Raw genomic sequence first — 115,343 nt, forward strand, 5'->3', positions numbered from 1 at the left:
CGCCAACTTCGTATTACTCTATAAAAACTAAACAGCATAAGAGGCATTGTAGGACTTCCGTCCTCTTTGCCTCCATTTTTTTCTACTTCTTCTACCCTCATCCCACTACCTTTGACGATGAGCGAAAAAACAAGCAAAGCGCAAGCGGTGCGCAGTTTAAAAGTTTTTTCCATAAGGAGAAACAAAGGATGGCGTGCAAGCGCAATCCCCCCCCCCATATCTTAAAACCTTGTTGTTTCAAATTGTCTCGAGTTTTTTGCATAAATTTGGACAACACCAAATATTGTGAAAGGAATTTTTCGATAATAGATTTTTCATAGTTTGACTCCGCATTCTACGAGCACTCTCAGTCTATAGTTTTGACTCGCGTTTGCATGCGCAAACTGTCTCGCCCTGCGGGTCTTTTGCCTACGGCAAAATCTCATTCGCGCTTCGCTTAAATTCAAAGTTTCTGTATCTGCGGTGTTGGATTATATCTTCAATAAGGTCATAAATAAAAGTTTATAGGAGATTTCAATAAACCCTATTGTACGATTGACGAAAACGCTGAAATCGTTCCTTGTGTTATAATTTTCAATGGTACAAACGCCGCGAAAATGTATAAAAGTGAAAAATATCCAAAATTAAATGATTTGATCACCGAACTTGGTGTTAAAATTGAAATAATTGATAACAGTAAAATGTCTATAAAAGAATTAAGTTTTCTCCAATTTTGTCATTCCAATGGATCGACACCGTATTTATTTTCTCCGACACTACCCTTTTTAACCATTAAAAATATCGTGCACAGTGTTCCGCCAAATCCTCGAGATATCAAACTAATCAGCATAAAAAGCAAAATCCACCAACCGGACAAATTTATGTCGTGCAAACGGCGAATTGACGCAAATATACCCATCGCAAGAAATGGGACTAAATAAAGCAACAAAACTATAAATACCAATCCAATCAAGGCAAACATTTGGCTATTCGTCATTGGGTTTGTTTCGGGATCTATTTCAAAAAAGCCTATCAAATGCAAGCACAATAAATAAATTGCACAAACAACTCCACCTATGGCATAAAATATCGCATTGAACATTATAAAGTCTCTACGGCACATCCTACCTTTACCGTTAAATACAAGATAAGAAGTTAATTTCCATTTATTTGACATTTCGTGAACCTTTCCAATTTATAATTATGACTGAATTAAGTGAAAACTTTGCATAACGCAATACGGCAAGAATAAAAATATTCCACAATCCATAATATAAGCAAACATTATAATAAAAATATTCTTTAAATTATAGAAACTCCACTTTTTAATTAAGCCAATTATAGTTAGCACAGCAAACACGGGAAAAGTAAATAAGAAAAGATAATCTAATATTATAAAACACATAATCAGCCCAATAAACAATTCGTCAAACGCAGTCATATTAAACACCCCATCCCCAATTCACATAAACTGATATTATAAACGCACAAAAAGAAAGAAAATATACAGCAAAAAATATCGCCATATTTCTATTTGAAAAGAATATCAATTTATAGTGCGAACCAATAGCATAAGAAACCAAGAAAAGTGGCATGGTCAAAAGAATCAAGCATATCAAAGACCCAAAAAATTCAATAAGCGTCATAATTACCAATCTTTTAATTGATTCGTAATTATGTAGCATTTAAGAAAGGCTGCAAGTTTTTATTCGCCAAATTTGCGCTTGGAAAAGCTTGGGCGGTCTTTTGAAAAATTTTTGTCGCCGTTAGGGAACTTTTTTTTGACCGTCCTTTAAAAATCCCCTGCCCTTTGGAGAATTTTTGAAGAATCGTTTTTTACCGTTTCTTTCCGCGTCAAAATCAAAAGACGTCTTTGGGCGAAATCCATTAAACCCGCCGCTTTTGGAGGTGCGAGAGCGCGCTTTTTCGACTTTTATCGCCCTGCCCTGCATCATAAATCCGTTCAAAGATTCTATTGCGCCTTTTGCGTCGGCGTCCTCGGACATTGCAACAAACGCCATTCCGCGCGGTTTTCCCGAAAATTTATCCTTTAAAATTTTTATTTTATCGACTTTGCCAAACGAGGCAAACAGCGTTTCGATTTCCCCCGATTCCGCGGAGTGCGGCAAATTGCTTACAAATATTTCCATATAATTTTTTAATCGAAAAAGCAGACATCAAAAAATTAAATATTGCAAGCAGATTTTAGTTAAAAGGCATATTAAGCTTGCAAAAATATTTTCACAAACGAACATATTTTGGATTTATGAATATTGCAAAAGCCATAAAGTTTTTAACGCTCGCTATTGCGGCTTTGGCGTCAATGCAAGTGGCTTTTTCGCAAGACAAGGACGTATTGGACAACCTTTGCGGCAAAAACATCATATCAAAAGACGAAGCCTCAAAAATCGCAAAAGATTTGGCTTTGGTCTTCCCGCAAAAAGACGGCGCGATAAAAACAAAAGTATGGGGGTTCGCCCAAATAATGTCGAACTACATGTATAGCGAAACCACCCATGAAAGTGGCGAAGATTGGGGAGGTTTTATTTTAAGAAGAGCCTACATGGGCTTTCTCGCTGAAATCCCCGACAACTGGAAAGCCGCCATAGATATCGACTTTTGCAGAAGAAACACAAGCGGCTCCGACTACCTTTTGAACTGCTACGTTGCCAAGAAGCTCGATTTTGATTTCACAAGCGGGACATTGAACATCGGGTTTAAAAAGGTGCAAATGGGCTATGAAGAAATCATAGGCGCTTTCAAAATTCCCACAATCGATACTTCTATCGTTTCCAGATATTTTTTCTACGCCCAAAACAATAGCAGAATCGGCATGGGCATGCGCTACACGGGGCTGTTTTGGGATGGCGAAGTGCGCGGTTTTGACGGCTTTAAATACCACCTTGCCCTGACAAACTCGATGAATAACACCATAATGCTGCACTCGCATTTGTCGGGAAAAGAATCCAATCCTGTAAGCGCAAACAATGTAAATTTATGGGCGGCATTTTTCTATTCGAAAAAATTTTGCGAAGACTTCAAAATAACATTTGGAGCAAAGACAGGGTTCGGCAACCAGGCATTTATCGTTTCAAACGATAAATACGGCTCGATTTTCCAAGTAAATCCCTTTGTGGAGCTAAAATACAAAGACGATTTAACGATGTGGCTTGAATCCGTAATTTCAAACATTGAATACGGTTCGCTTGACAGAAACGGCTACGCGACGCCCGTCGGATACAATTTTAATGCGGAATATTTTATCCTTGATTTTAATAAATACGGAAGGCTTAGCCTCGTGGGAAGGCTTAGCCAAATTTTTACAGATGGAAAAGGGATACTGCCCAAAGACGTGCTTACGGGAGCGAAATCAAGCTCGCATCCCCGACCATTCGACATCTATTTTGACCGCGCAACGACGATATACGGCGGGCTTTGCTGGTACATACGCGACCATAACTTCAAGTTCTTTGCGGGCTACGAATACGCAATCTTCGACCATCCAGTGAACTCGAGATTTTTCGGAGACATCGAAACTAACATGCACATATTCCGAACGCAAATCCAGCTGAGGTTTTAAACAAAGGTCATTTGGGTAAAAAATTCTTTAATATAATTAAATCTTATTCTTCTTTTAAAATATCCATGATTTCGGGGTAAGCATGCAAAATTTTCTCGCAAGCCTCATCTCCCGACAAGCCAGCCGCATTGTTTTTTCTGTTTATTTTGCATAATCCGTGCTTCTGGCTTCCTTCAATGCAATACAAGTGGGCATCAAAACCTTTAACTACGCCTATTTTTGTTTTTTTCAAAACCGCCATTGTCCAAAAATAAAAATCGTCTTGAGTGGGAAGTAGATATTTTATCTTTTCAACATTTAAAATATCTCCGTGTAAAGAATCGGGCGGAAAAAGACATCCCGAACCTCCTAATAAAACATTTTTATAGCTTGGATAAAAATAGTTGGTATATAAATGTTTTCTATTTGAGATAGTTTTAAATTTATTTTCCAAAACTATTATTCGCCCTGCCCTTCTTACATAAATATTATTCGGATTTTTTAAATATGCCGCATACAAACTTTCCAACCAATCCTCTTCGTAATACAAGTCATCGTCTGCTGTAATGATAATATCATTGGGATATTTTTTTAATGAAGGAATCAGCTTTTTATAAGATTTTAAATCTTCACACCAATCAATGGTAAGCCCAAAATCTTTTAGTTTTAATAAATTTTCAGGCAATTCTTCTTCTCCTTTTGGAAATTGCTCCCGTGCGAGCCACAATATTAAAACATTCGGCTTTATGCTCTGTCTTAACAAAGTATTAATCGTCAAATGCACCGTTTTTATTCTTTTAGGAAATGTTGTCAAAGATACAACCAATTTTGGGCTTCTCAATTCATCAGATAACCCATAAGAAGTTGCCGGTTTATATTTAAATAAACATCTATGTTTAAACATCAGCCTCAATCCCAAAAAATGGATAATCAAATGAGAATCCAACTCTTTCAAATAAAATAATTTTTTCAGATTCATAATCCTATGCTTAAGCAAAAAATATATTAAAATTACATATTTATTTTATTATATTTTCTTTTTTTAATCATAAAACTTTGAAACAATAATAAAATGAAATATTTATACCATAACCATCTCCATGCGCTAAAAGAAAACTTCTTCCAAGGTTTATTGGTTCCTATATAGTGAACAATTTTTGCGTCTTTAAATTTTTTAGAAAAAATTTTTTGATGGATATGCTTAAAATTATAAACTATGTCGAGTTCTTTTATTTTTCCGTCAAAAACAATATTAATCACGTCCTGATCACAAAACTTAAAATCTCTTTCATGTGAAATACTAAATAAAAGATCTACTATATTTGATTTTCGAATTTCAGAAAGATTATATAAGATAACTCCGGCATTTATATAAAAGCTGTTAATTCCAAGAGATTTTTTATATTCCACGTTCATATTCATAAAATCAGGAACTCCCGCGCAGTAATATCCGGAAATATCTTCAACAAAAAGTTTTGATATATCTCCATTTATTATAGTATCTCCATCAAGATACAAAACGCTGTTAAGACTTGGCAAAATTTCAGGAAGAATATAGCGAAAATACGTTTCGACTGTTATATGTTTTACCGGAAGTTTCAATCTAAGAAAACGGTCTTCTTCTATTTTATGAAAATGGAATTTTACATTTGAGAAAAAATTTTCCATCATGCGGATTTTTCTTATATTTTCTTCGGAAAGAGAAGAATATATAATATTGATATATATATTATATTTTTTGTTGTTTTTCAAAAGCGAAAAAATTGAAACACATGTTGGATTTACAAATCCATCGTTTATCGCATAGGCTATGTTAAAAATTCCACTCATGTTATACTTTCCTTATTTTTGTAATTTTAAGAATAAATTTTTTAATTCCGTCCCTTTTTATAAGTTGGCAAATTCTGCCAAAATACGTAGAAATTGAGAAAACCTGCCGCGCAAACGGATAAAAATTACGCTGTTTTTTGCGCTTTCCAAAAAGCTCTATGTCCGAATCATTATTGCTTCTTGCAAAAACAACGGGAGGTAGAAGAGTTTTAACGTCAATATTGAATTTGTGGTATATGTGCATGTTGGAATCTGCGGTAATTCCAAATGGCAGTATATTGCTTAGGAGTGTCTGTGCCGTTTTTTTATTTAAAGCATATCCCCAAAAACATCCCGAATTTCTTATAAATTCACAAATTGAAAAATCCCCGAAATCCTCTTTATTATACAATAAGCGTTTTTTGGTTTCGACTTGCAAGCGAATGAAATCCCATTTGTTAAAATGCTTTTTTATGAAATCTATTGCCTGCGGGAATTTGCCGTCTATAAAAATATCATCTTCAAGAACAACAGCAAAATTGAGGTCTTCCGATACAATTTTCTCCCAACATTTTATATGGGCTATATGGCATCCGATTTCGCCTTTGGTTAAAGGTTTGGGATAGGTTTTTCTATTTTTTTCGCAAGAATAATATTTGTCCAATTCATTTTTTCCCAAAGCAGAAACATCAATTCCATCCGAACGAGCACAAGCAAAACCAAGCCTTTCAATTTGGGATTTTACATATTCCCAACGCTCTTTCGATTTGGGCATATTTATTACAAATATTTTAAAATTCAAAGCATCCATCGGCTACTTAAAAATAGATAAAATTAAATATTTGAATTTATAAACAAGTTTTGCCAATGGATGATGGTATTCCTTATTCAAATCCCGTTCCCCTATTTCAGATTCAACATTAGAATGCGAGCATAACTGGGGAATCAAGCCCATCACATCAAGATTTGTTTCCCAAGTGAATTGCAAATCCACATCTATAGGGCGATAAAAAACCGATCGTTTTTTCAAAAATTCAACCGCACCTTCACGACTTATTACATAAGCTTGTGTCCCAAAAGGAGGCTTTTTCCATTTTACAAGCTCAAACTCATACGGAGAATCATAAAAAATCCCAACATCAACAGGAGTTCTCTCTATTATTTTTTTCTTCCTTCCTGAAAAAAATAATTTTATGTAGTTCCATTTTTTATCTATGGAGTTTAAGACATGAGGTATTATTTCAAAATATGGCTCTAAAATTATGTCGTCTTCCAGTATAATGGCATAATCCAAATTATCCCGCACAATTTTTTCGCAAGCCTTCAAATGGCTTATATAACAGCCTATTTCCGCTTTTTTTAGCGGAATATAATATTTTTTTCTATTTAATTCCTTTGAATAATATTTATCGAGAAATTCATCTATTTGAGCATTTCCATCAACAGCCGAAATACGTTCAAAATCCCAACCAATGTTTTTTAACTGCATCGCCATTTGTTCAAGCCTATCGAAAGACCTGTCCAAATTTATGACAAAAACCTTATAAGACGGTTCGGCGCAAAAAAACGTCCGTTTAAAGTTCGTCTTTTTAGTTGAGTTTTTCATTTTGGTTGTTAATTGAAAATGTTTTTTTAGGGTCATTTATAATAATTTGAATTTCAAATAGTTATACTTGTTTATTTTTTGCGTCCCAAGAAAAAACATTTTTGAAATTTAATTTTTTTTAAACGGACGTTTTTATAACAATTTTCAACCTGAGAAGTCAATTTATTTTTTATGAACTACGCATATTTAAGAATAAGTACAGAAAAGCAAACGCTTGAAAATCAGCGTTTTGAAATAGAAACATACTGCATTGCAAACGATATAAAAATAGATATTTGGGTTCAGGAAACCATAAGCGGAACAAAAGAGCTAAAATACCGCAAGCTAAACATGCTTCTGCGCAAAATGGAAGCAAATGATATGTTGATTGTCTCTGAAATATCGCGACTTGGGCGTAGCATCATAGACATTATGAATATTTTAAGCCTATGCATAGAACGCAAAATCACGATATTTTCCAAAAAAGAAGGCTACAAGTTTGGCAACGACATCAATTCAAAAGTTCTAGCTTTTGCGTTCGGACTTAGCGCGGAAATAGAGCGCAATTTGATTTCTGCAAGGACAATAGAGGCTCTCGCAAGAAAAAAAACCCAAGGGGCAAAACAGGGCAGACCTTTCGGGAAAAGCCCAAAAACGGAAAAATTAATACTTAGAAAAGAGCAAATTAAAAATCTTTTAAAGTCGGGCGAGAAATTAAAAGACATATCGCAATCGTTGCAAGTTTGAGAATCGACGCTGAGGAAATTCATAAGAAAAGAATTGCCGTAAAAAAAACTCCAGAAGATTGTTTTCGGGAGTTTTGAATTTTAAATGTTTTGTAAGTTATGCCAAGAGTTTATTACACCAAGCCGTTTAGCATTCCGTAGAAGTAGAGCGGTTTTAGCATATACACTTTCAAGTACCAGCCAACCGCCTGCTCTTTCGACATGTCCCAGAAATTTAACGGGAAGGATATTTGCTCTTTTTTGTCGTAGTCGAATTCGCACATTATGAGCTTGCCGTATTCGGTCACAATCGGGCATGCGGCGTATCCGTTATATTTTTCGGCAGGCTCTTTGCCTTCCATTATCGAAACCAAATTTTTTGCCGCAACGGGAGCCTGTTTGCGAATGGCAGCCGACGTTTTTGATGTCGGAATTCCAGCAACGTCGCCCACAACCATAATGTTTTTGTACTTATTGTGGACAAGCGTTTCCTTGTTTGTCGCCGCCCAGCCTTCGGGGGCGAGTTTGCCTTCCGTCCAGCTTAACCCCGACTGCTTAACGAAATCGGGAGCCGTCATCGGGGGCAGAAAATGCAAAAAGTCGTAATCTTCCACAAACGGTTCGTAGGTTCTTTTTTCGACGACTTTTTCAACCCCGTTTGCGTCTTTCTGCTTTTCGGAAGAGACGACGATTTTTTCCATGTGGACTTTCTTTGCGAAGGTGTCAACGCCCTTTACGCGGACTCTCGTTGAAATCGAAACATCGCGCTCCTTGTATATTTCCAAAAGCCTCGGCGTGAAGTAAGGAACATCGTAAAGAACTTTGCTTGCGGTGAAGAAATCGAGCTTCAAATTTTTGCGCGTTCCCTTTTTGCGAGCGAGGTGTTCGGAAAGCAGGCATATTTTCTTGGGCGCGCCGCCGCATTTATGCTTTGTGTAAGTGTCGGTATAAATGCCTCTTCCGCCTTTTTCGACGAATTTCTGCATTCCCTGCCATGTGCGGATTGCGCCTTGATGGTCGTATATGCAATAGGCGTCGCCCTGTCCCAAAGTCTCGCGGGTTATGCCTTCAACTCCGTCCCAATTTATCTGCAAGCCGGGAGCCAATACAAGAAAGTCGTAATCTATAACGCCGTTTTTCAAGGTCATGACCTTGTTTTTGTCGGGATCTACACCGACGACGCTGTCTTTCACCCACTTGACGCCGCTTGGAATGCAATCCGACTGTTTTTTGTAAACTTCGTCGGGAGAATACACACCCGAAGCTATGAGGGTAAATCCCGGCTGATAGTAGTGCAAGTCGCTCGGGTCTATGATTGTGATATTCGGATTTGAAAGGAGTCTCTTTAAGCGCGCCGCCATGCTGATACCCGCAGCCCCGCCACCTATAATCACGATTTTGCCGCTTGCGCTGCTTGACGAGCATCCGCTTGCGCCGAAAGCCATTGTTCCAAGCCCCGCCGCCGACATCATTTTTAAGAATTTGCGCCTTGAAATGCCCGTAAGCTTGACTTCACTCGCGATTTTAAAATCTTCCATACAACTTCCTTTTATATTGTTTAAATATTCAATTTTCCAAAAATATGTAAAAAAATCCGAAAAAAAACAAGATTTTTCGGATTTTCAAAATTGGCAAAAGACTAATCTTTATTTTCGGCGTTGTTTTGCCATCCGCCGCCGAGGGACTTATAAAGAAGAATGATGTTATCCAAGGACTGTCTGCGCGATTCCAGCAGAGACTGCTCTGCCACAAGCATTGTGCGCTGGACGTCAAGCAAGTCCAAAAACTCCAATTCTCCCGCCTTGAAAAGCTTGAAAGAAAGCTCGTAGGCATCGACATTGCTCTTTACAACATCTTTAAGAATTTCCGTTTTCTCGCGCTGTTTCACGGAAGAAACCATGGCTTCCTGTACTTCTTTAACGGCGGTTGCAACCACCTTCTCCCAAGAAACGCCCGCTTCTTTTGCAAGCGACTCCTGCAATTTCACGTTGTAATAAGTCTTGCCCGAGCTAAACAAATTCCACGAAACAGTAGGTCCGACGCTCCAAGAGCCGTATTGGCTGTCAAACAAGTTCGCCTTCGCGGGCGCGCTGTACGAAATATTGCCCGTTATCGAAAACTTTGGATAAAAGTCAGCCTCCGCCTCTCCTATTTTTGCGACGGCAGAATGAAGCTTGTATTCCGCCTCAATTATATCGGGGCGGCGTTCCAAGAGTTTTGCGGGGACTTGCAGGGAAACGAATTTCTCAAATTCGGGAAGCCCCGAAACGTCTTTAAGCTCCTCTTTGAGCGCGCCAGAATTTAAGCCGAGCAGAAGTTCGAGGGCGTACCTTGCCGACTCCTTTTGCGCTTCTATGGAAGGGATTTGCGAAAGCGTTGACCTAAGCTGGGCTTCGGAGCGCACATAGTCGAGCTTTGCAATCAGGCGGTTTTCCAAACGCTCTTTTATGACTTTCAACGTCTTTTCCTGCGTCTCCAAATTTTTGCGGGTAATAGACAAATCCTCGCAGTAAAACCTGTAAAGAAAATAGGCGCTTGCAACATCGCTTGCAACCTTTATGCGAACCGCATTCTTATTCGCCTCCGCCGCCATGTAATCAGCTTCCACGCTTTCAATGCCCCTGCGGACGCCGCCGAATACGTCGATTTCCCATCCGACTCCAAGCTCCGCGGAAGTGTAGCCGCGAGAAGAGCCACTCATGTTTCCCCTTTCGGCAAAGCCGCCCTTTGCGTCCAAAACGGGAAAGAGCCCGCTTTTGGAAATTCCAAGCTGATACCCCGCCTGCTCAACAGAAATTCTTGCGATGTTCAAGTCGAAATTATGCTCCAACGCCCGCTCTATCAAAGAATTTAGAAGCGGGTCGTCAAAAACTTCCCACCACTTTTCGATGTCGCCACCGTCTTCCACCGCCTTGAAAAGAGGGGCGTTTTCAGCGTCGAAAGACTTCGGCATTTGCCCGTATTCGGGTTTTTCAAAGTCGGGGCCGACCGCGCAACCGAACAACAACGCGGCAAAAAACAAAGGCATGTATTTTTTATTCATATCTCAAAGCTTCAATAGGGTCAAGTCTTGCGGCTTTCCATGCGGGATAATATCCGAACACCACCCCCACCAAAACGGAAACACCCACAGAGAGCAATATTGCGGAGTAAGAAACGGTCGAGGGCCACTTCATCGCAGACGCCAAAACCATTGACGCACCGTGCCCGAAAGCAATGCCAATCAATCCGCCCATAAAGCATATCACGACAGATTCCACGAGAAACTGGCGGAGTATGTCGCGCTTTTTCGCGCCAACCGCCATTCTAAGCCCGATTTCTCGCGTCCTTTCAGTCACGGATACAAGCATTATGTTCATGATGCCGACACCTCCCACGATAAGCGAAATGAACGCCACGCAAAGCAAAAGGTTTGTCATGTTCTTGGTAGAGCCCGTAAGGAAATCGGAAAATTCGGACATTGTGCGGATTTGAAAATCGTTTTCGACACCGCTTGCAAGCTTGTGGGTAGAGCGCAAAACCTTCGTTATTTCCTCCACGGCGGAATCTACAAGCTCGGGAGTTCTCGCCCATGCGGAAATGCTGTCAACATTCTGAAAGCGCACTGGCGGCAAATTGGAGTCAGACGACGGCGGATAAAGGCTTGTGGCGTCGGGATAAGTTGAAGAAGTGGAAGTTGCCGTAGTCGAAGAGGAAGAGGATACCGATGAAATGGAAGTCTGCCCCGCGCCCGTAAGCCGCGCTTTAACGGCAGTCCACGGAGCTATCACAGTGTCGTCCTGGTCCATGCCAATCATGTTCGCGCCCTTGCTTTTAAGAACCCCTATCACCTTGAAAAGCACATTTTGTATGCGTATGTCTTTGCCGAGAGGGTCTTCACTCCCAAACAATTCACGTTTTACGGTAGAGCCTATAAGGCATACTTTCGACCCTCTTAATACCTGCAATTTTGAAAACATTTCTCCGTCTTCAACCTGCCAGTTGCCGATTTCAAGATAATCTTCGTTGACGCCGCTGATGCCGAACGGACTCCAGTTTTTGCCGCCGTAAACAACCTGCCCCCTGACTGAAATCACGGGAGTGGCAAGCTTTACGGACGGGCATTCCTTTAAAATTTCCGAAACATCCTGCGCCGTCAAATTCGCCTTTGAACCCGCGCCTGAGCTGACCCCGCCCATCATTCCCGCACCGGGGCGTACAGTTATGGAATTTACGCCCATGGCGGAAATGCTCTTTTTTAAACTGTCCTGCGCGCCGGCTCCGACTTCCATGAGGGCAATGACCGCGGCAATGCCAATCACAATGCCAAGTGTCGTCAAAAACGTGCGCATGGGATTGCGCAAAATGGACTTTAATGCCGATTTCAATATGCGCCAGTTTTTCATATAATCCTGTCGTCTGTTATTTCTCCGTCAATTAAGCGCACCACCCTCTTCGCCTTTTCGGCGATTTCCGGCTCGTGCGTCACAAGCACGACGCTCACTCCGTCGCATTCGTTTATTTGGCAGAACATATCCATGATTTCCTCGCTCATTCTGCTGTCCAAATTCCCCGTAGGCTCGTCCGCAAATAGGATTTCGGGAGAATTTACAAGAGCCCTCGCGATTGCGACCCTCTGCTGCTGGCCTCCCGAAAGCTGGGATGGCTCGTGCATCATTCTGTCTTTAAGCCCGACTTTTTCGAGCATTTGCTCGCCGCGTTCAAGCATCTGTTTTTCGCTCAAATGATTTGCCGTGTAAAAGAGCGGCATTATGACGTTTTCAAGGGCGGAAGTTCTCGGAAGCAAATTGAAGCTCTGGAAGACAAAGCCTATCTTTTTGTTGCGGACGTCCGCCCTGCCGTCGTTGTCGAGTCTTGAAATTTCAACGCCCTCCAAAAAATACTCTCCCGAAGTCGGACGGTCAAGACAGCCCAAAATATTCATGAGCGTGCTTTTGCCGGACCCCGAAGTCCCCGTAAGCGCAAGCATCTCGCCTTTTTTGACGTCTAAGGAAATAGACTTTAAAACAGGCAGTTTTACATCGCCCACGATGTAGGTTTTGCAGATGTTTTTGAGACTTATCAAATTCATAATCCTTACTTGCCGTTTTTCTTGCGGGCATGCGGAGGTTTTGGCATAAACGGATTGGACGCCGCAGAAGAAGCCGCCTCTTCGTTTGAATTTATGCCCGTAACCACGATTTCGCCGCCTTTAAGCTTGTCGGAATAAACGGCGGTAAACGCGCCATCGGAAATTCCAGTCTTAACTTCCACCTTGAAAATTTGCGAACCGTTCAAAATCCAAATTGCGCCGCGCCCCTTGCCCAAGTTTTCCGACGCGCCGAAAGGAGACCATCTCAATGCGGAATTTGGCACGCTCAATACCCCTTTTGCAGACTCGACCTCAAACTTCAAATTCGCAGTGAGATACGGCAGCAGCTTTTCGTCGGAATTGTCAACCACGACTTCAACGATGTAAGTCACCACGTTTTGGGACATGGTGGCATTCAGCCTGATTTTGCCAACCTTGCCGTAAAATGTTTCAGAGGGCATGGCATCCACGGTAAACAAAACGTTTTGCCCCTGCTTAACATAGCCTATGTCGGCTTCGTTTACAGACGCCCATACTTCCATTTTTTTCAAGTCTTTGGCTATCGAAAAGAGGGAGCTTACGCTCATGTTTGAAACAACCGTCTGACCTATGTTCACTTTTCTGTCGATAACAACGCCGTCAACGGGCGCCTTAATTTTGCAGTAGCTCAAATTGCGCTCCGCAGTTTTCACGTTTGCCTGCGCCTGCTCGATTTCAGCCTGTGCAGTTTTTATGGACGCCTTGCAGACGTCAATTTGAGCAGCGGACTGCTCGTATTCGGAAAGATAAGAATCGTGCGAAGCCTGCGAAATTGCCTCCCCCACTTCGAGGTTTTTAATTCTGAGCCAGTCACGCTCCGCCCTGTTGAAAGACGCCTTTGCCTGCGCAAGGCTTGCTTTCGCCTGCTCCAAATTGGAGTTTGCCGCGCTAAGCTTCGCCTTGGCAACCAATAAATCCGACTGGGGAATTTGGTCATCAATAAGTGCCAAAAGCTCGCCCTCTTTCACTCGCGAGCCGTAATCGACAAGATTTCCGTCAACGTCTTTGCCAAATTCCAAAATTTCCCCCGAAACTCTCGCGCCGACATCGACCAAATCCTCAGGCTCCACCGTTCCCGTCGCGTCTATTGAAACAGTAATGTCCCTAAGGGCGATTTCCGAAGTTTTGTAGGGCGGAATTTCCTCCGTTGGCGCGGAAAAATGGAAATAAGCTCCCAACGCCACAGCCAAAACCGCAATCAAAACAAAAAAATTTCTCTTTGAAAGTAAAGATTTCTTCATAGACAAAACTAAAAAATTTTATAATTGTTTAAACGTGATTTTTTATAAAAAGTTTCATTTTGCAAACCGCAAATTTTTTTGAATAAAAAATCTTTAAAAACAAACGTCTAAAAACCGATAAAAAACAAGATTATGCAAAAGAAAATTTTATCTTTCGGAGAAATTGTTTGGGATATTTTTGAAAATAAAAAAATTTTGGGCGGAGCCCCGTTTAACTTTGCACGCTTTTCACGAAAGTTCGGCGCGGACGCCTACATTTTAAGCGCGGTAGGCAAAGACGAAAATGGCGCGGAAGTATTCAATTTTATGGCGCGCGAAGGAATGCCTTCCGATTTTGTGCAGGAGCTTGAAGGCGAAGAAACCGGCAAGGTTCTCGTAAAAATCGAAAACAACGCTCCTTCATACGAAATATGCTCCCCTGCCGCCTGGGATAAAATCGAAATAACACCGCAGGCAGTAGAATTTGCGGCGAGTTCAAACGCCATCGCATTCGGCACTCTCGCGCAAAGAAGCGACGTTTCGCGACAAAACCTCTTCAAAATAATTCGGTCAGCGTCAAAAAAATGCCTGAAAGTCTTTGACGCAAATCTGCGCCAAAACTTCTATTCAAAGGAAATAATAACAAGCTCTCTGGAAATCGCAAACATTCTGAAAATAAACGAGGAAGAACTGCCCGTCATTTCCCAAATGTTCTCGATATGCGGAAGCCAAACCGAATGCGCGCGCAAGATTTTTAAGATGTTCAACCTAAACTATCTGGTTTTGACCCGCGGGGCCGACGGACACATGATAGTCTGCGAAGATAAGGAAATAACAGGCAAGAGCAAGGTGGAAAAGATAGTCGATACCGTCGGAGCGGGAGACGCTTTCACAGCGCGTTTTGTCTCTGAAATTCTAAGCGGAAAGACAGCGGAGGAAGCGTCAGATGCCGCCGCAATCTCTGCCGCGAAAGTCTGCGCAAAAGAGCTTTAATCATTTTTGCGGCTTTCGCGCAAAAAATTGCAACCGCGCCTTAAAAAACGGAAATATCCACTGAAAATGTCTGGGAGGAATGCGGCTTCACAAGCGAAAGCCCGCTCTTATGTTCTGCGCAATTAGGTAGCCCCATCCACGGCTCAACGCAATAAAACGGGCTTTCATCGCTTTCAGTCCACGTCACGACGCTCGCACAGGCGTCAGGCTTCGAACTTTCGCCAATTCGGATTGAAATGTCCTCTTCCCCGCTTTTAGGCCCGAATTTCACAATGTTTGTTTTGAGCTTGCAGTTAATCCTGTTCCAGAGCCTGCCGTCCGAAAAATCGGCGGGAAACGCCGCTTCCACGGGAGAGAGTTTGCCCGCTTCGTCAAGTTTAAAGGCTTTTTTGGCGTCGCAAATTATGCGGTAGTCTTTCCGCGAAGCCCCGTCGTGCCACGGCATTTTAAAATAAAAATGATGCCCCGCGCACCACGGAATTTCAACATCTGAATTGTTCGCAAGGCGCAGGTCGCAACCTATCGAAAATTCGTTGAAACGATAGCTTACAACAAAGTCGTAATCATAGGGATAGTTTTCGCGACATTGCGCATCGGGCTTGAATTTTGCCACAAACGCAAAATCGGTTATATCGACGATTTCAAACTCCCCCTGCCTCGCGTACCCGTGCTGGGGCATATTTAAAATTCTTCCGTCGGGAGTTTTCCACTTGCCAAGCTCTCCGTTTAAATGGCTCCTGCCGCAAAACGGAAACAAAATCGGATTTCCGCCGCGAACAGAGGCAAAGCCGCCTTTCATGTCGGCGTTGTCGGGCCAATATATAACGTCCCTCAAAGAGCCGTCCGCAAGCGTCAAAAACCAGTTCATAAGGCGCGCGCCGCGCGTCGGAGAGGCGATGAAAGTCGAAGCCCCGACTGTCCATTTATAAAGTTTTTCCCCGTTAAAATCTACAATTTCCATACAAAAAACATAAAAGCCGATTTTTAAAAAATTCTCAATTTGTTTTTTGAATTTTTTTTAGAACGCTATTTTTGAGGAATTTTTAAGTAAAGACACAATTTCTTCTTTTGACGCCGATTTTAAAAGCTTTTTTGCATCGAAAACCGCGCCGCCATTGCGGTTTTTAAATGTTATTTCGGAAAAATCCAACGGCTCTTTCAAGCCGTATTTTTTTAGCATTATTTCAACCCTTTCCAAAATCGGTCTTGAAAAATCGTCTTCAGAAAGCTCGGCGCAAAACTTGACAAACTTCGGCTTCTTTCCGCCCTTTTTAAAAAAGCCGTAAGATTGCGCCGCCCGTATTAACTTTGCGTCAAACTCATACTTGCCCGAAGCGTCAAATACCGCCAAAAGTTCCGGATATTCTTCGCTTAAAGACATTAAAACATCTTTTCGCTTAGCCATGTCAAACGGAAGCGATAGAACCCTCTCTGCAACGCTCAATCCTTCAAAGCATTCCGCAATGTCCTCGTTAAACAAGAGAGTAAACGCCGCGTCGGGACGCGCCTTGCGCAAAGTGGAAAATATCGGCAAAACCGAAACCGCCTCTGTCAATTCAGATGGCATTTTGAAGATAAAATTTGAACGTCTCGGAAGCTCTTTTAAATTAAAATGCTTTAAATACTCCTCAAAAACAACCCTGCGATGCCTTATTTGGAAGCGGTACTTGGGATGAGTCTGAGTCTTCCACCTCTTGTGGAGCCAAAGCCAGTCGCGCCTTGCGGTTTCGTCGCTTTTTATTTTGTTTTCAAGCCATAAGTTCAAATTGAACAAAATTTCTTCAGACTCCGAGCCTTCTATAAATTCCCCGTCGATTTCCGCACTCCAAAAGCCCGTGCGCTTCGCCCAAACCACGGCGACTCCGCTCCGCCACCTGTGCGCAAGAATTTCCGCAATTTCCGAAGTCGATGCAAGCCTTCCGAAAAACGGCGAAAGAACTCCCGCCGCTCCCGCATCTTGGTCGAACAAAACGCCCACGCAACCCTTGTTTTTCAAAAAGTCGTTCGCCGCGAAAAGCCCGTCCTTTCTGGACAGCAAATGGACGCCGTAACGCTCTCTCGTCTCCTTCACCCACGACTCTATTCCGTCGTTGTCAAAGGGGCGGTAAAATACTCCCGTCTGCGGCATTTTCAAAGGAGAAAGCATCGGAAGCATCGTAATGGATTCCATCATGCAAAAATGCGGAATCATCAAAACCAAAGGGCGAGGATTTTCTTGAAGATTTGCAATTTCCGAATTCAAAAATTCCGAAATGCGTATGCGTTTTTTCAGCTCTTTTTCGCCGATGTACGGGCTTGCCAAAACAAACAGCCCCATTTCCACCATTCGCTTGGCGGATTCGTATGCGATTTCTCGAATTTCGCTTTTTGGCAAGTTCGGGAAGCAGTGCTTTATGTTGGAAAAGGCAACCCTTGCGCGGGAATTGGGCACATAAATTATGAGAAAGCCTATCGCCTTGCAAATGCCGCTTGAAAAAGAGCGCGGCATGAGCGCGAAAAACCTTCCTGTTATCGACAAAAATATCTTCATAAAGAAAAATAATATATAAAACAAAAATAAATGAAAACCGCAAGCCTCAAAAATAAATCCGTTTGCGCAAAAGAGTGTTGAAAAGACGCGGGGATATTGCAATATTCTAAACCATGATTTTATTTGACAAAATTGCGGTTTTGGGCGCGGGACTGCTCGGCAGTTCGCTCGCATGGGCGTTGAAATCAAGGGGACTTTGCAAGGAAACCTACATTTGGTCGCGCTCCCAATCAACGCGCGACAACTGCAAAGGCAAACCTTGGGCAGACCGCGTGTGCGACACTTTGGAAGAAGCGGTGCAAAATGCCGATTTGATAGCAATCTGCTCTACCGCGTCGTCAATTCCGATTATTGCAAAAGAAGCGGCAAAATACGCCAAGAAAAGCGCACTCATAACCGATGTCGGCTCGACAAAACTCAACATATCCGACATCTGCCTTGAAATTTTCAAAAACGGCAATTTCGTGCCGTCTCACCCGATGGCAGGCTCCGAAAAATCAGGGGCTGATTTTGCAGATAAAGACCTGTTTAAAAACGCCGCCTGCTTTGTCTGCCCGACTTCCAACAAAGACGCGACAGAAAAAATCGCGGCAATGTGGCGGGAAATCGGAATGGATGTGCATTTTGTATCCCCAAAAGAGCACGACAGAATTGCCGCGGAAATAAGCCATATTCCGCAATGCGTGGCAAGCACGCTTGCAAACTTCGCCTCAAAAGACTTCTCTTCATACAAAACTTTCGCGGGCAACGGATTTAGAGACACTACAAGGATAGCAAAAAGCGATGTTCAAATGTGGAAAAGCATATTGAAGGAAAACGCCGCGAATATTTCAAACGGATTGGACGAAATCATAGGAATGTTGGAAACACTCTCCCGCGCAGTGAAAATCGGAGACGAAAAGTTTATCGAAGAATTTTTAAAAAACGCAAAAAAAACGCGTTCCGAATTGGACAAATAAAACCATGGACTATAAAATAGAACCTTTCACAAAACCCGCCTGCGCCGCAATACAGGCTCCCGGGTCAAAAAGCATAACAAACCGCGCACTTTTGCTTGCCGCAATGGCGGGGCAAAAAATAAAAATTTTTAACCCCCTCGTTTCGCGCGACTCCCAAATTATGGCGCAATGCCTTAAAAATTTGGGCTTTGAAATAGAGGAAGGCGAAAATTTCATATCAGTTTCAGGTTCCCCCAAAAAAAGCGCGAAGCTCTTTGTCGGCAACGCAGGCACGGCGGCGCGGTTTTTAACCGCATTCGTATGCGCAATAAAAGACGGAGAGTTTGAATTCGACTCCGACGAAGAAATGTACAAAAGGCCCATGCGCGGCTTGATTGAAGCTCTCGAACATCTCGGAGCTGAATTTACATTCAAAAAAGAAAGTTTTTCATTCCCGTTTTCAGTCAAAACAAAGGGGTTTTCGGGAGGGGAAATATCGCTTGACGCAACCCAGTCGAGCCAAATTCTATCGGCAATACTGATGTCGCAAACCCTTGCAAGTTCCGAAACTTCCATAACTTTAAAAGGCGGGACGGTTTCAAAACCTTTCGTTGAAATGACGGTTAAAATGATGCGCCAGTTCGGATTTGAAGTCGAATGCCCTTCAAACGGAAAATACATCGTAAAAAATTCCAAAACTTGCAAAATTTCATCTTACACGGTTGAAACCGACGCTACAGCGGCAAGCTATCCCATTGCGCTCGCGGCGGCAACTTCGGGCGCGGTGCTTGTAAAAAACTTTCCCCGCGAAGGATTGCAGGGCGATGTCGGGTTTGCGCAAGTTATGCAAAAAGCTGGTCTTGTAAAATGCCGCCGCGTGGGAAACGACTTGCTCGCATTAAAGTCGGAACCTTCCGCCGAAGCGTGCGAATTTGACTTTAACGATATTTCAGACACTTTTTTGACGTTTGCCGCAATAGCTCCGCTATTCGGGCGCACAACTAAAATAACGGGCATTGCACACACCCGAAAGCAAGAGAGCGACAGGGTGGAAGCGATGGCAAGGGAAATTTCAAAATTCGCGAAAAAAGTCGAGTTTGACGAAGATTCGATAACAATTTTCCCATACGAAAAATCAGAGCTTGCCCAAAAAATTTCAAGCCCCGTAAAAATCGAAACCTACAAAGACCATAGAATTGCCATGTCGCACGGCGTTGCGGGATGCGCCGATATTTTTGGCGGCGGAAAGGCGTGGATTGAAATACGCGACCCGCAATGTTCGTCAAAAACATGGCCCGACTTTTTCAAAATCCTCGAACAGTCAAGAAAGGACAGCATGAAATTTAAAACAGTCGCAATCGACGGCGGAGCCGCAGTCGGCAAGTCGAGTGTATCGAAAGAATGCGCAAAAACCTTAAACTATATGCACGTTGACACAGGCTCGCACTACCGCACAATCGCATACATTTTGCTTGATAAAGGCATTGCGCCGTCGCTTGGCGAAGACGCAGTTTCGCAAGCATTGAAAGGCGTTGAAATATCGACTTTAATTTTCGGAAATTCTGCAAGGATGTCCGTCGGTGGAAAAGAAATAGAAGATTCTTTGATACGCACCGACAAAGTAAACCAAAACGTATCTTTGTTTGCCGCAATGCCACAGGTAAGGGAATTTTTGAAGGGCTACCAGCGTTCAATGGAAGGCGTCGCGAAAGAAAAAAACTTTGCGGGGCTTGTAATGGAAGGAAGGGACATAGGCAGCGTAATTTTCCCGAACGCGGAAATTAAAATATTTTTGGACGCAGACGAAGAAACCCGCCGCAAACGCCGCGCAAACGAGGGTATATCCGACTCCATTTCAAAGCGCGACGCCCTCGACAAAAACCGCAAAACAGCCCCGCTCGTCCGACCCGAAGGCTCCGTTTTGATAGACACTTCAAACATGTCGAAAGAAGAAGTGATAGCCAAAACCCTCGCCTTGATTGCGGAAGCCTGAAATTTTGCGGAACAAAAAAGCGGGGCGTTTGTCTATAATCTTTAATTTTAATTTCATTTTTACGAATTTAACAATAAGAACATGAGCGCAAACCTATCAGAAATAAACGATAAAGTAAGGCAATCCTCGGATTGGACAATCCTGCTTAGGGGAGAAATTTCAAAAAACGTCGTCGGGCAAAAATACCTTGTGGACAGAATGATTGAAGGCGTCCTCGCAAACGGGCACATTCTGCTTGAAGGCGTTCCGGGGCTTGCAAAAACACTCGCAATAAAAACACTTGCATCCGCCGCCGAGGCGCAGTTTAACCGAATTCAGTTCACGCCCGACCTCCTGCCTGCCGACATAGTGGGAACTTTGATTTTCAACCAGTCAAAAGGCGAATTTGTAACCCAAAAAGGCCCTGTTTTCGCAAACTTTGTGCTGGCTGACGAAATCAACCGCGCGCCCGCAAAGGTGCAAAGCGCGCTGCTTGAAGCCATGCAGGAAAGGCAGGTGTCAATCGGAGGCACAACCTATCCCCTGCCCTCGCCGTTTTTGGTTTTGGCAACCCAAAACCCAATCGACCAGGAGGGAACATACCAGCTCCCCGAAGCGCAAGTTGACCGCTTCATGTTCAAGCTGAACGTAGGCTATCCCTCGAAAGAAGAGGAAAGGCTCATATTGGACATGATGGCAAAAACAGACGTCAAAACCGAAATCAACACGGTTGTGACTCCCGAAAAAATAATGCAGTCAAGAAAAGTCGTCGATGAAATCTATGTGGACGACAAAATAAAAGACTACATCGTAAATTTGGTTTTCGCAACCAGAAAGCCGTCGTCGTACAAGCTCGATTTGGATAATTTCATACGCTTCGGAGCGTCTCCGAGAGCGACAATCGCCCTCTCTTTGGCGTCAAAAGCCCACGCGTTCCTGCAAGGCAGAGGCTATGTTACGCCACAGGACATAAAAGACATCGCCCCTGACGTGCTGCGCCACCGACTAATCCCCTCTTACGAAGCGGAAGCCGAAGGCGTCACAACAGAAGCAATGATAAAGGAAATTTTGGACAAAGTCGCGGTTCCCTGATTAAAAAAATGCCCTTAAATTTTTTGCGAAAATGAGCGACTCCGTCAAAGAAATGCTGCGCAAGGTAAGGCGCATAGAAATCGCCACCCGAAAGCAGGTAAGCGACGCGATTGCGGGAGCGTACCACAGCGTCTTCAAGGGACAGGGAATGGACTTTGAAGAAGCGCGCGAATACCAGCCGGGCGACGAAATACGAAGCATTGACTGGAACGTTACTGCGCGGACGGGGAAAGCCCATGTTAAGAAATACCGCGAAGAGCGCGAGCTTACAATGATGCTCGCAGTTGACCTGTCCGCAAGCGGGGCTTTCGGCTCAAATTCGCAAACCAAAAGGGAGCTTGAAGCAGAGCTTGCAAGCGTGCTCGCCTTCTCCGCCGCAAAAAACGGCGACAAGGTGGGGCTTGCCCTCTTTACAAACGAAATAGAGCTTATCATACCTCCCCGCAAAGGCAGGCGGCACATTCTGCGCCTCATAAGGGAAATTTTGTTTTTCAAGCCGAAACATTCAAAAACAAACATTTCAAATGCCTTAGACGGTATAAACAGGCTTTTGAAACGCCGCGCGATTGTCGTGCTTTTAAGCGACTTTTTGCAGGGGCCCGACGGAGTTTTGCCAAACCCGGATTTGCGCGCCGAGGATTCCGTCTTAAAAGCCCTCGACTTGACCAACCGCCGCCACGACTTAATATGCGTAAACGTGTTCGATGAACGTGAAACAGAGCTTCCAAATCTCGGAACGATAGTACTGGAAGACAGTGAAACGGGTGAGATTGTCGAGCTTGACACGTTCTCAAAAGAACTTACGGACGCATATAAGGCGGAAAATTTAAAAAGAATGAAAGACTTTAAAAACGCCCTTGCAAGAATAGGCATAGACTCCGTCAGAATAGAGGCGGGAAAACCCTATATTGTCAAACTTCGCAAATTTTTTGAGGAAAGGAAGCGCAGATGAACGGCGTTTTTGAAGAAATAGACTCCTTGACGGGCAAAATCGAGCCGACATTCTGGCAGGAATACTGGGCTTGGTTCGTTGCCGCGGCAATGCTTTTGGCGTTCATTTTGGGATTTCTCACCCGTAAAAAAAACAAGCCTGCCGAAACTCCGCTTGAAAAGGCAATGCTTCAAATAAAAGCGGCGGCGATGTCCGCAACAGATTCCCTTTTCGCGTTCTACGTAAGCGCGGCGGTAAGGGAATACATAAGCGAAGTTTACAAAATGCCCGCCCCCGAACGCACAACAGAAGAATTTTTAAAAATTGCGTCAAACTCCGAAAATCTCGATGAAGGCGCAAAAAAGCAAATAGCGGAGCTTCTCACGCTTGCAGACCTTGCAAAATTCGCGGGTGCGGAATTCGGAAGCGAAGGAAGGTCAAAAATGTCGAATCTCGCCATTGATTTCGTGGAAAGCCAAGACGCAAAAATAAACGCCGCAAAAAAATGAATTTCGATTTCTCAAATCCTGAATTTTTATGGCTCTTGGCAGCCCTCCCGCTACTTGCAATTCTGAAAGGAAGAACAGGCAAGAGTGGCTCCATTTTGTTTTCAAGCATCGCCATAGCCAATAACGTCGCAAAATTCAAGCGCAGCAAGGCGGGCGCAATTCTAATGTTTTTAAGGCTGCTCGCGCTCGCCCTTTTGATTGTCGCGCTCGCCCGCCCGAGGCTTGGCAAGGGCTATACGGAAAGGGAAGAAAGCGGCATTGACATTGTTTTGGCGGTTGACGTTTCAGGCTCAATGGCGGCTCTAGACTTGTCGGAAAACCGCGCGGAGCTTCAAACCCGCCTTGACGCTGTAAAAAATGTAATTGAACAGTTCATAAAAAAACGCCCGAGCGACAGGATAGGAATGACAATTTTCGCCTCAAACACCTTTGTCGTTTCCCCCCTCACCCTGAACCACGACTGGCTTTTGCAAAATATATCAAGGGTTGAAATCGGGATGATAGACGGTTCAAGCACCGCAATAGGTTCGGCAATAGCAACGAGCGTAAACAGGCTAAGAGACTTAAAAGACGCCAAAAGCCGAGTGATAATTCTCCTTACCGACGGCGACAACAATGCGGGCAAAATATCCCCCATAGCCGCCGCCGAAGCCGCCGCGAGTTTCGACACAAAAATATACATCATCGCCGCGGGCAAAAGCGGCAGAATACCCTACGCCGCGGCAGACGAAAACGGCAGGATTATCCGCAACAAATTCGGCAATCCCCAAATTGCGGGGCACGGCATAAGCCAGATTGACGAAGCCTCTCTCAAAAAAATCGCCGAAATCACGGGCGGCAAATTCTACCGCGCCACCGACTACAAAAATTTGCAGTCCATTTATAACCAAATTGACTCCCTTGAAAAAACAAAAGTTAAAATCCACAATTTCACGGAATACAACGAACTGTTTGCCTATCCGCTGATTTTTGCGCTCGCCCTGCTTATGCTGGAACGCCTGCTTGCGAACACCAGATTTAGGACTTTGCCATGACGATTCAATATCCATTTATCGCCCTTTTGGCAGTCGCCTCATTCTTCGCGGCGATTGCGGCGGCGGCGTATTTCAAAAACAAAAAGAGAAATATTTTGGCGCAATTTGCCTCAAAGGAAATCCTGCCCGCTTTAAGCCAAAATGTAAGCGGCGTAAAGATTTTCGCAAAATCCATATTATTTGCCTCTGCCATTTCCCTCATGATGTTCGCCCTCGCCCGCCCGCAATGGGGTTACAAGTGGACGGAAGAGCATCAAATGGGCGTCGATATAATTTTCGCGGTGGACACATCAAAAAGTATGCTTGCAGAAGACATAAAGCCAAACCGTCTCGAACGCGCAAAGCTTGCCATAAACGATGTGGTTGAAAGGCTTGGCGGAGACAGAATCGGCCTTGTCGCGTTCAGCGGACAGGCATTCCTGCAATGCCCCATAACCCTCGACTACGGCGCATTCAGAATGTCGCTTGATTCTCTCGACACAAACATAATCCAGCGCGGCGGCACAAACATCGCAAGCGCAATCGACGAAGCCGATTCCGCATTTTCGGACTCGAAAAACCAAAAAATTCTCGTCCTTATAAGCGACGGCGAAGAGCTTGAACAGTCGGGCGTAAAAAGGGCTGAAAAAGCCTCCAATGAAAAGGGAATAAAAATTTACACGCTCGGCGTGGGTCTTCAAAACGGAGAGCCTATCCCCGTCCGCAACGAATACGGAAAATTGGAGTTCGTAAGGGACACAGACGGCAATTTGGTTTCAAGCAAGCTAAATGAAGACCTTTTAAAACAAGTGGCAAAAGCGACGGGCGGCATCTACGCAAACCTCTCTGACGGCGGCATGGACGCAATCTACGAAGCGGGCATTAAAAAAGCCCCGAAGTCGGAACTTTCCGCAAAGATGAAGAAAATAGCAATAGAAAGATTTCAAATTCCTCTCGCACTGTCCATAATTCTGCTGGTGTTGGATTTCATTTTGGGATCGCGTAAAACATTTAAAGGCAGGCGCGCTAATCTCGGAGTGATTGCCGCAATATTGCTGTGCGCCTCATTCGCCTCAACTTCGGATTTGAAAGCCCAAGAAAATCAAAAAGAAAGCGCGCAAGAAAAGGATAATGCCGCCGCGCAAAAAACCGAAGAGCCTAAGACTTGGAGGGATTTTTTCAACGCCGGCATAGATGCTTTTGAAAACAAAAATTCAGAGCATGCAAAAGAGAATTTTTACAAGGCGATAGCATATTCTCAAAACGACATGCAAATCCACGCCAAGAGCTACTACAATTTGGGATGCGTCGAATACGAAGACGCAAAAAAATCCTTTGAAAAAGCCGATGCCCAAAAGGCCGTTGAAGGCGCAAAACAGACCGAAACTCAAACGGCATCAGCCCTTGACTTTTCAGGCAAAACCCTGAAAAAGGGATTGGACACCCTCAAAAATTCGGGCGAAGAGGCGTTAAAAGAGCAAAATTTGCAAAACGAAATAAAAGGCGCGATTTCACAATGCGAACAGTCAAAAAAGTCCATAGAAGAAACTGAAAAAACCTTAACTAAAACCCGCGAAGCCTTGAAAAAAGCACAAGCAGAAACTCTTTTGTCCCAAAAGAATTTTGAGAATGCGGTTGAGCTCGACCCCGAAATGCAAAGCGCGTCGAAAAATCTTTCCGCCGCGAAAAACGCCGCAAAGAAAATCGCCGAAACAAATTCAGCGTTGAAAGACTCGTCAGAAAACTTTGATTTGCAAAAAAAAGCCCTCGAAAAAAATATCGAAGAGCTGAAAAAACTCCTGCGCGACGACAACAAGGACAACCAACAAAACGACCAAAATCAAGACAGCCAAAATAACCAGCAAAACAAAGACAATCAAAATAACAATCAAAACGACAAGCAGAATAACCAAAAGCAAGAAAACAATCAGAACCAAGACAAAAATAATTCGCAGGAAAACCAACAAAACAGCCAAGACAATCAACAACAAAACGGGGAAAATCAGAGCAAAAATCAAAACGCCGACCAAAGCGAAAAAGATAAAAGCCAAAAAAATCAAGATTCAAAGGAAAACAATAAATCAAACAACGCCCAAGAAAACCAAAAAGAAAACGGTCAAAATTCCAAAAATCAAAACTCCGAAAACAAGCAAAACGAGCAGGCGGTAAATTCCGATATTCAAAAAGAAGAAAATTCCGCCGATAAAAAAGACGAAACACCCTCGCCCTCGGAAGAAAAGCAAGGCAAAGACGCAAAGAAATCCGCGCAAGCGGAAGAGGATAAGGACGGAACGCCCCTCGATTACCGTTCGCAGGCGGGAGTGATGACGCGCCGCGAAGCCGCGCAAGTCCTCGACTCCTTGAAAGACGACGAAAAGAAGCTCCCATTCTCGGGATACGGAACACAGCGCAACAGATTTGAAGAAAAGAAATACAAGGATTGGTAAAATGAAAAAAGCAATCTCCTCAATTTTAATGATTTTTTTTACCGTTTGCCTAATGGCGCAATCCATCAGCTCAAACGGTTTTAATCCGCCTATTGTGCGCAAGGGGCAAGTCGCGCAATATTCGGTTGTCTTAAAAGACGTCGAAGCAGACATAACCGCTGAAAACATACCGACCCCGCCTGAATTGCAGTATGTCGGCTCGGGAGTTCAGACAAGGATGAGCATCACAAACATGCAAACGCCCGTCCGCGAAAAAATTTTGACGTTCAACTATATCCCCACACAGGACGGGGAATTTGAAGTCAAAGCATGGGAAATTTCAGCAGGCGGCAAGACGTACAAAATTCCCGCGGCATCGTTAAAGGCAAGCCCGAACGCCCCCCAAAACATTTCGACATCATCCGCCTATGACCCGTTTGAAGAGATGGAAGAAATGATGTCGAACTTCGGCTTTTCGCAATTTCCCGGCATAACGCGCCAGAGAATGAGAAAGTCCGCGCCGCAAGAAACATTCGACCTTCAAAAAGAAACTTCCGCAGAAATAAAATTCGCGGCTGAAAAAATTTATGTCGGGCAAGCAGTTCCATGCCAAGTCTCTTTCAAGTTCAGCGGCAAAATTTTAAATTCCGACATAAAATTAAGGCAGCTCACCCCGTCAATAAAAAACAGCGATGCCTTTGTCTGCCAAGGATTTTTAACGGAAGGCAAGGCTGTTGAAACAAAGGACCCGAACTTTCCCGTGGAGTTCGTTTTTTCGACCGTGGTAACTCCCGTAAAAACGGGCAACTTTAAAATCCAATTTGAGGCAAACGGAATTTTTTCTTCCGCGTTCGGCGGATTTTTCAGCTCAAACCAAAACTTTACGCTGACTTCAAAGGAGCAGGCGGTGGACGTTTTGGAGCTTCCGAAAGAAAATATGCCAAGCGGATTTTCGGGAGCCATCGGCGAATTTGAGGCGGAAAGCGCAAAATTGGACGAATCTTCTTTGAGTGTAGGCGAGCCGTGCGTTATGGATATTTCAATTTCGGGCACAGGCAATTTCGACAGGATTTCCGCCCCTAAACTTTCACCATCTCAGAGCTGGAAAGAATACAAGCCCAAAACTTCCTTTAAGGACGAAAGCGGCGGATACGGATTTAAGGGCGTCAAGAAATTCTCATACACCCTTGTTCCAACCGCGCCCGATTTGAAAGAAACGCCTTCCGCCGTTTTCAGCTACTTCAATCCCAAGTCGCAAAAATACGAAGAGCTTAAAATCGCCCCCGTATCCGTAAGCGTTGCGCCGTCAAAGAGCTACGCCAAGCGCAAGGCGCAAACGCAAGATGAAAAAGACCCTATGCCGATTATAGAAGAGACCCCGTCCGCATTGCAGTCTTCAAGCGGAATTTTGGCATCTCCATATTTCTGGCTTGCCCAATGTGCCGCCCTGCTTGCGATTGCATGGATAATTCTTGCCAAAATGAAACAAAACAAGCTTGCCGACGACCCCGTGTTTGCCCGCAAGTCTCTTGCAAAATCCGAACTTAAAAAAGATTTGGCAAGCGCAAAATCTGCGGCGCAAAAAAACAATCCGAAAGAATTTTTTGAATTCGGAGCTCGCGCCCTTCAAAATTCGCTTTCGGTTGCAAGCGGGTTTGACGCGGGCGCAATAACTCGAACCGACGCCATCTCAATAATGAACAGCCTCGGCTTTTCGGAAAACGACCAAAAGTTCGCCGCAAAAATTTTCGACGGCGCAGACGCAATCGCATTCGGCGGATACACTCCCGAAGCAAACGAAACAGGCAATCTCTATTCGGAGCTTGAAAAACTATGCCAAACGCTTTCGCAAAAATAGGCGCGTCTTTAATTTTGGCGGTTCTGCCGCTATTTCTTCTTGCGCAAACCCCGCAAGAACTTTTCGAGCTTGGAACGCGCGCATACAGGCAGTCCGACTATAAATCCGCCGCCGCCTATTTTGAGGAATCCGCGCAAAAAGGCTTTGGAGCCGCCGCATACCATAATGCAGCAAACTCGTACGCCAAAATGTCGCAAAACGGACTTGCGATGCTAAATTACGAACGCGCCAGATACTTAAAGCCCCGCTCCCCTGAAACTGTCGCAAACATTTCAGCCCTGTCGAAAGTTTCGGGAACTCCCGAAAAAAAGCGCAGTTTTGCGGATGTTTTTTTCGGGGAGCTGTCAAACTTTGAATGGGCGATGCTTGCAATATCCTCGTTTTGGATTGGAATAATAATCTCATCAACTTGCGTCATTTTTAGAAAAAAAGGCAATTTTGCAAAAATATCCCTCTTGCTTTCTTCGCTTGCGTTCATTATTTCAATCGCAGGCACGATATATTGGAGCGATATGCGAAACACCGCAATTTCAGTTTCGCAAGACGGAGTTTTAAAGCTTTCCCCCGCAAAAAACGCCCCTGCCATTGCGCCTTTTCCGGAAGGAAGGCGCGGGATAATAAAAGAAAGGCGCGGGAATTATTTGCGGCTTCAAACGCCTGATAAAAAAATCGGTTGGGCAAGCTTGGAAAACGTAAAGCCTCTTCGCTAAAACCATACTTGCATAAAATTTTTTTTGAAGGTGTTTTTTATATAAAAACACAAACCATAAAAAACGGACTTTTCTTATAAAAACAAAAGGATTGGCAGGCAAAAGAAAGCCGCCAATCCTTTTTATTTAAAATGCTTAACGCTATTTAGTTTGGGCAAGCAAATCCGCCTCAAGTTCGGGAGAATCCAAGCCGTAATATTTGCGGTAGGCTATGGCTTCTTTTAAGCCCATATAGCTTTTCATTAGTTTTGAATCGGTCTTGGTTAAATCCACCATTATCAATCCGTCAATGCAGTTTCCGAAGCTCTTGTCAACATTGAAAGCAAGCAGTTTTCCGTTTAAGCGCAAATAGTGTTTCAGCAAAACGGGTATGCCTTTGTTGTCCATTTCAATTTCGGAAATAAGAGCTGAAATTTTTTCAACGTCCTTGCCTACCCTTGAAATTGTCTCTTTTTCCAAGCCGCTCAAAAGCTTGACTTTCGGGGGAGTCTTTGGCTTTACGAACTTTGAAAATTCCAAAGAAGTCTTGTTCTCTGAAAGATACTGGACCATCAGGTCTTTTGAAATTGCGTTGTATTCGGTCGTTATGCTTACGGGACCGTACAAAGTCTTGTATTGCGGATTGCGCGAAATGTACACCCCTATGCCCTTCCAAAGAATTGCCAAAGTCGAGCTTTTTTTCTGGTATTCGCTTACTATGAAACTGCGCCCCATTTCAAGGGAATTGCCCATTTTTTCAAAAATTTCGGGCTGCATTTCAAAAAGAGTCGAAGAGTATAACCCCTGCACTCCCATGGATTTTACGATTTTATCGACATGCCCCACCCTGTAAGCTCCCGCAATGCTTTTATTAGCCTTATCCCACAAGAATATGTGCATGTAGTATTGGTCATACTCGTCGGTATCTATGCTCTTTCCAGTGCCTTCTCCGACTTCCCTGAATGTCTTTTCCCTCAAACGCCCGATTTCAAGCATGGTCCATTTCATCTGCCATGAATACGCCGCGTAAACCCCTATTCTTCCGCCGTCAATCAATTTGCAAGTTTCGGGAAGAGAATTTATTTCAGCCTGCATTTTTTCGGAATCTACAGGCAAAATAAGGTCTTGGAAAGAGCTTGAAGACGGAAGGATTTTGCGCACGAGCTTCTTTATGTTCTTGCCCGAATTTTCCATTTTGGTTTCGGAATTTTTTTTGCCCGATTTTTTTTGCGGCAATATGTACGTGCTTAATCTCATCCACGCAATCAATTCTTCGTCGGTTTCAAAAGTCGAAACCTGGCGCGGGGAAATCGGAGTTCCGACATGCACCTTTATTACGGTTTTTTTTGCATGGCGCATCATTTCCCTTATTAAAAGAGCCGTACGCAACATTGGATGGACAAGCCCTGCAAGCTGAAAGAGGTTTGAATTTCTGTTGTCAAAGAAAACAGGAACAATTGTAGCCCCCGTTTTGCGGGCAATGCAGGCAATGTTTTTGTTCCATTCGGGGTCGGTAATTGTAAGGTGCTTCAAATGCAAATGCGACACCGTTCCAGACGGGAAAGTTACCACGCAACCGCCTTTTTTAAGATGGCTTATTGTTTCCCTGAGCGCGCTTATGTTTTGCGATGCGGCTTTTTTGCCCCCAAAAGGATTTACCGCTATCAAGTGCTTTCTAATCCCTACAAAAAAGCTCAAAAGGCTGTTTGCAAGCAGTTTCACATCGGGGCGCACGGAACATAAAATCACCCCCAAAACAACGCCGTCAAGCCCGCCAGTGGGATGATTTGCCACAACAATCAAAGGACCTTCGGAGGGAATTTTTTTAAGCTCTTCTGCATCCGCAAAGTAGCGCGCGCCCATTGCGTCCAACGCCTTCAAGAAGAAATTTCTGTCGTCTTCATAAGAAAGAATCCTCGCGTTTAGCGCGTTTAAATCGCGTATTCCCAAAAAAGCTTCAACGGGATATGAAAAGACGGAATACAAACCCTTCAAAAATTTGTTTTTGATTTTTGACTTTAAATCAAGCTTATGTTCGTTGTTTTCCATAAGAAATCAAATATTCATAAGCTTGTATTCAAAGGCGTCGCGCAAGGCTTCCCAAGCGGCTTCTATGACGTTGTCGGACGCGCCGACAGTGCCCCAAATTGAGTCTCCGTCCTTAAATTCCGCCTGAACCCTGACAACCGCGTTCGCGCCAAGACCGCTGTCCAAAACGCGGACTTTGAAATCTATCAAGTCAATATCCATAATCTGCGGATAATGACGCACCAACGCCTTTCTGAAAGCCAAGTCAAGGGCTCCGACGGGACCGTGCGCCTCGGCAACCATATGCTCCAAAACGCCGTTTACTTCGAGCTTTACGGTCGCTTCGGAACGGGTGATTTCCTTAAACTGGTCGCGCTCCACCATTACCCGGTAATTGTGGACGGCAAAGGCGGGCTTTGTCTTTTTCAAAAATTTTGCAAGAAGAAGCTTAAAAGAGGCGTCAGCCGCCTCATAGCCGTATCCGTTAAATTCAAGCTGTTTGAGTTCGTCCAAAAAGTCCTTTATCTTGGGGTCTTTCGCGTCGATTTCCATTCCAAGCTCCTTCGCCTTCATCATGACGAGGGCTCTGCCTGACATGTCGCTTACCAAAACGCGCGTTTTGTTGCCGACAAGCTCTGGGGAAATATGCTCGTAGCTGCGCTTTACCTTATTTGCGGCGTCTGCGTGAACGCCGCCCTTGTGCGCGAACGACGAAGCCCCGACATAGGGCTGGCGCGAATCGCTGCGGGCGTTCGCCATTTCGTCGGCAAATAAAGACAAGTCGCGAAGCTTTGAAAGGTTCGGCGCGCAATTTAAATCACAATTCAGCTTCAAGACCAAATTTGGAATTATGGAGCACAAATTCGCATTTCCGTTGCGCTCCCCGAAACCGTTTAAAGTGCCTTGAACCATTGAAGCTCCCGCCTGAACCCCTGCAAGGGAAACGGCAACGCCGACTCCGCTGTCGTTATGGCAATGCACGGCTACGGGAACGTCTTTTGAGAAATCGCATACGTCTTTTACGATGCTCTTAAATTCCTCAACCAAAGTTCCGCCGTTTGTGTCGCAAAGGCAAAGATAATCCGCCCCGCCGTCGATTGCCGCGCGCAATGTTTTTAGCGCGTACTCGCGGTTGTCTTTAAAGCCGTCGAAAAAGTGCTCTGCATCATAAATCACTATGCGCCCGTTTTTCTTTAAAAACTCGACGCTCTCTTTTATCATTTTCAAATTTTCTTCGGCGGTGGTTTTTATGACCTGTTCGACATGCAAAAGCCACGTTTTGCCGAAAATGGTGACGCACGGCGTCTTGGCATCGAGCAAAAGTTTAAGCTGATTGTCGTCCTCAGCCCTGATGTTCGCCCTTCTCGTAGAACCGAACGCGGATATTTTCGCGTGCTTCAATTCCAAAGACGAAACCTGCTCGAAAAAAGCCATATCGCGCGGATTTGACCCCGGCCATCCGCCCTCGATGAAATCCACTCCGAAATCGTCCATTTTCTGCGCGAGGCGCAGCTTCGAGGCGACAGTCAAAGATATGCCCTCGCCCTGCGTCCCGTCGCGCAAAGTAGTGTCGTATATAAAAACTTTTTGCTTCATTTGCGTATTCCGCGCTCCTTTATGATTTCCCTTATAAAATCCGAATTTGCCCCGCATTCCATGCGCTCGATTTTTCTCTGCTTCAATTCCTCCAAAATCGGAGACTTTACATCGCGCGAAATTGCGCTTTTTATGACTTCGGGGAATTTTGCGGGATGTGCGGTTGACAAGACAACGTTCACGCCACCGTCGAGATTTTCAAAACCGCAAGCCGTATGCGGGTCTATTATTTTTCCGTACTTTTCATAAACATTGCGAATGTTCTTCTTTATGGAAGAATCGTCGCATCTAACCGAAGAAAACACATCGGCGTTGAAATTTTCAAAAATCCATTTGCCCGAAGACTTAAACGCCTGCATTATTTCGCGAACTTTGCAAGTATCCTTGTTTTCCGCAAAATAAATAAATCTTTCAAAATTTGACGAAACTTGAATGTCCATCGAAGGCGCATAGCTCGGCTTGACTTCGCCGACTTCGTACACGCCCGTCTTAAAAAGGCGGTACAAGATGTCGTTTTGGTTCGTGGCAACCGTAAATCCGCGCACTTTCATGCCCATTTTGCAGGCGAGCCAGCCCGCCAAAACATTGCCGAAGTTGCCTGTCGGCACAACAAAACGCGCGCTTTGCGCCCGGTCGGGCGGCAGCTTTAAATATGCGTAAACATAGTAAACGCACTGCGCCAAAATTCTCGCAAGATTTATGGAATTTACCGCCGCCAGACTCCACTTCTTCTTGAAATCGGCATCGCCGAAAAGCTCTTTTACAATTGCCTGCGCATCGTCAAAAGTTCCATCTATTGCAATCGGAAAGACATTTGAAGCCCCCGTGCAAGTCATTTGACGCTCTTGCAAAGGAGAAACCCTGCCGTCGGGATACAAAATGAAAATATTTACGTTCTTTTTGCCAAAAAGACCGTTTATCGCCGCACTGCCCGTGTCTCCGCTCGTAGCTCCCAAAACGTTTATCACCCTGCCGGACTTTTCAAGCAGATATTCGTACAAATTGCCCAATAACTGCAAGGCAAAATCCTTAAATGCCAATGTCGGACCGTGATAAAGCTCCAAAAGATAGGTTTTGTCGTCTAACTTTGAAAGCGGGGCAATTTGAGCGTCATCGAATTTTTTGTATGAAGCATCTATAATTTTTTCCAAATCGCCCTGCGGAATGTCGTCCGCAAAAAGCTTAAAAAACTCGAAGCAAAGCTTTGAATAAGACAGTCCGCGCCAAGATTCGAGCTTATTGGAAATATCGGGCAAAAATTCGGGCACAAACAAGCCGCCGTCTCCCGCCAATCCTTCCATGACGGCTTCGGAAAAGCCAAGCGGCTCAACTTTGCCTCTGGTACTTACAAATTTCATAAAAAATTCTCCGCAATTAAAATAAAAGCAATGCCCGATTATTGCAACAATCGGGCATTATGCCAAACAAAAAATATGATTTTGGCGCAATTTTACTTTCGCAAAACGCAAACGCCCGATTATTTGTCCAAACCAAAGGCGGTGTGAAGGGCGCATGCCGCCTCGTCCGCCTTGTCCAAATTGATTGCGACGCAAATTTTGATTTCGCTTGTCGTAATGAGCTGAACGTTGATGTTCTTTTGGGCGAGCGCGGAAAAGAAAGTCGCCGCAACGCCGCTGTTTGAACGCATTCCGATGCCCACAACGCTTACTTTTGCGATATCGCCCGTAAGCGAAACTTCCGCGCCCATCTTCGAGCATGTGTTTTGCAGGATTTTTTCAGCCTTTGACGCGTCGTCTTTTGCGACGGTAAAGGTGAGGTTTGCCATTCCCGCCCTGCCGATGTTCTGGACAATCATATCCACTCCGATGCCGCTTGCGCCTAAATCTTCAAAAATTTCAGCGACAGACCCCGGCTTGTCGGGAATGCCTGTGATTGTTACTTTTGTCTGGTTTTTATCAACCGCCACGCCGCTTACGACGAGGCCTTCGAGTGTTGGTACTTCTGCCTTCACGATTGTTCCGCTGTTATTGTTAAAACTTGATCTGACTTCAAAAACGACATTGTATTTACGGGCAAACTCGACAGAGCGCGCCTGCATTACCTTTGAGCCGCTCGAAGCCATTTCGAGAAGCTCGTCGTAATCCATGACTTCGATTTTTCTCGCAGACTTCACTATGCGGGGGTCCGCCGTGTAAATGCCGTCAACGTCCGTAAAAATCTGGCAGATGTCGGCTTTGAGCGCGCCCGCCAAAGCCATAGCTGAAAGGTCGCTTCCGCCGCGACCGAGAGTTGACACATGCCCGTCGGGGTCTATGCCCTGAAAACCCGCAACAATCACGACATTGCCGGATGCGAGCTGTTTTTTAATGTCGCCGCCCGTGACTTCTATTATGCGTGCGCGAGTATGGTTGAAGTCGGTAATAATGCCCGCCTGCGCTCCCGTTCTTGAAACCGCCTTGACGCCGAGGGAATGCAAAGCCATTGCGACAAGCGCGATGGTTTCCTGCTCCCCGACAGCCAAAAGCATGTCCATCTCGCGCTCGTTCGGCATTGAATTCAACGCTTTTGCGCGCTCTATGAGCTGGTTTGTCACACCGCTTCGCGCGCTGACAACCACGACAACGTCGTTGCCCGCATCGACATTTTCTTTGATGCGCTGCGCAACGACCTTAATTCTTTCGACATCGCCAACAGACGTGCCGCCATATTTTTGCACTATCAGAGCCATTCGGCAACCTTTCAGAAAAATTGGGATTTTTTGCACCTTGCAAAACATCCCTTTTTGAAAAATTTTTAGCGTTTAATAATGGATATAGTTTCCGTTCAGTCAAGTTTTAATCTTGACCGCGTTTTAGCATATTTTTTACCCTGCCGGCATAAATGCGCGCAAGCCTCTCTTCTACATCGTTCGGATTGCCCGAAGAGCTTACGCAAATGCCCGAACGATTGTAATATTTAGAACGCTTATCCAAGAGCTCGCAAATCCTTTGCATTGGGTTTTCGACATTCAAAAGAGGCCTTGTTTTCGAAAGGCTTACGCGCTTAAAGATAACCTCTGGCTCCGCAAAAAGCACGATGGAAACCCCCTTGCTTTTGACAAGCTCGGGCATTCCGTCCCTGCACACCAAGCCGCCGCCGCAGGATACGACGCACCCGGTCTTGGGATGCCCGTTTTCGATGAAATCGCGCTCCATCTCCCTGAATTTTTCCTCCCCGAATTTGGCGAAAATATCCTTTATCGACATACCGCTCGATTTTTCAATTTCTTCGTCGCTGTCGATAAACCTAAGATTGAAGCGCGCGGCAAGCCTTTTGCCCATGGAGCTTTTGCCTGTCCCCATAAAGCCGACCAAATATAGGTTGGGCAACGAATTCCCCTTTAAGACTACTCTTCCATGCTTCATTGTTAAAACAAGCTAAGAAAAACAATTTTAATCGCAAGAACTTTTTGCGGCACGCCTATTTTTCAAATTTGGCTTTTCTTCCAAATATTTTGACGTCAAGCCATGCCTTGACCCACGCCAAAAGCTCGCGGGAGTTATTGCGCAAGCGGTACGAAAATTTTGCGTTTGGGTTTGCCGCGCAAGCCGCACTTCCCTGCATTGCGTTTGCTTCGCACAAAAAAAGCGCGCGCTTGCAATGCAATTTTTGCGAAACTACAAGCAGTTTTTCGCAATTAAAAATATTTTTTGCACGCCTTACCGAATCGAGGGTGCGAAAGCCCGCATAGTCTGCAAAAATCGCGCTTTCGGGAACGCCGAGGGCGACAAGGTCGCATTTCATTGTTTCAGGCTCGTTGTAATCTTCCCTCGAATTGTCGCCGCTTGCAATTATCTTTTTTACCTTGCCAAGCCTGTAAAGCTCCGCCGCAGTTTCAATCCTGCTTTTGTAATACAAATTTTCGTCGCCGTTTTTTAAATACTTTATCGACCCCAAAAGCAAAGCCCATTCATATTCGGACGCATCCTTCGGGTTTTCGCAAACTTCGTAAGAGTCAATCAAAAGCCACACATAAGAAGAGAACACTCCGATTAAAACAAACGAAACGACAATTAAACGAATTGCATATCTAAAAAATTTCTTCCCCATTCGATAAATAAATGTAAAAAATCCCGCCTTATGCAAAATATTTTTGATTTTTTACGCAGAATATTTTTTTACATGCGCCTAAACCATATTTGCCAAAGCCTCGCAAATTTATAAATCTTCCCCTAAAAAGGTATTCTATAAGTATTTTTAGAAACCCTTTAAAATAAAGAGAAAAATTTTTTAAAATTTTGTTGACATCAGCAAAAAAATTTTAAACACTACCAAAATAATAATGATTAAAGCAATGAAATCAAAAACATCATCAATAACTCCTAAACCCTTCAAGAAAGAGATTGAAAGAAATATTTTTCTTCTCTCCACCGAAAAACGAATGTGTATCAACCGAATGTAAAAAACAAAAAAAGAAGCAAACAGACGGAGAAAAAAGCCTCCACTACATCTAAAAAACAATAAAACAAACTCAAGCAAACACATTCAATAAAACCAAAAGGAGAAAAAAATGAGCGAAAAAAATTATAGATACGAAACATTGGCAATTCACGCGGGTCAAATTCCCGATCCCGCAACGCAGGCAAGAGCGGTTCCCGTTTACAGGACAACCGCATTTAACTTTAAGAGCGCAAAACACGGCGCGGACCTATTTGCCTTGAAAGAATCTGGCAACATTTACGCAAGGCTGATGAACCCCACAAACGACGTTTTGGAAAAAAGGCTCGCGGCAATAGAAGGCGGAGCGGCAGCACTTTCGCTTTCATCAGGAACAGCCGCAATAGCATTCGCCATAACAAACATCTTAAAGCAAGGCGACGAACTTGTATCGGCAAACAATCTTTACGGCGGCACTTACACGCAGTTTGCGTCGATTTTGCCTGCCTGGGGAATAACGACGAAATTTACAAAAGTCAACGACTTCGCCGCGGTGGAAGAAGCCATAAACGAAAAAACACGGGCAATATACGTCGAAACAATCGGCAATCCGAAGCTCGATTTTGCCGACATCGACGAATATTCAAAAATAGCCAAAAAGCACCACTTGCCGCTCATCGTTGACTCTACATTCACGCCCCCCGGAATTTTCAAGCCAATCGAACACGGGGCAAACATCGTAATCCATTCGCTTTCAAAGTGGATTGGCGGGCACGGAGCGGGCATCGGCGGCATAGTGATAGACGCGGGCAACTTCGATTGGACGGACAAAAAATTCGACTTGTACAACAAGCCCGACGGCGGATATCACGGTCTTAGATTTGCCCATGATTTGGGAGATTTAAATCCGCTCGCTTTCATTCTCCGTTTAAGGACGGTAGGACTTAGAAACGTGGGCCCCACCCTCGCGCCCGATGCGGCGTGGATATTCCTGCAAGGACTGCAAAGCCTTCCCCTCAGAATAGAACGCCACAGCCAAAACGCGTTAAAAGTCGCGCAATATCTTGAAAGCCATCCGAAGGTCGCATGGGTTCGCTACCCGGGGCTTAAAAACGACCCGTCATATGAAATCGCGAACAAATATATAAAAGGCGGACTCTACGGAGGAATGGTTGTTTTCGGGCTTAAAGGCGGCTACGATGCGGCGGTAAAAGTGGTTGACAACATTTCGCTTTTCAGCAACCTTGCAAATGTCGGCGATTCCAAGAGCTTAATCCTGCATCCCGCAAGCACTTCCCACTCCCAGCTTTCAGACGAGGAACAGCTTTCGAGCGGACTTACAAAGGATCTCATAAGGCTTTCAATCGGCTTGGAAAATTCTGACGATATAATCGAAGCCCTTGACGAAGTTTTGATTTAACAACAAAAATTACCAAATAAAATGAAAATAGCAAACAACATTCTCGAACTTGTCGGAAAAACTCCGCTTGTCCGAATAAACAAACTCAACAAAACCGACGCCGAAATTTTGGCGAAGCTCGAGTTTTTCAACCCGTCGGGCTCGGTAAAAGACAGAGCCGCCCTCGCAATGATTGAAGACGCCGAAAAGAAAGGCGTCTTGAAAGCGGGAGGGCTTATCATAGAGCCTACAAGCGGAAACACGGGTATCGGGCTTGCGCTTGCGGCGGCGGTAAAAAACTACCGCCTAATCCTCACGATGCCCGACACGATGAGCGTCGAGCGCAGAAAGTTTCTGCTTAGCCTCGGCGCAGAGCTTGTGCTGACAGAAGGCGCAAAAGGCATGAAAGGCGCAATAGAAAAAGCCCTTCAACTAAAAGAAGAAAACCCAGGTTCTTTCATTCCACAGCAGTTTGAAAATCCCGCAAACACAGAAATCCACCGCCTGACAACCGCAAAGGAAATCTGGGAAGACACAGACGGATTGGTTGACATAGTCGTAGGCGGAGTCGGCACGGGCGGGACAATAAGCGGCATAGGCGAAGGCTTAAAGCCCCTCAAGCCATCCGTAAAAATTTACGCAGTCGAACCCGATACTTCTCCCGTCCTTTCGGGCGGCAAGGCGGGCGCACACAAAATCCAAGGCATAGGAGCAGGATTTGTCCCCAAGATTTACGATTCAAAAGTGGTTGACGGCGTAATCAGGGTAAAGGACGAAGACGCAGGCGACACTGCCCGAAAACTCGCAAAGCTCGAAGGCATACATACGGGAATTTCGGCGGGCGCGGCTGTATGGGCGGCATTGGAACTTGCAAAAAAGCCCGAAAATGCGGGAAAGAAAATTGTCGCAATAATCCCCGATACGGGCACGCGCTATCTCTCAACTTGGCTTTATTCCGAATAAAAACCTAAAAAAATTGCACACCCCACAAAAAAAAGAAAAAAGTGGCGCCGAAATTTTCGGCGTCATCTTTTTTATCGCACCATCGCTATTTTGCAACTTGTGAAACCCAACCTGCATTAGCCATACATAAATTTTTTGCGGAAAAATTCCAATAGAGCGCAGGACATTCGACAGACTTTCCATATCCGACGGCAACGCTGCCCTTACAAACGAAAAATCCCTCAACCAGCTAAACCGCGAATCGAGGGAAGTGAACAGATGAAATGATGGTTTATTTCTTATCAAGCCAATCCATTTTGTGAAAAGACTTATGAGAATCAAGGATTTTATCTACCAACCAATAAACAAAGAATACCACCCCAAAACAAATCACGTAGGAGATTATGGTAGATAGCAATGTAGGTTCAGTATCCATCTTTTTCTTTCTATAATTAAATTATCGCTCAAAAATTCGTAAAATCAATAAAAAGTGGTAAAAATTTCAGCTTTGTTTTTTAAATTTTGAATTTAAGGAATTTGCCGCTTGAAAAATCAAAACTTTGAATTGTTCCAGGCTCAAATTTTTGCGCCCCGACCGCTACCCTAATAGCAGTTCCCGCGCCCCAAACTCCGCTTAAATGCGCGGCCGGTCCAAAAATAGGCAACCCCATTGAGCCTTCATACTTCGCATTTACATCTCCAACAATAAAACCGAAGGAAATTCCGTTTCCAAGCATGTAAAGCTGACTTAAATAACCGCCCGCACTTGAAAGAATTTCGGGAACTGCGCATTTCAAACAGACTTCCGAAATCAATATGCGCGAACGGAAATTATCCGTTGCGTCAATGCATAAATCCGCTCCGCGAACAATCTCCTCTACCGAGGCTTCATCGTAAAAATACTTTTCCACAAATGTTGCGCTAATTTCTGAATTTATCTCGTTTAAACGCATTGCGGCAAGGCGAGCCTTACTCTTTGCAACCCCGCTTTCCGTATAAAGAGTCTGGCGGTGCAAGTTTGAAACCGACACAACATCGCCGTCGGCAACAACAATTTTTCCAACGCCCGCACCCGCCAAAAGCGGAAGAACCGCGCTGCCTACCCCTCCCGCGCCTATAACTACTATTTTAGTATTCTTTAACTTTAAAACTGACTCTTCGCCAAATCCCGTAAGCCCGATTTGCCTTGCGTATCTATTCTGCATTTCAACCTCCCGCAACTATTGACATTACTTCCAAAACATCTCCATCTGAAAGTTTCAAGTCTTTAAAATCGGCGTATTTTTTTGCTGACAGATTTATTTCAACTACGCATCTTTCAGGGTTAAATCCGATTTCCCCCAAAAATCCGCCAACGGTTTTCCCGAAGCTCACGGTAAACATTTTTCCATTTACAAGAATATTTATATCTTTTTCTTCTCCCATAAAAAATCCTTTTTAAAATGAATTAAAAAAATATCCGAAAAACAAAAAATAATGTCAACCTTTTTAGTAGTTTTTTTGTTTGACAAAAGCAAAAAAGTTAAATTTTATCTTATAATTATGAACCTTGAAAAAGTTTACGAAAAAATAGCAAACGGAGGAAAAATAACTCCTGAAGAAGCTCTCGACATCGCTCAAAACGCGCCAAAAAAAAGAACTTTATAAAACGGCAAACAAAATACGAATTCTGTTTTTGAAAAACAAAATCGAAACATGTTCCATAATGAACGCCCATAGCGGCAGATGCAGCGAAAACTGCAAATGGTGCGCCCAGTCAATCCACTACAAAACGGGGGTTAAAGAATACGGATATTCGACGGCGGAAGAGGCTCTTAAAAATGCAAAATACGCCGCAGAAAGAAGAGTTCAGAGGTTTTCGCTTGTAACAAGCGGAAAAACGTCCGAAACAGGTCAAACCGCGTAAAAATTTTCCAAGCCGTAAGAACTCCCATGTTTAAAGGCATTTAAGGCTTTTTAAGACTTTTTCAGCCTTCCCCAAACCTACTGTCCCTAATCAGTTGCGAAGCAAGCTTTTGTGGAGCATAAAATTGCGGAGCAATTTTCCCGCAGGGCGCAGGCTGCGCGGATTGGCGCAAGCCAACCAAGCAGATGCGTGCAATTAAGAATGAAGAAACGGGGGCGCTTCGCACCCTGGTCCCTCACTGGTGTTGCACTTTGTTTGATGAGCCAATAAAAGAAATTTTTAAATCTCTTTTACTCTTCGTTAAAAAATTCAAAAACCTATTTATCCGCTATGCAAACGAAGTCATGCGCTTGCGCGGACTTGGCGGCTTGCCCGCCCCAATTCTTCATTCTTAATTCTTCATTCTTCATTAAAAAAAGCTTCACTTTGTATGCACCTCCGCGGGGCTTTTAGAGCAGTAGCCGTAGGCTGCCGAGCCGCAGTAAACGCACTTGCCCTCGCCATGTCCGTGCTTGTGGTTTTGGGAGGGGCTTTTAGAGCAGTAACCATAGGCGGAAGATCCGCAATAAACGCAGTGCTTTGAGTCGGCAATGTGCTCATGGTTTTTGTGCGGGCTTTTGGAGCAGTAGCCGTAAGCAGTCGAGCCGCAGTAAATGCACTTGTCTTTTTCGTTGGCGGCAAAAAGCGCGGCGGAAGTTAGCAAGACGGCTGAAAAAATAAATTTTTTAATGCAAGCTTTCATGACAAGTTAATAGCTTTTTTTTATGGAAAGTTTCAAAAAAATTATAAAAAAGTTAAAACCCGCGCACGCGCGCAGACTTTAAGCTTTCGGCGGCGGCTGCGCATTTTCGGCGGAAGAATTTTCCGCTTTCCCAGAAGAATTTTGAGGCTCGATTTTTTTGAAGAGCGGCTCGACAAATTCCGGCGCAAGTGCCCAAAAAAGTGCAAGGAACCAGCCGACGCCCAAAAACCATGATCCCAAAATATTCAGCAAAAAAATCAGCCATTTGTGCGGATTCCCCCTGATGAACGCGACGAGGGTAGGCAGCATGAAAATCAGAAATCCGATAATCGCGCCGCCCGCCAGCACAATGATTAAAATCGCAAAATACGCAGCTTCGCCGTCCATAAAATCGCTATTTTTCGAGTTTCGTTCCGGGTTGTTTAATAGAGTTTCCGATAAATTTTTTCATGCATTTTTCCTTTCGTTTGATGTTGAGAAATCAGTAGAAAATTCTTCCCGCGCACGATATTATTTCGAGCAGATTTTGCGGGCTGTTGTGGTGGAAATGCTCGCCCCTTAAATATTCGTCGAGCTCGCCTATGCGCTCACTTGCGGGGATTGTGTAAAGCAGGTTGGCGTAGAAAACCCTGAGCTGACTGCGGTTGAGCGCGGCGCGGATTGTTTTTTCGGATAAAATCAAGTCGCGCTTCAAGTCGATGATTCTGCCATTGTAGATTGCGCGGCATAAATCCTCGTTTCGGCTTGCGTACATGATTGAGCCCGCATATTGGCTTTCGGTTATGATGCCGAGCTTGTAAAGATGCAAGAGCTCGTAAAAGTCGAGGGTTGACATGTCGCAGTCGCGCCAGTAGCGGGGGTGCTGCGTCCTGTAATTTTGAATGTCGGCGGGTCTTTGCTCGTACATGTCAAAGATTGTGCCGGCGCGCGCGCAAACGGCGGTCGCGATGGCGGCAGAACAAATTATGAATTGTAAAATCTTCCGCATTTTTGGCGTTGCTTAAAAAATTTTTCTTCGCATAAAAACTTCCCGCGCGGGGCTTGAAATGCCGCGCAAAAATTTTTAAAGAGCCTGAGGCGGCGTCGAAGAGTGTTTGAAAAACGCGCTTCGCCGCCATTTATCACCCAACTCTGTTTTTAAAAATTCATGTTTTTGAGCTGTGAGTTCGCATTGTCATAGAAGTCCTTTTGGAATTGGACGGCATTATCGAGCATTTTATGCTCGTATGACTTGTATGTAAAATATTCGACGAGCTGCCAGATTACGACGGCGGCGATTAGCACAGCGAATATTGTTAGTATAGTTTTCTTTTCCATATGTTTTGCGTGTTAGGGTTTGAGTTTTCGCGCGGCGCAGTGTTTTGCCTGCGTGGCGTGGGGGGCTACATTTTTTTTAAAAAAAACTGCGCCCATATTTCTACGTCCGCAAAACCGCAAAAAAAATCACGCCAAAATTAAAATTTGATAAAATTATTTTTTTGCCCCAATAATGCAAAGATATGCCTCGATTTTGTATGCCTGCCCGATTTTTTGTATTTCAGAGGGAAACGCGCTTATGGGTTCTGTTTTTTTTGCAGTACCTTTTAATGAGTTTTTTCGCGCCAGTTCTTGCTCCTGCGTGGATATAAACTTCTTGGGGCAGGATTTTGTTTTTTAATTCGTTTGATCTATATAAAGCTATGCGCAGGGCTACGTCGTAAATAGTCAATTCGCCAATGCCTTTACCTTCGTTAGCGAGCTTATCCTTTGTTTCTTCGATAAAGTTGTATAATGCTGAGAATTCTTGAATTTTTAAAATATTTTTTTCTTTGGATTTTAAGGCTTTGCAAAATTCGTCCAGCAGATTGTTTGGAATTCTGTGCTGATGCGGGAATTTTCTGTTGTTTTTGTCCCTGCAAGTTGCCGCATGGGAAATTACTTCGCTAAAACTCTTAAAGTTTTTGGGGTTTTTGAAAAATTCAATTTCTTCAAATTTAAGTTTTTTAAATTCTTCCGGCGTCATTTTTTCTATTTCTTCTTTTGACAGATTTTTCCCGCAGAAAGAATTTTGAATAGGCATGCAATTTTTCTTCATTTTTTATTAGGGCTAATTTTTTATGTTTAAGATAAAACTTTGGCTTATGCCTAATTTTAATTAGGCATAAGCCTTTGAAAAAACTCTATTCCTTCGTTTCTTTGAATTTCCTTTTCAAACCTTCTTCTATCATAGATATTGGATCCTTTTTAGCCTTAACATATGAGGATTCGTCTATAATACCTTTTCCAAGAAAGAATCCTAAAACCATTTTTCTACCGTATTCATTAATAGCGGTTTCGATAATTTCTCTATCGAAAAGATTTTTTTCATACAAGAATTCTAAAAAATATCTTTGAACGGAACTGGAATATCTATTTTTATGAATAGCGGTTTTGATAATTTCTCTATTGAGAATATTCTTTTCATATAAGAAATTTAAAACATCTGTTTCCTCGCAAATGCCTTTGATACGTTCGCTATCGAGAAGATTCTTTTCATACAGGAACTCTAAAATATTTTTTTGAGCGGAACCGGAAGATTTAGTACTATAAAAAATGTATTTGATACATCCGCTATCGAGAAGATTTTTTTCATATAAGAAATTTAAAATATCTTTTAAGGTATTAGAATCATATTTTTCTACATAAGCACAAAATGCGTGGATGATATTTTCATGGGGAAATCCTTTATACAACATCTCTTTTACAAGATCAATTTTGCCATTTTTTGATGCCTCCATTGCGATTATATGTCCCCCGTTTTTTGTTTCGGCAGGATTTATTCCCTTTTGCAAGAGTAATGAAACAAGTTTGAAATTTAAGTGCCTATCTTGTATATCCCAAAGCGTATCTCCATTTGCGTTTTTTGCATTAGGAGAGAAGCCATTTTCAAGAAAATACTTTGCAAAATCGACATTTTCGGAGGTAGAAAGTCTTGAAAGCAAGTAAACTTTGAGTTGGGAATCGGTATTTATATCCGCTCCATATTTAATCATAAGATCAAAAAAGGGCTTATTCCTCGCAAAAGACATAGATATTTTTTCACTTTCAAAACCGCTGCAGTATTCTTCATAAGCATTTTTTAATGCGATAGTAAATATATTCTCTTTGATATCTTTTATATTTGCGCCTTTTTCAAGAAGCAGGTTGAAAACTTGTATATTTCCTTTTTTCAGATTCACGATAATGGGGCTGCCGTTTGTTTTGGATTTGTTCAAATCCGCGCCCAAGTCAATCCACAGATTTGCGACTTCGGCGTTTTCGGCATAGTCAAGTGGATTCTCGTCAAAGCTTGCTACGATTTTTTTAAGGACGTCTTTTTTGTCTTTTATAGCCTTAAAGTTGCCCTTGAATTCTTCGTAAAGCAAGTCGAGGGCGGTCTGCGCAAGCGCGGCGTCTTTATAGAGGAACATTGCGGGAACGCCGTCCGCGTTTGCAAAATTAAGCGGCACGGAATTTTCGCGCAAAAATTTTATCATTTCGGGCGAAGCGGCGAGGTATTGCAAGTTCTCTCCGTTTTGCAGCTCGCCTTGCAGGCTGCCGCCTTTTTTCAGCACCTTTTTGATGACGCTCGGCGCGGCGTTTTGGCGGACTGCCGATTCAATCAAATCCTGCGGGTCTTTGGCGTTGTATTTCAGCTCAGATAAAATTTGGTCGCCCGCCGCCTTATTAAAGCTTTTTTCGCTATTAGAGCAGCCGAAAAGCGCGATTGATGTTGCAAGTGTAAATAAAAGTATTTGGTTTTTCATATTAGCGTAGGTCTAAGATTAAGTCTTTAAATGTTTTGCCGTTGTATTTTTTGCCCATGGAGGGGTTGTTCAAAAGTTGAAATTGGAATTGTGCCCAATTTGCCATATCTTGCAAAATTCTTTGCGCTTTTGGGGTTTCCGACATTTGGCTCAAATCGGCTTGGTCCAATCCGTTGAGATTTTTTGAATACCACTGCGTAACTGCCGCCGAGGTTGCCGTGATTGTCATTTGGTTCGAAAAATTCAGCTTCGGCGTGTTTTTATACTGTAAGACTTTGTCGAGAAGCGTATTTGATATTTTGCCGCCGGACTTTTTGTTTGAAGCGTAGCCGCCTGCCTGCGCATTTTGCGCAGCCTGGTTTTGCATAGTTTCAGCCGATAAGATTGGGATTTTTTCGAGTTGGGGCACATCTTCCCCACATGCAAACAGGAAAAGAGGCAGAATTAATACGGATATTTTTTTCATATTCTTTGTTGTTTTTATTGTTTAGGGTTAAAAAAATTTTTCTTCGGAAGGGTCAGGAATTTTTTGATGATAAGGGTTACGAGCTCTTCGACTGTGATATTCAGGCTTGCCGCTATTTTACCAAGCTCTTCGTACTCCTCGCGGCTCAGTTCTATTGTTATTTCGTCCATATTCAACGTGGCACATTGTGGCGCGTTTTCGTGCCTTTTGTCAAGTTCTATTTTAAACTATTTGACTTTTCGTTCGTTTTTTTAAATGTTGATTTTATGAGTTCCAAAAAATCTATGGGCATTCGTCTCGATCCGGAAGACAGGCAGCTTTTGGAGGAACTCGCCGTATCCTGGCGCATCAACGCCGCCGACATCGTGCGCATGGCAATCAAGTCTCTTTTGGACGAGGCTAAGAAAAACGGCGGCAAAATCGAGCTGCCTTTCGACTTGAAAACAAAGCCAAACGCCCCGCAAAAATCTGCACAGGGCTCTTCAAAACAGTAAATCGCAAAATATTTTTTTTAGGTTTGCGGGCATTTTTTTTAGGCGGTTTGGCTTTTAAATAGTCCGCAATTTTTTTGTAAAAATCACGCACGGGCGCAAAAAAGCTTAAATTTTTTGCGGCGGCTTAAAAATGTTTTCCATATTTCGGATTTTCCTTACGATATTTCTCTTAAAATAAAAATCTATGGCATACAAAATGGTTAGATCTCGACAAGGCTCTCGCCGATTTAGTCCGCTGCGGATTCCTTTCAAGGCGCGATTAAAACGCGTTGCATATAATCTTCAAACGGATTGCAAACGTTTTGCAGTCCGTTTTTTGTCAAAAAAGAGATGGTGGAGATGGTCGGAGATGGTCGATACTCTACAATCATTAAATTGGAGTTCCTGGGCGTGATGCGCGCTCCGGCAATTTCTTAAAAATATGTCAAACGTTTGGCAATAGGCGGCAAAAACGGCGGAAAAAAGTCCGAAACAGGTCAAACCGCGTAAAAATTTTCCAAGCCACAAGAAATCCCATGTTTAAAGGCATTTAAATCTTTTTAAGACTTTTTCAGCCTTCCCCAAACCTCCTGTCCCTAATCAATTCTTGTCATATACGGCGGCATGAAAAGTTTTTCCGCCTGAAATTTTTATCCTAACGCAAAATCTTCCGCCTAAAATGTCTTCTTCAAGGAAAAACGATGAACGCTTTTTTTCAAAGCCAAACTTCAATAATGCGTCTATTTCAAAAATCTTGCCTGAAAAAATGTCGGAGGATATGTAGTCCATAAGCTAAATGCAGTAATCCGCCGCATTGTCCTGTCGGTTTAAAATATCCTGCAAGGTAATGGATTCAAATTCGCGGCGGATTTTTTCATTGGCTTCGCTCCAAATTTCACGGGCGGAACAATTCGCGCTTTTTTTGCACTTTTTGGGGCAACCCACGCAATCCACAATCGAAAGCGGACCTTCCATGGTCTCGATAATTTCCAGCAAGGTGATATGCTTTGGAAGCCTTTTTATTTTATATCCGCCCTTTGCGCCGCGCACCGAAGAAATCATGCCCGCCTTGCGAAGCTCTATGATAAGCCTGCTTACATATTTGTTTGAAAGCCCCTGCGACTTGCATATATCGCTTATCATTCGCGGCGTCTCGCCGTCGTTGCGAGCCAAATCAAGCATTATCCTCAGCCCGTACCTGCCCTTTGTGGAAATTTTCATGCCTAAAAACTACATTTTTAGTAATATTTGTCGAGCAAGAAAACGCGAAAGAAAAAATCACTCGGAATTTTTCAGCACAAACTCGGAGGCTTCGCTTAGGGCATTGCAATAAGCTTCTTTCATTTCGGGTTTTGTTATAAATAAATGCGTCGCACCCTCTATACAGCGGTAGCGCACGTTTATACCAAATTCGGCAAGCCTTGATGCAAATTCCAATGCCTCATCCCTCAAAATGTCGCATTGTGCGGAAATTATCAAAGAATTGGGAAAGCCCTTTAAATCTCGCGCCAAAAGCGGAGACGCATCTTCGTTTTGAGACGCCGCTTCGTTCGGAAGATAAGCCTTTATGAAAGTTTCCATCAAGTCCGCGTCAAGGCAATGCCCTTTTGCAAAGTCGCCCCACGACTTTCTTCTGCGCCCCAAAGACAAGTCGAGGGCGGGATAAAACATTATTACACCGTCAACGCTATCCTTGAAATGCAGTGCAGTTGACGCCGCCAAATGCCCGCCCGCACTGTCTCCCGCAAGAAAAATTTTAAGCCCCGACGAGTTTGAAATATTTTTTTTAACCCACTCCACCGTCGAAACCGCGTCTAAATTTGCGGCAGGATATTTGTTTTCGGGCGCGAGGCGGTACTCGGGACAAACCACGACCGACTTTGTATTTGCGGCAATGTCTTGGCAAAACATAGAACACGATTCGGGCGCGTTTATGCACCACCCGCCACCATGATAGTAAACAACCACCCTTAAATCTTTATCGATTTCCTTAGGAATGAAAATATACAATTTGCGCTCTTCCACGCCGAAATTTACCTTCGCGATTATATGAAAAACATCGCTTCTATCGGGTATCGGAACTATTCTTCCAAGCCTGATTTTATCGAGATTTTCAAGATTTCCCGCCATCGCGTCTTCCAATGCCTTTTTCTGCAGCAATGCAAAATTTTCGGGCAAAGAATTTATAAAAGAACGCGCCTCTTCCGAAACTTTCGGAAGAGTTTGCGCGTCGTTTATGCTATAATAGGCGTTTTTCATGATTTTAGAATTCGTACTTGGTGGCAATCGCCCAAGCTCCGTTTTCCTGCGTATTTAAAACGGTTCCCAAGTGCCCGTAGCCGACGGTAAGCGTTGCGTGCTTAGATAATATCGCGGCAAGCCCGATTGTCCACCAGTCGCCTTCCCTGCCGATAAGTGTATGCCCGCCAACTCCAACAGTTGAATACTGGTTGCGTTTCTGCCTGTATTCAAAGGCGAAGAAAAGCCAATCCGTTATTCCGAAAACCGCATTGCCTTCAAGCGAAAATTCATAGTCGCCCGAATATCCCAAATATCCCAAATTTGAAGCGTCCGAAGCCCTTCCCGTAATAGAAAGAATTAAAGGATGCTCGTAAATCAAGAAGGCTTTCGTGGCGGTAATTGTAAACTCGACGCCATAATCCCTGTCATATCCTATTTGAGACAAAAGACCGCCGAGATTTTTGTTGGTTTCATTTATGCCGTCATTAAACTTTCCGTGAACTCCGAGAGTTATAGCGGGCAAAAAGCTCGTTCCGAAAGCGTTTTCAGGCAAAATATTGTATCGCAAATTTACGCTGTGAAGCCAGACATCGTTTCTTGCGATGTCAACTCCCGCATACTTCAAGACGTCGCGCTGCAAAGTGCCTGTTCCGAAACGGCTCGCGTTATAGCCTATTTCCAAACGCCCGAACAGAGTTTCTGAAACGCCGAAGCTTTCCACATTCTTATGCCCCGCATTGACGTAAGTAAGCCCGAACGAAGGCAGTCCGACCTGAGTTCCCTCCGCGCCTGGATTTATGAGGTATGCTATCGGTGTAAGCACAACGCCGCCAACGCCGTCGAGCGTAAGAAGCGGCAAGGGTGCGCCCTTTTCCTTTGGAGCCGCTTCGCCGCCTTGGGCGGGAACTTCCTGAGTTTTTTGGGTTGCGACTTCATTTGAAGCTGCAAAAGTTAAAGACGATGCTATTAAAATCGAAGCCAATATTGCTGTTTTTGTTTTCATTTTGTTTTCTTTCTTTTTATAGACTATTTAAATGGTAGTGTTTTATTTTAAATAAAAATCCGAAAATAAATATTCATACGGCGGTTCAAAAAACTTGGCGGATTTGACAAATTCCCCTAACCGCCTACATCATTCGGATAAAACAGTACGCAAATAGATATAGCCCTTTTGAAAGATAAGACAAAAGAGACTTTTTTGAAACTGAATTAAGCTTATTAAAAAACATAATACCCTACTAATTTGGAAGTCTTTTTAAATATGTCAACAAAAAAAGAACGATTTTTTTAAAAAAAGTTTAAAAGCATTTTACAATGCAAGAACCAATGCTCCACCTAAAATTAAAACTCCGCCAATGATGGTCTTTACACTTAACGGATCTCCCAAAAACACAAACGCCAAAATTATCGTAAACGCCACACTTATCTTTTCAAGCGGGGCAACCTTTGAAGCCTCCCCTATTTGCAGCGCCTTGAAATAAAAGAGCCAAGAAATGCCCGTTGCCATTCCCGAAAGCACCAAAAAAAGCAAAGTGTGCCTTGAAATTTCCCTTATTTCACGAAGAGGAACCGTCGCAAAAACTATCCCCCACGCAATAAACAAAATGACGACCGTTCTAATGGCAGTCGCCAAATTAGAATTAACTCCGCTTACCCCCACTTTTGCAAAAATCGCAGTAAGCGCAGCAAAGAAAGCCGATAACAATGCATATGTCTGCCACATGAAAACATTATCCCAAAGACATCATAAATTTGTCAATATCAATGAATTTTCTTTAATCGCGATTTTTTATTTCCGAAATAAAAACTAAATCCCTTTAAGTATTATGGAAAAAGACAAACTAACCAATAATTTCGGACGCCCGATTTTCGACAACCAAAATTCAAGAACCGCAGGCCCGCGCGGACCGATGCTTATGGAGGACGTTTGGTTTCAGGAAAAAATGGCGAATTTCAACCGCGAAGTCATCCCTGAAAGAAGAATGCACGCGAAAGGCTCCGGGGCATTCGGAACATTCACCGTGACAAACGACATCACAAAATACACATGCGCAAAAATATTCTCTGAAATAGGCAAAAAGACCGATGTTTTTGTGCGCTTTTCAACAGTCGCGGGAGAGCGCGGAGCCGCGGACGCAGAACGCGACATCAGGGGCTTTGCCGTAAAATTCTACACGGAGGAAGGCAACTGGGATCTGGTAGGCAACAATACTCCCGTATTTTTCCTGCGCGACGGGCACCACTTTTCGGATTTAAACCACGCCATTAAAAGAGACCCAAAAACAAACCTGCGCTCGGCAAAAAATAACTGGGACTTTTGGACAAGCCTGCCGGAAGCCCTGCACCAAATAACAATAACAATGGGCGACGACGGCATTCCCGCTTCATACCGCAATATGCACGGTTTCGGAAGCCATACATTCAGCATGTATGACAAAGATTTAAATTTGGTCTGGGTAAAATTCCACTGGGTGTGCCAGCAGCCTATAAAATTCCTGACCGATGAAGAAGCCGAAAAGCTTATCGGAAAAGACCGCGACAGCCACCAGCGCGACCTCTTTGAACATATAGAAAAAGGGGACTTCCCCAAATGGAAACTCTGCATTCAAGTCATGACAAAAGAGGAGGCAAAAAAAATGCCGTACAATCCGTTTGACCTCACAAAGGAATGGTACACAGACCAGTTTCCGCTAATAGAAGTCGGGATAATGGAGCTTAATAAAAATCCCGAAAACTACTTTGCCGACGTCGAACAAGCCGCGTTTAACCCTGCAAATGTGGTGCACGGCATCGGATTTTCTCCGGACAAAATGCTGCAAGCCCGGCTATTCGCATACGGAGACGCCCAACGATACCGGCTCGGAGTAAACCACTACCAAATTCCCGTAAACGCTCCCCGCTGTCCCTTCACGGGTTATTCAAGAGACGGGCAAATGCGCGTTGACGGAAACCACGGCGGCAAAACAAGCTATGAACCCAATTCATACGGCGCATGGCAGGAACAGCCTAAATACCGCATACCCAAAACCGAAATTGCGGGCGATGGCGACAATTACAACTTCCGAGAAGACGACGATGATTATTACTCCCAGCCGCGAAAAAGATTTCAGGCGATGACTGCCGAGCAAAAAGCGCGTCTCTTTGCAAACACGGCGCGCGCAATGGGAGATTCTCCCGAATTTGTAAAAAGACGCCACATTGAGAACTGCTCGAAAGCTGATTTAGAATACGGCAAGGGCGTCGCCAAAGCAATGGGCTTGGATTGAAAATTTCGATTATACACCTTGCAAGATTTGCAGGATAAACAAGGCGGGCAATGCCCGCTTTTGTTTTACCTCCCCCAAGCCCCTTTAAAATTCACAAAATTTCTCTAAAACTACTCCGCTATTTTTAAAACAGCCAATATGATAACCCAATAAGTCTATTTTTCGGACAGCCAAATACCGTGTAATCCCTTTATTTATCGACAAAAAAGCTCCTAAATGCTTAGATTTAGGAGCTTTTCAAGCCCATTCCCCGATAGGGATTGTGCTCGTGACTTGGTTGGCTTCGCCAATCCGCGTCAGCTCGGCACTCGCTTCGCTCGGCTCTTTTTGCTCTGCAAAAAGCCACTGTCTCGGGCTGTCGCTTTGCAACACCCTCGGCATCGAACCCTTGGGGGATCTCATTCCTATCGGTGAACAAAAAAACCGAGACTTGCATCTCGGCTTATACCATTCCCCGATAGGGATTCGAACCCCAACCAAAGGAACCAAAATCCTTTGTGCTACCATTACACCATCAGGGAGTGATTTTTTAAAGTATTTGAAAGTACCAAAAAACCTGTTTTCGTCAAACGTTTTTTTCCAAAAAATGAAAAATATTTCAACGCAAAACGAATAGTGCAGGCTATCTCGTAATAAGCAAAGTCGAGGGCTTTGTCGCGGTAAATTTCACGCTTTCAGCAAAGGGAACTACTATATTTTCGGAAAACTTCACCTCTTCGCCTTCGTCGTCAGACAATTCGCCTTCCGCAACGCTTACAATTCTCATTGCCTCGCCCGATTTGATTTCATAGACTTCGCCCGCGTTCAAGCGCACGACGTCTATTCTGAATTCTTTGCATTCGCACATATTGCCGCTGCCTTCAACGTGGATTGGAGACGGCTCGAAGTCCGAAAAGTCAATGCTTGCGATGGATTCTTCCACATGGAGCTTGCGCGGCTTGCCGTCCAAGCCCACCCTGCCCCAGTCATAGACTCTGTAAGTCGTGTCGGAGTTTTGCTGTATTTCCAAAATCAAGTTGCCGCCGTCTATTGCGTGAATTCTTCCGCTTTGCACGAATATTGAATCGCCCTTTTTTACTGGGAAGCGGTGCACGAGCTTTTCGGCTGAATTATCGGCAAGGCTTGCCACAAAATCCGCCTTAGTAGCTCCCTTTTTAAGACCCGCAATCAATCCCGCGCCGTCCTTGCAGTCGGCGACGTACCAATTTTCCGTCTTGGGTTCTCCTCCAAGCGACGCCGCAACCGATGCGGGCGGGTGGACTTGCAAACTCAGCCTTTCCTGGCAATCAAGCCACTTGACGAGTATCGGAAATTTTTTGGAGGGGGCCCAGCCCTTTCCCATGATATATTCTGCGTCTGATTCTATGGCTTGGCGGATAGTCTTTCCGTCAAACTTTCCGCCGACAATAAGGTTTTCGGCTTCGGGTCTGTCGCAAATTTCCCAAGCTTCGCCGATGACCTTGTTTTCAGGAATTTCCCTGCCGAGCTTTTTTTCAAAGTCTCTGCCGCCCCAAACGCGCTCCATATAGATAGGTTTAAATCTTAAAAATTTCATGAAACCAGACTGCCACTCTTTGCGATGCTCGTAAAGAAAAAATTATTTACTTGCTCCGCTTGGCAAAAAAAATACCTTGTCTTTTCTTATGGATTGTTTTGATTTTTCCCATCTTGACGGAGATCTCGTGCAAATTTCTTTTCTTTTGATTTGCGGAATTATCGTAGGAATGTCGAAAACGGGGATACAGGGCATCATGACGCTTGCCATTCCCGCGATGGCTCTGGTTTTCGGCGGAAAGGAATCCACGGGAGTAATTTTGCCGATGCTGTGTTTTGCGGATTTGCTTGCGGTTATTTACTACCGCCGCCAAGCCGAATGGAAATACATTTTAAAGCTTCTGCCGACCGCAATCGCGGGTTTTTTCCTCGCGATATGGGTTGACAGCATGATAGACAAGACGATGTTCGGGAAGCTGATGGCACTATCCATTTTTGCGGGATTTTTAGTGATGTTCATAACAAGAAAAAACACCATGGAGGAAAACCAAAAGATATTTTCCAAATGGTGGTGCGCGGCAATTTTTGGAATTTTGGGGGGATTTACCACAATGATTGGCAATGCGGCGGGCCCGATTATGGCGGTTTACCTACTTTCAATGAGGCTTCCGAAATACGCATTTGTGGGAACAAGCGCGTGGTTCTTCCTGATAGTAAACTACCTCAAAATCCCGCTTCAAATTTTTGCATGGAACAACATAACGCCGCAAACATTGGCTCTAAACATAATCGCAATTCCAAGCATATTTTTAGGGGCGTTTTTAGGCGTACTGTTTGTAAAGCATCTTCCCGAAAAAAGCTACCGCGGCTTCATAATATTTATGACGCTTGTTTCAACCCTGCTTTTGCTTTTTTAAGCGCATGCGTAAAAAAAGCGCGGGGAAAATCCCGCGCCATAAAAATTTCAGTTTTTTGAAAAGAATTTTTTGAAGAACAAAATGTTGTAGTCTATGGCGTTATTCCAATAGGCATTGTTGTGAGCACCTGGGCGGGCAAGATAGTCGTGGTCGATTTTCATCTGCAAAAGCTTGTTGTGCAAATTCAAGTTTACCTGGTAGAAAAAGTCCGAAAAGCCGCAGTCAATGTATATCGCAAGCTCCCCGTTTTTCAAGCCGTCCACTTGGTTTATGACGGTATGCGCGTCCCAAACGTCCTTATTGCTTGAATATTCGCCCAAATTTTTCGCCATGTCCCAGTTCTTGGGGAACGGGCGAATGTCAACTCCGCCGCTGATTGCACCCGCCGCGCCAAAAACGTCCTTGTGCCTCAACGCAAGCCACATCGCGCCGTGCCCGCCCATGCTAAGACCTGCAATCGCCCTGCCCTTCGGGCTTTTGATTGTGCGGTATGAGCTGTCGATAAAATCAACAAGCTCTTTTGCCACATAAGTTTCATACTTTAAATTTTGATTTACGGGGCTGTCCCAATACCAACTCGTAGCTCCATCGGGCAAAACGAAAATCACCTGGTTTGAAGTGGCAAGTTCGGGCAGGTTCGGCTTTATGTGGTACCATGTTTGATAGTTGCCGCCAAAGCCGTGCAAAAGATAAATCACAGGATAGCTCTTGCCCGATTTTTCGTAATCGTCGGGAAGAATTACAAGGGCGGGAATTTCCTTTTTCATGACGTCGCTTTTTGCCGCCACGGTAATCGGAGCTTTTGCAAAAAGAGAGCCTGTTAAAATTGAAAATAATACGAGTATTGCTGCAAGCGTTTTCATAAATTCGAATATTTTTCAAAATACGGCTCTTTCGGCAAGAAAAATAAAACATCAAAAAATTGCTTGACTTCATCTAAAAAAATTCGATTTATAGAAAATATTATGAATATCAACGCGCAGTCGTTTGCTTTTAGCTTTTACTTTTATTACGGTAGAAAGGTCAAGTTCTAACGGCAGACGGTTATACGCATATTAAATTCATAAAACCCGGACGTTAGAACAAGCGTTCGGGTTTTTTATTTTACCAAACACAAATCTCAAAAATCATGAATACAAACAAAAGCCTAAGCGACCTCGCCTCCTCAAACAGGCAAACTCCGCTTAACATACTGGACTGCACCATAAGAGACGGCGGCCTCATGAACGACAGCCGTTTTGACGACAAAGTCGTGCGCGCCATTTACGACTGCTGCGCCGACAGCGGAATAAATTATATGGAAATCGGCTTCAAAAACTCAAAGAAGCTCTACTCCCCCGACAAATACGGCGCGTGGAGATTTTGCGATGAAAGCGACATCCTGCGGATTATTGGAGACAGCAAGCGCGAGGTAAAGCTCGCGGCGATGGCGGATACAGGAAAATCCGACTACAAAACGGACATTCTGCCAAAGGACAAATCGCCCATTGACCTAATCCGCGTCGCCTGCTACTCGCACCAGATAAATGACGCGCTCGACATGGTAAAAGACGCGAAGGACAAAGGCTACGAAGTTTCGCTAAACCTCATGGCAATCTGCGCCTTGAAGGAAAGCGAACTTAGCAGGGATTTGGAAATTTTAAGCGAATCCGACGCCGACATAATCTACCTTATGGATTCCTTCGGCTCGCTCTTCTGCGAAAACGTGCGCTACCTGATGGAAAAATACCGCCGCAGCCTCTCCGCCGCGGGAAAGAAAATAGGATTCCACGCCCACAACAACTTACAGCTTGCATTCGCAAAGTCGATAGAAGCGGTTGAGTGCGGAGTCGATTTCATAGACGCAACCATGGCGGGTCTTGGAAGAGGCGCGGGCAACTGCGCAATGGAGCTTATGCTCGGATATGTCGGAAGAGACGTCCGCCCAAGCTTAAAATGCGTGCAAAACCATATAGAGCCGATGCGCGAAAAACTCGGCTGGGGCTTTGCGAACTCCTACATGATTACGGGCTTTTTAAACGAACACCCGAGAGATGCAATGGCGTACCAGGAAGCTGAAACGCAAACCGACATAACCGAATTTTTCGACAATATGCTATCTAAAAAAGCGCAATAAAAAACAATGCCGAAGATTAAAAACTTCGGCGTTTTTTTATTTCTCTTTGGGAAGCTCTTCGCTGTTTTTTGAGCGGTAATAGGCAAGCGCGTGGTACCTGCGGGCAAGTTCGCGCATTTTTTCGGGGCAGTCGGAAGATGAAAGCCCGATTATTTTGCCGTCCGAAACAATGGCTTTGACGTATAACGGCGGAACTTTGCGGGATTTCTCAAACATCGACTCGCCCCAAGTTTTGTATTCAAACCCCTTCGGGGCAATCATTTCCACAAGAGTGGGAAAGATGTCCAAATGCTTTGCGAAATCTTTTTCAAAAGCGATGTCCTGAACGCCGCGCCCCGCAAATATAATCGGCACGACATGGTCAAATTCGTCAATTTTTCTGATTTTTTCGGGCTTGTAGCGAGAGGGATGGTCTCCCGTAACCACGAATATCGAATCGGGATACTTTTTCAGCATTTTTTCAATGAAAATTCCCAGATATTTGTCAGTGTACCAGGCATGCCAAATTTTGTTGTCGTCTTCGCTCTTCAAAACCGCAGGACAATTTTCCGCCTTTAAATCGACGTCGTAAGGCTGATGGTTTGAAACCGTCAAAACCATATTGAACGAATTTTCGGGGATTTCGGATTTTTCAATAAACTCAAACAAATCCCTGTCGCGCACGCCCCATTCGACCGTGCCGAAAACATCGCCCATTTTTTCACCGCCCACAACCCTGTCAAAGCCCATAAAAGAGGCAAATTCTCCAAGCCTGAGCCAAGTGCTCTGCCCTCCGTAATAGAAGGTTGAAGAATAGCCGAGACGCTTCATAAACTTCGCAAACGCAAAATCGTCCGTTTTCTTCAAAACGCCCTCAACTGAAATTCCGCAATAAGGAATGCCGCTTATTATCGACGAAACCGTCGCCATTGTTCCGTTTCCGGAAGGGAATGAGCGTCTTGAAAACACGGAATTTTCAAGCAGTTTTTTTGTGTTCGGAATGATGTCGTAATCGGGTAAATCTTCAATCAGGGGCCATGCGGAGTGGCTTTCGCATATTATGACGAAAATGCGCGAAGGTCTTTCAATCAATGCGCCCTTTGAAACCCTCTTTAAAGGCTCGTCAATCGTCTTGAATTCTCCCCCGAAAACGCTGTTTAGAAAATGCGGCAAATCCTTTTCTCTTGCGTTGAAGTTTTTAAGCCCGCCAGAAAGCTTTGCCGTCAAAAACCTGAAAACTTCCTCTTTCAGGCAATATGCGGAAGTCGGTATTAAGTTATTCATGTGCTCGTCGGCAGTTACGGCAATATCGCGAACCTGCAAGGGTCTGCCTGAAATTCTCACACCGCGCAAAAGCACAAACAGCAAAAACACATAAGCCGCGCAAAACAACACTGATTTTTTAAGCGGAAGCCTTTCAGATTTTTCCGACTTTTTGCCGAAAACCGCATTTACAAAAAATACCAGTGCCGCAAAGAAGGCTCCAAATCCCAAAATCATTAAAGACTCGGGATACTGTTCTTTTATCGTGTTAAAAATTGCCCCTGCGTCGTCAAAGAAAATTCCGAAAATCCAAAAATTGAACTGGCTCTTGTACTCGAAAAAATAGCAGACGTTTAAGACCGCAAGCGAAGCGGCAACCATTATGGCCAAAACCGCATATGTTTTTTTAAGCCTTAAAAATTCCCTGCCTGAAAACATGCCGGCGATTGTAATTACGGCTGTCGGCAAAATGAAATACGCCGCCGACATAAAATCGAACTGAAGCGAGCGTTTTATCCACGCAAGCGTAATCCTGCTTTCCTCAAATTCGGAAAAAATAAAATAAATCGAAAGCCTGCCAAGGCAAAAAACCAAGGCTATTATTACAAACAGAATTGCGTCTCTTTTCAAATTTTTCATGTATGCTTAAATATTTTTCTCCCACCTGCCGTCCGCGCGCTTTTTCACGGCTTTTGAAAGCTCCAAAGAAAGCATTACAGACAAGACTTCGGGCATGGAAAGCTTTGCAAGAACCGAAATCTCGTCTGCCGCCAAAGCGTCCCCCTTCGATAAAACAGAATAAACGGAAGCCTCCGCCGAGCCTTCCTCGAAATTAAACTTTTTCGCGTTTTCGGAATTTCTAAGCCCAAGCTCAAACTGCCCCGCATAGCCTAACTCGCTTGCTATGTCTTCAACGCAGGTTGCAAGGCGCGCGCCCTCGCTTATCATGAGGTGGCACCCCGCGCTTGTGGGCGAATCTATGCGCCCGGGAATTGCAAAGACGTCCCTTCCGTTATCGCACGCAAGGCGCGCCGTAATCATTCCGCCGCCCCTTATGTCGCTTTCGACAAGCAATGTTGCGGAAGTCATGCCCGCAATTATGCGGTTTCGCATGGGGAAAGTCTGGCGGTCGGCGCGGGTGCCGAACGGATATTCCGAAATTACCGCGCCTGTTTCGATTATCCTGCGGTACAAATCCACATTTTCAGGCGGATAAACAATGTCGATGCCGCACCCTAAAACAGCGACGGTTTTCGCCTTTACATCAAGCGCGCCCTGATGCGCAAAGCTGTCTATTCCGCGGGCAAGACCGCTTACCACCGTCAAGCCCAAAGAGCCAAGCCCCGCACCGAATTTCCTCGCAACCAAAGAGCCGTATATGCTGCAGTTTCTGCACCCGACTATTGCAATGGAAGGAGCGTTCAAATCTGCGTTTCCCGCAACATAAAGCCCTACGGGGGCGTCGTAAATCGTGCGCAAGAGCTGCGGATACCGCCCGTCGTCAATGCAAACATAGTCGGCATTGAAAGCCTTTAACTTGCGCTTTGCTAAATCTATGTCAACCTTGTCCCTACCCTCAACAAAGGCGTCGGCGATTTTAGCCCCAACCCTTTCAAGCTGCATTACGTCTGACCTCGAAGCCTTCAAGGCGTCTATCGGAGAGCCGAATTTTGAAATCAGCTTTTTGATGGTGGTTGCCCCGACATTCGGAATTAACGACAGCCTCAAATAACTTTCTGCCAAATCTGTCATAAACTAAAAAATCTCCCTGAAAAAATCGAACGCGCAGCTCGAAGAATATGCGTTTTCACCGTATTTTAAACAAGCTTTTTCGGCAATTTTTCCCGCGATGAAAGCCGCCGCGCACCCTGACTCAAACGGGGTAAAATCCAAATCCGCTCTCGCCAACAATCCGCCTGCAATGCCCGCCAAAATGTCTCCGCTTCCCGCGCGGGAAAGTATTGGCGAACCCGAAATGTTAAACGCAAAATTTGATCCGTCCGCAATTCTCGACAATTCCGACTTCAAAAGAATCGCAATTTTTCTTGACTTCGAAAAATCCGACAAGCCACCGTCATCAACAGACCTTGCAACTCTCAAAAACTCTCCGTGGTGGGGAGTAATCAACGTTCTGTTTTCCTTCGCACTTGCGATTACCGATTTTGAAATTGCATCGGCATCGAGAACAACTTTCGCCTCCGTATGCCTTAAAACTTCCGAAACCAACGCCAATGTTTCGGGATTGCCTGAAAGCCCCGAACCCGCCAAAACGGCAGTTTCCTTTCCCGCGCGCTCCCTGAAAAGAGAAAACGTTTCAAGAGACAAAGAGCCGTCTTCGGTTGTCGGGCACGGAATCCAAATCGCGGCAGGCTCGGCGGCGGCAAACGACGGCGCAAGGTTTTCGGGAACAAACGCGCTGACAAGCCCCACCCCGCTTCTTATTGCCGCCTTAACATTCATTAAAGCCGCGCCCGCATAGTTTCTCGACCCCGCAAAAACAAACAAATGCCCGTAGCTTCGCTTGTCGGAACAGACATTGCGAAGTTTTAAAAGCGGCTTTAAAACCCTTTCGCTTACAATCGATTTTTTTGTTTTAAGATTAGGTAAAAATCCCAAGTCGGCATATCGAAGCCTGCCGGCAATACCCCTGTTTTCAGGATTGAAAAGAGGTGCTTTCGCAATGCCCGCCATTACGCACAAATCGCTTTTAAAAACCGCGCCGCAAGGCTCGTCCGACATTCCCGCAGGCAAATCAACGCTGACTTTCAGCTTTGCGGAAAGCGCGTTTGCGGACACAATCGCCCTTTCCAACCCCTTGCGAAGCGGAGGTTTTAAACTCATGCCCGCAAGCCCTTCCAAAACCAAATCGTATTCCCCTGAAATTTCAGAAACTTCAAAAACCGAATTTTTGAAAGAAAACAATTCGCCGCAAATTTTTTGCGTATTGGGCTTTAACCTGTTTTTATCCGTAAAAAACACGTCGATTTTTGAAGACGGCAGCCTGTTTAAAATTTCCAGTGCCGCGCCAAGAGCGTCGCCGCCGTTATGCCCCGAACCCGACAGCACAAGGATTTTAGGAGAAGCTTCCAAAATCCTGCCAAATTCCCCTAAAACAATTTCTGCAATTTTTTTTGAGGCTTGGCGCATTGCAAAAAGCTCCTTTTCGACGTCGCCCTTAAAGAAATCCGCCTCAAACTCCGCGCTTTCTTTGCAGGTTAAAATGCTGTCGCAAAAATTTTCCATAAAGCTATTCCTCGGCAATGGCGATTGCCTCCGCGTAATCTTTCAAATGCGTTATGCTTATTAAAATTTTGGAAGCCCCGATTTCTTTAAGACGCTTTGCGGCGGCATCGCCAAGCACCGCGCACGGCGCGCCGTTTTCGCCGTTTTTTACCCCAACGCTTTTTGGCGTAATTCCGCCGCTAAAACCCGTGCCGAGAGCCTTCACAATAGCCTCTTTCGCGGCAAACCTCGCCGCATAGTGGATGTCGGGAGACTTGAATTTCCCGCAGTAATCAATTTCAAAATCGCAAAAATTGCGCTTCAAAAATTCGTCGCCGTAGCGAAGGCGCATCGAGGCAATTCTCGCAACGTCAACCAAGTCTATGCCAACACCTACCGCCGACATTATTTAAGAAGCTCCTTCATTCGGCGCACCGCCTCTTCAAATCCGCAAACAAGAGCCTGTGAAACTATCGTATGGCCTATGTTAAGCTCGTTAAACCCGCCCAAGGCAACGATTTTGGAAACATTAACATAGTTTAAGCCGTGCCCTGCGTTGACGGTCAAGCCAATAGACCTTGCAAATTCCACCGCGTTTTTTATCCGCAAAAACTCCTCTTCAAATTTTTTAGGGTTTCCCCATGCGTTCGCGTATGCCCCCGTATGCAGTTCTATTACGGGAGAGCCTATTTCCTTTGCCGCCTCTATCTGCTTGAAGTCGGGGTCGATGAAAAGCGAGCAGACGACGCCGATATCAGATAGCGCGGAAACAGTTTCAGAAACTTTTGCGCGGTGCAAAACGACGTCCAAACCGCCCTCTGTGGTGACCTCCAAACGGTTTTCGGGAACCAAGCAGGCGTAGTCGGGACGCACTTTCAAGGCGACTTTCAATACGCCTTCCGCGCAAGCCATCTCCATGTTAAGAGGCACTGAAATATTCTCGCGCAAATTAAACAAATCTGCGTCCGTCATGTGCCTGCGATCCTCGCGCAAATGGGCTGTGATGGAATCTGCGCCGCCCTTTTGGGCAAGTCGGGCAAGCTCCAAAATGTCGGGTTCTACCACGATTTTGGAATTTGCGCAGACATCGCGATAGCGCGCCTGGCGCAGAGTCGCGCCATGGTCTATGTTCACTCCTAATTTAACTCTGTTTTTCATTTGAAATTTCTCCATAGCGAAGGCATGAAAAGAGCCAAAACCGCATAAAATTCAAGCCTGCCCATAATCATTATTATCGACAACAAAAATTTGGATGAAGGGCTTAAAAATCCGAATGTCTGCGTCGGCGAAGTCTCGTTAAGCCCGGGACCTATGTTCGATATTGCGGAAACAACCGTGGAAAGGCATCCTCCAAAAGACATCTTAGGCTCCATTGCCGAAAGCATTATCATTCCCAAAATCGCAATTACGGCATATAGCGACACAAACGACAAAATGTCGCGCACCTGCGAATCATACATTGCCTTTCCGTTCATACGCACCAACCGCACGACGTTGGGCCTAAACGACTTTTCAATATCGTTTAAACCGATTTTTACAAGCGCAAGAGCCCTGAAAATTTTCAGCCCTCCCGAAGTCGAACCCGAACAAGCTCCCGTCACAAACATAAAGAAAACCAAAACGTGCGTGATAGGAAGCCACGTCTGGTAGTCGATGTCGGCAAATCCCGTTGAAGTTATTATTGAAACGACCGTAAACATTGAATCGGTCATATTTTTAAACAGTTTCGCAAAGCCGAAATGCCCGAAATCCGCCGTGGATAAAAATATGCCGGCAGCCAGCATCAAAACTATCGCGGCATAGACTTTGAGCTCGCTGTTTTGCAAGACTTCCCTGAACTTGCCTTTTAAAATCATTATTATGACGGCGAAATTCATACCGCCTATAAACATGAAAACAATGGCAATCCATTTGATTGAAACAGACGGGTAAGCCGAAAAGCTGTTGTTTTTAACGCTGAATCCGCCTGTCGAAACCGTCGTCATCATGTGGCAAACAGCCTCGAACATCGGCATTTTTGCAATATAGTAGGCAAAACAGCAGAGAGCCGACAAGCCGACATACAAGGCAATTATCCTGAAAACCTTGCTTTGCAGCCTTTCGCCGTCAATCATGGAGGCGTCCCTGTTCGACTCGCTCAAATAAATCGCCTTTGCACCCGTGCCAAGAGACGACAAAAGCGCGACGAAGAAAATGACGACGCCCAAGCCACCTATCCACTGGGTTAACGCCCTCCAAAACAAAATGCTTTTGGGGAAAGACTCCACATTGCCGAAAACGCTCGCCCCCGTTGACGTAAATCCGCTTACAGACTCGAAAAAAGCGTCCGAAAAACCGCAATTTAAAATCAAGAGATATGGCGTAGACCCCAAAATCGAGCATAAAATCCACCCAAGACCTACAACGCACAAGGCTTCTTTTCTGAATATCTTTTTTGACGAATTTCTTGCGGGCAAATAAAATATCGCGCTGAAAACCACGGCGATTGCAACAGACGCAATCCAAGATTCGTACGCCCCCGCCTCAACTGCGTTTTCAGAATAGTACATGGAAACGCACAAAGCCGCCCCGAATGCGACTGAAATTGTCGCAAATATGATAGAAAGCAGCTTGAATATTATTGAGTAGTTCATTTTTCAGCCCACCAAAAGAGAGACCAGTTTTTTGACGTTCTCTTTGGACGATATGGCAATCAGCCTGTCCCCCGCGCTTATGACATCGTTTGCGGAGGGAACTTTTGAAGTGTTTTTGTGCATCAAAGCGGCGATTATGCAGCCGTGGGGCAGGTTTGCCTCGAATATTCTCTTGCCTGCGCACTTGCTGTTTTCCGAAACCCTGACTTCGATAAGCTCGACGTTTTCATCGTCAAGCTTACCGACTTTCGCGTACTTTTCCTTTGAAAGATACCTGAAAATTTCGGACGCCGTCACCCTTCGCGGAGAAAGCACCAAGTCAAGCCCCATGATTTCAGACATATTGCTTAAAACAGCTTCGTAGTCGGGCTTGTTTATGGTAAGGTGAATGTGCTTTACGCCAAGCTTTTTGGCTTGAAGCCCGGTCATGATATTTTCCTCGTCGTCGCGCGTGCAGGCGACGAAGTAGTCGGCGTCTCCTATGTCTTCTTCTTCCAAGAGTTTAAGAGAGGTTGCCGTGCCGTTTATAACCGTTATTTTCGGAAAATTTTCGGCAATGGACTTGCACAAATTCAAGTCGGGCTCGATAATCCTTACTTGAAAGCGCGGATGCGACAAAAGCCTCGCAAGAGAAATTGCGATGTCTGTTGCGCCGTAAATCACTACACTTGTTTTCGGGAGCGATTTTTCGCCCGTGAAAATTCTGCTTTTCTCAAAAAGATTTCGGGAAGAGCCCAAAACCGTCACAATGTCGCCCTCGCAAAGTTTGGTGTCGGCAGTGGCGATAAACATTTTGCCGCCGCGCTGAACGTAGCCGACCCTCATTTCATCGGGAAATTTTATGTCGCGCAAAGGCTTTCCGAGAAGTTTCGACTCCGCCGCGACTTCAACCCTCTGCACTTCGATTTCCCCCCTCGCGAAATCTTCGACCGCAACGCGCTCGGGATTGCGTATCGCCTTGGCAAATTCCACCGCGCAAAGAGCCTCGGGATTTAAAAGGTAGTCGATGTTGAAATAGTCCTGATAGTTTAAAACGGAATTGTCGGCGTAAACCTGGTCGTGAATTCTGGCGGCGGTGAATTTTGCGCCGAGCTTGCTTGCTATCGCGCAGGCAACTATGTTTATCTGGTCGTGCGATGTCATCGCCAAAAAGAAGTCGCAAGAGCCCGCGCCCGCGCTTTTCAACACTTTTGCGGAAGCTCCGTTTCCCGCAACCACGCGCACGTCCTGCTCTTCTTCGAGGCTCAAAGCCGTCTCTTCGGAAGTTTCTATCAAAGTTACGTCATCGTCCCTCTCGCTCAAAAGCTGGGATAAATACCTGCCGACTTCGCCTGCGCCTACTATTACAATTTTCATTTTATAAAAAATTTACGCTTTAACCTATCAAAGAAACTCCGTTAAGAAAAGCTTTTTATTTGACCCGCAAAAGCGGATTATTTTGCTTGCAAACATCGCCTTTGATTTAAAAATAAACCCCATGTTAAACGAAAAAAATCCTGAAGTCCTTATTATAATGGGTAGCAAAAGCGATTGGGAAACAATGCAGCACTGCGCCAAAACCCTCGACAATTTAGGCATTGCCTACGACCGCGCAATAGCGTCGGCGCACCGCACGCCCGCAAAGGCGGAAGAGCTTGCCCGCACTGCGGAAGGGCGCGGAGTAAAGGTAATCATTGCAGCCGCGGGAGGCGCCGCGCACCTTGCGGGCGTCCTGGCCTCGCAAACGCATCTTCCCATCTTGGGAGTTCCCATGAAGGGCTGGGCATTAGACGGCTTGGATTCGCTTCTTTCAACAGTCCAAATGCCGAGAGGCGTTCCCGTAATGACTTTTGCAATCGGCAAGGCGGGGGCGGTAAACGCCGCAGTCGCGGCACTGCAAATCCTCGCGCTTTCAAACGCCGACAGGCGCAAAACCCTGATTGAGTTCAGGGAAAGGCAGACGCAAGAAGTTCTATCCGCAAAATTTGAAGACTAATATGGCAAAATCAACGTCGGAAAGAAAATCAAAGAAAAATGAATTTGGCTTGAAACTGCTGGGCAAAAAGCTGAACAAGCCCTCCAAAATTCTCGAAACATTCCCAAACCGCGACAAAAACCGCAAATACGCCGTCGAGCTTACGACAGACGAATTTACCTGCCTTTGCCCCATTACGGGACAGCCCGATTTCGCAAAAATCACAATCCGTTATATCCCGAACGAAAAGATTGTGGAAAGCAAGTCGCTTAAATTCTACCTTTGGAGTTTCCGAAACGAGGGATGCTTCCATGAACATGTTGTAAACGTCATTTTAAACGACTTGGTTTCGGCAATGCAGCCACACTGGTGCGAAGTTGAAGGCATTTTCAATGCAAGAGGCGGTATCGCGATAAAAGTCAACGCCGAACACGGAAAAAAGGAATAAAAATGAAACTGAAAACCTTGATGATTTTTTTGTTCGCCCTTCCCTTTTCACTTTCATACGCGGAAAAAATAACAGCGGAAAGCTACGCATTCCCGTATGTCTTGAAAATCGACTCAAAAGACGTGGTGTCCAAAAATTCGATAACCCTGTCCCGCGCAAATTTTGAAAATCCAAACACAAACCGCGCGATAAAAGACGCCCTTTTTGCAATCCTAAACCAGACGGAAAACTTCGACAACCACATCTTGGACCCAAAGGACATAAAGAAGGCAAAATCATTTTTAAAAAGGCTTGGCGACCCCAAAAAAGCTCTGATAACAAACTGCGTTTTTTGGAATCCCAAAAGCGACGCACTGGCTTTCTTTAAAAGCCCCGAAAGCAAGTTGCGCCCCGACATGAACTACTTTGCCTTAAAACTCGACGGCGGAATTTGGAAGTGGGACGTATCCGCAAAAAACAACCTTATTTCAATACTGTCCGAATCGGTGAGAAACGCCAATCCATCGCGTTCAAACAACGAGCCGTTTTATTCCGACATCGAATTTATCGACATATCAAACGGCAAAAACGCGGACTTGCCCGTGCTGAAATTTTACAAGGAAGCGCAAGCTGAATTTTACAGGCTTAACCTGCCCGCATACGCTGAAATAATGACGCCTAAATCGAGAGAAGTCTATACCGCGCAATATCTTTCAATGACTTTGGACGAACAGAAAGACGCGCTTAAAGAATACATAACATACCATAAAAAGTTTAAATTCATAGCAAAGTTCAATGAAGCTTATGTCATCGTGTTCACGCGCGAAAAAGACGGCAAAATAAACTCCTATGACGCCGCGTTCATAATCGAAAAAGACGGCAAATTTATGCTCGCCAATTTCGGGCAAAACCAGGGCTTTGTAGCCGACATGCTTATTTCCATAGCGCGCCGCAGCGCGGAAAAATAAGAAAGTGCAAATTTCTATTTCACGCCGCAAGAAAAAATTGCGGCGTTTTTTGTCTTGCCATTTCAAAATTGATTTAAAAAATAAAATGAAACTTTTTTAGCAATCGGGCGTTTTATTTTTACAAACACACTATGTTGAAAAAAGCATTCAGGGGGATTTTTTTCGGAATATCGATGGCAGCCATCGCGGTATGCCCCGAAGCCTCTTTGTTCGCGCAAAAGAATAATTTGGGCGAAAATCAAAACGGCGCAAAATCCGAAAAAAAATCAAACATTCTGCGCCTTGAAATCAAGGCAAAAGAAAATCTTTTAACTGTGGGTGTTCCGTCTAAAATTACAATCACCGCCCATTTTAAAGACGGAAGCCCTCCGCAAGACATTACAAGCACAGCAAAAATCAAACCAAGCGCGGACTTGGAAATCGAAAACGGCGCAATTACGGCAAGAAAGGCGGGGTTTCATACGCTGAACGCCTCGCATGAAAGGACATTTGTCTCTGCGGCATTTTACGCAAAAAACGAAACGCCAAAGACCTCTGTAAAAAAATCGAATAAAGCAAAAAAGGCAACTCCGCGTTCGCCGTCAAAAATCGATACATTCATAAACGAAAATTTAGAAATTTGCGAAGTTGAACCCTCCGAAAAATGTTCCGACGGCGAATTTTTAAGGCGGCTTTACCTTGACGCAACGGGACTTCTGCCTGACGCAAAAACAGCCGAAGATTTTTTGAAGAGCCAAGACAAGGCAAAGCGCGAAAAGGCGGTTAATAAAGTTATGGGTTCACCCGAATTTTTGGATATGCTTTCAATGCGCCTTTCCGATGTTCTGCGCATAAAAAGCGAATTTCCAAGCAACCTCTGGCCAAACGCCGCGCAAGCTTACCACACTTGGATAAGAGATTCGCTTGAAAGCGGCGTTCCATATGACATTTTGGCGCGGGAAATGTTGCTTTCGTCGGGAAGCAACTTCAAAAATCCGCCCGTGAATTTTTATAGAGCCGTAAACGAAAAGAACGCGGAAAATTTCGCCGAAGCCGCCGCCCTCGTATTCATGGGAGTGCGCACAAACTGCGTCAAATGCCACCCCCACCCCGAAGAATCATGGACGGAAGAGGACGGCAAAAAGTTCGCCGCAATTTTCAAGCACCTGTCGTTTAAAAAATCAAAGGAATGGAAAGAGGAAATACTGACCTTTGACATACCCGGCAAAAATCCCCAAGAATTTCAAATATTCGGCGAAAAAATAACTTCGGAAGCAGGAAAAGACCCGCGCGAAGCCTTCGTAAAATGGCTTACCGACGAGAAAAATCCGTACTTTGCGAAAATCGCCGTAAACAGGATTTGGCACTGGATTTTCGGCGCGGGAATTACAAACCCTGCCGACGACCTGCGCCCAAACAAAATTTCGTCAAATCCTAAACTTGAAAAATATCTTGAAGACGTCTTCGTAAAATCGGGCTACGACTTAAAGGCGGTATTTAAGGAAATATTTTTATCTGACGCCTACTCGCGCTCAAGCCGCACAAATCCATCAAACGCAAACGACGACACCCTGTTTTCGCGCCACATTCCCGCGCGGCTTGATGCGGAGAGCTTAAACGACATAATTAGCGGAATTTTCGGAGTTTACCAGCCGTTTAAAAGCATAACGCCCGAACCCTACGCGTTCTGGCCCGAAGATTTCAGGGCAATCCAACTGCACGACGGCAGTGTTTCAAACCCGTTTTTAACCCTGTTTGGGAAACCGGGCAGAAATTCGTCGCACCTAAACGACCGCTCAAACAAGCTTTCCATGCAGCAGATTTTGCACTTGCTCGGCTCTTCAAACATAAATTCGAAGCTCGACAAGTCGCAATTTTTAAAAGACCTCGCAAAACAGCCAATTCCGCCGCACAAAAAAATAACAACCCTCTATTTGACTTTTCTTACAAGATTTCCCACACAAAAAGAGCTCGATGCGTCAAAAAAATATTTGGAAGAAAACGCAAAAACGACTTACGAAGGCTTAAAAGACATCGCTTGGGCGCTAATAAACACAAAGGAATTTCTATTTAAACTCTAACGCAAGGCTAAAAAATGAACACCCAATATTTATGCTCGCGCCGCGATTTCATTAAATTCGGCGCGGTGACAGCGGCGGGGCTTGCACTAAACCGCCTTTTAAGCCCGTCTCTTTTGGCGATGGACGCCCCTGCGCAAACGCCCAAGGCAAAGGCGGTAATTTCAATTTTCCTTGCGGGAGGTCCGTGCCACATCGACACTTTCGACCCAAAGCCCGAAGCTGCAAGCGGCATAATCGGCCCATATACGAAAATATGCCCGACCAATGTTGACGGCATAGTAATTTCCCAAACAATGCCGCTTACCGCTAAGTGCGCCGACAAATATTCAATCATTCGCGGAATGACCCACAAGGACAACTCGCACGAAGTTTCAACCTACATGATGCTTTCGGGTGTTCCCGCAGGCGGGGAATTGGTGTACCCTTCGATGGGCTCAATCATTTCATCAAAAGTCGCAAGAAAATCGGGAGCGGATCTTCCCGCATTCATCTCAATCATGGATCCCTATTCAAGGTTTGACGAATCAGGATTTATCGGCGAAAGCGGAAGGTCGTTTGCGGCGTCGGGCATAATTTCGCGCGCGGATTTGGAGCTTGAAAACAAGAAAAAGCCTCGCCCATCGAAATTAAAAAACGACGCAATGCGCATACAATCGCGCAGAGACTTGCTTTCAGCCCTCGACAATCTTGCCGAACTTCCCACGCAGGAAATGCAAAACGCGGACTCCCAACGGCAGACGGCGTTTTCAATGCTGGCAGGCAACGGAAAAAAGGCTTTCGACTTGTCGCTTGAGCCGCAAAAAACTCGCGAAGCCTATGGAACGGCAAAAAGCGGAGCCGAAAAGTACTACGGACAGCAGCTCCTGCTTGCGAGAAGGCTCGTCGAAGCGGGAGCGACTTATGTAAACGTAATGCTCCACGGCTGGGACACGCACAAAAAGCACTTTGAGGCGATGTCAACACTTCTGCCCGCTCTCGACAAGGCTTACGCCGCGTTAATAAACGACCTCGATGAACGCGGGCTTCTAAAAACAACAATCGTAACGCTAGGCGGAGAGTTCGGCAGAACTCCAAAAATCATGTATAACACCCCTTGGATGGGCGGGCGCAACCACTTTGGGGCGGCATTCAGCTGGCTTGTCGCAGGAGGCGGCTTCAAGGGCGGAAACGTTGTCGGAAAGACCGACGAGACAGGCTCAAACGTAGTAGAACGCCCCGTATATCCATGGGATTTGAGCGCGAGCATTTACGCGCTTGCGGGCGTTGATACAAATTCTCCTCTCCCCCACCCGACGGGCTGTGTAGCGAAGGTCGTCCCCGCTGAAGTCGGCGAAAAAGATTCGGGCGGAATGCTTTCAGAAATTATGGAAATTTGATATGCCGCGATTTATAAAAATACTTCCCGCTTTGCTTCTGATTCCTCTTGCGGCGTTCGCAAAACCGCCGTCTGTAATGTTCGTCTATCCCGCAGGCGGAAAAACCGGCTCGACATTCAAAGCCGTAATAGGCGCACTCGACGCCGACTTCGCAAACGGAATTTCAATTTCGGGCAAGGGAGTTTCCGCAAAAATCATAAGCATAAACGAAATGCCTCCCGAACGCGCACAGGCGGCGGCAAAGAGAAACGAAGCAAAGGGAATGAAGTTTATCGAAGCCGAAATCAAAATTTCAAAGGACGCCGAAACAGGAACGCGCGATTTGCGCCTGACAAGCTCCGAAGGGGCTTCAACGCGGTATTTTTTTGAAGTCGAAAATTTATTGGAAATACTCGAAAACCCGCCGCATTCCTCAATAAAAACCGCGCAAAAAATCGATAAACTGCCTGCCGCCATAAACGGGCAAATCTACGAGGGCGACAGGGATTTTTACGAGTTCAAACTCGAAAAAGGCAAAACCTACGTCTTCGACCTTCATGCCCGAAAAATCCGCCCATACCTCGCAGACGCAGTGCCGGGATGGTTTCAGGCTACCATGCGCCTTTACGGGCAAGACGGAATATCTCTCGAATATGTCGATGACTTTCAAAATTCGCCCGACCCCGTTTTAATTTTCACTCCCGAAAAAACAGCGTCCTATTTTCTGGAAATAAAAGACGCGCTCTACCGCGGGCGGGACGACTTTGTTTACAGGCTCAGGGCGGGAGAGCTTCCGTTCATAAAGTCAATTTTTCCGTGCGGAGGCAATTCAAAAGAAATTACGGAAGTCGATGTGGACGGCGTAAACCTTCCATCAAAAAAGCTTAAAGTCTCAAAAGATGCGAAGGACTTGAATTTAAAAGAAATATCTCTTTCCAAAAATTCAATTTCATCAAATTCGGTTAAATTTGAATTTGAAGATTTGCCCGAAATCAAGGCGGAGGCGAATTTGCAAATTCCGCAAGAGCCGCTCAAAATTCCGTGCGTCATAAACGGGATTTTTAAAAAACCATACGATAAATTCCAATTTCTTATCAGGGCGAAAAAAGGCGAAGAGCTGACATTTGAAGTCCTCGGCTCGCGCCTGGGATACCCCGTTGACAGCCGCTTAAAGCTTGTCAATTTAAAAAGCGGAAAGCAAATTGCCTTTAACGACGACTTTGACGACGCCTCTTTCGGGCTTATAACCGCCCAGTTCGATTCCCGCATAATACACAAATTTGCAACAAGCGGAGATTTTCTTCTAATTCTTGATGAAGCCCAAAATAAAGGCGCGGACGACTGCGTTTTCAGGCTCAAAATAGCAAAACCAAAACGAGATTTGCAAGTTTTGCTCACACATTCAAATCCACAACTGCCAAAGGGAAATTTCGCCCCCCTCGGCATTTCAGCCGTAAAAAAAGGCGGCTGGGACGGAGACATTGAAATTATCGCAAAAGATCTTCCCGAAGGCATAACGGCGGAAAAATGCGTAATTCAAAAGAAAAAGAACTTTGCCTTTTTGGTTCTTAAAGCAAAGGAAACATGCAATGTTAAAAACTTTGAACCGAAGCTTTTTGCCATCGCAAAATTCGGAGATGAAACAAGGGAAATCCCCGTAACGGCTTCGGAAGAGCTTACGCAGGCGTTTTTTATCACGCACACGCTTCCGATAGAAAGCGCGAACGTTTCAACTCTGCCCAAAGCCCCGTTTAGGATTGAATGGGGAGAACTGCCGTCTTTGCCCGCAACAATCGGAGCGGGCAATACGCTTGAACTCAACCTAAAACTCGTCCGCGAAAACGGCTTTAACGGCAACATACGCATAACCCCCTACAAAACCGCCCGCGGCTTGCGCCTGCGCCCCATAACAATAAAGCCCGACGACCCTGCCGAGTTTCAGGTTTTCTTGCAGGCAAACAAAAATCTGCAAGGCGTTTTAAGCGATTTTCTGTATATTTCGGCAACATCGCGCAAGGGCAAAAACAACTATATCTATACCGCGCCACCGATAGAATACAAAATAATCGGCAGAAAGCAGACGAAGTTCAACGCAAAATAGGCTGCAACAAAACGCGTTTCTTGTGTTTTAAATAACAAACTTAATTTTATATTTGACACACAAGCGCACTTTATATTTAGAAAAGAACCATGAATTACTCCTTTTTCAAGAGGCCGATACTTTGCATAACCTTATTTTCGATTTCCGCAATGCTCTTTGCGCAAAAAAAAGAGCCTGTCGATTACATCAACACAATTATAGGAGCGTCCACTTCAAACTCCGCCGCAAAATCGGGGCACGGACTTGGCAAAACTTTCCCGGGCGCGGCAACGCCTTTCGGGCTTGTACAGTTAAGCCCCGACACAATTACGGGCGGCGACAACGGCCCTGGATATTCCTGGCATCATTCGACAATAGAAGGTTTCAGCTTCACCCATATGTCGGGCATAGGCTGGTTTGGCGACTTCGGGAACTTCCTCGTTATGCCAACGACAGGGGAAATCCGCACCACAAAAGGACTTCCGCCACGGCAGGACTTGAATGTTCCCAATCCTGAAAACAAACAAATAAAAGGCTGGCGGTCAAAATTTTCGCACGATACGGAAATCGCGAAAGCGGGATACTACTCTGTCATTCTCGATGACTATTCAATAAAAGTCGAGCTTGCCGCAGCTCCTCGTTCGGGCATGATGAAAATGACGTTTCCAAAGAGCAATCAATCGAACATCTTGATAGACCTCTCCCGAAGAATAGGAGGTTCAAACAGCGAACAGTTCATTAAAAAGGTAAACGCAAACACCATACAAGGATACATGAAATGCCCCCCCGAAAACGGCGGATGGGGAAACGGAGCGGGCAAGGGAGACTATACAGTGCATTTCTACGCGCAATTTTCAAAACCGCTTGAAAACTGCGGCTATTGGGAAGTAAAATATCCGGAAGAACTCTTAAAGAAGCGCAAAGTTGACTCCCACCAAAAAATAGAATTTTACGAAATGGCGGCAAACGCCGAAAAAAAACCCCTTGAAAAATCGGCGCAAGGCGCGCATATCGGCTTTTTTGCAAAGTTTGAAACAAAAGAAGCGGAAGAAGTGTTTTTGAAAGTCGGCATTTCTTTTGTCAGCATTGAAAACGCGAAGCAAAATCTGCAAAACGACATAAAAGACTGGGACTTTGAAAATCTCGTCAATAAAACGCGAAAACAGTGGTCGCAATCCTTGTCTAAAATGAAAGTTGAAGGCGGAAGCGAGCGCGATAAAACAATATTTTACACGGCATTATACCATACAATGATAGACCCGCGCGCCGCAAGCGACTTCAACGGAGAATACATTGCAGCCGACAAAACCGTAAAGAAAGCAGAAGGTTTTACTTACCGCACAATATTCAGCGGCTGGGACGTATTTAGAAGCCAATTTCCGCTCCTTACAATCATACGCCCCGACATCGTAAGCGACCAGATAAACACATTCGTCCAGCTTGCAGAGCTTACCCCGACGCACAAGGCAATGCTTCCGCGCTGGGAGTTCATGAATTCCTATTCGGGCTGCATGGTCGGAGACCCCGCAATATCGGTGATTGCCGACGCATACGCAAAAGGCATACGCACCTTCGACGCCGAAAAAGCCTTTGAGTTTTGCAAAAACACCACGCTAAAACGCGACGGCAACAATTATAATTTCCACAAAATCGGCTACTGCCCGAACTTGGTATCGCAAACGCTTGAAATTGCGTACGGCTCGTGGTGCGTCGGCAAACTTGCGGAACTTCTCGGCAAGGAAGAGGATACAAAAAAATTTTATGAAGTCTCTTTGAATTACAAAAACATTTGGGACGAATCTGTAAAATGGTTCAGGGCAAAAGACGCCAACGGAAACTGGACGCCATCAAAAATCAGAAAAAACGGAGAATGGATTGAAGTCCCTTTTGATAAAACACGCCACGACCAAGGCTGTGTCGAAAGCAACAACTTCCAGCAAGGTTGGTTTGTTCCGCACGACATAAAAGGCTTGAAATCACTTATGGGCGAAGAATTTTTCCTGCAAGAACTCGAAACGTTCTTCGACAACACTCCCGAAGATTTTATGTGGAACAACTACTATAACCACCCGAACGAGCCAAACCACCAGGTTCCGTTTATGTTCAACCACACGTCAAAGCCATACCTAACCCAAAAGTGGACACGCAAAATTTGCGACAAAGCGTACGGCAACGACGTTTTGGGGCTCGTCGGGAATGAGGATGTAGGGCAAATGTCGGCTTGGTATGTTCTTGCATCGGCAGGCATACACCCAATCTGCCCGGGAGACACCCGCTACGAAATAACAAGCCCCGTATTCGACAAAATCGAATTTAATCTCGACAAAAAATACCATAAGGGCAAGAAGTTCACAATCATCGCCAAGAACAATTCGCCCGAAAACGTCTATATAAAATCGGTTTCGCTGAACGGAAAGCCGTTAAACAGACTTTGGATTGACCACTCCGAAATCTCAAAAGGCGGAACATTGGTATTGCAAATGGACAAAAATCCAAACAAAAAATTGGGGCTGAAATAAAACTGATATTTGCCAAAGTCCATAAAAAAAGCGCGGAAAACCGCGCTTTTTTTATCCGACAAAAACCTTACTTTTGCATAAGCTTGAATATCAGCTCCTCGTCGCCGACATAACCCGATTTTTCCGCAAGCTCTTCTATGGTCAAATTCGGATTTTGCTCAATCAATGCCGATATAGCCTTTTTGATTTCCAAAATTCTGCCTGCCGCTTTCTTGCCCGCCTCAACACCTGGCTGATGGTAGGCATTTATGCCGATAAACGAAGCGTAAAAGCCCGTCGCCCTGTCAAACAGCGCAATAATTGCGCCGATTGATTTTTCGGAAACATCGGGCAATGTCAAAGTAATAGATTCCCTACCCTTTGCCGACAACGCCTCGCGCGTGCCAAGCAAGAACGCCCGCAAATAGTCTCCGCTTGTAATGCCGCCCTCTTCAACTTCAACAGAACCGCCCTCGCGGGATTTCAATACTTCGATAAATGTAACAAAGAAATTGTTTACGCCGTCCCTTAATTGCTGAACATATGCATGCTGGTCGGTAGAGCCTTTGTTGCCGTAAACGCTTATACCCTGCTCTACCCTGTTGCCCTGCAAGTCAAACTCCTTGCCGAGAGACTCCATTATGAGCTGCTGCAAATAGCGCGAAAGAAGCAAAAGCCTGTCCTTGTAAGGCAATATCACCATATCCTTTTTGCCCGCGCCACCCGTGCAAAAATACCACATCAAGGCAAGAAGCATCGCAGGATTTTTCATAAAGTCTTTGTTTGAAGTTGCCTCGTCCATCAGGCGCGCACCCAAAAGAAGAGCGTCAATGTCTATCCCCTGCAAGGCGGCAGGCAAAAGCCCGACAGCGGCAAACTCGCTCGTCCTGCCACCAACCCAGTCCCACATCGGGAAAATTTCTAAAAAATTGCGCTCTTTAGCGTAATTAAAAAGCTTGCTGCCGTTGCCTGTCGTCACAACCGAGTGGCGGGCAAAGTCAAGCCCCGCGTCCTCCCACTTTTTTTGAGATTCAAGCATGGCGTTTCGAGGCTCTGGAGTTCCGCCCGACTTTGAAGCAATGACCGCCAAAGTTTTCCCGAGCTTGCCCGAAAGACGCTCAAAAACCAAATCAAAACCGTCGGGGTCGGTGTTGTCCAAAAAGAAAACCGACATCTTGTCAGACGACGGGCGCGACAGGGCATCGGCGACAAATTCGGGGCCCAAAGCAGAACCGCCTATACCTATGCACAAAAGATTTTCAAATTTTCCGTCCGCACCCCTAATTTCGCCCGAATGAACTTTCTTTGCAAATTCCTTTATGCGCAAAATGTTTTCGTCTATCTGCGACTTCAATTCATCAGACGGCGCGAGAGAAGAGTTTCTCAGCCAGTAATGCCCCACCATGCGGTTTTCATCGGGATTTGCAACCGCCCCGCCGACAAGCGCATCCATATCCGAAAAAGCCTTTTGAATTTTATCGGACATCGAACCAAAGAAAGCGTCCGGGAAATTGACGCGGCTAATGTCAATGGAAAAACCGAGAGACGGAACTTCGCAAAAATATTTTTTAAAACGCTGCCAAGACATAATAAACCTCACAATTAAAAATTAATCCCCACAAACTACCCCCTCTCCCCGACTTTTTCAAGCCTTCTTTTTTAAGGAACTTCATAGAATTAAAATTGGCAAAAAATCATATAATAATATACAACAAAGTGATCTTTCCAAAAATGCACTCGAGCTTGCGCAGAAGTATGGAATAGTTTTGACTTTACAACAAAGTGATCTTTCCAAAAATGTAATTCAAAAAAACGCCGTAATCCGCTATGTTTTGACTTTACAACAAAGTGATCTTTCCAAAAATCTTAGAACCAAGCAATGCCGCAAGCTCGGCGTTTTGACTTTACAACAAAGTGATCTTTCCAAAAATGATGCCGTCGGTGATATTGCGGGCATTAAGGTTTTGACTTTACAACAAAGTGATCTTTCCAAAAATTGATTGTCTTTAAGGCATCTCTGCACCATTGTTTTGACTTTACAACAAAGTGATCTTTCCAAAAATATGAAGAATTGAAGCCCTGTCCATTTTGCGGTTTTGACTTTACAACAAAGTGATCTTTCCAAAAATTCGTCCGACGGTTCGCCAACCGTAAGCTTTGTTTTGACTTTACAACAAAGTGATCTTTCCAAAAATCGAAAGACAGTTTATTCTAAGGCTCGACTTGTTTTGACTTTACAACAAAGTGATCTTTCCAAAAATGAAAATTCTCTGATTTCTGAAATGATTTACGTTTTGACTTTACAACAAAGTGATCTTTCCAAAAATAATATTGACACAAATATTTATTGTGCCAATATTTAAATAAAATTTTTGTTGTAAAGTCTTAACTGATTTTGCCGAATTCCATGCTCTGCTTAGCACCTTGGAATTCGGCATTTTTATTTTTCAAAACAACAAAAAGTTGTTGTTTTCATCTACATCGTATTTAGGTTCTTCTTTTTGCAGACTGTCAAAAAATTCTATTTGCTTCGGAATCTTTTCCAACTTTTTTGGCGCGCGACACACAAGTTTACTCATTCCCCATTGTTTATCCGTAAAAAACAACAGTCTTATATCCCCCGTTGTCGGCGCGTAAGTTTTAACGCGTTCGTAATACTTCATCATTTTTTCCAAAGAAACGCACGGACGCGAATAAACGGAATATTGAATCATTATAAACCCATCATCCAACAATGCCTTTCTAAAACGCGTAGCCTCTTTACGCTCTTCCTCCAAAAGAACGGGTAAATCAAACATTGCCATAAGCCATCCCATTCTAAACGGACTTTTCTTTTCAATTTTCATAAATTAAGAATCGGAGTCCATAAAAAATCCGCTTTTTTATAGCGATAAACGTTGGCAAGACTTTCACAGACTATATCTACGCTATCCAAAAGTTTTAAGCTGTTTTTAGCTTTTTGTACCCGATACTCTTTCAAAAATTTTCCGAAAAAAACAGACCACATCCGAATTGATAAAACATCGGAACTGAGGACATATTTATACAAGGCATAATCCACAAAAGCTCTGAAAGGCTCTATTACATCATAAACTAGCGGAGTATTTCGATAATACGTTTTATGATTTACTCCTAATAAATAATTCAATCCGGAAACAATAATGCTTCTGTGAATAATACCTCCTAAAATTCCGTATCCGTAATTCAGCAAAACATTTATTTTTGACGATTCATCCTGAGAATTTCTACGCCCACCAAGCTCTCCCATTCTTGGAAAATAATGTTTCCAATATTCGCGCGCAAACCACGCCTCGTTCAATTCAGTTTTAGAATTCAAAAACATCTGCTCCATTCTTGAATTAACAACCCCCATATTTTTAAGGCAATTAACGCTGTTTGTAATCTTTGAATGCAGAAGCCGCCGCCATATCGCCGAATTTAAATTTTTATTGCCGGCAGATTGGTTTAAAACAACTTTAGCGTCGTATGTGCGTATATTCGGCAGTGTTATGCCAACGGGCTTAAATTTTTTACAATGTATTACTACGGCATCTATATCCGCAAGCTCCGTCAACAAAGAGCCACTGATAGAAGTTGCCTCGTTTAAAATTACAACGGCGCGCAAATCTTCAATAGCTATTCTCCCTATCTCCTTACTATCTTTTTTACATACAAGCATTCCCCTCTCCTTCGAGAGTTTGCATCCAAAATCGGTTATATGCAAAATATGATAGCTCATTCTAATCCAATTTTATTCGCTTCATTCCCGCATTCATAAGATTGTTTATGTTAATTGCATTAACTGACACTCCATTTGAATCAGTAAGTTTAGTATCTCCTTTTGTTTTTATTGTATTCAAAACATAAACACCTTTTTTTAATAATATTACATTTTTATCATTTAAAATATCATTTTCTAATTTCACAAGGCAACCAGTTTTGAATATGCCACCAATCTCGACAAAATCACTGTGTTTATTCAACTCCTGTATAACTTGAATTTTTGAAGAATGAGCATATATCGGAGTAACTTTATACTTTCCTTTCAAGTTTTTCCAAACAATTTGCCCTTTGTGAGTCTTACCGCGCTTGTATGCGCCACTTCCGTCTTTCGACAAGTCCTTATATTCATTGGGCTTGCCCACGTTAACTAAAACCCTTTTCACGCGAGTTCCCTTGCCGAACTTCGAAGGCAAACGCAAATTCTCGCACCAATTTATCCATTCGGATTCGTTAGGTTTTGTTTTAGCAAAATCTCTCACAATATTTCTTATGTACTTGTTTACAATCTTGTCTTCTTTAACCAGCTTTTCCAAAGTTCCCAAATTGTATTTGGGATTCAATCCAGTATAAGCAAGATCTTTTAAATTATACTTCCGTTCTATATAAATTTTGCCGTTTCGCTCTTTCTTAGAATAGAAAGTTTCTTCTAGACTCGGTTTTTTTACCGCGACATTATTTGGAATTATCGCGTCCAAATATTTTCTAAAAAATTCTTCAGCTGAAATTTTTATAGATTGCGGAAATATTCTGTCCAATTTTACCTTGCGAGCGTCTTTGCCCGTTGGAGCGAAACAAAGACACATTGCGTCCAGTGCATGGTGCTTGTTGTTTTTCCTGTTCTTTTGGTCGAGTTCTTCGAGTTTTTTAAGGCGTTCCTCGTTTGACAAAATTTCTTTTTCAAAATCCTCAATTTGGTCAACATATTTTCTCAAAAATCCGGTTTCCTCAATTTTGGATTTCAACTCGCTGATTTTCCTTAAAGTATTTTCCCTGTCTTCGATATTTTCTTTTGCATTTAATTTGGATTTTAATTCGTCCAAAATCTTAACAGCCTCCTCCGTAGACCAGTCCTCACGGAGAATTCTATTTAATTTGTACGCGCTTCGTATTCTCGAAGTCATTCCTCCGGAAACGGTAAACACTTTTTTATCTCCCTTGTTGCCAGCATATTGGAAGCCAAAATGCAGGCATGCTATGCGCTGTGCAAGCTTTGAAACCCACGCAGTTTCAGCCAATGCCGTATATTTTTCCACAAGCGTTTCCGCGTCTTTTTCGACGAGAAGTTTGCAACGTTTCGCGCCCAATTCATACTGAAGTTTACGTACTCGGTCTACATAAGAAGCCCAATTTATGGGATTGGAAGAAAGCCACTCAAACGGAGTTCTATCGCCCTTTTCTTTGTTAGTGGATTCTTTTGTCAAAACATAGTTATACATTGCGTCGGGACCTCCCCTGCTTCTTGGAACTATGTGCTCTATTTCAAGATTGGGAACTTCAGTTGGCTGTAAAGCTTCTCTCGTATAAATACAAATTCCTTTCTGCTTTCTAAACAATTCCCATTTGAGCAATAGCTTATTACCTTTATACTCCGGATGCAGATTATCCATATCCTTTGCATTTTTAAGCTTTTCTTCCCTGCGCTTTTTCATCGCAATATGGAGATCTTTTTTGCGTTTTTCGCCCAAGAAATCGTCTCTTACAAATTCAATTACAATTTTATCGGGAATGCCGAATTTAGCTTCCAACCTTTTTAACTGAGAATAGAAGAAAAATAACCTGTGCCTTACAATCGGATCGTTTTGAGAGCCTATAAGCTTGTTAATTTCATCCTCCCTTTTTTGCACGGAAAAATCGGCAAGCTTGAAATTTTCAACATCGGGAATGTATATTGAATTCCACTCGACCTTTCCCATCGCTTTCAAAAATAGTAAATCATCTTTTACGAGCCCCTTTTGCGGATTTTCATTTGAAATTTTTTGCAGACATTCCTCATAATATTCAGCAGGAGACTTCCCAGAAAAAATCAACCCATGTAAAATTTTCATTGCTGGTCTTGAAAAAGACGCACGACCGCTTTCTTTAGGAGACTCTATTTTCGACTGATTCTCGTCTAATATTTCTGCCCCGATTTTTACCATAAATTTTTGCATATCGCGCGCGCCGACCTTGTATTTGCTTTTCTTTGCGATTGCGAAAAGCTCTGTAAATTCGTCAAAGCTTAACGATTCGATATTTCTGTTTCTGAAAAAACGCAAATTCAGCAATTTAAACGCCGTTACGATTTCATAATACAGCAAGTCGTCATTGTTTTTTATTTTTTCAAGCGGCTTGATTTTGCATACATTTAAGCGCGGAATAAGCCTGCATTTATCAACAACTCGATTGTCAAATCTCGGAATTTTCTGGCCAAGTGCACCTTGCCAATCCGTATCAGCCCCGCGCTTCAAATTGAACTGCTTTCTTAAATTCGGACAGTATGAGGCATATTTTGTTTCCGACGGGCCGTATAAAAAATACTTGGACTTTCCGGCGAGTTTCGGATACTGCAAAGTCGCCATCTCCACAAGCTTTATAAATTCCTTTTCGACACACTCGCATGGCACAACATAGCCCTTTGCTTTTTCAGAATGATTATCTATCCTTGTCAAAACCTCTTCAGGATTTTTAGGATTCCACAATCCCATTTTTGCCGCCTTAAAAAAACATGGATATTCATATTTTGAACGCGCTTCCAAATTTTCCAAATTCAAAAGAAGCTCATCAAATTGCGTTTTAAACAAATTCAAACTTTTTTCATACTCGCTTCCGTTTTCCTTTTTTGATTTAGAATCTCCGCCTTCTTTCCATGGAACCTCTTTGTCATATCCGCGATTTTGAATTGCCGAATTTAAAGCCTTGAAAACTTGCCAGCTTTCAAGTTTTTCGCCCAAAATCAATTTGCATCTCAAAGCAATGCCACAATAGCAAATATCCTCTCCTTCAGATGGAAATTCTTTTTCTAAGCGCATATCTCCCTTTTGAATGAGTTGCCATTTACCGTCTATAAGACCGACTTTCCTTCGTTTTAAGACTTCAATGCCGCATTCCTTCAAACATTTTTCGAGCCACATTTCGCGTGCTATATGCCCCTTTCTCAAACGGCATAAACTTCTATTTAAGGCAGCAGTTTTAGTTTCAGCAAAATCCGCGTCCAACAATAAAGACTGCACATCTAAAAAATCCAACCCAAACCTTACGGCATAGCCAAAAGAACCTTTACCAAGGTCGAATCCCCATACTTTTAAATTGTCGTTTTCTTTAGAATAAAATGCATTTAAATTTTCCATGACAACAAAATGTTACCATGGAAAAATTAAAAAGGCAAACAAAAATTATTTTAATTTGGGATTCTACCCTATAAATTTGATAGCGGCGAAACCTGTCAATAATAGAATAAAAAATAATGTCGCTATCAGGTTAAAGTATTTATCTATCCATTCTTTTGCTTTTGGTCCGATAAGGTATATTATAAATCCTACAAGGAAAAATCTTCCGCCCCTGCCGACAAGCGACGCCAAAATCAAAGTTATTAAATTCAGGTCGAAAACTCCTGCCGCTATCGTGAAAATCTTATACGGAATAGGCGTAAATGCCGCACCCAAGACTGCCATAAATCCGTATTCTTGGTATAAATTTTGTACATAGTCAAAATGTTCGTGCGTAAATCCCGGTATATAGGCGTAAAAGAAATCCTTTAAGTTGTCCCATGCGAAATACCCTATCCACCAGCCCAAAATTCCGCCAAGAACCGAAAACAACGTGCAAATTCCCGCAATCTTCCACCATCTTTTAGGATCGCAGAAAACAAGAGGTATCAAGAGAACATCGGGAGGTATCGGGAAGAATGACGACTCCGCAAACGAGAGTATCGCAAGTGCCCACAGACCGTAAGGCGTTTCCGCCCATGCGATGATCCAATCGTATATTCTTCGTAAAAAATTGGGTTTCGGAGATTGCGCAACTTCTTCTTTCATAAAAAATTCAAAGGTTAAAAGATTTATAATGCGCAATGTCTTAAACGCTGTAAAGTTTGTTTTTATCAAAATAAAATCTTGAAGGCTTTTTAATTTTATAGCATAAATTTTCAATTCTTCTGTATTGATAACTTTGCAAAAGAACGCAATTTATTATGAAAAAAAGCACTATCCTACTATTGTCAATTTTCGCGTGTTCTACGATATTTGCGGAATTTGCCGTAAGCAATTCTGCGAAAGAAAACATCGCAAAAATTGGCGAAACCATAGAATTTTCCGCGGTGGACACTCCCGAAGACGCGCATTTTGAATTGAAGCAAAACGGCAAGCGCGTAAGTTCGGGACAATACAGCGAACCTGTAAAATTTACCGCTGAAATTCCCGCATGGCTTGAATTTAAAGTGTTTGCGCCGAAAATCAAAGAAGGCGAAAAAAAGCGCGAGGAAAAAGCATGTGGCGTGGTTGTTGCTCCCGAAAAGCTAAAGCCCGCAACCACCGCCCCGAAAGATCTCGACAAATTTTGGAATGCGTATAAAAAAGAAGTCGAAAAGCAGTCGCCAAAGAAAGCAAAGCTTACCAAAATCCGCGATTTCAATGCAGACAAAAGCCCGTACGGCGCGGAGCTTTACCGCTTTGAAGTCAAAGTCGATAACGCTGAATACGGCTCAATCGGCGGCGTGGTTGCAGACGGATACATTGCAATTCCCATCGGCAAAGAAGAAAAGATGCCAATCGTTGCTACTTTTTACGGAGCGGGTTCTTACTCCGCCGATTTGCGAGACGCTGTAAATTTCGCCAAAGAAGGCGCAATCGGCATTTCAATGAATCCGCACGCAATTTCGCCCGACTTAAAGGACGAGGCGCGTAAAGAGTATATCGATAACAAAGTCCATCTTGACGGCGGTAAAATTCCGTACCGCAACCGCGGCATAACCGAAACCCCGCAAGATGTCTATTTTACGGGAATGTTCAAGCGCGTTTACCAAACCCTGCGCCTTGCGATGTCCCGCCCCGAATGGGATAAGCGCAACATTGCAGTGCGCGGATTCAGCCAAGGCGGCGCGCAAACGATAGTTGCGGCATACCTATGCCCGAAAGTAAACGTCATAACGCCGCTCTGCCCCGCGATGTGCGATAACGGCGGCGAAAGCATCAAACGCCGCTCAGGCTGGCCCGACTGGGTTCACAACGAAACCATGACAACCCAGCTCGAAAACGGCAGATATTTCGACCCCGCGCTTATGGCGTCAAAAATCAAGGCAAAGATGTATGTAGGAATCGGTTTGATAGACAACACTTGCTCGCCCACTGCAGTGACTTCAATGTTCAACAATTACGCGGGCAAGAAGCAAAAACTCTATATGCAAGGCGTCGGACACGGCTGGAACGACGAATGGTCAAAAACCGAAAAGGATTTTATCCTGACCAATATCGGGCTTAAAAAATAAAAACCAAATATTAACTTTATAAGAGGAGGTATTGCCCTCCTCTTTTTTTTTAGATGCTTTGTATTGGACGATTGGTTTATTTGAATTTTTTACACCCGTAAAGCAGAATTATTCTTCGTTTAATCGCAAACGCATTTTACAGATTATACAACACTATTCGACATAATAAAAATATGGTGGCTCTCTAACGATTAAAAAACCTTCAAACAAGCACAAAAAAAGACGGTTTTTTACCGTCTTTTTTGGAGAAATTTGCAAAGGAAAAAATTTTAGTGTTTTACAAGTCCTATGATTTCTTTTAAATCAACGCGCTTTTCGTAGATTGCCTTGCCTACGATTGCGCCTTCCAAACCACCTATTGCGTCGAGTTTTATTATGTCTTCCCTGCTTGCAACTCCGCCAGAGGCAATCAAGCCCATTCCGTAGGGTGCAATCAGTTCTTTCATAGCTTTTTGGGCGGGAATGTTTGCGCCCGTAAGCATTCCGTCGGTTGAAATATCGGTGTATATCAAATTTTTGACGCCCATTTTAGCCATTTCAAGAGCCAAGTCGGACGCCTTTTTTTGCGAGACTTCAACCCAGCCTTTGATTGCAACGTTGCCGTCTTTTGCGTCTATTCCGACTGCGATTTTTTCGCCGAAAATCGAAAGAAGCTCCTCTATAAATTCGGGATTTGTACATGCTTTCGTGCCGATAATCGCCCTTTGGACTCCGCAATCGACTGCGTTTTGAACTGCACCGACTTCCCGCATTCCGCCGCCCATTTCGACAAAAATTCCCAAACCCGCGATTTTTTCGACAGCTTTCAGATTTGCAAGCCCCCCCGCGAACGCGCCGTCCAAGTCCACAACGTGAATTCTGTCAGCTCCCGCGTCGGCAAACGACAGCGCGGCGTCGAACGGATTTTCAAAATAGACGGTTTTATCGTTTGCCTCGCCCTGTCTAAGGCGCACGCATTTGCCGTCTTTAATGTCTATTGCAGGATAAATTCTCATTGTTTCAAATTCAATGAAAAGAAAGCTTTTAGGCAATAAAAAAGCGGCGCAATTTTTACGCCGCCTGAAAGATTTTACTTTATTGGTTTTATTTTTATGTTGCGGTAGAACGTATTGCCCGTCCCGTGCAAGCCCTGAAAGCCTATGTTGCCGACCGTCGGAACTTCCGCCCTCGCCTTTGCCCTAAGCCACGCAAACGGCTGTGAACCGTCGGGATTTTTATCCTTGTCGGTAAATTTCGACATGTCGAAATCGTTTGCAAGTTCGCCGTTTATGTAAACTTTTACGGACTGCCCCTTGCAGACAAGTTTTAGCGTATTCCATTCGTTGAGCGGCTTTGTGTAGTTTTTATCGACCCCCTGAAAGCCGAATACCGCGCCGCAAGTTCCCTTCGGCCCGAATTTTCCAAGCCAATAGTCGTAGTCGGCAATTTGGATTTCGATTGATTCGGGAATCCAGTTGTCGTTATTTTTCGAGTATATGATAATTCCGCCGTTGCCCGCCTTTGTTACTTTAAAGTCGAGTGTAAGCTCAAAGTTTTCATACTCTTCGTTCGTCCACAAAATTTGGTCTTTCGTTGACGAAAGTTCACCTTTTTCGTTAAAAGACCAAACAGGCTCCTTGCAATGGGCATTGCTTAAATCTTTTTTGAACAAATCCTTAGCCCCTGCGCCCAAGGAAAGCCCAAGCGCGACAACCGTAATCAGAATGCGTTTCATCATAATAAATTTAAGTTTGAAGCCTTTTTGATTTCAGTTCAAGCGAAAATTCAATCAGTGCCGATATTTGCGGTGAGCCCGCCAACCGAATGCGCAAGATGCGCCACGCTTGTAGCCACATAAGATTCGGCGTTCACCTTCTGCTGGCGCGCCTGCGACAAAAGCGACTGAGAGTTCAAAAGGTCGGTAAGAGTGCTTACGCCGTTATCGTAGGCGGTTTTTGTCGCCTCGTATGCTTCGAGGCTCGCCTTGACTGCCGCTTTCGTGCTTTCAAGCTGTTTTAGCGCACTCTTATAAGCGTAATAGCTCGACCACACATTTGCGACGACTTCTATTTGAGCCTGCTTCAATTCCTGCGCCGCCGCGCGTTCCTTTGCCTGTGCGCTTATAAGTTCGTATTTGCGCGTAAAGCCGTCAAACAAATCCCAAGTGAGCACTGCGGCAACGGAATAATTGTTGCTTGGCGTATGGTAGTAGCGGTCGTTTGCAAAATCGCCCCATTCGAAAGAGCCTTTTGTGCCGATTTTGGGAAGATAGTCAAGCTTGTCTGCCTGGGTTGTTTTTTGGGCGGCGGCGTAATTTGCGTATGAAGCCAAAACGTCTTGGCGGGATTTCAAGGCAGACGCCATCAGGTCTTCAACCCGCTTTTGCGCCTCTGAACTTTCGGGAATTGATATTTTGTTTGAAATTTTTAAATCATGCGTGATTTCAATGCCCAAAACGCGCGCGAGATTCGCCCTTGCCTCTTCGACAGACGCCCTTGCCGATTCCAGCGAATATTCGGCATTTTTTGAATTTGCCAAAGCCCTGAGCGCGTCCTGCTTGTTGCCTACGGAATTTTTAAACCTGGCGTCGGCGGCCTCGTACGCGCTTTTCGCGTCGTCAAGATTGGCTTTTGCGGTTCTTACAGACGCCATCGCATTATAGAAATTAAAATAAGCGACGTAAACGTTCAAAACCATATCCTGCAAGCTTTGGTTATAGCTGAAATTTGCCGCCCTCAATGCGTCGCGCGCCGCGGAAGACCGGCTTTCGCGCTTTCCGAAGTCAAACAAAAGCCAGTTTATGTCCAAAGATGCGCCGTAACCCGTATCCCAAAACGTGCCGACTGCGTAATTTACGACCGAAATCTGGCGTGTCTTCTGCCTGTAAACGTTTGCCCCGACGCTGACGGACGGATAATACTGCGCGTCAACTTTTCCCTTCTGCGCGGCGTAAACTTTCGCGGAAAACCAATATCCGCGGGTTGCAGTGTTGTTTTCAAGCGCAATGTCAATCAAGTCTTCAAGGCTCAGCACCTTGCCCGCAATCAGCTTTTCAGCCGCGCACAAGGCCTCTTCCTGATTTTCCACAATTCCGTCAGTTTGAATTTGGGACGGGCGGTAATAGGTTTCGGGCATTGCGTCGGATGGAGCTTTCCAAAACTTGGTAGGATTTTTCGCCACCTGACTGTCAACCGAGCAGGCCACAAGAGCCACGGTTGAAAGCGCAAGAGATATTTTAAGAAAAAAGTCTTTCATATAAATTCCTTAATCATTCAGATTGCCTCTCGCAAAGAAGGGGATTTTGTCGAAAACATTGCGCTGAAGCTTGTCAATCCACAAGTACACGACAGGGGTTATGTAAAGAGTTATGATTTGCGAGAAAATCAAGCCGCCTACAACAACGACGCCAAGCGGTATTCTGCTTTCCGCGTCCGCCTTGCCCCAACCGAGAGCAATCGGAAGCATGCCCATGAGAGCCGCAAAAGTCGTCATTATAATTGGGCGGAAACGCTCCATACACGCGGTGTGCACGGCGTCTTCGGGGCTCATGCCCCTCTCTTCGCCCGCTATCGCGAAGTCAACAACCAAAATACCGTTTTTCTTAACGATGCCCATAAGCATGAATATGCCGATAATCGAATATACCGATAGCTGGTAGCCGAAGAAGTAGAGGCACGCAAAGCCGCCCACAACCGCAATCGGCAAGGCAATCAAAACGGTAATCGGGTGCAAATAGCTTTCGTACAATATGCCCAAAATGACATACATGACGAAAATCGCGACTATCGCCAATATCACAAGGCTTTTGATTGTCTCGGAGAAAGTTACGGCTTCGCCGACAAACTTGCCGTCAACACCTTCGGGCAAGACTTCGTCCGCGATGGGATTTAGCCAATTCATGACATCTCCAATGGCAACGCCTTCCGCCAAGTCGAATGAAATGGTTACAGACGGGAAGTTGTCGATATGGTTTACCGACACAGGCGCGAGAGTCGTGCTGGTTGTTGCAATGGAGCTAAACGGCACCAAGTTTGAAATATTGTACGCAGAAGACGCGATTTCATCGGAGCCAATCGGAGTTATCGGCATTCCCGAAGTGACGTAAGTGTCGGGAGCGAAGAACAAAGATTCGGCATTTGCGATAAACGACCTTTCGTCGGCATTGGCTTCCAAAATAGACCAATACTGGTTAAACGTGGATTTTATTAAATAGAAGTAAAACTTCGCGTAAGAATCCCTGAAAGCGGAAGAAAAATTGTCCGCGCTGACGCCGAGCATTGACGCATGCTCCCTGTCGAGATGCAAATTAAGCTGCGGATTATCCAAGTACATGTCGGAAGATATTGATGAAAAATACGTTCCGTACTTTTGATACATCCTCGCCATCAGCTTGCCTGCGGCGGCGTAAAGCTCGTTTGAATCCATTGAAGTTATAGCGAACTGGTACTTGCCCTGCTGGGTCGAAACCGCGCCCGTTGAAATTTCCAAAGTCGGCTCAGCGTGCAAAAGCATTACAACGCCGGGTATCAAAGACGCCCTTGCGTTTATTCCGCTTACGACTTCGTTTATGGGCTTGCGGTCTTTTTTGTCCTTCAAGACAGTGAAGACTATGCCCATGTTGCTATTCATAAAACCCGAAAAGCCCGAAACCGCAATGGCGTCGTTTACAGCAGGCTCCGACTTCAACACCTCAAAAACATTGTCTTGAAGCCTGCTGATTTCTTTGGGAGAACTCTTGGTTGACGCTACAAAAACGCCAGTCGCAAATCCGCTGTCGCCTTCGGGGAAAAACGTCTTAGGCAATACAGACGCAAAATACACGGTGCCCCAGAAGCAAAGAACAATCACAAGAAGCGTCAAAACATTCTGCCTAAGCATCCAGCGCAATGTCGGAGAGTAAATTTTAAGAAATGCGCTTTCCAAGCGGTGCGCCATTTTTTCGATTTTGGTTTTTGAATTCGGGTCCTTGCTGCGCGGCTGCAACATTCTCGAACACATCATCGGAGTAAGCGTAAGGCTCACCACGCCCGACATTATGGTGGCGGCAACAATAGTGATTGAAAACTCCTTAAAAACCCTTCCCACAATGCCCGACATAAAGACAAGCGGAATGAAAACTGCCGCAAGGGAAAGCGTCATGCTCAAAATCGTGAAACTGATTTCCCTTGCGGAAGCGAAAGTAGCCTGCGTCGGAGTTTCGGAAAAGTCCTCCATTCTGCGCACCGTGTTTTCCAAAAACACGATTGCGTCGTCAACCAAAAAGCCTATCGCCATCGTAAGCCCCATAAGGGACAAATTGTTGAGCGAAAAGCCGAATGCGTTCATCAAAATAAAAGTCAAAACCAAAGAAAACGGAAGCGCGATGGCGGGCACAAGAGTGTCCCTTATTCTTCCCAAGAACAAAAATATGATTACGACAACCAGTATAAATGCTATAATAATTGTCTCTTCAACGTCCTCAATGTTGTCGAGAATAAGCTGCGAGCGGTCGTAAGTCTGGGAAATTTTCATGGAAGACGGAATTTGCGCTTCAATTTCCTTAATTTTTTCCCTTACCGCCGCCACGGTTGAAATTGCGTTGCCGGTGGAAGTTTTGCGAATGCCCAAAATAACGGAGCTTGCGACATTCTGGTCTATGCCAAGGCTGTTGCGCGAAAAGAAAGACTTGTTCCAAGTGTCGTACTGCAAGCCGTCTATAACTTTCGCGACATCGCGCAAAAACACGGGAATGCCGTCCTTGTAAGAAATTATAATTTTTTCATAGTCTGCGGCGTAGTTTAGCTGCGTGTCGGGCAAAATTATGAACTGGTTGTTCGGGCCTTCAAGGTTGCCCGCGCCGTACATGTTCGTCGTGCGGGACAAAGCCGCGCGAAGCTCCGACATGGTTATGCCCATGTTGAAAAGCTTTTGCATGTCGGCTTCAACACGCACAGCGCGCGGAGCCGCATAAACATCGACCTTTGAAACACCGTCTATCATGGAAATCTTCTGCGCGATTTCAGCAAAAGCGTATTCGTAAAGCTGCCCTTCAGTCATTGAGTCGCTCAAAACAGAAAGAAGCAATATCGGCATGTCGTTGGGGTTGTCCTTTGAAAACGACGGTTGGGACGGGAGGTCTGACGGCAAGTTGCCGGTCGCCCTTTGGATTGCCGACTGCACGTCTGTTGCCGCAGCGTCAATACTCTTTGACAAATTAAACTGCAAGACGATTTCTGTCGCGCCGAAAGAATTGTTTGAAGTAATCATCTCAATCCCCGGAATTTGCATAAACTGCTGTTCCAAGGGGGAGGCGATGTTTGTCGCCATGATTGTCGGATTTGCACCCGGATAAGACGCGGTAACCTGAATTACGGGATAATCGACGCCGGGCAAATCGTTTACGGGCATCGCCTTGTAGGAGTATATCCCGAAAAGCAGGGCCGAAAGCGCAAGCAACATCGTCATTACCGGACGCTTTATGAATATGTCCGACACCGACTTTTTGTCGTTTAAACTGCTCATGAAAAACTCCCTCTCTTATTTTTCCGACGGAGCGGATTTTTGGGATTTAAAATCTATTTCTGCCTTTTGAACGGTCACTTGCCCCAAAAATTCCTTGATTTTCACAGGGTCTGCAATCGGCTTTCCGTCTTCGGCAATGGGAATGCCCTGCGGAGTTGAAGCATATGCAAGAGCCCCGTCGGCAACCCTGAGCTGTCCATACATCACGACTTTATCGCCCTTCTGAAGCCCTTCAACCAAATAGTTTCCATCGGGATAAAGCTGCCCTACTTTTACCTGAACCTTTGAAATCTTGTAAAGCGCACCTTCCGCCTTTTTCGCGACATAAACGAAATGCCCGACGTTGTCCACCTGTATTGCGGCATTCGGAACCAAAACGGCATTTTCGATTTTTTTCAGATTTAAAATAACCTTCACGGGCTGGTCGGGCCAAAAAACCAAATCTTTGTTGTCTAAAACCGCCCTCAAAACCAAAGTTGACGACGAATAGCGCGAACGGTTTTCGACCGCCTCAACCCTCGCCTTTGCACTGCGCTTTTGCGAAACCTTGTCGGCGACATAGGAAACGTCAAGCTCCAAGCCGTCGGGGCTGTTTTTCATTGCCGACTGAACTTCAAAATGCCTTGCGGCGGGAATAAAGAAGTCAACGTAAAGCTTGCGGGTTTCTTCAATGGTGGTAATCATTGAAGAGGCATTGTTGGCGTTTACGATGTTGCCCAAGTCTATGTTGAAAAAGCCCGCCTTGCCCGAAATCGGGGCGCGGACGTCGCACCAGTTCAAATTGATTTTTGCAAGCTCCAAATCGGCTTCCGCGCTCTTTAACGCCGCTTCGTCCGACTGCACCTTTGAAACCAACGCATCATATGTCTGCTTTGAAACGAAATCCTGCTCGGCAAGCTTTTTGTTGCGCTGCATGTCGAGAGTGTCGATTTTAAGCTGAGACTTCGCCATCTCAACCTGCGCCTCTGCCGCGAGAACATTTGCGCGGTACCTGCTCTTGTCTATTTCAGCGAGAATATCGCCCTCTTTTACATAGTCGCCCTGCTTGAAATTGATTTTTACAATCTGCCCCGTGACCTGCGGCACAACCTTGACGCTCTTAAAAGAATTTACCGTGCCCAAAGTGTCTATGAAGGAAAAGACATCTTGTTGGACTACATCTCCCAAAACCACTGCGGCGGGGGGGATTTGGCGCGTCTGCTGCGCTTTTTTTGCGCATCCTGAAAGCGCGGTTAAGACTGCTGCAAAGACCAATGCAATACTAAGTGTGTTCTTTATCATAAAAAAGCTTCCATTTTGTATGGATTAAATAAAGCCATTTTTAATTTTATAAAAATAGTTCTTTTATCTCGATTGAATTAGGCAAAATTGTCAACCATAATATATGTCTTAGATAAATCATATCGTCCGCAAATGAAAAGAATATACATTAAAATATTGCTTTTTTCTCAAATTTGTTTTGGCTAATTTTTAAGACAAATGGGAACGCTCCACAAATACATATTTAAACAGCTGCTCGGCGTATCGGCAATGACGGTCGGTCTGTTTGTTTTCGTGCTGGTAATAGGCAACGTCATAAAGGACGTAATGGGCGAGCTGGCGTCGGGCAAAATAGATTTTGGCATTTTCGCGTACACAATCGCCTTGATAATCCCCGCAATAATCCCCTACGCAATGCCGATGGGCGTATTGACCGCCATACTGCTCGTCTTCGGCAGAATGTCTGCGCAAAGCGAAATCGTGGCGATAAAGGCTTCGGGGCGTTCAATTTGGGATATTTCAGCCCCCGTGTTCTTCTTGGCGATATTAGCGTCGCTGTTTTCGGTAGGCATAAATTTTTACTACGCCCCCATGGCGCGCTTCGCCTACAAATCAATACTAAAAAACGCGATTGCCGAAAATCCCCTGCAATTCATAAAGCCCGGAACTTTTGTCCGCGAATTTCCGGGATTCGTGATTTATTCAGATTCCGCGGAAGGCAACACTCTCAAAAACTTCCGCATTTGGGAGCTTGACAAATCAGGAGAAGTCAAAACTTCGACTATCGCAAAAACGGCAAACTTAACCTACGACGAAAATACTGACGCCATAGTTCTCACCTTAAACAACGCCTCGTCCGACATACGCAGAAAATCCGACTCTGAAAATTTTTCAAAGCCCGTATATACCGCAAAGTTTGAAAAGGCTTCAGTAAGCTTAAACCTTGCCGAAATTTTGGGAACAAACAAACAGCGCAAAAAACTTGCCTACATGACATTCAACGAGCTGATGAAAGCCCGCTTTACCTACAACCCGAAAAAATTGCCCGAAACGCCCGAAAACATGCTCCGAAACAGAATGAAGGTGCAAATCCAAATCCAGCAAAATTTTGCAATGGCGTTTTCGATTTTCGCGATGGTAATTCTTGCCGTCCCTCTCGGCATAAAGGCTCAGCGCACCGAAACTTTCGCAAACCTCGCAATGGCGCTCGCGCTCGCTCTCGGATACTATCTGCTCATGGTCTTGATTTCGTGGCTTGAAAAATTCCCGAATCTGCGCCCCGATATTTTAATTTGGATACCCAACCTTCTCTTCCTTGCGCTCGGATTGGTTTTGCTTAAAAGAGCGTCCAAAAACTGATTTTGCAAGGTGCAAAAAAAACGGGACAAACGCCCCGTTTTTTTATTTGCATAAAACTACTTTGAAAGAATTTTAAGCCAATGGGCAATGCGCCTTGCCGTCTGCTTCTTCCCCGGCATACCGACTTTTTCGCGCATCGCTATCGCCCGCTTCAAGTCAAAAACGCTTTTCCAGTCGTCGCCCAAAAATTCGCAGACTTCCCTCGCTTCCTTGTCGCCAAGCTCGTTTATGGGAGTTTTTGTTTTTTCAGAAAGAGCGACCAACGCCCCGACATAGTGGTGCGCCTTTCTAAATGGAACACCGCGCATTACAAGATAGTCCGCCAAATCCGTCGCAAGCAAAAGCGGGTCGGAAACCGCCTCGGCGCATTTCTTCGCGTTAAATTCGATTTCCGAAACCGCGCCTGCAAGAACGTCAAGGCAAATCATAATCTGCTCGTAAGAATCGAATATCGCAGGCTTGTCTTCCTGCAAATCGCGGTTATACGTCAAAGGCAGACCTTTCACGAGCGTAAAAAGCGTATTCATGTTGCCGATAATCCTCGCGCTCTTTCCGCGCAAAAGCTCGAAAGAGTCCGGATTTTTCTTTTGCGGCATCAAGGAAGAACCCGTTGTGAAAGCGTCGGGAAGCTTTACGAAAGAAAATTCGGAAGTATTCCAAATTATGACGTCTTCGGCAATGCGCGAAAAATGCGCCGCCATAATCGAACAAGCCGATGCAAATTCCAAAAACACGTCCCTGTCCGAAACGGCGTCCATGCTGTTTTGGGTGAGAACCGCCCTTCCCCTTGAATCTGTAAAGCCCATGATTTCAGCGGAAATCTCGCGGTTTATGGGAAGAGTTGTTCCCGCAATCGCGCCCGAACCCAAAGGGGATACGTTCGCCGATTCATATACGTTTTGAAAGCGTTTAAAGTCCCTGTAAAGCATTTCAGTCCACGCCAATATGTGGTGCGCGGCACTGACGGGCTGAGCCCTCTGCAAATGCGTATATCCGGGAATGAAAACGTCCGCGTTGCCCTTTGCAAGATTTACAAAAACATTCAAAAGAGCCTCGATTTTGTCCTGCACCTTCAAGCATGCGCTTTTGAAAAAGAGGCGCATGTCGGTTGCAACCTGATCGTTGCGGCTTCGCCCCGTATGAAGCTTTGCGGCGGCGGGGGCAATTTTTGTAAGAGCCTGCTCGATATTCATGTGCACGTCTTCAAGAGCGGTGTCCCATTTGAATTTGCCCTCGCTTATCAAGTCGGAAATTTTGTTTAATCCGTTTAAAATCTCGCTGCATTCTTCTTCTGTTATGATGCCGCAGCTTGCGAGCATTTCAGCCTGGGCACAAGAGCCCTGAATGTCGAAATACGCAAGCTTTCTGTCAAACGACACCGATTCGCCGAACCTAAGCATAAGCTCGCTCGGAGCCTCTGAAAATCTGCCGCCCCAGCTTGCCTGTTTACAGTCTTTTGTCTTTTTCATGATTACAAATAAATTTAAGCCTCAAATTTTTACAAGTTTTATTTAAAACGCCAATGCCACTTTATGGTGCACGCCCTGATTGCAAAAACAACTATCCCCGAAAGAATGGGCATTGAAGTAAGCCACAAAACAAAAAGCCCCGCAAGAGCGGCCGATGCGTAAAATTCGCCCCTGAAAATAAACGGCTGGCGCGTAAGGCATATGTCGCGCAAAAATCCCCCGCCGCAACCGGTTAAAACTCCCATCAAAACGGCGATTTCAACACTGCCCGAAGTCTCGATTCCAATCATGTACCCCTGCACCGCGAAAAGCGAAAGCCCCACGGCGTCGAACCAGTTTACGATGTTTTCACGGCGCGCAAGCCGCTTGCCGAATATGTAAAAAACAAGAGATGTCAAAAAGCAAATGTTTAGCGAATACAAATATTTGTCGTGAAGCCAAAAGACGTTTCTGCCCAAAATAAGGTCGCGTACAGTTCCCCCGCCTATTCCCGCAACCGCTCCGACGATAAAGCACCCGATCGGGTCCAAATCCTTTTTCAATGCGGCGATGGCACCCGAAGCGGCAAATGCCACCAAGCCCAAAACTTCGATTGCAATTACAATGTTTTCGGGCTTTGCCGCAAGTTCGGCAATATCTTTTAGCGAAAAATCCATCTCTATTTTTATTTGCCGAAATTAAACGCGATAAAAATAAAAAACACAATTTCAATCTTCATTTCCCGATGTTTTTTGGAAAAATGAAAGCCATATTAAACTGTTATGCGTTTTTGCTTGCAATTTGGAACAGTACGACCATAACAGTTGTTTTTACACAAAAAACAAAAGTTTGACTTGATATGCTAAAAAAGCTTGCTTCTGAATTAAAAGTTTCGCACGTTCCAAAATCCAAATTCATTGAAAATTTCATAATCGACATGATAAACGACGGAAAGCTGAAAAAAGGCTCAAAGCTTCCGTCAATAAACGAACTTGCAAACAGCTGCAAAATAGCCCGCGAAACCGTAGTTAAAAGCTACAACCTCTTAAAGAGCAAAGGCTTGGTCGAATCAAGGCATGGCAAGGGCTTTATAGTGATAAAATCCAAATACAGGAAAGTCGCAAACGTGTTCGTCCTTCTTGACGTGATGAGCAACGCCTACAAGGAGCAGCTCGTGCGCGGAATAAACGAAAATATCGGCGGGAAAGTCCAAATAACCTACAACGCCCACCGCTACAACGCCGAAGCCTTCATAAACTGCATTGAAAACGCTATCGGCAGGTTTGAATACTACGTCATTTTCGCGATGCGCGACAAGACCACCTTCAAATCGGTCTTAAAAATTCCGCAAAACAAGCTGATGCTTTTGGACGTCCCCGCAAACATCAAAGACTGCAACTGCGCCCAAATTTACCAAAATAGCGACACAAACTTCAAGCGCGCCCTCTCGGAAGCCCTTCCGCACCTTAAAAAGTACAAGAAGTTCTACATGGTTTTCGACCCCGCACACCACCACCCCGTTGAGCGTGTTGACGCCTTTAAAGATTTCTGCAATGAAAACAATTTCCATTGCGAAATTCTGCAGTCTTTCGACAAGTCAAAGCTCGAAAGGGAAACTTTCTGGATGATAATGTCGGACATCCATTTGGTTGACCTTCTGCTTTTCGCAAAAGAATTAAATCTGAAAGTAAAGGACGATTTCGGCGTAATTACCTATGACGACACCCCGATGAAAAAAGTCGTGGCAGACGGAGTGGCGACAATTTCAATAGATTTTTACAACATGGGAAAACTTGTTGCAGAGCAGCTTCAAAATTGGAATCCGGAGCTTAAACTAACGGTGGATTCCATTTTCACAAGGCGTTCTACCGTATAAAGTTTCGCATTCCTCCCAAAAAAAGGCGCACCTTAAAAAAGATGCGCCTTAAAAATTTTTACGCCACTGGGCTTATTTTGACGCGCCCGCATTCAAAGTCGCGATTACGTCTTCGGTTATGTCGGCAGTCGGCTTTGAGAAATACGCCGCGCTCTTTTCCAAAACGAAGTCCGCCTTCTTGTCAGCCGCGATTTTTTCGATTACTTTGACGATTTCCTTGCGGTGTTCGGCAATGACTTCCTTTTGCTGGTTTGCCAGTTTTTCCTGAGCCTGACGCTTGATTCCCGCCATTGACGCCTGGATTTGCTGGATTTCCTGCGCCTTGGGGGCGATTTCCTTATTTACGATTTCCTGTTTTGCGGCTTCGGCCAAAGCGGGATTCTTTAATTTTTCTTCGCTTTTTTTGGCTTCTTCAACCAATGCCTTCACCTTGTCGTCCATGGCTTTCAATTCCGCGTTTGCGGAAGTGATTGCGGACTGGAACTGTTCCATTACAGTCTTTGTCTTGTAATAGTTCTTGTGAACTTGTGCGATATCCACAACAAAGATTGTGGTGTTTGCATAAAGCGCGGCAGAAGCTGCCAGCATTGCGATTGCTATTAGTTTTTTCATATTTTTACCTTTTTTTAAGAAATTATCAATTATTATAAGAATTAGAATACTGTACCAAACGAGAAATTAAATTGCAAGCCTTCATCGTTATATTTTCCCGTGGTGAGCGGCATGCCCAAATCTATTCTCATGGGCGCGCCCATAATCATGATTCTGAAACCTATGCCGAAGTCGTCGTTGTAGTCGCTTGCATTCCAGTCCCAAGAACTTGAATTAACGAAGCCCCAGTCGTAAAAGACTGCAATTCTTAACTGCTCTATAATCTGGTATGAATATTCCAAAGAAAAATACGCAAAAGTGTTGCCGCCCTCTGGCTCGTCGGAAGGCTGTTCGATGGGACCCACCCTGCGGTACTTGAAGCCGCGCATGTTGTACGCGCCGCCTAAGAAGTATCTTTCAAAGAAAGGAACTTCCTTGCCGTCGTAGCCGGTCACAGACCCCGTGCGCCCTACGATTGAAAACACTTGATTGCCGTATTTGAAAATCGGCAGATTTCCGAAATATTTAGACATAGGAACCCACCAGCCGGCTCTCGCCTCTACGCGGTATAAATTTGTGTCGCCCTGCAACGGTCCGCCTGCGACCTGCTGCAAGAACTCAAAACGCGTGCCCGAAGTCGGCATCATGAGGTTGTCGCGAGCCTCGCGCAAAAAGCTCAATGATATTTGAGAAATGGAGCGGTTGCCCTCCTCTTTCTTTATTACCTGCGGGGCGTCTCTTGAAAGATCGTAAATTTTCACGTTTTCAATGGTGTAGCCAAGGCGCGCTTCGACAAGCTCGAACAAATACTTTCTTATGTAGTGCGTCATACCCGTGCGAAGCTCTGAATAGTCATCGGAATAATATCCCGTGTCGGTGCGGTAAAGCTCAAAGCCGTAAGCCAAGTTGCGGTTGAAAACATACGGATTTTCAAAGCTGAGCGAAACCTGGTTTGCGTCAAAGCCCAAAGACGCCCTGAGTCTGAATTTCTGACCCGCGCCCTGAAACATGTTTTTGTAGTTTAAAATGTCGAAGTTGCTCTGCGAAAGCTCGGCAGTCACGACAAAGCTTTCAACCGTGCTGAACCCCGCGCCAAAGACCACGTTGCCCGTGTGCCCCTCTTTAACGATTATGCGCAAATCCCTGCGCCCCGGAATGTTCGTGGCTTCGGGTTCGAGGCTCACTTCATCGAAAAACCTCGTGCTTTGCAGGCGCATTTCGGAGTCCTTCATCAAGTCCAAATAAAACACGTCGCCCGGAGCAAGAGCAAGCTCGCGCAAAATCACTTCGCTTTTGGTTTTGGTGTTGCCCTGAATGTTTATAGACTCCAAATAGAATTTTTCGCCCTCGTAAATTTCAATTATGAGGTCGATTTCCCCCTTTTCCAAATTCGGGCGGCGCAATGCCCTGACATTGGTGTCGAGATAGCCGAACTGCCCGTAAAAGTTTTTAACCCAATCCACGGAGCTGTCAACCAGAGCAGGAGAGAAGACGTCGCCCGGCTGAATGTCCAAGCCCTCGTTAAGCGTTTTTGAATCGAATAGCTTGTTGTTTTTGAATGTTATTTTGCCCGCCTTGTACTGCTTGCCCTCATCGACGGCTATAACGATGTCCATATCGCCGGGGTTGGAGGCGTCGGGAAATTCAAAGCGCACTTTGGAATCGTCGATTTTTACGTCCAAAAAGCCGTTGTTGCGGTAGTGCTGTTTTAACAAATTTATGTCGTTTTGAAAATCGTCGTTGTTGAACCTGCCCGCGTCCGTAAGATAAGATATGAGCCAAATCCAAGTCGAAGTTTTCATTTGGTCTTCAAGCTCGCTGCCGCTTATGTGCGCGTTGCCTTCAAAGCGGATATTCTGTATTTTTATGTCTTCGCCCTCGTCGATGTTAAACACGACAACGCCAATCCCCGCTTCGTCGTTTCGGCGAATTTCGGCATTTGCCTTGGCGAACGCATAACCCTTTTTGCGGTAAAATTCGACAATCTTGTCGGAATCCCTCGAAATGCGCCTGTCGTCCAAGACGCCGCCCGCCTCGCTTGTTATCTGCTCGATTATGCGCGAATTTGAGTAGCTTTTGTTGCCGCGCAAAACAATTTGGGAAATGCGGTATTTGGGCCTTACATTCAAAACCAAATCGAGATTGCCGAATGAATTTAAATTGCGCTTAACCTCAACTGCATCGTACAAATCCGTATCGTAGAGGGATTTTATTGAAAGATCCAAAGAATGCTGGTCGAACGGCTGCCCAGAACGCAGTTTTATGTGCGACAAAACGGCGTCCTTTGAAACATACTGGGGCCCTGAAATTTCAACGGCAATGTTCCCCACCGTCATATTCTGCCCGTACTGGGCGAAAAGTTCAGCGGTGAAAAACGGCACAAACGCCGCCACCAAAATAAAATACTTTCTAATAAACATCATCGTGTTTTTGGTAATTTTGATATTTTGTTATATCGCGGTTGAATAGCAGAGTAATATCTCCCGTCGGGCCGCTGCGCTGTTTTGCAATAATGAGCTTTACGAGCTTGTTGCTGTTGTTTGAAGCAACAGTGCCGTCAACATCCTGCTTTGAAGCCTCTTTGGAAGTAAGCCAGTTCAAAAGCAAAATGACGTCCGCGTCCTGCTCTATCGCGCCCGATTCGCGCAAGTCGCTCGCGCGCGGATCGCGGTTTTCCTTTTCGGTTGAACGGTTTAGCTGGGCAAGCACGATTACGGGAACATCAAGCTCCTTTGCCATGGCCTTCATGCCTCTTGACATTTCGGCAATCTGCTGTTCGCGTGGAATGCGGCTATCAATCGGCTTTAAAAGCTGCAAATAGTCAAGCACGATTAAGCCGATGTTGTGCTGCTGCTTCAGCCTTCGAGCCTTTGCGCGGATTTCAAGAATGTTGATGTCGGCGGAATCGTCTATCCAAAGGGGGGCGTCGCGCAACTCCTTGCCCGCCGAAACAATGTCGTTTACCTGTATGTTTTGAACCCTGCCGTTTCGCAAAAGGAACTGGTTTATGTTTCCGCGAGAGCAAAGCATGCGCATCAAAAGCTGCTCGGTTGACATTTCAAGAGAAAAGACAAGCGTCGGAACAGGAGCTCTCTTGTTAAACACCGCATTTTCAGCGATGTTCAAAGCGATGGAAGTTTTGCCCGTGCCGGGACGCCCCGCAACCACTATCATCTCTCCGCCATGCAAGCCCCTTGTCAACTTGTCAAGCTCCGTAAAGCCCGTAGGAATTCCCATTATGTCGCCGCGGCTTTCGATGATTTTTTTAACCATAGACATCGCGGAGTCGATTTTTTCGCTGACTTTCTGCGCCGAATCCGAAATTCTGTCCTGACTTATGCCTAAAATCTTGCCCTCGACTTTTTCCAAAAACACGTCGAGAGAATCGGTGTTTGAATTGGCGTTTTCGATTGTATCATAGCAGGTCAAAATCAATGTGCGCAAAAAATATTTTTCGCGGACTATTTTAAGCCACTGCTTGAAATGCGCGTAGGTCTCAATTCTGCCCGCAATTTCGTTTATTTTTTGTATTCCGCCCACGTTTTCAAGCTCGCCCATTGATTCAAGCTTGTCGGTCAAAACAATTTCGTCAATCGGCTTGCTTTCATTGTGAAGAGCTACGAGAGCTTTGTAAATTTTACGGTGGGCAGCTACATAAAAATAATTTTCATTCAGCTTCGACTCTATGCAGACATTCAAAACTTCGCGGCTTTTGTCAATTATCATGCTTGCCAACAAGCCCTGCTCGGCGTCGATATTGTTTGGCAACTCCCTGCCCAAGAGAACTTCCGCGCGCTTCTTTTCCGTATTTTGCGCCGCGCTTTTGCGCGAAGTTCCTACTTTTTTGGGTGAAAAATCTTCCATCTTATTTTTTTATTAAAGGATTTGTTATAAACACTTTTGGGGAAGGCTCAACTATAAAATAAACAAGTAAAAAAAATTTTGCAAAAACGAATAAAATTCTTGCAAAAACCTAAAAATCAAGAGAGCTGCAATAGACAAATGAGCAAAATCCACATATTGCCGTTTATTTAAGAGACAGTGCGTTGCAAAAGCAATAGATAAGACGCAAAGTTTCTTGCAAACAATATTCCGAACACCCAAAACGCAAAAAAAAATGAAAACAAAAATTAATAATACCTCAAAATAAAAAACGAACACCCAAACGCAACAAAAGCCATCTTTGCTCAGCCATAAAAAAACGCGCCCCCCTCAAAAATGCGGGAGACGCGCAAAATATACAAAAAAACAATTCTAATTTTTGCAAAAGCAAAATTATTCTTCAATCGGATTTTCGGAAACAACTTCAAAGTTGAAGTCAACCTTAATATCCTTGTGAAGCCTGATTGAAGCAACGTGCTTGCCCAATTCCTTGACAGCCTGCAAATGAATTTGCTTCTTGGAAATGGAAACGCCTTCCGCTTCGAGACGGTTTATAATGTCCTGAGCCGTGACGGAACCGAACATTTTGCCGCCTTCGCCGGTCTTAACCGCGATTGCCAAAGAGATTTCCGCCAAACGAGCCGCGATTTTTTCAGCTTCGCTGCGTTCGTTTGCCTCGCGGATTTCGCGAGCCTTGATTAAAGCTTCAATCTGCTTTTTATTCGCACGATTTACAGGGATAGCAATTTTCTGCGGGAACAAGAAATTTCTTGCATAACCTGCCTTAACCGAAACCTGTTCGCCTTCGCCACCGAGACGTTCCACAGGCTTTACCAACAATACATCTGTATGTGCCATAATTATTCCTTATATCTTAAAATTAACCTAAAAATCAAAACGGTACGTCGTCGTCTTCCAAATCGTCAACCCTTTCAGGAGCCTTGCCGCGCGGAGCGGGGCTTGTGCGCTTGTAAGAGTTGCCGCTTGAAGACTGGTCGAAATCCGACCCCGAATCGCGAGAGCTTCCGCCAACAAATTCAAACCTGTCGAGAACTACAACAAGCTTGCTGCGGGATTTCCCCGTTTCCTTGTCGTCCCAAGTATCCTGGCGCAGACGCCCTTCCAAAAGAATGGGCTTGCCTTTTGAAAAATACTTGCCGATGTTTTCCGCCGTTCTTCCGAAAGAATCGACTTCGATAAAGCAGGTTTCCTCGCGCAAATTGCCGTCTTGACCATTATACGAACGGTTCACCGCAATGGAAAAACGGCAAACAGAAGTACCGCTTTGCGTCTGCCGAAGCTCGGGATCCCTCGTGAGATTGCCCATTAAAATGACTTTGTTAAAAGACGCCATATCGGGAACCTTTCGCCTAAATCAATTATTCAGCCAAAACGATAAGACGGTTTACAGTCTTGTCGCGGCTCAATTTTTCCTTAATTTGAGACGCGGAGTTGGACGGGCCTTCAAATTCCACGCAAACATAAACTCCGCTTACGAACTTGCGGTCCGGAGTGCGGACGAATTCCTTTACGCCGAGATTTTCGGTTTTTTCAACCTTACCGCCAATCGCAGTAACGATGCCCGTTAACTTTTCAATCAATGTATCGACAGATTGGTCATAGCCTCTTGTATCGAGTACAAATGTTGCCTTGTATTTTTTATTATCCATATTGATGTTTTTAAATAAATTTTACTTTACTATAAAAAGAGAGCCGCGAAATCGGCAAGCATTTTTTGCAATATTTTTACCAACCATCATTTTCTGTTAAAAGCGTTCTGCGCCGCGACCAAGCCTTTTGAGCATATCATCTCAAAAGCGTCTTTCAGCTTGGGAAGAGAGGCTTCGAACGAGGCTTTTTCATCGTCCGAAAGACCGCCCAATACATAATCCGCCAAATCCATTTCCTTGAAGGTTTTGCCACCGAGACCTATGCGCACGCGGGCAAAAGAATTGCCGCAACGGGCGATTATGTTTTCGACGCCGTTATGCCCTCCCGAAGAGCCGCCTTCGGAAATTTTGAAAGAGCCTCTTTGAATTGTAATGTCGTCGTAAAAAACGATTGTCTCGGAAATATCGATTTTAAGGAAGCGCAATATGTTTGCAATATTTACGCCGCTTTCATTCATATACCCCTGGGCCGCCGCAAAAACGACATCCTTTCCGCAAACATTCGCCTTGCTTAAATACGCCGCGCAATATTTGTTCAAAGAAAACTTGGCTTGATACATGCCCGCAATGCGCCCCAGCGCCGCCATTCCGACATTGTGGCGCGTGCCTTCATATCGGGACGGCGAATTTCCAAGACCCACTGCAAGTCTGAAAGCCATTTCTAAGAAAAAGACCGTTGATAAACTTTAAAGAGCAAAAAATTGCGAGCTTATCCGCAATGGCATTATTCCTTTGCAGCAGGAGCCGCAGCCTCGCCTTCGGCAGGTTCAGCTTCAGCCGCCGCAGGTTCTTCCTGCACCTCTACAGAAGAGCAGGAAACGACGGGAGCGTCGGCATGCGCGCCGTGAATTTCAACGCCTTCGGGAAGCTTCAAGCCGGAAACAGTGATGCTTTCGCCAACATGCATATTCGACACGTCAACAACAATAAATTCGGGAAGGTCGCGCGGACGGCAACGAACAGGAACTTCGTGCAAATTGATTTCCAAAACGCCGTTTTCGTTCTTAACGCCTTCGGCTTCGCCTTCAAAGTGCAAGGGGATAACAGCGTCCATGGGCTTGCCGCGGACAACTTCCTTGAAGTCGATGTGTTCGACATTATCTTTCAAGGGATCGCGCAATACTTCCTTCAAAATCGCATAACGGGATTCAGTGCCGTCTTCAAAATGGATTTCAAGCAATGCGGCCTTGCCCAAGACAGACTTGGCTACAACCGAGAACTCCTTTGCGTCAACAAGAAGATTTTTGCAGCCGCTTTCTCCGTAAATGACTGCGGGAATTTTGCCTTCTTTGCGATAACGGGCTGCGCTTTTGCCGCCTACCGTTTCTCTGTTTGCAACGTTAAGATTGATTTGTTTCATTGTATATTCTCTATTTTAGTATAATAAAAAGCCCCGCCGAAAATGAAGCTTCGACAAGTTAAATTTTTGAAAAGTGTTAAACCTTACCAACTGTATGCAAAAATGCAACCAAAACTTTTAATTTTTTTAAATTTTTTTATTCGACAAGGCAAAAAACAGGCGCATTATGGCGTTTTTTCAATTTTACGGAGCTTCAATGCAAAATCGGAGTTTTTGAATTTTGGCAAAATTCCGGCTTTTAAACACAACTATTTATGAATTACAAACATATAATTTGGGACTGGAACGGCACGATAGTGGACGACTCGTGGCTCAGTGTCGAGGTTTTAAACGGCATACTTAAAAGCTTCAACCTGCCCGAAGTCGGGAAAGAAGACTACCGCGAAAACTTTTCATTCCCCGTCATAAATTACTATCGCAAGCTCGGGTTGAACGTCTCAAAAGAAAAATTTGACGAAATCGGCAAAATCTTCATTAAAAATTTCAACGCCAAGCGTTTCGACTGCAAGCTAAATGACGGCGCATTAAATGTCATTCAAAAAATCAGCGCACATAAAATTCCGCAAAGCATTCTTTCCGCCTACGAGATAAATTTTTTAAACGAGGCGGTCGAATTTTTCGGAATTAAAAAGTATATGTCGAAAATTTCGGGGCTGTCTGACATCAACGCAAACACAAAGCTTGAACTTGGCAAAAAACACATAGAAAGCTTAAATCTTCCCCCAGAAGAAATCCTTGTGATTGGAGATACCGACCACGATTTTGAAGTCGCGCATAAAACAGGCGCAAACTGCGTACTTATGGCGACGGGGCACCAGTCAAGGCAAAGGCTTGCCAAAACCGGCGCGAAAGTCTGCATCGATTTCGCGGAACTCGACGGTTTTTTATTTTAAAAGCCTTAGAGCCTCCAAGCCCGACATTCCCTCTTTCACTCCGCAAGCCGCCGCCTTTGAAGTCAGTGCGCAAACTTTTGCATTAAGCATATCGTCAAAATTTTTGACTCCCGTCACAATCGCCCCAGCGTGCCCGAGCTTCTCAGCGGTTTCGATTTTAATGTAGCCGCAGGCAAGAAAGCCTTTGGCATTTTTTATAATCATCAAGGCAGCCCCGTACATGTCAATCTTTGCGGCTTCCAAATCCATATTTTCAATTTTAAGCTTTTCCATGGCATTAAACATAAATCATTTTTTTCGTCATTCCCCCGTCGCAATAAAAATTTTGCCCCGTTATAAATCCCGATTTTGAATTGTCGGCAAGAAAGAACGCAAGCTCAGCGATGTCAGACGGCACGCCCGCCCTGCCTGCGGGATGCTGCAAATGGTCTTCTTGGGTAAGCGGAGAATTTGAGCCGTTGTCAATCCATCCGGGAGAGATGCAGTTTACTCTTGCGGGCGCAAGCGACATTGCAAGAGCGTGCGTAAGAGATACGATCGCTCCCTTGGACGCGCTGTAAGCTTCGGTATTCGCCTCGCTCATCAATGCCCTTGTGGAAGCTATGTTCACCATCGGCGCGCCGTTTTTTTTCAAAATATCGCCGAACACTTTTGCAGACAGGAACACAGAAGCCACATTGGTTGCCATAACCCTGTTCCATTCTTCCAAAGAAAGGTCTTGAACGGGTTTATTTATGCCTATTCCCGCATTGTTTATTACTGCCCCGATTTTTTCTGAACCGCCGCCTAAAATTTGCTTTAAATTTTGCCACGAAGCAAGCGTTCCACAGTCGCCTTCAAAAATTTCAAAGTTCTTAAAGCCGTCTTCATTAAAATCATAAGCCGTTTTTTCAAGGGATTTTTTTGAAATGTCAAAGCATACCGCGCGCCAATTCTCTCCCAAAAATTTTCTTGCAATACCCTTCCCTATGCCCGATGCGGCACCCGTAATTATTACAATCTTTTCTTCCATAGTGCAGATTTTTTCCGAAACCATGAATTTGTCAATATGCGATTGGAAAAATATTTCCCTTGCGAAAAAATTTCTTTTACAGTAAAAGAATTTACCAATGAATAAAATATTTCATATTGCGACAGCTTTTGTCTTTGCGTTTTTTGCATGCGCATGCGCGCCCAAAACCAATCCCGTTGAAACCCTGCCCGAAACGACTTGGCAGCCTGTATATGTAAAGGGAGCATCGAATTTAAAAATTTCAAAAGACAAGATTTACATACATTTTGAAAAAAATTTGGAGCTTGAAATAATGGGCGGAGCCTACCCCGTTAAATCCGACACCGAGCTTTCCCGCAAAAAATTAAAAAGAAGCGAATGCCATTTCAAGGCAACCTTAAAGCCCATTGCAGTTTCGCCACAAACAAAAAACACGGAAAGCGAATTTTTGGAATTTCAAAACCTCTTCATAAAAGACTTGCTGTCGGCAGACACCATAAGGGTCAACGCAAACAAGCTCGAATTTTTGAAAGGCAAAAAACTTCAAGTTGAATTAAAGCGAATTCCGAACAATCTTGGCAAAAACAAAAAATCGGCTTCAAATTAGAAAGCCGATTTTTTTAAGCCTATTTTCTCGTGCGCGACGGCTGTATTTGCCGCGGGGCAAAAGAAGCCGATCCTGTCGGAGAGCTTACCTTTATTGAAGGCTGCGCCGACGGCTTTATATGCGCGGGAGGCGAACTTTTTACGGCATTCGGACGCTTGACATTTTGAGCAGGCACACCGCCCGTCTTCACCGCGGGAATTTTTGGATACGGTCTTTGCGCCGCGTCAGGCTTTGCGTTTTTTTTACCAAAATTCAAGTTTGTCAATGCCCCGCTTTGCGGCGCACGGTTTTTCACGCCCTTTGCACCGCTTCCGAATTTCGGCTTGCCCGAAACGGGCTTGTAGAAAACCTGCGGATGTACGGGTTTCGGACGGAAATTGGGATTGTGCGGCGGGCGTATAGGCAGCGGACGCGGAGGCAGAGGGCGCGGTCTGAAATGGTGCGGACGCTTGTGGTGCGAAAATATAATTACAGGGCGCGCAAAGGCATTCCAATAAATTATGTCCGAATACCACAAAGACGGAAACGTCGTAGTAAAAGAAACGCTTGTGGAAGTGGTTGTTGTAGTTGTTTTGGAAGACTCGGAAGATGTTTTGGAAGCCGCAGACACGGCTTTTTCAAAGCTCAAATTTTTCGGGGGAAAAGACGTAGGCAAAAACATTTGCGGATTTTTCTTAAATGTCGCGAAAAATTTTTCAATTGAAACAGTGTAAGGCTTGCCCGAAACGATGGCAACCAGCGTGTCGTCTTTGTTTATCGAATTGTAAAGCCCGTTAAATTCGGAAGTGTCCCCAATGGCGTAAATTCCCATCAAAGCATAAACGCGGGCCTCATTTGACGGGGCGTTGTAAAAAATTTCCCTTAAAGTGTTCAGAGCCTCGCTTTTGTCTGTTTTGTAAATCAACGAAGAGAGGGCAAACGACTGCTCGGAAACGGTTGTGGCAGAATCCATATCCATGGCGACAACCGCGGAAGCTCTCGACAACGCCCAAGCCGCCTCGCCCGCACTCATCGGAGATTCGCTAACTTCGTAAGTTCCGATTGCAATTCCGTCGGGCTGAGATTCAGTAACGGTCGTGGTTGTGTTTTGAACAACAACAGCGGCGGTTGCGGTTGACAAAACCAAAACCCCGCACAAGAGCAATGTTATTTTCTTTTTCATACTTCCTCCTTTTTAAACCATATAAACAGAAAAAACAATCTAATATTTCAAACGCTCCAAAGGCATAAAAGTTTCAAAAAAAAAAGAGGCGGGCAAAAACCCGCCTCCAAAATAAAATATCAGCAACCGCAGAATGTCGGATAGCAAGTCAGGGTTTCTCCCGCGCAAACCGCGAGATTTTCGCCGTCTGCCCAAAACTCGTCGTTAATCAAAATTTTGAATTCGACCGATCCCTTGGCGACTTTGTTTTCCCAAATCCATTCGTCGGAATCGACGCACTGCAACAAAACGCCCTTTTGCCAATTAAGCCCCGCGCCTTCTCCGCGAATATAAAGGCTGTTGCCCCAGCCCGCATCTTTTTTCACGATGATGCGGGTAAGACCGCCGCAAGCTTTTGCCGCAACTTTTGCCGCCGCCGCAACTTTCTTTACTTTTGCGCTTTCAGCCTTTTTTTCAGCGGCTTTTTTGGCGACTGTTTTCTTTGCAGGCGCGGTTGTTTTCGTTTCTTTTTTATTTGCCTTTTTCTCAGCCATTTCGACTCCTTTTATTGGGATAAATATTTTATTTTCAAAAATAAAGATGCAGTTTTTAAAAAATATGTCAAAGTTTTTTTATATATAAACTAAAACGTTTTATCTTCTCACATATCTTATAACATCGAACTTTTCCGATTTCAATAAAGTCTCTTTTTCAACAAAATTTGCAGAAATGTCGGGGAAAAAAACATCGCCTTGCGGCTTCATCTTGACCCTGCTCAAAATAACCTCAGAACAATGAGGAATCGCCGAGGCGTAAAGTGCCGCGCCTCCGCAAATCCAAACAGGACGCTCTTCATTTTCATACGCAGATGCAAATTCCTCCAGAGAATTGAAAAATTTTGCGTTTTCAGAACGCGGGCATGAAGATGAAACCACAACATTTTCGCGGTTCGGCAGAGGCTTAAAGCCAAAACTTTCCCAAGTTCTCCTGCCAAACACGACAATCCCGCCCATGGTCGTCTTTTTGAAATGTTTGAAGTCTTCGGAAATATGCCACGGGATTTCCAAGCCGCAACCGATTACCCCGTTTTCGGCGACTGCCGCAATTGCTTTCCAATTTTTAAAAACTTCCATGTTAAACGGCAATCGGTGCTTTTATCGTCGGATGCGGGTCGTAGCCTTCCAAAACAAAATCTTCAAAGACAAAATCTTCGATGTTTTTGCGTTCCGGATTTAGCTTCATCAAAGGCAGACTCCTCGGCTCCCTTGAAAGCTGCAGCTTTACCTGCTCCAAATGGTTCTTGTATATGTGCAAATCCCCGAATGTATGCACAAATTCTTTCGGCTTCAAACCGCACACCTGCGCAACCATCATTGTGAGCATCGCGTAGGAAGCGATGTTGAAGGGAACGCCCAAAAACAAGTCTGCGCTGCGCTGATAAAGCTGGCAGGAAAGCCCTCCGTCGGGCGAAACATAAAACTGGAAAAGAGCATGGCAAGGCGGGAGAGCCATTTTTTTGATTTCGCCGGGATTCCACGCGGAAACGATATGCCGCCTGCCGAACGGGTCTTTCTTTATGCCGTCTATCAAGTTTTTTATCTGGTTTATGCTCCCGCCGTCGGGAGTGCGCCAATCCGTCCACTGCGCGCCGTAAATTCTGCCCAAATCGCCATTTTTGTCAGCCCACTCGTCCCAGATTGTAACGCGGTTGTCGTTTAGGTATTTTATGTTGGTGTCGCCTTTCAAAAACCACAAAAGCTCGTAGATTATGGAGCGAAGATGAAGCTTTTTCGTCGTCAAAAGAGGAAATGACTCGCGCAAGTCAAAACGCGCCTGCGCACCGAAAACACCGATTGTGCCGACGCCCGTACGGTCTTTGCGCTCGTCGCCGTTTTCCAAAACCAATTTTAGCAAATCAAGATACTGTTTCATAAAAATCCCGCGAATTTAACGGTTGCGCTTTTTCTTGTGCTTCGGGACGGCGACCATCAAGTCGGGCTCGTTTCGATAGTTGAAGCCTTCAAGCTTTCGTCGCTCAATCGGTCTTCCTATAAACCGCTCGATGCGCTCCAAGAAGAAAGTTTCTTCGGCGGAAAAGAGCGTGATTGCCTTGCCCTCTTTCTTTGCCCTGCCCGTCCTTCCGATTCTATGCACATAGTCTTCGGCGTGCTCGGGCACATTGTAGTTTATGACATATCCGACGTTTGAAATGTCCAATCCCCTCGAAGCGATGTCGGTTGCAACCAATATGCCGACCTTGCCGTCCTTAAAAGAATTCAGAGCCTTGTCGCGCTCGCGCTGGGTTTTGTCGGAATGCAAAACAGCAAGCTTGAAGCCGTGCGCCGAAAGCCATTCCCCTATTCTGTCCGCATCCATCCGCGTGCGGGTAAACACGATTACAACTTCGTCTTTTATGCTATTTATGACAGACAAAATCATATCGTACTTCTGGATTGAATCGACAGGATAAATGAAATGTTCTACCGTTTCGGCGGGCGAATGGATAATGCCGATTTCAATCCTCTCAGGGTCTTTCAACGCCCAGTTTGAAAGCCTCAAAACTTCAGGCGGCATCGTGGCTGAAAAGAAAAGCGTCTGCCTGTTTTTGGGGCAGGAGCGTATTATCCGCGTCACGTCGTCGATAAAGCCCATGTCAAACATTCTGTCAACTTCGTCCAAAACCAAATATTGAATTGCGGACAAATCTACGACTTTCTGCTGCATCAAATCCAAAAGCCTGCCAGGAGTCGCCACAAGAATGTCAGTCCCCCTCTTTATTTGATTTATTTGGTTTTGCATAGAAACCCCGCCTTGAACCAGCACGACTTTCACGTCCGAATACGCGGAAAAAGCCTCGACCGCGTCGGCAATCTGGGCGGCAAGCTCCCTCGTGGGGCTTAAAATCAAAGCCCCTATCTTGTCTGAAACGGAAATTTTTTCTATAATCGGCAGAGCGAAAGCCGCAGTTTTGCCGGTGCCCGTTTGCGCCGTTCCGATAATGTCCCGACCCGAAAGCGCGATTGGAATGGCGCGCGTCTGGATTTCTGTCGGCTCCGAAAACCCCATTTTTCGGATTGCGGCAAGAGTTCTGTCGCCAAGCCCCAAATCGGCGAATTTTTTTACGTCGTCTCTTAGCGACTGCAAGTTTTCAATTTGCGGAACATCCTTTGGAATGCGGACAATTTTGCCAAAATCCGAAGTTTCCCTGATTTTGCGCGCGTCGCCCTGCCTGCGTCCGCCGCGCCTGTTTTCAAAATAATCTGAAGATTTTGTTTTTTTCGGCTGCTTCAAGCCGCGAGTTCCCGCGGAAGAACGGGCTTTGCGCCCGCCCTTTGGCTTATTTTTTTGGCGGAATTTCAAGAGCCCGCCCAATGTCAATATTTTGCCTATAAAATTCATCTGAACTTCATCATTAAAATAAAACCGATTTACGCAAGCAAAATTAAAGGGGCGCAAAAATCCAAAATTAAAACAAATAAAATTGACAGAAGAAAAAAAACTGTTTTTCATAAACTTTAATGTTTAGATCAATTCTTATTCCCACCGCAGTTCTCCTTTCACTCACCACGCTTTTTGCCCAGCAGGAAATGCCTGCCGAATTGGCGTTGAAACTGAATGACAAGGCAGAGAAACTATTCCCCAATAATGCAAAAGCCCAAGACAAATGGCTTAACGAGCAAAATGAAAACTACATGCTCCTGCCAATGCTGACGGCTCCCGCAGGCAACGAGGAAATTTTCAACAAACACATCAAACCCCTCGCCGAGAAAAAATTTGAACTCGACTTTACCTCGAAAGCCAAGTTTATACAGGACATGACAGAGGGTCTAATGGCGATAGACGCCTACAAAAACGTTTTTGGCGAAAACACCGCGCTTTTCAACAAGATGAAATCGGATGTTTTGAAATCAAACCCCGAAGACTTCAAAAAAGCGGCTAAACAATTTGAAGAGCAGTCTCAAATGATGATTGAAATTGATTCTCTTCCAAGAAATTCGCTGGTTGACGATACCCTCTTTTACGGTTTGAAAGCCGCCGCAAACAAGAAATTCCCGAACGACTTTGCAAAGCAGAAAACCTACCTTGAAAATATCCTGAACGTGTTTATTCAATACGAAGTTTTGGCGGTAAACACAGAAAGCAATGCGGAAGCTTCCGCCAAGGAAGAATCTGAAACGCCGCAACAAGTGCAGGCAAACCACCAGGAAATCCTGATGAACGCCCAAGTATTCATAAGGGGCGAGAACGGAGATGGCATAGGCATTATTTCGGAAATTAAAGGAAAGCCTGTTGTGATATTCCCAAAATCGTTTTATGATGCAAACGGCATGCTGATTGTAAACAGCGTTGACGAACCTGTTTCGTACTCCGATGTTTTGGTTGCGAAAAACGCTCCATATGCAATTGCAGTGGTAAAATCCATGCCAAACGGAATGAAGCCTATTCCAATGGCGTCAACCGAAGAATTGAAAAAATCAATAGAAAAGACAGCTTTTCTTTTCTTGGTCCAAGACAATTCAATTAATTTAAGGTCAAACTCAGTTGTTTCATTAAAAAATAACTCTTTGAATTTGAGCCGAAAATTGTTAAGCGGAACAAAACAAGGCACAGGGCTTTTCTTGTTCGATGAAAAAGGAAACGCCCAAATACTTGGTATCTGCATAACAGAAGAAAAAGATTTGGCTTTCCCCGACTTCTCAAACAAAACACAAACGAAACACTTTAGCAGAGGAATGCAGAATAAAACCGAAAAGGTTTACGTTTCAAGAGTGGACGATAATTCGGGCTGGCAAAAAATAGACCAGGCAAAATTTGCGGAAGAAGTCGCACTTTTAAAGAAGATTTCCGACAACAACAATTCTTTCCTTTCATTCTTTCTTGTAAACAACTTAAAAGACCTTGCAAATCTTGAAGTCTTCAACAATATTACAAATAAATATTCAAAAATATTTAAAGAAGAAATACAAAACGAGCCTTCTTTGGAAAAGAACATAAAGAACATGATATCCGAAACAATCAATATCATGGGAAGAGATATTCGCAAAGTGAATATTTCAGAAATAAGCCCCGTTTTGAAATCGGAATTTGAATTTCAATTAAAGTTCCGCAATGCAATGATTGATTCTTTAAAATCAGTCTTAAAGAAAAATCAATTTAAACGCTTCGACTTTGAAGACATTAGAAAAACAAGATAAATAAAAACAATTTAAAAGCGCATTGAAAAACAATGCGCTTTTTTTTAACGCCTTAAAAATGGCTGAATCCCTCATCTTTGAACTCGGTTTTTACGCCCCAAGCGTCAATCAAATACAGCTTGGATTTTTCTCCGACTGACGAAACTATTCTACCGATTTCCGTAATTTCAGTCGAAGTTGCCGCCTTGAATTTGCTGATGAAAGCGTCCACCTCAAAATCAGACATATCGGACATGGTAAAAAGAAGCTCGTAGTCTTCCCCATCGCACAAAGATTTTTTTAGAGAATTGCCGACGAAATCGAATACGGGAATTTTATCCGCAAAAATCTCCGCGCTCTCGCCATCAGCCAATATGTCGAAAATGTCGCTTGCAAGACCGTCGCTTAAATCGGTGCAAGCCGAGACATTTGCGCACTTTGCCAAAAACAAGCCTTCCTTTAAGCGCGGCTCAAAAGTCAAATGACGCCCGCTTTCAAAACTCGCCCCGAGCGCGCCCGTCACAAAAATCCTGTCGCCACACTTTGCGCCACTGCGCAAAAGAGGCTTTTGAACAGCCCCCAAAAGAGTAAGGTGCATTGAAAAAAATCCGCCGTCCCCCCTTGCCACGTCTCCGCCCACAAACTTTACTCCGATTTTTTGAGCCGCGAATTTCAGCCCGCGCGCAAATTCTTCAATCCATTCTATCGAAATTTTTGGCGATATTATTGAAGAAGTCATCGCATAAACGGGAACGCCCCCCATTGAGGCGATGTCGCTTGCATTTCTATTAAGAAGTTTTCTGCCGGCGTCAAAAGCGGAAGTTTCGGGCGAGAAATGCCGCCCCAAAATCACTGCATCACTCGTTGACAAAATGTTTTCCAAAGGAAAATTGCCTTTTGGCAAAACCGCGCAGTCATCGCCCGCGCCTTCGGGAGAAGGCGGCATGCAGGGCTTCAACGCGCCGCAAAAACGCCTTATGAGCTCCTTTTCAGAAAGCGAGCCCACCGATTTTGAAAATTCACGAGCAAAACATTCAGACATTTATAAAATTTTCGTCAACCAACATTAAAAGCGACATCAAAGAATTAAAAAGAGAATGGACAACCATGGAGGCGCGTAAATCCCCGTAGCGTTCATAAACCGCAATCAATAGCAGGCTTAAAACGAATATAGGCATAAATGCGGGCAGGCTGAAATGTACGGCAGCAAACAAAACGCTGACAATGACCGCCGAAAAAACCGCCCCAAGCCTATTTTTTAATCCCCCGTACATAACTCCCCTGAAAACCAATTCCTCGGAAACAGGCGCAAGAAACATCACGGAAAACAGCGCAAAAAACTTCATGCCGCCATCCACATCCCTGAAATACTCCACAACCTCCTGAGGCTCGATTTCGACGCCCCAAACAGTCAAGGCGACATTCCAAAACAGAGAAACAAGCGCAATTAAGGAAAAAAGGCCGAAAAAATATCCCGCGCTTCCAAGCGCGATTTTAAGAAAGCCCGCAGATTTTTCCCAAAAAAGCCTTGGCTTTGAATCGCTCTTTTTTAAGAACAAAAAAACCGCCCCCACTACAATGAAGTGCAATACCCCCATGCTTATGAAAACCTGCTCCGACTCGTTTTCGGTAAGGACTTCCGCCACTCTGTTTCCAATCGACGAACCGAACAAAACCGACATGGAAATCAAAAACGATATTAGAAAGAAGTCGGCAAGCGTAATGGCAAAGCCGACTTCCCTTTCGGGCTTTTTCAATTTTTTGCAAAGTTTTGAAAGAATTTCAAAACCGAATACAACCCAGGCAAGAAAAAACAGAACGGGAACAAGCAGAAAAACCAAGTCCATAAGGCTCTTAAACTTCCACGCCGTTTTCAGCGGTATAGACCCTGCGCCCGTTTACGAAAGTCTGCATGACCTTTGCGCAAAGCTTCTTGCCAAGCCACGGAGAATTTGACGAGCGCGAGAACGTTTTTTCGTAAACATATTCCGCGTCCAAGTCAATCAGCGCAAAGTCGGCGGGAGCGCCACACGACAATGTTCCTGCGTCCAAATTCAAAAGCTTTGCGGGATTGCACGTCATGAGGGCTACAAGCTTTTCAAGAGGCATTAGACCGCTTTTTACCAAAGCTTCATAGCACACACTGAAAGACGTTTCAAAGCCTATGATTCCAAAAGCCGCGTAATCGAACTCCTTATCCTTGTCGTTTACAGAGTGCGGGGCATGGTCTGTCGCTATGACGTCTATTGTGCCGTCGCAAAGA

General features: G+C 44.6%; 107 protein-coding genes, 1 tRNA gene and 1 CRISPR repeat array (1 of these 109 running past the window's edge). Of the genes, 32 read left to right on the forward strand and 76 right to left on the reverse strand.

The window, feature by feature from the left end; genetic code table 11:
• The 3 genes from MOX91_RS06470 to MOX91_RS06480 all read right to left on the reverse strand — a co-directional run.
• Positions 1-218: hypothetical protein (locus MOX91_RS06470; RefSeq protein ID WP_370397266.1), on the reverse strand; the 218-nt coding region annotated here is incomplete at its 3' end.
• Positions 219-715: 497 nt separating this feature from the next.
• Positions 716-1,156: a DUF805 domain-containing protein gene (locus MOX91_RS06475; RefSeq protein ID WP_370397267.1), complete on the reverse strand. Its 441-nt coding sequence runs from the start codon at positions 1,154-1,156 to the stop codon at positions 716-718.
• Between the two features lie 589 nt (positions 1,157-1,745).
• On the reverse strand, positions 1,746-2,129 hold the full coding sequence (locus tag MOX91_RS06480; RefSeq protein WP_370397268.1) for an RNA recognition motif domain-containing protein: 384 nt from the start codon (positions 2,127-2,129) through the stop codon (positions 1,746-1,748).
• Between the two features lie 116 nt (positions 2,130-2,245).
• Between MOX91_RS06480 and MOX91_RS06485 the strand changes: the two genes are divergently transcribed.
• Positions 2,246-3,559: a putative porin gene (locus MOX91_RS06485; protein WP_370397269.1), complete on the forward strand. Its 1,314-nt coding sequence runs from the start codon at positions 2,246-2,248 to the stop codon at positions 3,557-3,559.
• Positions 3,560-3,602: 43 nt separating this feature from the next.
• On the opposite strand, the gene MOX91_RS06490 is transcribed toward MOX91_RS06485, so the two are convergent.
• The 4 genes from MOX91_RS06490 to MOX91_RS06505 are packed head-to-tail and all read right to left on the reverse strand — an operon-like array spanning position 3,603 to position 6,953.
• Positions 3,603-4,517 (reverse strand): glycosyltransferase family protein, encoded by a 915-nt coding sequence (locus MOX91_RS06490; protein ID WP_370397270.1) that lies wholly within the window; start codon positions 4,515-4,517, stop codon positions 3,603-3,605.
• A 32-nt stretch (positions 4,518-4,549) separates the two neighbouring features.
• On the reverse strand, positions 4,550-5,368 hold the full coding sequence (locus MOX91_RS06495; RefSeq protein WP_370397271.1) for a glycosyltransferase family 8 protein: 819 nt from the start codon (positions 5,366-5,368) through the stop codon (positions 4,550-4,552).
• 1 nt (position 5,369) lies between these two features.
• Entirely contained in the window at positions 5,370-6,158 is a 789-nt protein-coding gene (locus tag MOX91_RS06500) for a glycosyltransferase family 25 protein (protein ID WP_370397272.1), read from the reverse strand.
• A gap of 3 nt (positions 6,159-6,161) precedes the next feature.
• Complete coding sequence (locus tag MOX91_RS06505) at positions 6,162-6,953, reverse strand: glycosyltransferase family 25 protein (protein ID WP_370397273.1); 792 nt, start codon at positions 6,951-6,953, stop codon at positions 6,162-6,164.
• A gap of 171 nt (positions 6,954-7,124) precedes the next feature.
• Here MOX91_RS06505 and MOX91_RS06510 point away from each other — a divergent pair, with 171 nt between their 5' ends.
• Positions 7,125-7,679 (forward strand): recombinase family protein, encoded by a 555-nt coding sequence (locus tag MOX91_RS06510; protein ID WP_370397274.1) that lies wholly within the window; start codon positions 7,125-7,127, stop codon positions 7,677-7,679.
• 112 nt (positions 7,680-7,791) lie between these two features.
• On the opposite strand, the gene MOX91_RS06515 is transcribed toward MOX91_RS06510, so the two are convergent.
• From MOX91_RS06515 to MOX91_RS06535, 5 genes are all read right to left on the reverse strand, one after another.
• Positions 7,792-9,195 (reverse strand): NAD(P)/FAD-dependent oxidoreductase, encoded by a 1,404-nt coding sequence (locus tag MOX91_RS06515; protein WP_370397275.1) that lies wholly within the window; start codon positions 9,193-9,195, stop codon positions 7,792-7,794.
• A 101-nt stretch (positions 9,196-9,296) separates the two neighbouring features.
• Positions 9,297-10,700: an efflux transporter outer membrane subunit gene (locus tag MOX91_RS06520; RefSeq protein WP_370397276.1), complete on the reverse strand. Its 1,404-nt coding sequence runs from the start codon at positions 10,698-10,700 to the stop codon at positions 9,297-9,299.
• Complete coding sequence (locus MOX91_RS06525; protein ID WP_370397277.1) at positions 10,693-12,042, reverse strand: ABC transporter permease; 1,350 nt, start codon at positions 12,040-12,042, stop codon at positions 10,693-10,695. Before MOX91_RS06525 ends, MOX91_RS06520 begins: the two co-directional genes overlap by 8 nt.
• Positions 12,039-12,728: an ABC transporter ATP-binding protein gene (locus MOX91_RS06530; protein WP_370397278.1), complete on the reverse strand. Its 690-nt coding sequence runs from the start codon at positions 12,726-12,728 to the stop codon at positions 12,039-12,041. The genes MOX91_RS06525 and MOX91_RS06530 overlap by 4 nt, the downstream gene beginning before the upstream one ends.
• Positions 12,729-12,733: 5 nt before the next feature.
• Positions 12,734-14,008, reverse strand: coding sequence for an efflux RND transporter periplasmic adaptor subunit (locus MOX91_RS06535; RefSeq protein ID WP_370397279.1), 1,275 nt, complete (start codon positions 14,006-14,008; stop codon positions 12,734-12,736).
• A 132-nt stretch (positions 14,009-14,140) separates the two neighbouring features.
• Between MOX91_RS06535 and MOX91_RS06540 the strand changes: the two genes are divergently transcribed.
• Positions 14,141-14,980 carry a PfkB family carbohydrate kinase gene (locus MOX91_RS06540; protein ID WP_370397280.1) on the forward strand — a complete coding sequence of 280 codons (840 nt, stop codon included), beginning with the start codon at positions 14,141-14,143 and terminating at the stop codon, positions 14,978-14,980.
• A 40-nt stretch (positions 14,981-15,020) separates the two neighbouring features.
• Here the strand turns inward: MOX91_RS06540 and MOX91_RS06545 are convergent, their stop codons facing one another.
• Both MOX91_RS06545 and MOX91_RS06550 read right to left on the reverse strand, forming a co-directional pair.
• A complete protein-coding gene (locus MOX91_RS06545) occupies positions 15,021-15,941 on the reverse strand; it encodes an aldose epimerase family protein (protein WP_370397281.1) in 921 nt (306 codons plus the stop codon).
• 57 nt (positions 15,942-15,998) lie between these two features.
• Positions 15,999-17,510 carry a lysophospholipid acyltransferase family protein gene (locus tag MOX91_RS06550; protein WP_370397282.1) on the reverse strand — a complete coding sequence of 504 codons (1,512 nt, stop codon included), beginning with the start codon at positions 17,508-17,510 and terminating at the stop codon, positions 15,999-16,001.
• Between the two features lie 113 nt (positions 17,511-17,623).
• On the opposite strand from MOX91_RS06550, the gene MOX91_RS06555 reads away from it, so the two are divergent.
• The 9 genes from MOX91_RS06555 (at position 17,624) to MOX91_RS06595 (ending at position 28,959) form a co-directional block, all read left to right on the forward strand.
• Positions 17,624-18,469 (forward strand): prephenate dehydrogenase, encoded by an 846-nt coding sequence (locus MOX91_RS06555; RefSeq protein ID WP_370397283.1) that lies wholly within the window; start codon positions 17,624-17,626, stop codon positions 18,467-18,469.
• A gap of 4 nt (positions 18,470-18,473) precedes the next feature.
• Positions 18,474-20,441, forward strand: a complete 1,968-nt coding sequence (aroA, locus tag MOX91_RS06560) for a 3-phosphoshikimate 1-carboxyvinyltransferase (RefSeq protein WP_370397284.1) — start codon at positions 18,474-18,476, stop codon at positions 20,439-20,441.
• An 81-nt stretch (positions 20,442-20,522) separates the two neighbouring features.
• On the forward strand, positions 20,523-21,512 hold the full coding sequence (locus tag MOX91_RS06565; protein WP_370397285.1) for an AAA family ATPase: 990 nt from the start codon (positions 20,523-20,525) through the stop codon (positions 21,510-21,512).
• 31 nt (positions 21,513-21,543) lie between these two features.
• Positions 21,544-22,464: a DUF58 domain-containing protein gene (locus MOX91_RS06570; protein ID WP_370397286.1), complete on the forward strand. Its 921-nt coding sequence runs from the start codon at positions 21,544-21,546 to the stop codon at positions 22,462-22,464.
• Positions 22,461-22,952: a hypothetical protein gene (locus tag MOX91_RS06575; protein WP_370397287.1), complete on the forward strand. Its 492-nt coding sequence runs from the start codon at positions 22,461-22,463 to the stop codon at positions 22,950-22,952. The genes MOX91_RS06570 and MOX91_RS06575 overlap by 4 nt, the downstream gene beginning before the upstream one ends.
• Complete coding sequence (locus MOX91_RS06580; protein WP_370397288.1) at positions 22,949-23,986, forward strand: VWA domain-containing protein; 1,038 nt, start codon at positions 22,949-22,951, stop codon at positions 23,984-23,986. Before MOX91_RS06575 ends, MOX91_RS06580 begins: the two co-directional genes overlap by 4 nt.
• Positions 23,983-26,412, forward strand: coding sequence for a vWA domain-containing protein (locus MOX91_RS06585; RefSeq protein ID WP_370397289.1), 2,430 nt, complete (start codon positions 23,983-23,985; stop codon positions 26,410-26,412). The genes MOX91_RS06580 and MOX91_RS06585 overlap by 4 nt, the downstream gene beginning before the upstream one ends.
• 1 nt (position 26,413) lies before the next feature.
• Positions 26,414-28,249 (forward strand): BatD family protein, encoded by a 1,836-nt coding sequence (locus MOX91_RS06590; RefSeq protein WP_370397290.1) that lies wholly within the window; start codon positions 26,414-26,416, stop codon positions 28,247-28,249.
• The gene (locus tag MOX91_RS06595) at positions 28,225-28,959 is read left to right on the forward strand and encodes a tetratricopeptide repeat protein (protein ID WP_370397291.1); all 735 of its coding nucleotides are present in this window, start codon (positions 28,225-28,227) and stop codon (positions 28,957-28,959) included. Before MOX91_RS06590 ends, MOX91_RS06595 begins: the two co-directional genes overlap by 25 nt.
• Positions 28,960-29,100: 141 nt before the next feature.
• On the opposite strand, the gene MOX91_RS06600 is transcribed toward MOX91_RS06595, so the two are convergent.
• The 6 genes from MOX91_RS06600 to MOX91_RS06625 all read right to left on the reverse strand — a co-directional run bounded on the left by MOX91_RS06600 (position 29,101) and on the right by MOX91_RS06625 (position 36,612).
• Positions 29,101-30,987, reverse strand: a complete 1,887-nt coding sequence (locus MOX91_RS06600) for a bifunctional lysophospholipid acyltransferase family protein/GNAT family N-acetyltransferase (protein ID WP_370397292.1) — start codon at positions 30,985-30,987, stop codon at positions 29,101-29,103.
• A gap of 6 nt (positions 30,988-30,993) precedes the next feature.
• On the reverse strand, positions 30,994-32,562 hold the full coding sequence (cimA, locus tag MOX91_RS06605) for a citramalate synthase (protein ID WP_370397293.1): 1,569 nt from the start codon (positions 32,560-32,562) through the stop codon (positions 30,994-30,996).
• Positions 32,559-33,920 (reverse strand): threonine synthase, encoded by a 1,362-nt coding sequence (gene thrC, locus MOX91_RS06610; RefSeq protein WP_370397294.1) that lies wholly within the window; start codon positions 33,918-33,920, stop codon positions 32,559-32,561. Before thrC ends, cimA begins: the two co-directional genes overlap by 4 nt.
• Before the next feature lie 119 nt (positions 33,921-34,039).
• Positions 34,040-35,251 carry an aspartate kinase gene (locus tag MOX91_RS06615; protein WP_370397295.1) on the reverse strand — a complete coding sequence of 404 codons (1,212 nt, stop codon included), beginning with the start codon at positions 35,249-35,251 and terminating at the stop codon, positions 34,040-34,042.
• Between the two features lie 106 nt (positions 35,252-35,357).
• Positions 35,358-35,927, reverse strand: a complete 570-nt coding sequence (locus MOX91_RS06620) for a shikimate kinase (RefSeq protein ID WP_370397296.1) — start codon at positions 35,925-35,927, stop codon at positions 35,358-35,360.
• 55 nt (positions 35,928-35,982) lie between these two features.
• The gene (locus MOX91_RS06625; protein WP_370397297.1) at positions 35,983-36,612 is read right to left on the reverse strand and encodes a SanA/YdcF family protein; all 630 of its coding nucleotides are present in this window, start codon (positions 36,610-36,612) and stop codon (positions 35,983-35,985) included.
• Positions 36,613-37,072: 460 nt separating this feature from the next.
• Between MOX91_RS06625 and MOX91_RS06630 the strand changes: the two genes are divergently transcribed.
• A complete protein-coding gene (locus tag MOX91_RS06630) occupies positions 37,073-38,359 on the forward strand; it encodes an O-acetylhomoserine aminocarboxypropyltransferase/cysteine synthase family protein (RefSeq protein WP_370397298.1) in 1,287 nt (428 codons plus the stop codon).
• A gap of 21 nt (positions 38,360-38,380) precedes the next feature.
• Positions 38,381-39,301 carry a cysteine synthase A gene (gene cysK, locus MOX91_RS06635; protein WP_370397299.1) on the forward strand — a complete coding sequence of 307 codons (921 nt, stop codon included), beginning with the start codon at positions 38,381-38,383 and terminating at the stop codon, positions 39,299-39,301.
• Between the two features lie 494 nt (positions 39,302-39,795).
• On the opposite strand, the gene MOX91_RS06640 is transcribed toward cysK, so the two are convergent.
• Together MOX91_RS06640 and thiS are read right to left on the reverse strand one after the other, a co-directional pair.
• The gene (locus tag MOX91_RS06640) at positions 39,796-40,485 is read right to left on the reverse strand and encodes a HesA/MoeB/ThiF family protein (RefSeq protein WP_370397300.1); all 690 of its coding nucleotides are present in this window, start codon (positions 40,483-40,485) and stop codon (positions 39,796-39,798) included.
• 1 nt (position 40,486) lies between these two features.
• Positions 40,487-40,705, reverse strand: a complete 219-nt coding sequence (gene thiS / locus MOX91_RS06645; RefSeq protein ID WP_370397301.1) for a sulfur carrier protein ThiS — start codon at positions 40,703-40,705, stop codon at positions 40,487-40,489.
• 250 nt (positions 40,706-40,955) lie between these two features.
• Here thiS and MOX91_RS06650 point away from each other — a divergent pair, with 250 nt between their 5' ends.
• A complete protein-coding gene (locus MOX91_RS06650; protein WP_370397302.1) occupies positions 40,956-41,186 on the forward strand; it encodes a biotin synthase BioB in 231 nt (76 codons plus the stop codon).
• 421 nt (positions 41,187-41,607) lie between these two features.
• Here MOX91_RS06650 and MOX91_RS06655 read toward each other — a convergent pair whose 3' ends face one another.
• From MOX91_RS06655 to MOX91_RS06690, 8 genes are all read right to left on the reverse strand, one after another.
• Positions 41,608-41,928: a hypothetical protein gene (locus MOX91_RS06655; RefSeq protein ID WP_370397303.1), complete on the reverse strand. Its 321-nt coding sequence runs from the start codon at positions 41,926-41,928 to the stop codon at positions 41,608-41,610.
• A gap of 78 nt (positions 41,929-42,006) precedes the next feature.
• A complete protein-coding gene (locus MOX91_RS06660) occupies positions 42,007-42,315 on the reverse strand; it encodes a superinfection immunity protein (RefSeq protein WP_370397304.1) in 309 nt (102 codons plus the stop codon).
• A gap of 94 nt (positions 42,316-42,409) precedes the next feature.
• A complete protein-coding gene (locus MOX91_RS06665; protein WP_370397305.1) occupies positions 42,410-42,916 on the reverse strand; it encodes a hypothetical protein in 507 nt (168 codons plus the stop codon).
• 149 nt (positions 42,917-43,065) lie between these two features.
• Positions 43,066-43,245: a hypothetical protein gene (locus tag MOX91_RS06670; protein ID WP_370397306.1), complete on the reverse strand. Its 180-nt coding sequence runs from the start codon at positions 43,243-43,245 to the stop codon at positions 43,066-43,068.
• A gap of 220 nt (positions 43,246-43,465) precedes the next feature.
• Positions 43,466-44,002 (reverse strand): hypothetical protein, encoded by a 537-nt coding sequence (locus MOX91_RS06675; RefSeq protein ID WP_370397307.1) that lies wholly within the window; start codon positions 44,000-44,002, stop codon positions 43,466-43,468.
• Between the two features lie 85 nt (positions 44,003-44,087).
• The gene (locus tag MOX91_RS06680) at positions 44,088-45,500 is read right to left on the reverse strand and encodes an ankyrin repeat domain-containing protein (protein WP_370397308.1); all 1,413 of its coding nucleotides are present in this window, start codon (positions 45,498-45,500) and stop codon (positions 44,088-44,090) included.
• Between the two features lie 193 nt (positions 45,501-45,693).
• Positions 45,694-46,158, reverse strand: coding sequence for a hypothetical protein (locus tag MOX91_RS06685; RefSeq protein ID WP_370397309.1), 465 nt, complete (start codon positions 46,156-46,158; stop codon positions 45,694-45,696).
• Between the two features lie 14 nt (positions 46,159-46,172).
• Positions 46,173-46,328, reverse strand: coding sequence for a hypothetical protein (locus MOX91_RS06690; protein ID WP_370397310.1), 156 nt, complete (start codon positions 46,326-46,328; stop codon positions 46,173-46,175).
• A gap of 96 nt (positions 46,329-46,424) precedes the next feature.
• Between MOX91_RS06690 and MOX91_RS06695 the strand changes: the two genes are divergently transcribed.
• Positions 46,425-46,652 carry a ribbon-helix-helix domain-containing protein gene (locus MOX91_RS06695; RefSeq protein WP_370397311.1) on the forward strand — a complete coding sequence of 76 codons (228 nt, stop codon included), beginning with the start codon at positions 46,425-46,427 and terminating at the stop codon, positions 46,650-46,652.
• A 579-nt stretch (positions 46,653-47,231) separates the two neighbouring features.
• Here the strand turns inward: MOX91_RS06695 and MOX91_RS06700 are convergent.
• From MOX91_RS06700 to MOX91_RS06720, 5 genes are all read right to left on the reverse strand, one after another.
• A complete protein-coding gene (locus MOX91_RS06700; protein WP_370397312.1) occupies positions 47,232-47,420 on the reverse strand; it encodes a hypothetical protein in 189 nt (62 codons plus the stop codon).
• 3 nt (positions 47,421-47,423) lie between these two features.
• Positions 47,424-47,852 carry an RrF2 family transcriptional regulator gene (locus MOX91_RS06705; protein WP_370397313.1) on the reverse strand — a complete coding sequence of 143 codons (429 nt, stop codon included), beginning with the start codon at positions 47,850-47,852 and terminating at the stop codon, positions 47,424-47,426.
• 57 nt (positions 47,853-47,909) lie between these two features.
• A complete protein-coding gene (locus tag MOX91_RS06710) occupies positions 47,910-48,890 on the reverse strand; it encodes an alpha/beta hydrolase (protein WP_370397314.1) in 981 nt (326 codons plus the stop codon).
• A 4-nt stretch (positions 48,891-48,894) separates the two neighbouring features.
• Positions 48,895-49,875, reverse strand: a complete 981-nt coding sequence (locus MOX91_RS06715) for a DUF3034 family protein (protein ID WP_370397315.1) — start codon at positions 49,873-49,875, stop codon at positions 48,895-48,897.
• Positions 49,876-50,181: 306 nt separating this feature from the next.
• Entirely contained in the window at positions 50,182-50,595 is a 414-nt protein-coding gene (locus MOX91_RS06720; RefSeq protein WP_370397316.1) for an EamA family transporter, read from the reverse strand.
• Between the two features lie 103 nt (positions 50,596-50,698).
• Between MOX91_RS06720 and MOX91_RS06725 the strand changes: the two genes are divergently transcribed.
• The gene (locus MOX91_RS06725; protein ID WP_370397317.1) at positions 50,699-52,138 is read left to right on the forward strand and encodes a catalase; all 1,440 of its coding nucleotides are present in this window, start codon (positions 50,699-50,701) and stop codon (positions 52,136-52,138) included.
• A 237-nt stretch (positions 52,139-52,375) separates the two neighbouring features.
• Here the strand turns inward: MOX91_RS06725 and MOX91_RS06730 are convergent, their stop codons facing one another.
• From MOX91_RS06730 to MOX91_RS06740, 3 genes are all read right to left on the reverse strand, one after another.
• Positions 52,376-52,540: a hypothetical protein gene (locus MOX91_RS06730; RefSeq protein ID WP_370397318.1), complete on the reverse strand. Its 165-nt coding sequence runs from the start codon at positions 52,538-52,540 to the stop codon at positions 52,376-52,378.
• Positions 52,541-52,588: 48 nt separating this feature from the next.
• Positions 52,589-52,659: transfer RNA gene (locus MOX91_RS06735), tRNA-Gln, on the reverse strand.
• Between the two features lie 101 nt (positions 52,660-52,760).
• Complete coding sequence (locus MOX91_RS06740) at positions 52,761-53,693, reverse strand: type I phosphomannose isomerase catalytic subunit (protein ID WP_370397319.1); 933 nt, start codon at positions 53,691-53,693, stop codon at positions 52,761-52,763.
• Positions 53,694-53,781: 88 nt separating this feature from the next.
• On the opposite strand from MOX91_RS06740, the gene MOX91_RS06745 reads away from it, so the two are divergent.
• Positions 53,782-54,549: a sulfite exporter TauE/SafE family protein gene (locus tag MOX91_RS06745; RefSeq protein WP_370397320.1), complete on the forward strand. Its 768-nt coding sequence runs from the start codon at positions 53,782-53,784 to the stop codon at positions 54,547-54,549.
• Between the two features lie 47 nt (positions 54,550-54,596).
• On the opposite strand, the gene MOX91_RS06750 is transcribed toward MOX91_RS06745, so the two are convergent.
• The gene (locus MOX91_RS06750; RefSeq protein WP_370397321.1) at positions 54,597-55,412 is read right to left on the reverse strand and encodes an alpha/beta hydrolase; all 816 of its coding nucleotides are present in this window, start codon (positions 55,410-55,412) and stop codon (positions 54,597-54,599) included.
• 266 nt (positions 55,413-55,678) lie between these two features.
• Here MOX91_RS06750 and MOX91_RS06755 point away from each other — a divergent pair, with 266 nt between their 5' ends.
• Positions 55,679-56,665 (forward strand): aldolase catalytic domain-containing protein, encoded by a 987-nt coding sequence (locus MOX91_RS06755; RefSeq protein WP_370397322.1) that lies wholly within the window; start codon positions 55,679-55,681, stop codon positions 56,663-56,665.
• Positions 56,666-56,701: 36 nt separating this feature from the next.
• Here the strand turns inward: MOX91_RS06755 and MOX91_RS06760 are convergent, their stop codons facing one another.
• Genes MOX91_RS06760 through trkA form a run of 7 tightly spaced genes read right to left on the reverse strand, consistent with a single transcriptional unit; the run spans position 56,702 to position 65,118 of the window.
• Entirely contained in the window at positions 56,702-58,546 is a 1,845-nt protein-coding gene (locus MOX91_RS06760; protein WP_370397323.1) for an LTA synthase family protein, read from the reverse strand.
• A gap of 6 nt (positions 58,547-58,552) precedes the next feature.
• The gene (gene dprA, locus MOX91_RS06765; protein ID WP_370397324.1) at positions 58,553-59,659 is read right to left on the reverse strand and encodes a DNA-processing protein DprA; all 1,107 of its coding nucleotides are present in this window, start codon (positions 59,657-59,659) and stop codon (positions 58,553-58,555) included.
• Positions 59,660-59,662: 3 nt separating this feature from the next.
• Positions 59,663-61,150 (reverse strand): NAD(P)H-hydrate dehydratase, encoded by a 1,488-nt coding sequence (locus tag MOX91_RS06770; protein ID WP_370397325.1) that lies wholly within the window; start codon positions 61,148-61,150, stop codon positions 59,663-59,665.
• Positions 61,151-61,154: 4 nt separating this feature from the next.
• On the reverse strand, positions 61,155-61,535 hold the full coding sequence (gene acpS, locus MOX91_RS06775; RefSeq protein ID WP_370397326.1) for a holo-ACP synthase: 381 nt from the start codon (positions 61,533-61,535) through the stop codon (positions 61,155-61,157).
• Positions 61,535-62,287, reverse strand: coding sequence for a pyridoxine 5'-phosphate synthase (locus MOX91_RS06780; protein WP_370397327.1), 753 nt, complete (start codon positions 62,285-62,287; stop codon positions 61,535-61,537). The genes acpS and MOX91_RS06780 overlap by 1 nt, the downstream gene beginning before the upstream one ends.
• Positions 62,284-63,762 (reverse strand): TrkH family potassium uptake protein, encoded by a 1,479-nt coding sequence (locus MOX91_RS06785; protein WP_370397328.1) that lies wholly within the window; start codon positions 63,760-63,762, stop codon positions 62,284-62,286. The genes MOX91_RS06780 and MOX91_RS06785 overlap by 4 nt, the downstream gene beginning before the upstream one ends.
• Positions 63,763-63,765: 3 nt before the next feature.
• Entirely contained in the window at positions 63,766-65,118 is a 1,353-nt protein-coding gene (gene trkA, locus MOX91_RS06790) for a Trk system potassium transporter TrkA (RefSeq protein WP_370397329.1), read from the reverse strand.
• Positions 65,119-65,239: 121 nt separating this feature from the next.
• Between trkA and purE the strand changes: the two genes are divergently transcribed.
• The 7 genes from purE (at position 65,240) to MOX91_RS06825 (ending at position 75,125) form a co-directional block, all read left to right on the forward strand.
• Positions 65,240-65,737 carry a 5-(carboxyamino)imidazole ribonucleotide mutase gene (purE, locus tag MOX91_RS06795; RefSeq protein ID WP_370397330.1) on the forward strand — a complete coding sequence of 166 codons (498 nt, stop codon included), beginning with the start codon at positions 65,240-65,242 and terminating at the stop codon, positions 65,735-65,737.
• Position 65,738: 1 nt separating this feature from the next.
• Positions 65,739-66,164 carry a preQ(1) synthase gene (gene queF, locus MOX91_RS06800; protein ID WP_370397331.1) on the forward strand — a complete coding sequence of 142 codons (426 nt, stop codon included), beginning with the start codon at positions 65,739-65,741 and terminating at the stop codon, positions 66,162-66,164.
• A gap of 2 nt (positions 66,165-66,166) precedes the next feature.
• Positions 66,167-67,111 carry a hypothetical protein gene (locus tag MOX91_RS06805; RefSeq protein ID WP_370397332.1) on the forward strand — a complete coding sequence of 315 codons (945 nt, stop codon included), beginning with the start codon at positions 66,167-66,169 and terminating at the stop codon, positions 67,109-67,111.
• 131 nt (positions 67,112-67,242) lie between these two features.
• Complete coding sequence (locus MOX91_RS06810; protein WP_370397333.1) at positions 67,243-69,171, forward strand: DUF1553 domain-containing protein; 1,929 nt, start codon at positions 67,243-67,245, stop codon at positions 69,169-69,171.
• 14 nt (positions 69,172-69,185) lie between these two features.
• Positions 69,186-70,547: a DUF1501 domain-containing protein gene (locus MOX91_RS06815; RefSeq protein WP_370397334.1), complete on the forward strand. Its 1,362-nt coding sequence runs from the start codon at positions 69,186-69,188 to the stop codon at positions 70,545-70,547.
• 1 nt (position 70,548) lies between these two features.
• The gene (locus MOX91_RS06820) at positions 70,549-72,627 is read left to right on the forward strand and encodes a hypothetical protein (protein ID WP_370397335.1); all 2,079 of its coding nucleotides are present in this window, start codon (positions 70,549-70,551) and stop codon (positions 72,625-72,627) included.
• Positions 72,628-72,716: 89 nt separating this feature from the next.
• Positions 72,717-75,125, forward strand: coding sequence for a GH92 family glycosyl hydrolase (locus MOX91_RS06825; RefSeq protein ID WP_370397336.1), 2,409 nt, complete (start codon positions 72,717-72,719; stop codon positions 75,123-75,125).
• A 67-nt stretch (positions 75,126-75,192) separates the two neighbouring features.
• Here the strand turns inward: MOX91_RS06825 and MOX91_RS06830 are convergent, their stop codons facing one another.
• The 5 genes from MOX91_RS06830 to MOX91_RS06850 all read right to left on the reverse strand — a co-directional run bounded on the left by MOX91_RS06830 (position 75,193) and on the right by MOX91_RS06850 (position 82,900).
• Positions 75,193-76,704 carry a glucose-6-phosphate isomerase gene (locus MOX91_RS06830; protein WP_370397337.1) on the reverse strand — a complete coding sequence of 504 codons (1,512 nt, stop codon included), beginning with the start codon at positions 76,702-76,704 and terminating at the stop codon, positions 75,193-75,195.
• A gap of 97 nt (positions 76,705-76,801) precedes the next feature.
• A CRISPR array of direct repeats spans positions 76,802-77,431; the repeat unit is 36 nt; unit sequence GTTTTGACTTTACAACAAAGTGATCTTTCCAAAAAT.
• A 120-nt stretch (positions 77,432-77,551) separates the two neighbouring features.
• A complete protein-coding gene (cas2, locus tag MOX91_RS06835; protein ID WP_370397338.1) occupies positions 77,552-77,950 on the reverse strand; it encodes a CRISPR-associated endonuclease Cas2 in 399 nt (132 codons plus the stop codon).
• Positions 77,947-78,843: a type II CRISPR-associated endonuclease Cas1 gene (cas1, locus tag MOX91_RS06840; RefSeq protein WP_370397339.1), complete on the reverse strand. Its 897-nt coding sequence runs from the start codon at positions 78,841-78,843 to the stop codon at positions 77,947-77,949. The genes cas2 and cas1 overlap by 4 nt, the downstream gene beginning before the upstream one ends.
• A 1-nt stretch (position 78,844) precedes the next feature.
• Positions 78,845-82,213 (reverse strand): type II CRISPR RNA-guided endonuclease Cas9d, encoded by a 3,369-nt coding sequence (cas9d, locus tag MOX91_RS06845; protein WP_445972129.1) that lies wholly within the window; start codon positions 82,211-82,213, stop codon positions 78,845-78,847.
• 63 nt (positions 82,214-82,276) lie between these two features.
• On the reverse strand, positions 82,277-82,900 hold the full coding sequence (locus MOX91_RS06850; RefSeq protein ID WP_370397341.1) for a YqaA family protein: 624 nt from the start codon (positions 82,898-82,900) through the stop codon (positions 82,277-82,279).
• 155 nt (positions 82,901-83,055) lie between these two features.
• Between MOX91_RS06850 and MOX91_RS06855 the strand changes: the two genes are divergently transcribed.
• Positions 83,056-84,348 (forward strand): acetylxylan esterase, encoded by a 1,293-nt coding sequence (locus tag MOX91_RS06855; RefSeq protein ID WP_370397342.1) that lies wholly within the window; start codon positions 83,056-83,058, stop codon positions 84,346-84,348.
• A gap of 269 nt (positions 84,349-84,617) precedes the next feature.
• Here MOX91_RS06855 and hisA read toward each other — a convergent pair whose 3' ends face one another.
• From hisA to MOX91_RS06880, 5 genes are all read right to left on the reverse strand, one after another.
• Entirely contained in the window at positions 84,618-85,343 is a 726-nt protein-coding gene (hisA, locus tag MOX91_RS06860) for a 1-(5-phosphoribosyl)-5-[(5-phosphoribosylamino)methylideneamino]imidazole-4-carboxamide isomerase (RefSeq protein WP_370397343.1), read from the reverse strand.
• 74 nt (positions 85,344-85,417) lie between these two features.
• Complete coding sequence (locus MOX91_RS06865; RefSeq protein ID WP_370397344.1) at positions 85,418-86,065, reverse strand: 3-keto-disaccharide hydrolase; 648 nt, start codon at positions 86,063-86,065, stop codon at positions 85,418-85,420.
• 47 nt (positions 86,066-86,112) lie between these two features.
• Positions 86,113-87,582 (reverse strand): TolC family protein, encoded by a 1,470-nt coding sequence (locus MOX91_RS06870; RefSeq protein WP_370397345.1) that lies wholly within the window; start codon positions 87,580-87,582, stop codon positions 86,113-86,115.
• A 9-nt stretch (positions 87,583-87,591) separates the two neighbouring features.
• Entirely contained in the window at positions 87,592-90,828 is a 3,237-nt protein-coding gene (locus tag MOX91_RS06875) for an efflux RND transporter permease subunit (protein ID WP_370397346.1), read from the reverse strand.
• Between the two features lie 15 nt (positions 90,829-90,843).
• Positions 90,844-92,109: an efflux RND transporter periplasmic adaptor subunit gene (locus tag MOX91_RS06880; RefSeq protein WP_370397347.1), complete on the reverse strand. Its 1,266-nt coding sequence runs from the start codon at positions 92,107-92,109 to the stop codon at positions 90,844-90,846.
• Positions 92,110-92,307: 198 nt separating this feature from the next.
• Here MOX91_RS06880 and MOX91_RS06885 point away from each other — a divergent pair, with 198 nt between their 5' ends.
• On the forward strand, positions 92,308-93,447 hold the full coding sequence (locus tag MOX91_RS06885) for an LptF/LptG family permease (RefSeq protein ID WP_370397348.1): 1,140 nt from the start codon (positions 92,308-92,310) through the stop codon (positions 93,445-93,447).
• A 56-nt stretch (positions 93,448-93,503) separates the two neighbouring features.
• Here MOX91_RS06885 and argH read toward each other — a convergent pair whose 3' ends face one another.
• On the reverse strand, positions 93,504-94,916 hold the full coding sequence (gene argH, locus MOX91_RS06890) for an argininosuccinate lyase (RefSeq protein WP_370397349.1): 1,413 nt from the start codon (positions 94,914-94,916) through the stop codon (positions 93,504-93,506).
• 38 nt (positions 94,917-94,954) lie between these two features.
• Entirely contained in the window at positions 94,955-95,572 is a 618-nt protein-coding gene (locus tag MOX91_RS06895) for a trimeric intracellular cation channel family protein (protein WP_370397350.1), read from the reverse strand.
• A 182-nt stretch (positions 95,573-95,754) separates the two neighbouring features.
• On the opposite strand from MOX91_RS06895, the gene MOX91_RS06900 reads away from it, so the two are divergent.
• Positions 95,755-96,771, forward strand: coding sequence for a GntR family transcriptional regulator (locus tag MOX91_RS06900; RefSeq protein WP_370397351.1), 1,017 nt, complete (start codon positions 95,755-95,757; stop codon positions 96,769-96,771).
• 72 nt (positions 96,772-96,843) lie between these two features.
• Here the strand turns inward: MOX91_RS06900 and MOX91_RS06905 are convergent, their stop codons facing one another.
• The 8 genes from MOX91_RS06905 to MOX91_RS06940 all read right to left on the reverse strand — a co-directional run bounded on the left by MOX91_RS06905 (position 96,844) and on the right by MOX91_RS06940 (position 104,274).
• A complete protein-coding gene (locus MOX91_RS06905; protein ID WP_370397352.1) occupies positions 96,844-97,383 on the reverse strand; it encodes an OmpH/Skp family outer membrane protein in 540 nt (179 codons plus the stop codon).
• Positions 97,384-97,424: 41 nt separating this feature from the next.
• A complete protein-coding gene (bamA, locus tag MOX91_RS06910; RefSeq protein WP_370397353.1) occupies positions 97,425-99,785 on the reverse strand; it encodes an outer membrane protein assembly factor BamA in 2,361 nt (786 codons plus the stop codon).
• The gene (gene dnaB, locus MOX91_RS06915) at positions 99,772-101,226 is read right to left on the reverse strand and encodes a replicative DNA helicase (protein WP_370397354.1); all 1,455 of its coding nucleotides are present in this window, start codon (positions 101,224-101,226) and stop codon (positions 99,772-99,774) included. Before dnaB ends, bamA begins: the two co-directional genes overlap by 14 nt.
• Before the next feature lie 411 nt (positions 101,227-101,637).
• Positions 101,638-102,102, reverse strand: a complete 465-nt coding sequence (gene rplI / locus MOX91_RS06920; RefSeq protein ID WP_370397355.1) for a 50S ribosomal protein L9 — start codon at positions 102,100-102,102, stop codon at positions 101,638-101,640.
• A gap of 34 nt (positions 102,103-102,136) precedes the next feature.
• Positions 102,137-102,598 carry a single-stranded DNA-binding protein gene (locus tag MOX91_RS06925; protein WP_370397356.1) on the reverse strand — a complete coding sequence of 154 codons (462 nt, stop codon included), beginning with the start codon at positions 102,596-102,598 and terminating at the stop codon, positions 102,137-102,139.
• A gap of 25 nt (positions 102,599-102,623) precedes the next feature.
• Complete coding sequence (locus MOX91_RS06930) at positions 102,624-102,914, reverse strand: 30S ribosomal protein S6 (protein WP_370397357.1); 291 nt, start codon at positions 102,912-102,914, stop codon at positions 102,624-102,626.
• Positions 102,915-103,000: 86 nt separating this feature from the next.
• On the reverse strand, positions 103,001-103,573 hold the full coding sequence (gene pth, locus MOX91_RS06935) for an aminoacyl-tRNA hydrolase (protein ID WP_370397358.1): 573 nt from the start codon (positions 103,571-103,573) through the stop codon (positions 103,001-103,003).
• Between the two features lie 65 nt (positions 103,574-103,638).
• The gene (locus tag MOX91_RS06940; protein WP_370397359.1) at positions 103,639-104,274 is read right to left on the reverse strand and encodes a 50S ribosomal protein L25; all 636 of its coding nucleotides are present in this window, start codon (positions 104,272-104,274) and stop codon (positions 103,639-103,641) included.
• Positions 104,275-104,528: 254 nt separating this feature from the next.
• Here MOX91_RS06940 and MOX91_RS06945 point away from each other — a divergent pair, with 254 nt between their 5' ends.
• On the forward strand, positions 104,529-105,167 hold the full coding sequence (locus MOX91_RS06945; protein WP_370397360.1) for an HAD family hydrolase: 639 nt from the start codon (positions 104,529-104,531) through the stop codon (positions 105,165-105,167).
• On the opposite strand, the gene MOX91_RS06950 is transcribed toward MOX91_RS06945, so the two are convergent.
• The gene (locus MOX91_RS06950) at positions 105,159-105,452 is read right to left on the reverse strand and encodes a YunC family protein (RefSeq protein WP_370397361.1); all 294 of its coding nucleotides are present in this window, start codon (positions 105,450-105,452) and stop codon (positions 105,159-105,161) included. The genes MOX91_RS06945 and MOX91_RS06950 overlap by 9 nt on opposite strands.
• Positions 105,445-106,179: an SDR family oxidoreductase gene (locus MOX91_RS06955; protein WP_370397362.1), complete on the reverse strand. Its 735-nt coding sequence runs from the start codon at positions 106,177-106,179 to the stop codon at positions 105,445-105,447. Before MOX91_RS06955 ends, MOX91_RS06950 begins: the two co-directional genes overlap by 8 nt.
• 97 nt (positions 106,180-106,276) lie before the next feature.
• On the opposite strand from MOX91_RS06955, the gene MOX91_RS06960 reads away from it, so the two are divergent.
• A complete protein-coding gene (locus MOX91_RS06960; protein ID WP_370397363.1) occupies positions 106,277-106,765 on the forward strand; it encodes a hypothetical protein in 489 nt (162 codons plus the stop codon).
• A 19-nt stretch (positions 106,766-106,784) separates the two neighbouring features.
• Here MOX91_RS06960 and MOX91_RS06965 read toward each other — a convergent pair whose 3' ends face one another.
• The 5 genes from MOX91_RS06965 to MOX91_RS06985 form a co-directional block, all read right to left on the reverse strand.
• Positions 106,785-107,927: a dihydrolipoyllysine-residue succinyltransferase component of 2-oxoglutarate dehydrogenase complex gene (locus MOX91_RS06965; RefSeq protein ID WP_370397364.1), complete on the reverse strand. Its 1,143-nt coding sequence runs from the start codon at positions 107,925-107,927 to the stop codon at positions 106,785-106,787.
• 119 nt (positions 107,928-108,046) lie between these two features.
• Positions 108,047-108,460, reverse strand: coding sequence for a hypothetical protein (locus MOX91_RS06970; protein WP_370397365.1), 414 nt, complete (start codon positions 108,458-108,460; stop codon positions 108,047-108,049).
• A 99-nt stretch (positions 108,461-108,559) separates the two neighbouring features.
• On the reverse strand, positions 108,560-109,039 hold the full coding sequence (locus MOX91_RS06975; protein WP_370397366.1) for a dihydrofolate reductase: 480 nt from the start codon (positions 109,037-109,039) through the stop codon (positions 108,560-108,562).
• Between the two features lies 1 nt (position 109,040).
• Positions 109,041-109,838 (reverse strand): thymidylate synthase, encoded by a 798-nt coding sequence (locus MOX91_RS06980; protein WP_370397367.1) that lies wholly within the window; start codon positions 109,836-109,838, stop codon positions 109,041-109,043.
• Positions 109,839-109,853: 15 nt separating this feature from the next.
• The gene (locus MOX91_RS06985; protein WP_370397368.1) at positions 109,854-111,305 is read right to left on the reverse strand and encodes a DEAD/DEAH box helicase; all 1,452 of its coding nucleotides are present in this window, start codon (positions 111,303-111,305) and stop codon (positions 109,854-109,856) included.
• Positions 111,306-111,424: 119 nt separating this feature from the next.
• Between MOX91_RS06985 and MOX91_RS06990 the strand changes: the two genes are divergently transcribed.
• The gene (locus MOX91_RS06990; RefSeq protein WP_370397369.1) at positions 111,425-113,101 is read left to right on the forward strand and encodes a hypothetical protein; all 1,677 of its coding nucleotides are present in this window, start codon (positions 111,425-111,427) and stop codon (positions 113,099-113,101) included.
• 52 nt (positions 113,102-113,153) lie between these two features.
• On the opposite strand, the gene MOX91_RS06995 is transcribed toward MOX91_RS06990, so the two are convergent.
• The 3 genes in view from MOX91_RS06995 to MOX91_RS07005 are tightly spaced (at most 7 nt apart) and all read right to left on the reverse strand, a layout consistent with a single transcriptional unit that may run on beyond the window.
• Positions 113,154-114,122 carry a thiamine-phosphate kinase gene (locus tag MOX91_RS06995; RefSeq protein WP_370397370.1) on the reverse strand — a complete coding sequence of 323 codons (969 nt, stop codon included), beginning with the start codon at positions 114,120-114,122 and terminating at the stop codon, positions 113,154-113,156.
• Positions 114,115-114,927 carry a CPBP family intramembrane glutamic endopeptidase gene (locus MOX91_RS07000; protein ID WP_370397371.1) on the reverse strand — a complete coding sequence of 271 codons (813 nt, stop codon included), beginning with the start codon at positions 114,925-114,927 and terminating at the stop codon, positions 114,115-114,117. The genes MOX91_RS06995 and MOX91_RS07000 overlap by 8 nt, the downstream gene beginning before the upstream one ends.
• 7 nt (positions 114,928-114,934) lie before the next feature.
• Positions 114,935-115,343 carry the 3' end of a dihydroorotase gene (locus MOX91_RS07005; RefSeq protein ID WP_370397372.1) on the reverse strand. Its footprint extends 869 nt past the window's final position, so 409 of the gene's 1,278 nt are visible here — the last part of the coding sequence; its start codon lies beyond the right edge, outside the window — the gene reads right to left on this strand; it ends in the stop codon at positions 114,935-114,937.

The sequence above is a fragment of the Intestinicryptomonas porci genome (assembly GCF_033971905.1).
Taxonomy (GTDB): Bacteria; Verrucomicrobiota; Verrucomicrobiia; order Opitutales; family Intestinicryptomonadaceae; genus Intestinicryptomonas; species Intestinicryptomonas porci.

Bases quoted from the DNA above. Each gene is read 5' to 3' on its own strand.
- MOX91_RS06475 (WP_370397267.1), bottom strand. From the start codon at position 1,156: ATGTCAAATAAATGGAAATTAACTTCTTATCTTGTATTTAACGGTAAA.
- MOX91_RS06480 (WP_370397268.1), bottom strand. From the start codon at position 2,129: ATGGAAATATTTGTAAGCAATTTGCCGCACTCCGCGGAATCGGGGGAA.
- MOX91_RS06485 (WP_370397269.1), top strand. From the start codon at position 2,246: ATGAATATTGCAAAAGCCATAAAGTTTTTAACGCTCGCTATTGCGGCT.
- MOX91_RS06490 (WP_370397270.1), bottom strand. From the start codon at position 4,517: ATGAATCTGAAAAAATTATTTTATTTGAAAGAGTTGGATTCTCATTTG.
- MOX91_RS06495 (WP_370397271.1), bottom strand. From the start codon at position 5,368: ATGAGTGGAATTTTTAACATAGCCTATGCGATAAACGATGGATTTGTA.
- MOX91_RS06500 (WP_370397272.1), bottom strand. From the start codon at position 6,158: ATGGATGCTTTGAATTTTAAAATATTTGTAATAAATATGCCCAAATCG.
- MOX91_RS06505 (WP_370397273.1), bottom strand. From the start codon at position 6,953: ATGAAAAACTCAACTAAAAAGACGAACTTTAAACGGACGTTTTTTTGC.
- MOX91_RS06510 (WP_370397274.1), top strand. From the start codon at position 7,125: ATGAACTACGCATATTTAAGAATAAGTACAGAAAAGCAAACGCTTGAA.
- MOX91_RS06515 (WP_370397275.1), bottom strand. From the start codon at position 9,195: ATGGAAGATTTTAAAATCGCGAGTGAAGTCAAGCTTACGGGCATTTCA.
- MOX91_RS06520 (WP_370397276.1), bottom strand. From the start codon at position 10,700: ATGAATAAAAAATACATGCCTTTGTTTTTTGCCGCGTTGTTGTTCGGT.
- MOX91_RS06525 (WP_370397277.1), bottom strand. From the start codon at position 12,042: ATGAAAAACTGGCGCATATTGAAATCGGCATTAAAGTCCATTTTGCGC.
- MOX91_RS06530 (WP_370397278.1), bottom strand. From the start codon at position 12,728: ATGAATTTGATAAGTCTCAAAAACATCTGCAAAACCTACATCGTGGGC.
- MOX91_RS06535 (WP_370397279.1), bottom strand. From the start codon at position 14,008: ATGAAGAAATCTTTACTTTCAAAGAGAAATTTTTTTGTTTTGATTGCG.
- MOX91_RS06540 (WP_370397280.1), top strand. From the start codon at position 14,141: ATGCAAAAGAAAATTTTATCTTTCGGAGAAATTGTTTGGGATATTTTT.
- MOX91_RS06545 (WP_370397281.1), bottom strand. From the start codon at position 15,941: ATGGAAATTGTAGATTTTAACGGGGAAAAACTTTATAAATGGACAGTC.
- MOX91_RS06550 (WP_370397282.1), bottom strand. From the start codon at position 17,510: ATGAAGATATTTTTGTCGATAACAGGAAGGTTTTTCGCGCTCATGCCG.
- MOX91_RS06555 (WP_370397283.1), top strand. From the start codon at position 17,624: ATGATTTTATTTGACAAAATTGCGGTTTTGGGCGCGGGACTGCTCGGC.
- aroA (WP_370397284.1), top strand. From the start codon at position 18,474: ATGGACTATAAAATAGAACCTTTCACAAAACCCGCCTGCGCCGCAATA.
- MOX91_RS06565 (WP_370397285.1), top strand. From the start codon at position 20,523: ATGAGCGCAAACCTATCAGAAATAAACGATAAAGTAAGGCAATCCTCG.
- MOX91_RS06570 (WP_370397286.1), top strand. From the start codon at position 21,544: ATGAGCGACTCCGTCAAAGAAATGCTGCGCAAGGTAAGGCGCATAGAA.
- MOX91_RS06575 (WP_370397287.1), top strand. From the start codon at position 22,461: ATGAACGGCGTTTTTGAAGAAATAGACTCCTTGACGGGCAAAATCGAG.
- MOX91_RS06580 (WP_370397288.1), top strand. From the start codon at position 22,949: ATGAATTTCGATTTCTCAAATCCTGAATTTTTATGGCTCTTGGCAGCC.
- MOX91_RS06585 (WP_370397289.1), top strand. From the start codon at position 23,983: ATGACGATTCAATATCCATTTATCGCCCTTTTGGCAGTCGCCTCATTC.
- MOX91_RS06590 (WP_370397290.1), top strand. From the start codon at position 26,414: ATGAAAAAAGCAATCTCCTCAATTTTAATGATTTTTTTTACCGTTTGC.
- MOX91_RS06595 (WP_370397291.1), top strand. From the start codon at position 28,225: ATGCCAAACGCTTTCGCAAAAATAGGCGCGTCTTTAATTTTGGCGGTT.
- MOX91_RS06600 (WP_370397292.1), bottom strand. From the start codon at position 30,987: ATGGAAAACAACGAACATAAGCTTGATTTAAAGTCAAAAATCAAAAAC.
- cimA (WP_370397293.1), bottom strand. From the start codon at position 32,562: ATGAAGCAAAAAGTTTTTATATACGACACTACTTTGCGCGACGGGACG.
- thrC (WP_370397294.1), bottom strand. From the start codon at position 33,920: ATGAAATTTGTAAGTACCAGAGGCAAAGTTGAGCCGCTTGGCTTTTCC.
- MOX91_RS06615 (WP_370397295.1), bottom strand. From the start codon at position 35,251: ATGGCTCTGATAGTGCAAAAATATGGCGGCACGTCTGTTGGCGATGTC.
- MOX91_RS06620 (WP_370397296.1), bottom strand. From the start codon at position 35,927: ATGAAGCATGGAAGAGTAGTCTTAAAGGGGAATTCGTTGCCCAACCTA.
- MOX91_RS06625 (WP_370397297.1), bottom strand. From the start codon at position 36,612: ATGGGGAAGAAATTTTTTAGATATGCAATTCGTTTAATTGTCGTTTCG.
- MOX91_RS06630 (WP_370397298.1), top strand. From the start codon at position 37,073: ATGAGCGAAAAAAATTATAGATACGAAACATTGGCAATTCACGCGGGT.
- cysK (WP_370397299.1), top strand. From the start codon at position 38,381: ATGAAAATAGCAAACAACATTCTCGAACTTGTCGGAAAAACTCCGCTT.
- MOX91_RS06640 (WP_370397300.1), bottom strand. From the start codon at position 40,485: ATGCAGAATAGATACGCAAGGCAAATCGGGCTTACGGGATTTGGCGAA.
- thiS (WP_370397301.1), bottom strand. From the start codon at position 40,705: ATGGGAGAAGAAAAAGATATAAATATTCTTGTAAATGGAAAAATGTTT.
- MOX91_RS06655 (WP_370397303.1), bottom strand. From the start codon at position 41,928: ATGAAAGCTTGCATTAAAAAATTTATTTTTTCAGCCGTCTTGCTAACT.
- MOX91_RS06660 (WP_370397304.1), bottom strand. From the start codon at position 42,315: ATGGACGGCGAAGCTGCGTATTTTGCGATTTTAATCATTGTGCTGGCG.
- MOX91_RS06665 (WP_370397305.1), bottom strand. From the start codon at position 42,916: ATGCGGAAGATTTTACAATTCATAATTTGTTCTGCCGCCATCGCGACC.
- MOX91_RS06670 (WP_370397306.1), bottom strand. From the start codon at position 43,245: ATGGAAAAGAAAACTATACTAACAATATTCGCTGTGCTAATCGCCGCC.
- MOX91_RS06675 (WP_370397307.1), bottom strand. From the start codon at position 44,002: ATGAAGAAAAATTGCATGCCTATTCAAAATTCTTTCTGCGGGAAAAAT.
- MOX91_RS06685 (WP_370397309.1), bottom strand. From the start codon at position 46,158: ATGAAAAAAATATCCGTATTAATTCTGCCTCTTTTCCTGTTTGCATGT.
- MOX91_RS06690 (WP_370397310.1), bottom strand. From the start codon at position 46,328: ATGGACGAAATAACAATAGAACTGAGCCGCGAGGAGTACGAAGAGCTT.
- MOX91_RS06695 (WP_370397311.1), top strand. From the start codon at position 46,425: ATGAGTTCCAAAAAATCTATGGGCATTCGTCTCGATCCGGAAGACAGG.
- MOX91_RS06700 (WP_370397312.1), bottom strand. From the start codon at position 47,420: ATGGACTACATATCCTCCGACATTTTTTCAGGCAAGATTTTTGAAATA.
- MOX91_RS06705 (WP_370397313.1), bottom strand. From the start codon at position 47,852: ATGAAAATTTCCACAAAGGGCAGGTACGGGCTGAGGATAATGCTTGAT.
- MOX91_RS06710 (WP_370397314.1), bottom strand. From the start codon at position 48,890: ATGAAAAACGCCTATTATAGCATAAACGACGCGCAAACTCTTCCGAAA.
- MOX91_RS06715 (WP_370397315.1), bottom strand. From the start codon at position 49,875: ATGAAAACAAAAACAGCAATATTGGCTTCGATTTTAATAGCATCGTCT.
- MOX91_RS06720 (WP_370397316.1), bottom strand. From the start codon at position 50,595: ATGTGGCAGACATATGCATTGTTATCGGCTTTCTTTGCTGCGCTTACT.
- MOX91_RS06725 (WP_370397317.1), top strand. From the start codon at position 50,699: ATGGAAAAAGACAAACTAACCAATAATTTCGGACGCCCGATTTTCGAC.
- MOX91_RS06730 (WP_370397318.1), bottom strand. From the start codon at position 52,540: ATGAGATCCCCCAAGGGTTCGATGCCGAGGGTGTTGCAAAGCGACAGC.
- MOX91_RS06740 (WP_370397319.1), bottom strand. From the start codon at position 53,693: ATGAAATTTTTAAGATTTAAACCTATCTATATGGAGCGCGTTTGGGGC.
- MOX91_RS06745 (WP_370397320.1), top strand. From the start codon at position 53,782: ATGGATTGTTTTGATTTTTCCCATCTTGACGGAGATCTCGTGCAAATT.
- MOX91_RS06750 (WP_370397321.1), bottom strand. From the start codon at position 55,412: ATGAAAACGCTTGCAGCAATACTCGTATTATTTTCAATTTTAACAGGC.
- MOX91_RS06755 (WP_370397322.1), top strand. From the start codon at position 55,679: ATGAATACAAACAAAAGCCTAAGCGACCTCGCCTCCTCAAACAGGCAA.
- MOX91_RS06760 (WP_370397323.1), bottom strand. From the start codon at position 58,546: ATGAAAAATTTGAAAAGAGACGCAATTCTGTTTGTAATAATAGCCTTG.
- dprA (WP_370397324.1), bottom strand. From the start codon at position 59,659: ATGACAGATTTGGCAGAAAGTTATTTGAGGCTGTCGTTAATTCCGAAT.
- MOX91_RS06770 (WP_370397325.1), bottom strand. From the start codon at position 61,150: ATGGAAAATTTTTGCGACAGCATTTTAACCTGCAAAGAAAGCGCGGAG.
- acpS (WP_370397326.1), bottom strand. From the start codon at position 61,535: ATGTCGGCGGTAGGTGTTGGCATAGACTTGGTTGACGTTGCGAGAATT.
- MOX91_RS06780 (WP_370397327.1), bottom strand. From the start codon at position 62,287: ATGAAAAACAGAGTTAAATTAGGAGTGAACATAGACCATGGCGCGACT.
- MOX91_RS06785 (WP_370397328.1), bottom strand. From the start codon at position 63,762: ATGAACTACTCAATAATATTCAAGCTGCTTTCTATCATATTTGCGACA.
- trkA (WP_370397329.1), bottom strand. From the start codon at position 65,118: ATGAAAATTGTAATAGTAGGCGCAGGCGAAGTCGGCAGGTATTTATCC.
- purE (WP_370397330.1), top strand. From the start codon at position 65,240: ATGTTAAACGAAAAAAATCCTGAAGTCCTTATTATAATGGGTAGCAAA.
- queF (WP_370397331.1), top strand. From the start codon at position 65,739: ATGGCAAAATCAACGTCGGAAAGAAAATCAAAGAAAAATGAATTTGGC.
- MOX91_RS06805 (WP_370397332.1), top strand. From the start codon at position 66,167: ATGAAACTGAAAACCTTGATGATTTTTTTGTTCGCCCTTCCCTTTTCA.
- MOX91_RS06810 (WP_370397333.1), top strand. From the start codon at position 67,243: ATGTTGAAAAAAGCATTCAGGGGGATTTTTTTCGGAATATCGATGGCA.
- MOX91_RS06815 (WP_370397334.1), top strand. From the start codon at position 69,186: ATGAACACCCAATATTTATGCTCGCGCCGCGATTTCATTAAATTCGGC.
- MOX91_RS06820 (WP_370397335.1), top strand. From the start codon at position 70,549: ATGCCGCGATTTATAAAAATACTTCCCGCTTTGCTTCTGATTCCTCTT.
- MOX91_RS06825 (WP_370397336.1), top strand. From the start codon at position 72,717: ATGAATTACTCCTTTTTCAAGAGGCCGATACTTTGCATAACCTTATTT.
- cas2 (WP_370397338.1), bottom strand. From the start codon at position 77,950: ATGAAAATTGAAAAGAAAAGTCCGTTTAGAATGGGATGGCTTATGGCA.
- cas1 (WP_370397339.1), bottom strand. From the start codon at position 78,843: ATGAGCTATCATATTTTGCATATAACCGATTTTGGATGCAAACTCTCG.
- cas9d (WP_445972129.1), bottom strand. From the start codon at position 82,213: ATGGAAAATTTAAATGCATTTTATTCTAAAGAAAACGACAATTTAAAA.
- MOX91_RS06850 (WP_370397341.1), bottom strand. From the start codon at position 82,900: ATGAAAGAAGAAGTTGCGCAATCTCCGAAACCCAATTTTTTACGAAGA.
- MOX91_RS06855 (WP_370397342.1), top strand. From the start codon at position 83,056: ATGAAAAAAAGCACTATCCTACTATTGTCAATTTTCGCGTGTTCTACG.
- hisA (WP_370397343.1), bottom strand. From the start codon at position 85,343: ATGAGAATTTATCCTGCAATAGACATTAAAGACGGCAAATGCGTGCGC.
- MOX91_RS06865 (WP_370397344.1), bottom strand. From the start codon at position 86,065: ATGATGAAACGCATTCTGATTACGGTTGTCGCGCTTGGGCTTTCCTTG.
- MOX91_RS06870 (WP_370397345.1), bottom strand. From the start codon at position 87,582: ATGAAAGACTTTTTTCTTAAAATATCTCTTGCGCTTTCAACCGTGGCT.
- MOX91_RS06875 (WP_370397346.1), bottom strand. From the start codon at position 90,828: ATGAGCAGTTTAAACGACAAAAAGTCGGTGTCGGACATATTCATAAAG.
- MOX91_RS06880 (WP_370397347.1), bottom strand. From the start codon at position 92,109: ATGATAAAGAACACACTTAGTATTGCATTGGTCTTTGCAGCAGTCTTA.
- MOX91_RS06885 (WP_370397348.1), top strand. From the start codon at position 92,308: ATGGGAACGCTCCACAAATACATATTTAAACAGCTGCTCGGCGTATCG.
- argH (WP_370397349.1), bottom strand. From the start codon at position 94,916: ATGAAAAAGACAAAAGACTGTAAACAGGCAAGCTGGGGCGGCAGATTT.
- MOX91_RS06895 (WP_370397350.1), bottom strand. From the start codon at position 95,572: ATGGATTTTTCGCTAAAAGATATTGCCGAACTTGCGGCAAAGCCCGAA.
- MOX91_RS06900 (WP_370397351.1), top strand. From the start codon at position 95,755: ATGCTAAAAAAGCTTGCTTCTGAATTAAAAGTTTCGCACGTTCCAAAA.
- MOX91_RS06905 (WP_370397352.1), bottom strand. From the start codon at position 97,383: ATGAAAAAACTAATAGCAATCGCAATGCTGGCAGCTTCTGCCGCGCTT.
- bamA (WP_370397353.1), bottom strand. From the start codon at position 99,785: ATGATGTTTATTAGAAAGTATTTTATTTTGGTGGCGGCGTTTGTGCCG.
- dnaB (WP_370397354.1), bottom strand. From the start codon at position 101,226: ATGGAAGATTTTTCACCCAAAAAAGTAGGAACTTCGCGCAAAAGCGCG.
- rplI (WP_370397355.1), bottom strand. From the start codon at position 102,102: ATGGCACATACAGATGTATTGTTGGTAAAGCCTGTGGAACGTCTCGGT.
- MOX91_RS06925 (WP_370397356.1), bottom strand. From the start codon at position 102,598: ATGGCGTCTTTTAACAAAGTCATTTTAATGGGCAATCTCACGAGGGAT.
- MOX91_RS06930 (WP_370397357.1), bottom strand. From the start codon at position 102,914: ATGGATAATAAAAAATACAAGGCAACATTTGTACTCGATACAAGAGGC.
- pth (WP_370397358.1), bottom strand. From the start codon at position 103,573: ATGGCTTTCAGACTTGCAGTGGGTCTTGGAAATTCGCCGTCCCGATAT.
- MOX91_RS06940 (WP_370397359.1), bottom strand. From the start codon at position 104,274: ATGAAACAAATCAATCTTAACGTTGCAAACAGAGAAACGGTAGGCGGC.
- MOX91_RS06945 (WP_370397360.1), top strand. From the start codon at position 104,529: ATGAATTACAAACATATAATTTGGGACTGGAACGGCACGATAGTGGAC.
- MOX91_RS06950 (WP_370397361.1), bottom strand. From the start codon at position 105,452: ATGTTTAATGCCATGGAAAAGCTTAAAATTGAAAATATGGATTTGGAA.
- MOX91_RS06955 (WP_370397362.1), bottom strand. From the start codon at position 106,179: ATGGAAGAAAAGATTGTAATAATTACGGGTGCCGCATCGGGCATAGGG.
- MOX91_RS06960 (WP_370397363.1), top strand. From the start codon at position 106,277: ATGAATAAAATATTTCATATTGCGACAGCTTTTGTCTTTGCGTTTTTT.
- MOX91_RS06965 (WP_370397364.1), bottom strand. From the start codon at position 107,927: ATGAAAAAGAAAATAACATTGCTCTTGTGCGGGGTTTTGGTTTTGTCA.
- MOX91_RS06970 (WP_370397365.1), bottom strand. From the start codon at position 108,460: ATGGCTGAGAAAAAGGCAAATAAAAAAGAAACGAAAACAACCGCGCCT.
- MOX91_RS06975 (WP_370397366.1), bottom strand. From the start codon at position 109,039: ATGGAAGTTTTTAAAAATTGGAAAGCAATTGCGGCAGTCGCCGAAAAC.
- MOX91_RS06980 (WP_370397367.1), bottom strand. From the start codon at position 109,838: ATGAAACAGTATCTTGATTTGCTAAAATTGGTTTTGGAAAACGGCGAC.
- MOX91_RS06985 (WP_370397368.1), bottom strand. From the start codon at position 111,305: ATGAATTTTATAGGCAAAATATTGACATTGGGCGGGCTCTTGAAATTC.
- MOX91_RS06990 (WP_370397369.1), top strand. From the start codon at position 111,425: ATGTTTAGATCAATTCTTATTCCCACCGCAGTTCTCCTTTCACTCACC.
- MOX91_RS06995 (WP_370397370.1), bottom strand. From the start codon at position 114,122: ATGTCTGAATGTTTTGCTCGTGAATTTTCAAAATCGGTGGGCTCGCTT.
- MOX91_RS07000 (WP_370397371.1), bottom strand. From the start codon at position 114,927: ATGGACTTGGTTTTTCTGCTTGTTCCCGTTCTGTTTTTTCTTGCCTGG.